108 protein-coding genes, 7 tRNA genes, 1 other RNA gene and 1 pseudogene (2 of these 117 cut by a window edge) are annotated in these 114,534 nt (G+C 54.7%); 57 read left to right on the forward strand and 60 right to left on the reverse strand.

Annotated elements, in window-relative coordinates; translation table 11 throughout:
• From ACMTNU_RS01130 to hsdR, 10 genes are all read right to left on the reverse strand, one after another.
• A protein-coding gene (locus ACMTNU_RS01130) for an amidohydrolase family protein (protein WP_413933362.1) crosses the window boundary here: on the reverse strand, positions 1-1,557 show its 5' portion. The gene continues 219 nt to the left of window position 1, outside the view; only the first 1,557 of its 1,776 coding nucleotides appear in the window; the start codon lies at positions 1,555-1,557; the stop codon falls past the left edge of the window.
• Positions 1,554-2,369: a uracil-DNA glycosylase family protein gene (locus ACMTNU_RS01135; protein ID WP_413933363.1), complete on the reverse strand. Its 816-nt coding sequence runs from the start codon at positions 2,367-2,369 to the stop codon at positions 1,554-1,556. The genes ACMTNU_RS01130 and ACMTNU_RS01135 overlap by 4 nt, the downstream gene beginning before the upstream one ends.
• Before the next feature lie 430 nt (positions 2,370-2,799).
• On the reverse strand, positions 2,800-3,183 hold the full coding sequence (locus ACMTNU_RS01140) for an excisionase family DNA-binding protein (protein WP_413933364.1): 384 nt from the start codon (positions 3,181-3,183) through the stop codon (positions 2,800-2,802).
• A 304-nt stretch (positions 3,184-3,487) separates the two neighbouring features.
• On the reverse strand, positions 3,488-4,063 hold the full coding sequence (locus ACMTNU_RS01145; protein ID WP_413933365.1) for a hypothetical protein: 576 nt from the start codon (positions 4,061-4,063) through the stop codon (positions 3,488-3,490).
• Positions 4,064-4,076: 13 nt separating this feature from the next.
• On the reverse strand, positions 4,077-4,658 hold the full coding sequence (locus tag ACMTNU_RS01150; RefSeq protein ID WP_413933366.1) for a restriction endonuclease: 582 nt from the start codon (positions 4,656-4,658) through the stop codon (positions 4,077-4,079).
• 536 nt (positions 4,659-5,194) lie between these two features.
• The gene (locus tag ACMTNU_RS01155; protein WP_413933367.1) at positions 5,195-6,010 is read right to left on the reverse strand and encodes a hypothetical protein; all 816 of its coding nucleotides are present in this window, start codon (positions 6,008-6,010) and stop codon (positions 5,195-5,197) included.
• The gene (locus ACMTNU_RS01160; protein ID WP_413933368.1) at positions 6,007-7,863 is read right to left on the reverse strand and encodes an AAA family ATPase; all 1,857 of its coding nucleotides are present in this window, start codon (positions 7,861-7,863) and stop codon (positions 6,007-6,009) included. Before ACMTNU_RS01160 ends, ACMTNU_RS01155 begins: the two co-directional genes overlap by 4 nt.
• 1 nt (position 7,864) lies before the next feature.
• Positions 7,865-9,820 (reverse strand): restriction endonuclease subunit S, encoded by a 1,956-nt coding sequence (locus tag ACMTNU_RS01165; RefSeq protein ID WP_413933369.1) that lies wholly within the window; start codon positions 9,818-9,820, stop codon positions 7,865-7,867.
• Complete coding sequence (locus ACMTNU_RS01170) at positions 9,820-11,598, reverse strand: N-6 DNA methylase (protein ID WP_413933370.1); 1,779 nt, start codon at positions 11,596-11,598, stop codon at positions 9,820-9,822. Before ACMTNU_RS01170 ends, ACMTNU_RS01165 begins: the two co-directional genes overlap by 1 nt.
• A 15-nt stretch (positions 11,599-11,613) precedes the next feature.
• Complete coding sequence (gene hsdR / locus ACMTNU_RS01175; protein WP_413933371.1) at positions 11,614-14,043, reverse strand: EcoAI/FtnUII family type I restriction enzme subunit R; 2,430 nt, start codon at positions 14,041-14,043, stop codon at positions 11,614-11,616.
• Positions 14,044-14,444: 401 nt separating this feature from the next.
• On the opposite strand from hsdR, the gene ACMTNU_RS01180 reads away from it, so the two are divergent.
• The 5 genes from ACMTNU_RS01180 to ACMTNU_RS01200 all read left to right on the forward strand — a co-directional run bounded on the left by ACMTNU_RS01180 (position 14,445) and on the right by ACMTNU_RS01200 (position 18,899).
• Entirely contained in the window at positions 14,445-15,251 is an 807-nt protein-coding gene (locus ACMTNU_RS01180; RefSeq protein WP_413933372.1) for a hypothetical protein, read from the forward strand.
• Positions 15,252-15,397: 146 nt separating this feature from the next.
• Positions 15,398-15,721 (forward strand): hypothetical protein, encoded by a 324-nt coding sequence (locus ACMTNU_RS01185; RefSeq protein ID WP_413933373.1) that lies wholly within the window; start codon positions 15,398-15,400, stop codon positions 15,719-15,721.
• Between the two features lie 30 nt (positions 15,722-15,751).
• The gene (locus tag ACMTNU_RS01190) at positions 15,752-16,057 is read left to right on the forward strand and encodes a helix-turn-helix domain-containing protein (RefSeq protein ID WP_413933374.1); all 306 of its coding nucleotides are present in this window, start codon (positions 15,752-15,754) and stop codon (positions 16,055-16,057) included.
• Position 16,058: 1 nt separating this feature from the next.
• Positions 16,059-17,141 (forward strand): tyrosine-type recombinase/integrase, encoded by a 1,083-nt coding sequence (locus tag ACMTNU_RS01195; RefSeq protein ID WP_413933375.1) that lies wholly within the window; start codon positions 16,059-16,061, stop codon positions 17,139-17,141.
• Positions 17,142-17,843: 702 nt separating this feature from the next.
• On the forward strand, positions 17,844-18,899 hold the full coding sequence (locus ACMTNU_RS01200; protein ID WP_413933376.1) for a type II TA system antitoxin MqsA family protein: 1,056 nt from the start codon (positions 17,844-17,846) through the stop codon (positions 18,897-18,899).
• A 101-nt stretch (positions 18,900-19,000) separates the two neighbouring features.
• On the opposite strand, the gene ACMTNU_RS01205 is transcribed toward ACMTNU_RS01200, so the two are convergent.
• The 3 genes from ACMTNU_RS01205 to ACMTNU_RS01215 form a co-directional block, all read right to left on the reverse strand.
• Positions 19,001-19,735, reverse strand: coding sequence for a hypothetical protein (locus ACMTNU_RS01205; protein ID WP_413933377.1), 735 nt, complete (start codon positions 19,733-19,735; stop codon positions 19,001-19,003).
• A gap of 179 nt (positions 19,736-19,914) precedes the next feature.
• Positions 19,915-20,373 (reverse strand): hypothetical protein, encoded by a 459-nt coding sequence (locus ACMTNU_RS01210; RefSeq protein WP_413933378.1) that lies wholly within the window; start codon positions 20,371-20,373, stop codon positions 19,915-19,917.
• A 100-nt stretch (positions 20,374-20,473) separates the two neighbouring features.
• Positions 20,474-20,644, reverse strand: a complete 171-nt coding sequence (locus tag ACMTNU_RS01215) for a hypothetical protein (protein ID WP_413933379.1) — start codon at positions 20,642-20,644, stop codon at positions 20,474-20,476.
• 102 nt (positions 20,645-20,746) lie between these two features.
• On the opposite strand from ACMTNU_RS01215, the gene ACMTNU_RS01220 reads away from it, so the two are divergent.
• The 16 genes and pseudogenes from ACMTNU_RS01220 to ACMTNU_RS01295 form a co-directional block, all read left to right on the forward strand.
• Entirely contained in the window at positions 20,747-20,893 is a 147-nt protein-coding gene (locus ACMTNU_RS01220; RefSeq protein ID WP_413933380.1) for a hypothetical protein, read from the forward strand.
• 55 nt (positions 20,894-20,948) lie between these two features.
• Positions 20,949-21,365 (forward strand): hypothetical protein, encoded by a 417-nt coding sequence (locus ACMTNU_RS01225; protein ID WP_413933381.1) that lies wholly within the window; start codon positions 20,949-20,951, stop codon positions 21,363-21,365.
• A gap of 13 nt (positions 21,366-21,378) precedes the next feature.
• On the forward strand, positions 21,379-21,912 hold the full coding sequence (locus tag ACMTNU_RS01230; protein WP_413933382.1) for a hypothetical protein: 534 nt from the start codon (positions 21,379-21,381) through the stop codon (positions 21,910-21,912).
• Positions 21,913-22,162: 250 nt separating this feature from the next.
• Positions 22,163-22,531 carry a hypothetical protein gene (locus ACMTNU_RS01235; RefSeq protein ID WP_413933383.1) on the forward strand — a complete coding sequence of 123 codons (369 nt, stop codon included), beginning with the start codon at positions 22,163-22,165 and terminating at the stop codon, positions 22,529-22,531.
• A gap of 54 nt (positions 22,532-22,585) precedes the next feature.
• Positions 22,586-22,831, forward strand: a complete 246-nt coding sequence (locus tag ACMTNU_RS01240; protein ID WP_413933384.1) for a hypothetical protein — start codon at positions 22,586-22,588, stop codon at positions 22,829-22,831.
• Entirely contained in the window at positions 22,828-23,013 is a 186-nt protein-coding gene (locus tag ACMTNU_RS01245; RefSeq protein ID WP_413933385.1) for a hypothetical protein, read from the forward strand. The genes ACMTNU_RS01240 and ACMTNU_RS01245 overlap by 4 nt, the downstream gene beginning before the upstream one ends.
• Positions 23,014-23,509: 496 nt before the next feature.
• A complete protein-coding gene (locus ACMTNU_RS01250; RefSeq protein ID WP_413933386.1) occupies positions 23,510-24,646 on the forward strand; it encodes a hypothetical protein in 1,137 nt (378 codons plus the stop codon).
• An 80-nt stretch (positions 24,647-24,726) separates the two neighbouring features.
• Entirely contained in the window at positions 24,727-24,948 is a 222-nt protein-coding gene (locus ACMTNU_RS01255; protein ID WP_413933387.1) for a MerR family DNA-binding transcriptional regulator, read from the forward strand.
• 280 nt (positions 24,949-25,228) lie between these two features.
• Positions 25,229-25,735 carry a hypothetical protein gene (locus ACMTNU_RS01260; RefSeq protein WP_413933388.1) on the forward strand — a complete coding sequence of 169 codons (507 nt, stop codon included), beginning with the start codon at positions 25,229-25,231 and terminating at the stop codon, positions 25,733-25,735.
• Between the two features lie 392 nt (positions 25,736-26,127).
• Positions 26,128-26,904, forward strand: a complete 777-nt coding sequence (locus ACMTNU_RS01265; RefSeq protein WP_413933389.1) for a hypothetical protein — start codon at positions 26,128-26,130, stop codon at positions 26,902-26,904.
• A 38-nt stretch (positions 26,905-26,942) separates the two neighbouring features.
• Complete coding sequence (locus ACMTNU_RS01270) at positions 26,943-27,650, forward strand: hypothetical protein (RefSeq protein WP_413933390.1); 708 nt, start codon at positions 26,943-26,945, stop codon at positions 27,648-27,650.
• A gap of 529 nt (positions 27,651-28,179) precedes the next feature.
• Positions 28,180-28,719: a hypothetical protein gene (locus tag ACMTNU_RS01275; RefSeq protein ID WP_413933391.1), complete on the forward strand. Its 540-nt coding sequence runs from the start codon at positions 28,180-28,182 to the stop codon at positions 28,717-28,719.
• A gap of 15 nt (positions 28,720-28,734) precedes the next feature.
• A complete protein-coding gene (locus ACMTNU_RS01280; protein WP_413933392.1) occupies positions 28,735-31,017 on the forward strand; it encodes a hypothetical protein in 2,283 nt (760 codons plus the stop codon).
• Between the two features lie 9 nt (positions 31,018-31,026).
• The gene (locus tag ACMTNU_RS01285) at positions 31,027-31,482 is read left to right on the forward strand and encodes a hypothetical protein (RefSeq protein WP_413933393.1); all 456 of its coding nucleotides are present in this window, start codon (positions 31,027-31,029) and stop codon (positions 31,480-31,482) included.
• 55 nt (positions 31,483-31,537) lie between these two features.
• Positions 31,538-31,849: a helix-turn-helix transcriptional regulator gene (locus tag ACMTNU_RS01290; protein WP_413933394.1), complete on the forward strand. Its 312-nt coding sequence runs from the start codon at positions 31,538-31,540 to the stop codon at positions 31,847-31,849.
• Positions 31,850-32,414: 565 nt separating this feature from the next.
• Positions 32,415-32,840: pseudogene (locus ACMTNU_RS01295) on the forward strand (site-specific integrase); the annotation flags it as partial.
• 140 nt (positions 32,841-32,980) lie between these two features.
• On the opposite strand, the gene ACMTNU_RS01300 reads toward ACMTNU_RS01295, so the two are convergent.
• Both ACMTNU_RS01300 and ACMTNU_RS01305 read right to left on the reverse strand, forming a co-directional pair.
• Positions 32,981-33,056: transfer RNA gene (locus ACMTNU_RS01300), tRNA-Lys, on the reverse strand.
• Between the two features lie 116 nt (positions 33,057-33,172).
• Positions 33,173-34,489: an adenylosuccinate synthase gene (locus ACMTNU_RS01305; protein WP_413933395.1), complete on the reverse strand. Its 1,317-nt coding sequence runs from the start codon at positions 34,487-34,489 to the stop codon at positions 33,173-33,175.
• Positions 34,490-34,766: 277 nt separating this feature from the next.
• Between ACMTNU_RS01305 and ACMTNU_RS01310 the strand changes: the two genes are divergently transcribed.
• Both ACMTNU_RS01310 and ACMTNU_RS01315 read left to right on the forward strand, forming a co-directional pair.
• Positions 34,767-34,842 (forward strand) — tRNA-Ala (locus ACMTNU_RS01310).
• 227 nt (positions 34,843-35,069) lie between these two features.
• On the forward strand, positions 35,070-36,911 hold the full coding sequence (locus tag ACMTNU_RS01315; protein ID WP_413933396.1) for an ABC-F family ATP-binding cassette domain-containing protein: 1,842 nt from the start codon (positions 35,070-35,072) through the stop codon (positions 36,909-36,911).
• Between the two features lie 67 nt (positions 36,912-36,978).
• Here the strand turns inward: ACMTNU_RS01315 and ACMTNU_RS01320 are convergent, their stop codons facing one another.
• The gene (locus ACMTNU_RS01320) at positions 36,979-37,371 is read right to left on the reverse strand and encodes a PilZ domain-containing protein (RefSeq protein WP_413933397.1); all 393 of its coding nucleotides are present in this window, start codon (positions 37,369-37,371) and stop codon (positions 36,979-36,981) included.
• Between the two features lie 50 nt (positions 37,372-37,421).
• The gene (locus ACMTNU_RS01325; RefSeq protein ID WP_413933398.1) at positions 37,422-38,714 is read right to left on the reverse strand and encodes a replication-associated recombination protein A; all 1,293 of its coding nucleotides are present in this window, start codon (positions 38,712-38,714) and stop codon (positions 37,422-37,424) included.
• A 61-nt stretch (positions 38,715-38,775) separates the two neighbouring features.
• Here ACMTNU_RS01325 and ACMTNU_RS01330 point away from each other — a divergent pair, with 61 nt between their 5' ends.
• Entirely contained in the window at positions 38,776-39,621 is an 846-nt protein-coding gene (locus ACMTNU_RS01330; RefSeq protein WP_413933399.1) for an alpha/beta fold hydrolase, read from the forward strand.
• A gap of 228 nt (positions 39,622-39,849) precedes the next feature.
• Here the strand turns inward: ACMTNU_RS01330 and folE are convergent, their stop codons facing one another.
• The 9 genes from folE to ACMTNU_RS01375 form a co-directional block, all read right to left on the reverse strand.
• The gene (folE, locus tag ACMTNU_RS01335; protein ID WP_413933548.1) at positions 39,850-40,458 is read right to left on the reverse strand and encodes a GTP cyclohydrolase I FolE; all 609 of its coding nucleotides are present in this window, start codon (positions 40,456-40,458) and stop codon (positions 39,850-39,852) included.
• A gap of 55 nt (positions 40,459-40,513) precedes the next feature.
• Positions 40,514-40,918: a 6-carboxytetrahydropterin synthase gene (locus tag ACMTNU_RS01340; protein ID WP_413933400.1), complete on the reverse strand. Its 405-nt coding sequence runs from the start codon at positions 40,916-40,918 to the stop codon at positions 40,514-40,516.
• A 112-nt stretch (positions 40,919-41,030) separates the two neighbouring features.
• Positions 41,031-41,351 carry an iron-sulfur cluster insertion protein ErpA gene (gene erpA / locus ACMTNU_RS01345; protein ID WP_413933401.1) on the reverse strand — a complete coding sequence of 107 codons (321 nt, stop codon included), beginning with the start codon at positions 41,349-41,351 and terminating at the stop codon, positions 41,031-41,033.
• A gap of 75 nt (positions 41,352-41,426) precedes the next feature.
• Positions 41,427-41,762, reverse strand: a complete 336-nt coding sequence (locus ACMTNU_RS01350) for a 2Fe-2S iron-sulfur cluster-binding protein (protein WP_413933402.1) — start codon at positions 41,760-41,762, stop codon at positions 41,427-41,429.
• Between the two features lie 14 nt (positions 41,763-41,776).
• On the reverse strand, positions 41,777-43,081 hold the full coding sequence (nuoF, locus tag ACMTNU_RS01355; RefSeq protein WP_413933403.1) for an NADH-quinone oxidoreductase subunit NuoF: 1,305 nt from the start codon (positions 43,079-43,081) through the stop codon (positions 41,777-41,779).
• 218 nt (positions 43,082-43,299) lie between these two features.
• Entirely contained in the window at positions 43,300-43,887 is a 588-nt protein-coding gene (locus ACMTNU_RS01360) for a urate hydroxylase PuuD (protein ID WP_413933404.1), read from the reverse strand.
• Positions 43,888-44,061: 174 nt separating this feature from the next.
• Positions 44,062-45,000, reverse strand: coding sequence for a malate dehydrogenase (gene mdh / locus ACMTNU_RS01365; RefSeq protein WP_413933549.1), 939 nt, complete (start codon positions 44,998-45,000; stop codon positions 44,062-44,064).
• A gap of 72 nt (positions 45,001-45,072) precedes the next feature.
• Positions 45,073-45,480, reverse strand: a complete 408-nt coding sequence (locus ACMTNU_RS01370; RefSeq protein ID WP_413933405.1) for a hypothetical protein — start codon at positions 45,478-45,480, stop codon at positions 45,073-45,075.
• A gap of 13 nt (positions 45,481-45,493) precedes the next feature.
• A complete protein-coding gene (locus tag ACMTNU_RS01375; RefSeq protein WP_413933406.1) occupies positions 45,494-48,487 on the reverse strand; it encodes a nitric oxide reductase activation protein NorD in 2,994 nt (997 codons plus the stop codon).
• A gap of 100 nt (positions 48,488-48,587) precedes the next feature.
• On the opposite strand from ACMTNU_RS01375, the gene ACMTNU_RS01380 reads away from it, so the two are divergent.
• The 4 genes from ACMTNU_RS01380 (at position 48,588) to ACMTNU_RS01395 (ending at position 51,913) form a co-directional block, all read left to right on the forward strand.
• Complete coding sequence (locus ACMTNU_RS01380) at positions 48,588-49,028, forward strand: ferredoxin-thioredoxin reductase catalytic domain-containing protein (RefSeq protein WP_413933407.1); 441 nt, start codon at positions 48,588-48,590, stop codon at positions 49,026-49,028.
• Positions 49,029-49,090: 62 nt separating this feature from the next.
• A complete protein-coding gene (locus ACMTNU_RS01385; RefSeq protein ID WP_413933408.1) occupies positions 49,091-49,642 on the forward strand; it encodes a hypothetical protein in 552 nt (183 codons plus the stop codon).
• A 151-nt stretch (positions 49,643-49,793) separates the two neighbouring features.
• Positions 49,794-50,477 carry a response regulator transcription factor gene (locus tag ACMTNU_RS01390; protein WP_413933409.1) on the forward strand — a complete coding sequence of 228 codons (684 nt, stop codon included), beginning with the start codon at positions 49,794-49,796 and terminating at the stop codon, positions 50,475-50,477.
• Positions 50,474-51,913, forward strand: a complete 1,440-nt coding sequence (locus ACMTNU_RS01395; RefSeq protein WP_413933410.1) for an ATP-binding protein — start codon at positions 50,474-50,476, stop codon at positions 51,911-51,913. Before ACMTNU_RS01390 ends, ACMTNU_RS01395 begins: the two co-directional genes overlap by 4 nt.
• Before the next feature lie 807 nt (positions 51,914-52,720).
• Here the strand turns inward: ACMTNU_RS01395 and smpB are convergent.
• Positions 52,721-53,194 carry an SsrA-binding protein SmpB gene (gene smpB, locus ACMTNU_RS01400; protein ID WP_413933411.1) on the reverse strand — a complete coding sequence of 158 codons (474 nt, stop codon included), beginning with the start codon at positions 53,192-53,194 and terminating at the stop codon, positions 52,721-52,723.
• 52 nt (positions 53,195-53,246) lie between these two features.
• Here smpB and ACMTNU_RS01405 point away from each other — a divergent pair, with 52 nt between their 5' ends.
• The gene (locus tag ACMTNU_RS01405) at positions 53,247-53,747 is read left to right on the forward strand and encodes a DUF721 domain-containing protein (RefSeq protein WP_413933412.1); all 501 of its coding nucleotides are present in this window, start codon (positions 53,247-53,249) and stop codon (positions 53,745-53,747) included.
• Here the strand turns inward: ACMTNU_RS01405 and ACMTNU_RS01410 are convergent.
• The 8 genes from ACMTNU_RS01410 to hisS form a co-directional block, all read right to left on the reverse strand.
• On the reverse strand, positions 53,677-54,285 hold the full coding sequence (locus ACMTNU_RS01410) for a hypothetical protein (protein ID WP_413933413.1): 609 nt from the start codon (positions 54,283-54,285) through the stop codon (positions 53,677-53,679). The two genes, ACMTNU_RS01405 and ACMTNU_RS01410, sit on opposite strands and share 71 nt — an antisense overlap.
• Positions 54,286-54,301: 16 nt before the next feature.
• Positions 54,302-56,788 (reverse strand): DNA gyrase subunit A, encoded by a 2,487-nt coding sequence (gene gyrA, locus ACMTNU_RS01415; RefSeq protein ID WP_413933414.1) that lies wholly within the window; start codon positions 56,786-56,788, stop codon positions 54,302-54,304.
• Positions 56,789-56,870: 82 nt separating this feature from the next.
• The gene (gyrB, locus tag ACMTNU_RS01420) at positions 56,871-59,339 is read right to left on the reverse strand and encodes a DNA topoisomerase (ATP-hydrolyzing) subunit B (RefSeq protein ID WP_413933415.1); all 2,469 of its coding nucleotides are present in this window, start codon (positions 59,337-59,339) and stop codon (positions 56,871-56,873) included.
• A gap of 143 nt (positions 59,340-59,482) precedes the next feature.
• Positions 59,483-60,616 carry a DNA polymerase III subunit beta gene (gene dnaN, locus ACMTNU_RS01425; RefSeq protein ID WP_413933416.1) on the reverse strand — a complete coding sequence of 378 codons (1,134 nt, stop codon included), beginning with the start codon at positions 60,614-60,616 and terminating at the stop codon, positions 59,483-59,485.
• A 23-nt stretch (positions 60,617-60,639) separates the two neighbouring features.
• Positions 60,640-61,983 carry a chromosomal replication initiator protein DnaA gene (gene dnaA / locus ACMTNU_RS01430; RefSeq protein ID WP_413933417.1) on the reverse strand — a complete coding sequence of 448 codons (1,344 nt, stop codon included), beginning with the start codon at positions 61,981-61,983 and terminating at the stop codon, positions 60,640-60,642.
• Between the two features lie 554 nt (positions 61,984-62,537).
• A complete protein-coding gene (locus ACMTNU_RS01435; protein WP_413933418.1) occupies positions 62,538-62,879 on the reverse strand; it encodes a hypothetical protein in 342 nt (113 codons plus the stop codon).
• Between the two features lie 17 nt (positions 62,880-62,896).
• Positions 62,897-63,214, reverse strand: coding sequence for a DsrE family protein (locus tag ACMTNU_RS01440; protein ID WP_413933419.1), 318 nt, complete (start codon positions 63,212-63,214; stop codon positions 62,897-62,899).
• A 107-nt stretch (positions 63,215-63,321) separates the two neighbouring features.
• Entirely contained in the window at positions 63,322-64,590 is a 1,269-nt protein-coding gene (gene hisS, locus ACMTNU_RS01445; protein WP_413933420.1) for a histidine--tRNA ligase, read from the reverse strand.
• Positions 64,591-64,747: 157 nt separating this feature from the next.
• On the opposite strand from hisS, the gene ACMTNU_RS01450 reads away from it, so the two are divergent.
• From ACMTNU_RS01450 to ACMTNU_RS01465, 4 genes are all read left to right on the forward strand, one after another.
• The gene (locus ACMTNU_RS01450; protein WP_413933421.1) at positions 64,748-66,238 is read left to right on the forward strand and encodes an FAD-dependent thymidylate synthase; all 1,491 of its coding nucleotides are present in this window, start codon (positions 64,748-64,750) and stop codon (positions 66,236-66,238) included.
• A gap of 16 nt (positions 66,239-66,254) precedes the next feature.
• A complete protein-coding gene (locus tag ACMTNU_RS01455; protein WP_413933422.1) occupies positions 66,255-67,286 on the forward strand; it encodes a tetratricopeptide repeat protein in 1,032 nt (343 codons plus the stop codon).
• Between the two features lie 123 nt (positions 67,287-67,409).
• Positions 67,410-67,652, forward strand: coding sequence for a FitA-like ribbon-helix-helix domain-containing protein (locus ACMTNU_RS01460; RefSeq protein WP_413933423.1), 243 nt, complete (start codon positions 67,410-67,412; stop codon positions 67,650-67,652).
• Positions 67,649-68,050, forward strand: a complete 402-nt coding sequence (locus ACMTNU_RS01465) for a type II toxin-antitoxin system VapC family toxin (RefSeq protein ID WP_413933424.1) — start codon at positions 67,649-67,651, stop codon at positions 68,048-68,050. The genes ACMTNU_RS01460 and ACMTNU_RS01465 overlap by 4 nt, the downstream gene beginning before the upstream one ends.
• A 116-nt stretch (positions 68,051-68,166) precedes the next feature.
• On the opposite strand, the gene ACMTNU_RS01470 is transcribed toward ACMTNU_RS01465, so the two are convergent.
• Complete coding sequence (locus tag ACMTNU_RS01470) at positions 68,167-68,436, reverse strand: hypothetical protein (protein WP_413933425.1); 270 nt, start codon at positions 68,434-68,436, stop codon at positions 68,167-68,169.
• A gap of 160 nt (positions 68,437-68,596) precedes the next feature.
• Between ACMTNU_RS01470 and ACMTNU_RS01475 the strand changes: the two genes are divergently transcribed.
• From ACMTNU_RS01475 to ACMTNU_RS01490, 4 genes are all read left to right on the forward strand, one after another.
• A complete protein-coding gene (locus tag ACMTNU_RS01475; protein WP_413933426.1) occupies positions 68,597-70,075 on the forward strand; it encodes an AAA domain-containing protein in 1,479 nt (492 codons plus the stop codon).
• Positions 70,076-70,185: 110 nt separating this feature from the next.
• Positions 70,186-70,271, forward strand: a tRNA-Leu gene (locus ACMTNU_RS01480).
• Positions 70,272-70,420: 149 nt separating this feature from the next.
• The gene (locus ACMTNU_RS01485; RefSeq protein ID WP_413933427.1) at positions 70,421-70,651 is read left to right on the forward strand and encodes a DUF1653 domain-containing protein; all 231 of its coding nucleotides are present in this window, start codon (positions 70,421-70,423) and stop codon (positions 70,649-70,651) included.
• A 312-nt stretch (positions 70,652-70,963) separates the two neighbouring features.
• Positions 70,964-71,518 (forward strand): tetratricopeptide repeat protein, encoded by a 555-nt coding sequence (locus ACMTNU_RS01490; protein WP_413933428.1) that lies wholly within the window; start codon positions 70,964-70,966, stop codon positions 71,516-71,518.
• Positions 71,519-71,675: 157 nt separating this feature from the next.
• Here ACMTNU_RS01490 and ACMTNU_RS01495 read toward each other — a convergent pair whose 3' ends face one another.
• Both ACMTNU_RS01495 and gcvP read right to left on the reverse strand, forming a co-directional pair.
• Complete coding sequence (locus ACMTNU_RS01495) at positions 71,676-72,995, reverse strand: aminotransferase class V-fold PLP-dependent enzyme (protein ID WP_413933429.1); 1,320 nt, start codon at positions 72,993-72,995, stop codon at positions 71,676-71,678.
• Positions 72,996-73,124: 129 nt separating this feature from the next.
• Entirely contained in the window at positions 73,125-76,013 is a 2,889-nt protein-coding gene (gene gcvP / locus ACMTNU_RS01500; RefSeq protein WP_413933430.1) for an aminomethyl-transferring glycine dehydrogenase, read from the reverse strand.
• A 381-nt stretch (positions 76,014-76,394) separates the two neighbouring features.
• Between gcvP and ACMTNU_RS01505 the strand changes: the two genes are divergently transcribed.
• The 4 genes from ACMTNU_RS01505 to ACMTNU_RS01520 all read left to right on the forward strand — a co-directional run bounded on the left by ACMTNU_RS01505 (position 76,395) and on the right by ACMTNU_RS01520 (position 81,146).
• On the forward strand, positions 76,395-76,952 hold the full coding sequence (locus ACMTNU_RS01505; RefSeq protein WP_413933431.1) for a hypothetical protein: 558 nt from the start codon (positions 76,395-76,397) through the stop codon (positions 76,950-76,952).
• A 386-nt stretch (positions 76,953-77,338) separates the two neighbouring features.
• Complete coding sequence (locus ACMTNU_RS01510) at positions 77,339-78,010, forward strand: response regulator transcription factor (RefSeq protein ID WP_413933432.1); 672 nt, start codon at positions 77,339-77,341, stop codon at positions 78,008-78,010.
• Positions 78,011-78,121: 111 nt separating this feature from the next.
• Positions 78,122-79,525: a sensor histidine kinase gene (locus ACMTNU_RS01515; protein ID WP_413933433.1), complete on the forward strand. Its 1,404-nt coding sequence runs from the start codon at positions 78,122-78,124 to the stop codon at positions 79,523-79,525.
• Between the two features lie 136 nt (positions 79,526-79,661).
• Complete coding sequence (locus tag ACMTNU_RS01520) at positions 79,662-81,146, forward strand: DegQ family serine endoprotease (protein WP_413933434.1); 1,485 nt, start codon at positions 79,662-79,664, stop codon at positions 81,144-81,146.
• A 76-nt stretch (positions 81,147-81,222) separates the two neighbouring features.
• On the opposite strand, the gene purU is transcribed toward ACMTNU_RS01520, so the two are convergent.
• Positions 81,223-82,089 carry a formyltetrahydrofolate deformylase gene (purU, locus tag ACMTNU_RS01525; protein WP_413933435.1) on the reverse strand — a complete coding sequence of 289 codons (867 nt, stop codon included), beginning with the start codon at positions 82,087-82,089 and terminating at the stop codon, positions 81,223-81,225.
• A 63-nt stretch (positions 82,090-82,152) separates the two neighbouring features.
• Entirely contained in the window at positions 82,153-83,595 is a 1,443-nt protein-coding gene (gene rimO / locus ACMTNU_RS01530) for a 30S ribosomal protein S12 methylthiotransferase RimO (protein WP_413933436.1), read from the reverse strand.
• 82 nt (positions 83,596-83,677) lie between these two features.
• On the opposite strand from rimO, the gene ACMTNU_RS01535 reads away from it, so the two are divergent.
• Positions 83,678-84,214, forward strand: a complete 537-nt coding sequence (locus tag ACMTNU_RS01535; RefSeq protein ID WP_413933437.1) for a gamma carbonic anhydrase family protein — start codon at positions 83,678-83,680, stop codon at positions 84,212-84,214.
• Positions 84,215-84,250: 36 nt separating this feature from the next.
• Here the strand turns inward: ACMTNU_RS01535 and ACMTNU_RS01540 are convergent, their stop codons facing one another.
• From ACMTNU_RS01540 to trmFO, 7 genes are all read right to left on the reverse strand, one after another.
• A complete protein-coding gene (locus tag ACMTNU_RS01540) occupies positions 84,251-84,946 on the reverse strand; it encodes a hypothetical protein (protein WP_413933438.1) in 696 nt (231 codons plus the stop codon).
• A complete protein-coding gene (locus ACMTNU_RS01545; protein ID WP_413933439.1) occupies positions 84,943-85,803 on the reverse strand; it encodes a M28 family peptidase in 861 nt (286 codons plus the stop codon). Before ACMTNU_RS01545 ends, ACMTNU_RS01540 begins: the two co-directional genes overlap by 4 nt.
• A gap of 27 nt (positions 85,804-85,830) precedes the next feature.
• Positions 85,831-86,727: an acetylglutamate kinase gene (argB, locus tag ACMTNU_RS01550; protein ID WP_413933440.1), complete on the reverse strand. Its 897-nt coding sequence runs from the start codon at positions 86,725-86,727 to the stop codon at positions 85,831-85,833.
• 74 nt (positions 86,728-86,801) lie between these two features.
• Entirely contained in the window at positions 86,802-88,202 is a 1,401-nt protein-coding gene (gene hslU / locus ACMTNU_RS01555; RefSeq protein ID WP_413933441.1) for an ATP-dependent protease ATPase subunit HslU, read from the reverse strand.
• Positions 88,203-88,208: 6 nt separating this feature from the next.
• Positions 88,209-88,745: an ATP-dependent protease subunit HslV gene (gene hslV, locus ACMTNU_RS01560; protein WP_413933442.1), complete on the reverse strand. Its 537-nt coding sequence runs from the start codon at positions 88,743-88,745 to the stop codon at positions 88,209-88,211.
• Positions 88,742-89,680, reverse strand: a complete 939-nt coding sequence (xerC, locus tag ACMTNU_RS01565) for a tyrosine recombinase XerC (protein ID WP_413933443.1) — start codon at positions 89,678-89,680, stop codon at positions 88,742-88,744. The genes hslV and xerC overlap by 4 nt, the downstream gene beginning before the upstream one ends.
• A complete protein-coding gene (gene trmFO / locus ACMTNU_RS01570; protein WP_413933444.1) occupies positions 89,653-90,969 on the reverse strand; it encodes a methylenetetrahydrofolate--tRNA-(uracil(54)-C(5))-methyltransferase (FADH(2)-oxidizing) TrmFO in 1,317 nt (438 codons plus the stop codon). The genes xerC and trmFO overlap by 28 nt, the downstream gene beginning before the upstream one ends.
• Positions 90,970-91,491: 522 nt before the next feature.
• On the opposite strand from trmFO, the gene ACMTNU_RS01575 reads away from it, so the two are divergent.
• The 3 genes from ACMTNU_RS01575 to ACMTNU_RS01585 all read left to right on the forward strand — a co-directional run bounded on the left by ACMTNU_RS01575 (position 91,492) and on the right by ACMTNU_RS01585 (position 93,335).
• A tRNA-Val gene (locus ACMTNU_RS01575) sits at positions 91,492-91,566 on the forward strand.
• A 170-nt stretch (positions 91,567-91,736) separates the two neighbouring features.
• Complete coding sequence (locus tag ACMTNU_RS01580) at positions 91,737-92,063, forward strand: hypothetical protein (protein WP_413933445.1); 327 nt, start codon at positions 91,737-91,739, stop codon at positions 92,061-92,063.
• A 207-nt stretch (positions 92,064-92,270) separates the two neighbouring features.
• Positions 92,271-93,335: a tetratricopeptide repeat protein gene (locus ACMTNU_RS01585; protein ID WP_413933446.1), complete on the forward strand. Its 1,065-nt coding sequence runs from the start codon at positions 92,271-92,273 to the stop codon at positions 93,333-93,335.
• A gap of 37 nt (positions 93,336-93,372) precedes the next feature.
• Here the strand turns inward: ACMTNU_RS01585 and dksA are convergent, their stop codons facing one another.
• The 6 genes from dksA to ACMTNU_RS01615 form a co-directional block, all read right to left on the reverse strand.
• Entirely contained in the window at positions 93,373-93,786 is a 414-nt protein-coding gene (gene dksA / locus ACMTNU_RS01590) for an RNA polymerase-binding protein DksA (RefSeq protein WP_413933447.1), read from the reverse strand.
• 103 nt (positions 93,787-93,889) lie between these two features.
• Entirely contained in the window at positions 93,890-94,492 is a 603-nt protein-coding gene (gene recR / locus ACMTNU_RS01595; protein ID WP_413933448.1) for a recombination mediator RecR, read from the reverse strand.
• 2 nt (positions 94,493-94,494) lie between these two features.
• A complete protein-coding gene (locus ACMTNU_RS01600) occupies positions 94,495-94,818 on the reverse strand; it encodes a YbaB/EbfC family nucleoid-associated protein (RefSeq protein ID WP_413933449.1) in 324 nt (107 codons plus the stop codon).
• Positions 94,815-96,584 (reverse strand): DNA polymerase III subunit gamma/tau, encoded by a 1,770-nt coding sequence (gene dnaX, locus ACMTNU_RS01605; RefSeq protein ID WP_413933450.1) that lies wholly within the window; start codon positions 96,582-96,584, stop codon positions 94,815-94,817. The genes ACMTNU_RS01600 and dnaX overlap by 4 nt, the downstream gene beginning before the upstream one ends.
• Positions 96,585-96,673: 89 nt before the next feature.
• An RNA gene (gene ffs, locus ACMTNU_RS01610) (signal recognition particle sRNA small type) lies at positions 96,674-96,773 on the reverse strand.
• 112 nt (positions 96,774-96,885) lie between these two features.
• Positions 96,886-96,975 (reverse strand) — tRNA-Ser (locus tag ACMTNU_RS01615).
• A gap of 328 nt (positions 96,976-97,303) precedes the next feature.
• On the opposite strand from ACMTNU_RS01615, the gene ACMTNU_RS01620 reads away from it, so the two are divergent.
• The 6 genes from ACMTNU_RS01620 (at position 97,304) to ACMTNU_RS01645 (ending at position 101,973) form a co-directional block, all read left to right on the forward strand.
• A tRNA-Leu gene (locus ACMTNU_RS01620) sits at positions 97,304-97,386 on the forward strand.
• A 44-nt stretch (positions 97,387-97,430) separates the two neighbouring features.
• Positions 97,431-98,747 carry a trigger factor gene (gene tig, locus ACMTNU_RS01625; RefSeq protein WP_413933550.1) on the forward strand — a complete coding sequence of 439 codons (1,317 nt, stop codon included), beginning with the start codon at positions 97,431-97,433 and terminating at the stop codon, positions 98,745-98,747.
• 63 nt (positions 98,748-98,810) lie between these two features.
• Complete coding sequence (clpP, locus tag ACMTNU_RS01630; RefSeq protein WP_413933451.1) at positions 98,811-99,437, forward strand: ATP-dependent Clp endopeptidase proteolytic subunit ClpP; 627 nt, start codon at positions 98,811-98,813, stop codon at positions 99,435-99,437.
• Positions 99,438-99,450: 13 nt separating this feature from the next.
• Entirely contained in the window at positions 99,451-100,707 is a 1,257-nt protein-coding gene (clpX, locus tag ACMTNU_RS01635; protein WP_413933452.1) for an ATP-dependent Clp protease ATP-binding subunit ClpX, read from the forward strand.
• 186 nt (positions 100,708-100,893) lie between these two features.
• Entirely contained in the window at positions 100,894-101,412 is a 519-nt protein-coding gene (locus ACMTNU_RS01640) for a TIGR02266 family protein (RefSeq protein WP_413933453.1), read from the forward strand.
• A gap of 42 nt (positions 101,413-101,454) precedes the next feature.
• Positions 101,455-101,973 (forward strand): PilZ domain-containing protein, encoded by a 519-nt coding sequence (locus ACMTNU_RS01645; RefSeq protein ID WP_413933454.1) that lies wholly within the window; start codon positions 101,455-101,457, stop codon positions 101,971-101,973.
• 191 nt (positions 101,974-102,164) lie between these two features.
• On the opposite strand, the gene tatA is transcribed toward ACMTNU_RS01645, so the two are convergent.
• The gene (tatA, locus tag ACMTNU_RS01650; RefSeq protein ID WP_413933455.1) at positions 102,165-102,968 is read right to left on the reverse strand and encodes a twin-arginine translocase TatA/TatE family subunit; all 804 of its coding nucleotides are present in this window, start codon (positions 102,966-102,968) and stop codon (positions 102,165-102,167) included.
• Between the two features lie 107 nt (positions 102,969-103,075).
• Positions 103,076-104,278, reverse strand: a complete 1,203-nt coding sequence (locus tag ACMTNU_RS01655; RefSeq protein ID WP_413933456.1) for a M24 family metallopeptidase — start codon at positions 104,276-104,278, stop codon at positions 103,076-103,078.
• Between the two features lie 82 nt (positions 104,279-104,360).
• Here ACMTNU_RS01655 and ACMTNU_RS01660 point away from each other — a divergent pair, with 82 nt between their 5' ends.
• The 4 genes from ACMTNU_RS01660 (at position 104,361) to ACMTNU_RS01675 (ending at position 107,666) form a co-directional block, all read left to right on the forward strand.
• A complete protein-coding gene (locus ACMTNU_RS01660; protein ID WP_413933457.1) occupies positions 104,361-104,807 on the forward strand; it encodes a hypothetical protein in 447 nt (148 codons plus the stop codon).
• A 152-nt stretch (positions 104,808-104,959) separates the two neighbouring features.
• Positions 104,960-105,352 (forward strand): hypothetical protein, encoded by a 393-nt coding sequence (locus ACMTNU_RS01665; protein WP_413933458.1) that lies wholly within the window; start codon positions 104,960-104,962, stop codon positions 105,350-105,352.
• Positions 105,353-105,355: 3 nt separating this feature from the next.
• Complete coding sequence (locus ACMTNU_RS01670) at positions 105,356-106,096, forward strand: gamma-glutamyl-gamma-aminobutyrate hydrolase family protein (protein ID WP_413933459.1); 741 nt, start codon at positions 105,356-105,358, stop codon at positions 106,094-106,096.
• A 133-nt stretch (positions 106,097-106,229) separates the two neighbouring features.
• A complete protein-coding gene (locus ACMTNU_RS01675; protein WP_413933460.1) occupies positions 106,230-107,666 on the forward strand; it encodes an amino acid permease in 1,437 nt (478 codons plus the stop codon).
• Between the two features lie 46 nt (positions 107,667-107,712).
• Here ACMTNU_RS01675 and ACMTNU_RS01680 read toward each other — a convergent pair whose 3' ends face one another.
• The 5 genes from ACMTNU_RS01680 to ACMTNU_RS01700 form a co-directional block, all read right to left on the reverse strand.
• Positions 107,713-108,132: a hypothetical protein gene (locus ACMTNU_RS01680; protein WP_413933461.1), complete on the reverse strand. Its 420-nt coding sequence runs from the start codon at positions 108,130-108,132 to the stop codon at positions 107,713-107,715.
• A gap of 148 nt (positions 108,133-108,280) precedes the next feature.
• On the reverse strand, positions 108,281-109,384 hold the full coding sequence (nagZ, locus tag ACMTNU_RS01685) for a beta-N-acetylhexosaminidase (protein ID WP_413933462.1): 1,104 nt from the start codon (positions 109,382-109,384) through the stop codon (positions 108,281-108,283).
• Positions 109,381-110,913 (reverse strand): leucyl aminopeptidase, encoded by a 1,533-nt coding sequence (locus tag ACMTNU_RS01690; protein WP_413933463.1) that lies wholly within the window; start codon positions 110,911-110,913, stop codon positions 109,381-109,383. The genes nagZ and ACMTNU_RS01690 overlap by 4 nt, the downstream gene beginning before the upstream one ends.
• Positions 110,914-111,015: 102 nt before the next feature.
• Positions 111,016-111,651, reverse strand: a complete 636-nt coding sequence (queE, locus tag ACMTNU_RS01695) for a 7-carboxy-7-deazaguanine synthase QueE (protein WP_413933464.1) — start codon at positions 111,649-111,651, stop codon at positions 111,016-111,018.
• A gap of 75 nt (positions 111,652-111,726) precedes the next feature.
• Positions 111,727-112,407, reverse strand: coding sequence for an HAD family hydrolase (locus ACMTNU_RS01700; RefSeq protein ID WP_413933465.1), 681 nt, complete (start codon positions 112,405-112,407; stop codon positions 111,727-111,729).
• A gap of 257 nt (positions 112,408-112,664) precedes the next feature.
• Between ACMTNU_RS01700 and ACMTNU_RS01705 the strand changes: the two genes are divergently transcribed.
• Positions 112,665-112,748 (forward strand) — tRNA-Leu (locus ACMTNU_RS01705).
• 471 nt (positions 112,749-113,219) lie between these two features.
• Positions 113,220-114,534 carry the start of a PAS domain S-box protein gene (locus ACMTNU_RS01710; protein ID WP_413933466.1) on the forward strand. Its footprint extends 1,343 nt past the window's final position, so 1,315 of the gene's 2,658 nt are visible here — the first part of the coding sequence; its start codon is at positions 113,220-113,222; the stop codon falls past the right edge of the window.

Genomic DNA, 114,534 nt, shown 5'->3' on the forward strand with positions numbered 1-114,534 from the left:
TCCGGTCGCCTGAATCTCATCAAGCGCGAGAGACCACACCACCGGTTCCGGGGCATCGAGCGCGCGCGGCGCGGCTTTCTTCGGCTTCGGTTTCTCGAGTTCTCGCGCCAATTTCGGGAGATCCTGGAAGGCCTTCTTCAAGGCGCTGCGGGCCGCACGTAACGACACTGACCCCACATCCGGATCCCCGGTTTCCTGCTGAAGAAACAGTCGCCGGGTCTGTCTCCCGACTCGTACCGTTTCTCCTTCTGACCCGAAGGCCTTCATCAATCCTGGCAAGCCGTAGCGGGCCACGCCATTGATCATGACCAAGCTGATCGCGGTTTCCTTCGCCCGGATCAGCGCGTCATAGGGATCCCCTTCCTGACCAGCCATGACCAGCACATCGGCCCGTTTGCCGGCTTCGAGCGTGCCAAGGGCGTCGTGCCACTTGAGAATCCTCGCCGCCTCCCTTGTCGCCATCCCCACAATGTCTCGAGCGCTGAACAACCCGTTCAACTGATGCTGGGAATAGAGCCACGCCACTTTCAACTCGCCAAACAAATTCTTGCTCCCGGAGGGGGACCAGTCGCTGCCGAGGCTGATGCGGACGCCCGCTTGCTTGGCCACATCCACCCGCGCTGTGTCGCCATACAACAGGAGGTTGCTAAGCGGTGACCACACAATCGCGCCGCCGTGCTGCGCGAGCACGGCGAGATCCTCAGGCAACAGCCCCGCTGCGTGAATCCCCGCAAACCGATCGTTGATCGCCCATTGGTTCGGCGCGACTTCGAGCGCTAAAAAATGCTTGCGGGCGATCGAGTCGGGTTGTTCCGGCTTGGTAATCCCCTCACTCAGATGCAGGAGGAAACAGCTATCCTCTTTCTTGAGCCGAGCCAGGAACGAGGCGGCGCTTTTGGCGTCTACATCAGGGATCCGCGCCTTGGCTTCCGACAGCGCCGGGTCATCGGTCTGCTCCACGTTGCGGACAATGCCCCGGTAGTACCGCTGCACCCCCGCATTGCTACTCAACATGATCCCTTGGGTCGTCGTCACCCCTCCCAACAGGCATTTGCATTCCACATAGCGAACTAGCGGGGCGAGCAACGCAGCCTTGCCTTGGGCATCGCGGTAGGTACCCACGACGGTCATCGGACCGCTGATGAGCTTTCGGTAATCGGGATGATCAGGCCATTGGCCACGGTGTTGGAATAACTTCGGCACTGGGCTCCAGAGCGGCAGCGCGTTATAGCTGAGATGGTTGTGTAATTCGATGAGGCCGGGAAAGAGCGTCCCGCCGGTCTCCACTACGGGCACTGTGTCGAATCCCGGTGGCGGCGGTTGCCGGCGGTTTTGCACCGCCACGATGGTGCCCTGCTCAAGGAACAGGACAGCATCGGGCTTGACCGTCCCAGCATCATCCATGGTGACCACACGTCCGGCCAGCGCGAGCTTCGGTCCCGCGAGCGGATCGATGGGACTCGTTTTCTTGGCGGCTCTTGTGGCTGTCGGTGTAGCACGTCGTGCGGTGGACACCGGGCTGGGGAGCGGATACCAGCGTCGAGCGCCATCGGTCATGCGATCACACCTTTCGGCACAGTGAGCGTAATGTTGCGACGTTTTGCGAGGTCGTCGGCACCGGCCCGTTTGGCCCAGCCGTCTTGTTCATGCATCCAGGCCGGGAGCCCAGCCGGATAATCGAACTCCGGAATCCCCACTCGGTCACCGTCCACCCAGTTCTCTCCGTACAACATTAGGGCCGTGGGCACATCGGGATGCTGCACATGTGGTGAGAGGACTTGTAGGGCGGCATTCCAGTTCTGGAGCATCTTCTTGGTGGCAGCCAGGAGTTTGGCCTTCTCTCCCTTTGATGAACTTTCGGGCTGCGTCGGATGCGTCACAGCCGCATAGGCGACGGACACGGACTGCCCCGCTGGAGTTGCTCGCCAGAACTGCCACGCCTCGTCCGCCGCTTGCCCCAGCGCGAGCACGGCTTCGACCTGCTGTCCCACCAACAAGGCTTCCAACCACCGATTGCGATACTCGATGAGCGCGGGACTCTTTCGTGTCTTGGCCTTGACGCTACCGTACACACTGTAGAGATAGGCGTTGATGAACACATAACTTCGGCTGATCCCGAGTTTCGCCAAGAATCCCTGGACCCGACGGCCTGCTTCTCCCACCAAAATGCGGCGCACGATGGTCTCATGCTGCGCCGGGTCTTGCCCGATCACCAAAACACGTGCGGATCCGTCGAGGCGTCCACGGTGAAAGATCGGTCCCCACTCCAGACGAAACTGTCCCGACGGATACACGGACTCGTCCGGATAGTCCTCACACAAGCCCTTAAACGGTTGTGCGCCATACCCTGGGTCAAATGGGCGTGTCATGGTGCTGCACCTCCTGGATATACTTCGGAAACCAATGCATGTCTTGTACCGCGCACTGTACCAGGTTCCCATCTCTTCATGGCCGCCTATTTCAGAGGAATTCGTGAACAATCAAGTGCTGAAGCCATTTCCAGGGTGCGATCGCACCAGAGAGATGGATACAGACTGTATCTGAATGTAGACACCCAACGATTGCACATCTTGCCATTGATGGCTTGTGCCAAGAGCCTTCATGAAGCTTAAGGAAGCCCCCCCCTAAGGACCGGAAGTTTTCCAATGGAACGATTCAGCGTTTCAAGGTATGAGCGATCATCCACTCCTTCCGACATTCATGAAATGGGCAAGAAAAGGTCGATGCAAAGAAAAGACTCTTCTGGGCGAGATTCTCACAGATTGATATAGCCGATGCGTAATCTTGTGATAATCCGACTTATTCAGATGATCGGTTAGACAGAATGATTTCAGGGCGTAACGATTTCTGAATCAGCTTCCGATAATCCTCGTCGCGAATACGAACGGTTCTGCCAAATCGGACTGCTGGAATCCTCCTCTGAGCGATCCACTTATACCAGGTGCCTTTCTGAATTCCTGAATCTGCAGCCAACTTATTGATCGACCAGAGACTGCCGTGAGTGCTGGTTTGGGTTGATTTAATGCTCGAGCGATGGAGTTGCTCAGGCTCTAGGTTAATCTCGTAGATTCTGTTCAGTTCTTGTCTAAGTTGGTTCGTAACCTTCTGCGCAATGATTTCGATTAGTCGATCAAGAATCTGGGCTGTTTGGTTAGCCAATTCGGTTATTTGCGGTGGACTCATGGCTGTTGGCCTCCATTGGGTTGGTGAGAGAAATGTTGTGGTAAAACCTATCTGATCCTGTGAAGGAAACCTCCGGAGGGCCGGGGGCTTCCCAAGGACAAGGCACAGCATTTCAGGGCATGAGCGGCAATCTATTCCTTGGCCTCCCGGGCTAGGGTCTCCAGGTCGCTCAGACCGCAAGAGGTACTTGTTGCCCCAGGCACTGGACTGATTGACGACCAAAGAACAACCACTTCTTTAAACCAGTCCCAGGACTGAAGCGGCTGGGATGGCGCTACCATCCGATGGATCGAGAAAGTACCATCTAGTCCCGGAGGGCGGCCTTGAGGAGGGATGCACGTTTCGAGAGTAAAAAAGGAGTGTAGTCTCTAAACCCACGGTCTCGGTCGCCACGTGTTTGAACAACCTTCCGCTCATCGTCAAAACCAAAACCGAACATCCCATCTGGGCTACCTGCTCTTGTACGACAAGACAACATGAACCTCTTCATCTCATGCTGTGTGAATAGCAAGGTACAGTCTTTATACCAGTGGCGCCCAACCGGCTTAGTACGTCCCGCATCTGGGGCGTAGAGACCAAAGAGCAGGAAGTAATCAGCTTCCTTGGGAACATTAAACCGATTGAACCAAGTATGGAATCGCCACCGTTTTGTCGTGTTGCGCTTCGGTGGTTCCTGACTATACGAGCGAGAGGCCTTAACTTGGATGGTCACCACTCGTGAGCTTCCATCTCGACGCCGCCGGAGGATTGCTAAATCAAACCCCTTCTCCTGACGAGAGGTAGGGATCAGCACCGAATAGCCTTTTGATTTCGGGAACAGATTCTGCAGTCGGTTCGCCAGAAGAAATTCGGGCCATTGGAGAGTAAAAACGGGGTCCATTGGTGTGACCAATCTATGTGGGCCAATAGATTCGCGTGAGCGGGATCAACGCTCTCGCCTCAGAATCCATTTTTTCGAAATGATCAGCGATCTCACGGGCAAGGTCGTCGAGGTCCATTAGCGTCAAAGGAATCGCCGAGCGATCCGCTTCGTATCGGGCTTCTTTAGAAAAGCCTCCCGTACTGACATACAGTCCCTTGTCGTCTTTGTGACGCCCACCAATAAAACTGCGGATTTCATTTGCGCCCATTGCGTCGCGCCTGTGTTTTACTTCAACCACAATGCGTGGTGGCTCAAAACCAAAACCATCGGGCGAAGCGATAATATCCTTCCCACGATCAGAGCCCCTCGGAGAAATTCTTGTTTTGTAACCCATCGCTCTTAAAAGCCCGGCGATGATCTGCTGCATCTGCTCCCAGTCAAGTCGGGACAACCGGTCTTTTATGAATTCTACGGATCGGGATTGAATATCCTTGAGCGCCTCTGCCACACCCTGTTGCTCTTCTTGTTCTGCAATCACTGTCCCCTGTACTTTTGATTTTGCTTTGGCCTCAATCTCCTGAGACGACTCCTCAGGTACCTTGAACAAAGCCATGATGGCTCCAAGGGAATTTCTCGTAGTCACGGACAGTAGATCCCTTCGGACTTCTCCTTGCCAGGATACTTCCCTGACCGTGGCTAATTCTGGAACCAATCCGGGTTTGAATTGTGGTTCGGTTTTTATGACGCCCAGAAAGTAGGTGCGTAGCGATGGATCGTAGGTAATGACTCTGTCCTCAATTTTGAATCCCCTCAAGAACCGATCAATTTGACTCGCCGCAGCAGATGCCTGAGGCGCGGTTAAGTCAGGCCACGTGATCATGAGCTTCGTGACAATTGCCTCCTTGTTTGGACACTTAGTCCAATCAATCTCACTCCATCCTATCGCAATTACACCTTTCTCTCGGAAGTCTGAGATGGAAGCAGCTCTCTCACCGGCTCGGACCATCCACATAGGTTTCGAGGCCATCAAGTCACCTTTTGAACATCACGATCTTCAAAAATGCTACTAATTCGTTTGAACTATCAAGAATGGCTTTGCAGTGAGCCGCTCTACACTGCCGAACCAGCCAGCCTCCTTGTATTTCCTCTTCATGCACTCGGGAGTTTCTCAAATATCAATGCGATCAATGGGGCAGGAGCATTTTTTCGAATGCATGCCTCTATAACGGAAGAGAACTCTTCCGTATATCCGACCATCCCCTTCAGCTTTTCCATTGCGGCTGCCTGACCAACAAGCTGTAGCACATGAGGCCCAGTTGCCCCCTTATAATCTGCAATCGCCATCATGCACTTATCCCAGTAATCTGCACGCTTTTGTTTAAGCCTGTCTCTCACGTTAAGGCCTAGTATCTCAATCGTTCTCAAGGCCCTTTGTTCATCTTGGTCGCTAATGTTGGCTGCTGGTACGGCCATGCAAGCATCCTCGTCCTTTTCATATGTGATCAGTCTGGCCTGATCAGTGGTCGGATCAATTAAGAGGGGCGCTTCCAACTGCAGCGACACGGGATCTGTAGCATTAGCTCGAGCACCCTCGATAATTGGGAAAACATCGAGTTTCTTAACATTGATAAGCTGACCACAGATCCGATAGTTCTTCCAATCAAATGCCAACCACCAATATCCCTCGCACACGTCGCCTTCCAAATCTTTCACTCGGCACTTAGGCCGATAGTGGTCGATATGGATTGACGAAACTGAGTCCTGAGCTTCCGTATACCAGCACTTATTATTGAACTGTTGGAGCAGCCAGTTGCGAATGCGGTCATCTCGCCAAAGACCCTCGTTCTTATCGATAATCTTTGCGCGCTCGTCCAGATTGGTTGCAGCACGCAGCAAGGTCGTTATGGCTTCAGCTTCATCCACCCAATCTTTAGGAGGAGCACCTTTGATGTGGACTCTTCTCATGTCTTATTGCGTCCCAATTGTATTTTCAGCTCTTGCGCCAGCGCGGAAAGATCACTCTGGCGATCTTGCTTGACGAGCTTAGTAACGATTGCCTTGGCAAGCGCTTCCTGTTCCCTGAGCTCATCTTCCGTGAAAAGCTTGTTTAACGGCTGACTCCTGGCCTCATACATTTTTTGGATAAAAAGCTGGTAGAGAGGATCTCGGTACTCTCGTGAAAAGCCCAAGTCTTCAAGATGCTTCCGCAAATGCGCAAGTCTTGATTCCTCTGCTTCAGTGAGCCCCTGTTTTGCTTTCTTAGCTAAAAGCTCGTTCCTTTCCTGCAATTCCCGCAGAGTCGGTGCATCCAATGTTGAGGGCAGACCAAACATCTCGCTTTTCAGGAGTCCGGCGACGCCCATGCCTTGCGGGTGCTCGTCAGGGATCTCGACCACCGACTTGCCCCCTTCCGTACGCAGAATGTGCACCTGCTCCCGTCGAAGGCTCCCGATCATCATCGGATCATGCGTCGTAATGAGGACCTGCGATTCACCGTGTGCTATCGAGTCGCCCCCGGAACCTAAGACGCCTTCGATATCATCAAAATACCGAAGCTTCCAAATTGGGTTGAGATGTGTATCCGGCTCATCAAGCAGAAAGAGGCAGTGGTCCTCGCGAGTAATCCGCATGAGCCCCAGCACCGTGAGCATTTGTAGCTCACCTTCCGAGAGCTGGGTAAAGCTCACCTTGCCTCCGTTCTCGTCACGCTTCCTAACAGTGATCCGCACTTCGTCGATCAGATCACCGATGTAGGCCCCCTCGGCATAGCGGAAGAAGCTGTCAACGCTACCAACCAGGTCACCAAGCTTCTTGAGCTTCTCTTGGCTAGGAACAAAGAGGTAGAGCTGCTTTTGCTTCTCACTGCGTCCACGGAAGTCGAGTTGTTTGGTTCTTTCCTCCTGGATGGGTGCCCAAGCAACTTGCCAGAGCTTATCCAGAAACTCGCTCACGACATTCCCGCGCGCGTACCAGAAGCGTGGATCACCTTCGTTGAGTTCGTTCTCATCGAAGGTACCACTGCGACGCCTCTCGCGGAGACGGTACGGCTCTTTCAACACAAAGAGGGCAGATTCCAGCGACTCGATGTGCAAATTTCTCAGCACCTTCTGAAACACCTGATCGTCAGACAGAAGGCAGGCCAGCAACACCAGTTGGCTGTGCCCGCCTCGGCAATAGAACAATCGACGCAAGCGGTCGTCTCCTGCGCGCTTGGTCCGGCCTTCAATCCCAGCGCGCAGCCTGGCGGCGGCCTCGGCGTCGAACTCGCCTTGTTGATACAGCCCAGCCAGTGCCTCCTCACTCAACTTTTCTTCGGCGGTGATCTCTTGCCTTCGGTTGAAGCGCCGCTGGTGTTCCTGAAACAAGGACTCGATACGCTCGTTGCGGCCTGAATAATAGGCAAAGATGTGAGTTGGGAGGAGACGTGGCCCGCGTCGCTTGTCCTGATCAACTTTGTTCAGCGGATCATTCTTTGTCAGATACTCCTGAGAGACCCGATCGTCATCCACCCACACGAAAGGATGCTTCTGCTTAGCCTTCTCGGCTTGGATGCGCACAATATGACCACGAATTTCATATTCCAACGTATAGTCGAACGCAGCTTCGCGGTTAAGATCAATGTCACGGAAGATGGTAATCAGAGCCTCAATGAGGTTTGACTTGCCCGTGGCATTCTGGCCGATCAGCGCGTGACTGCGGATGGGTTTGCCAGCTAAGTTTTCCGCCCCCCCTTCCTCCGAAGGTAATTGGGTGCAGAAATCCATCGTGAGGTTGCGCAGGTTTCGGAATTTCGGAATGGCCAGGTAACGCAGCCGCATTTCATGCTCCCGCTGTGCCAACGACCTTTTCGCGCATTTCAGCCACAGCCGGCTCTTGAATCCAGCCGTGCGCGACTTCGGTTTTCAGTTGGTCGTAGAAAGCATCGATCTCGCCACCGAACCGTTGCCACAGATCCGTAGCACTCATTTCGCCGTTATACCGGACCAGCAGTGTAGCCAGTGGCGCCTGGGCTCTGATGTCAGGTGTCCTGCCAAGGCGTAGCGGGGCAAGGAGTTCTGTTTCGGGGGCTTTCACAGGTTCATTCTCCTCTCGTTCGACGGCAATGCCGGTAAGACTTCCTACAGCCGCGACTGAAAGATCCGCTGCTACCCTGTTGAGGCCGCTCAGTTGTAACTCAAGGGCATCACAGAACCTCATCAACTTTGCAACGCGCGCAACAATCTGCTTTTGTTCTCCCAATGGTGGAAGAGGGAACCACATAGAGCGAATAATATCTGTATTCAAATTAGGTTGCCCTTGACCTCGAGAAGCAATATCTCGCAACCATTGGGTTCTTGATTTAAGAAAGAGATACAAATACTCATCGAATACCGCATCGGCTAGCTCAATAAATGCTGCTATACCGTCATTAAAGGTGGTTCTAAACTCGCAGATGGCGGGCACTCCGAGTGTAGCACCGCTGTTGGTCAGCAGAACTGTTCGGCTGGTAATTTCTGTAGTCTTATTTAGGCCTTCCTCTTTGATGGTTGAGGTATAGCTGGTGACAAACATTCCTTTAGCCGCAGTTACATCTCCAACCTTGAGAAAGGGAATACTTCCTCCATAGAATCTTGGATCGCCTGCGGGCCGAGGTGATCCACCTCTTATCACACTCGCGATGTCATTTAACCGTACCCATTGCCATTGCGGCGGAATGCTGGTCAACATTTCATTGAGGCCAGCGAAGTCAATGACTGGCACATCGCGTTTAATCTTTTTCTTGTCGGATAATCTCTTTTTCCTAAGCCGAATAAACGCCACATCGTCCGTAGTTACCCGAGCACTCTGTCTCGACAAGAGGCCACATACTGCAAGATCAAGAACCGCCTGCTTAAAATCCATCAAATCTTCGGGCGCACTAAACAACCACCACAAGATTGCTTCCAGCCGCGTCCAGCTACTACGCAATTCTTGCGGGCTTTGTGCGCTGGCAACCGTTTGCAGAGTGGATTGCCGTAAGGCGTTTTGCACTTTGCGGCGATCTTGCTGCTGCCTTTCGAGCTGGTCGCACAGGGCCATCAATTCATCCACTTTGGCGACGATGCGGGATTGTTCGTCAAGAGGTGGAATAGCAACCGGAAGATAAAGAATGTCTTCTCGGGAAATCCCTGGAATTGCAATTCCTATACTCCTAGAGACGAAATAAGTTTCTTTGTCTCGAAGGATTAGTGCCACAAACTTGGGGTCAACGATGAGAGCCCTAATCGCCATGAGCTGGCGCCCTAGCGCTGCCTCCTCGAGATTCAGAAAGTTAATCTTTCCGATTGTTCCCTTTACGGCAATCAAAATATCACCATGTGCCGCGACCGCGCGTCGTTCTTCCGTCCAGCGCGTAACAATTGGATGGATCAGCCCGAAGTCAGATGCCCCTGTGAAATAGGGAATGCCGATTCCCGTAGCATTTTGTTCTTGCGGGCCCAAGTGCTGTCCAGAGACGAGGTGAACCACGCCCCCTAAACGCGTTGTAGCCCAGTGCCGAGGGTATTTAATTTGGTCTGAGTCGGGCAAGGGAGGGAATGGATGAGTGCGCCTCGCTTGTCCTGTCGTGATTAGTTTGTTTCTTTCGATTTCCGCATTTACCAATACTAATTCTGCCGCCTTGATTGTACGGTTTGGATCTCCGGCCACAAGCTTTCCCACCACCGCGAAGTGTATGATCAATGTCCGAAGCCGTGCCACTCCCTCTGGTGCATTGGCGATATGCCCAAACTCCCCCAGGAACTGTTGCGCGTCCATCAGGTGTCCTCACCCGTGAAATGATGGGCTAGCGCAGCGGCAAGTTCGCTCTTCAGCTGGTTTTCAGTCTCTTCGATCTGGCCGAGCAAGGTTTTGTATTTATCCAGAAGCGCATCGGGGTCGTGGCTCTCCTCCTCCGGAGCGTTGGGGTTTTTGAGATCGAGATTGAAGATGGGCCAGTAGAGGCGGTCGCCGGCAGCCTGGGAGTCGCGGGCTTGCACACGCACCGGCTCAGTCTGTTCACGGAGAGCAGCAACTTCGGCTTCGACCTTCTCCCTATTCGCCACATCAGTGCTGCCAATGAGACTGTTGCGGAGTTCTCGGGCTCGGGCTTCTAACGCAGCCACCTGATTGTTCAGTTCCTCAGCACGCTCCCAGTGTGGCTTGGCCGCAGTCTCAGCTTGTTCGCGCTTGGCCTTGAAATCCACCTTCCAGGCGAATTCGTTTTCCATTCGCTCAGCAAAATCATTGTCCTCGCTCCCCCACCAGTCTTGCTCAAGCTTGAACTCTTCGAAGCGGATGGGCTTAGTCTTCGAGTAGCTCTTGTACCCCGGTGGATAGGGGTGCTCGTAGAACCAGATGGTGTCGGTGTGGAAATGCTCCGTGCCATCATCGATCACTGCGCCTTTCGTGAAGAACAGCAAATTGGTCTTGATCGTGGTGTACGGGGCAAACACGCCCTTGGGCAAACGGATGATCGTGTGCAACTTGCAATCGCGCAGTAGTAACTGCTTGAGAGTGGCCTTAATACCTTCGCCGAATAAAAATCCATCAGGCAACACCACAGCGGCGCGACCATGCTCTTTCAGTAGCTTCTTGATGATGAGTGCCATGAACATGTCCGCCGTCTCGCGCGTACGCAAATCGTCCGGGAAGTCGCCACCCGCTGAGTCATCTTCATATCCACCAAATGGCGGGTTGGTCACAAGGCACTCCACCTTGTCATGTGCGCTCCATTCGTTCCAGCCGATGCCTAGGGTGTTGAGCTGCTCAATCTGGCTTGGCACATCGATGCCGTGCAGCAACATATTGGTGGTGCACAGCAAGTGGGGAAGCTGCTTCTTTTCGATGCCTCGAATAAGCTTTTCAATCGCCCGCTTATCGTCGGCGCTCGATTTGGCGGTGAGCTGGTTACGGAAGTGATTGATGACGGCTGTCAAAAATCCGCCGGTACCGCAGGCGGGGTCCATAACCTTTTCCCGCCTGTCTAGGCGTGGGTTGACGCGGTCCACCATGAACTGGGTAATGGCGCGCGGCGTGTAGAACTCACCCGCGTTTCCTGCACTCCGCAAATCGTTGAGCAACTGTTCATACACATCACCCAGGCTGACGCGAGTCTTTAGATCATGGAAGTTGATGGCTTCTTCAAGTTTCTCGATGACGGATAACATCAACGGGCCGGATTTCATGTAATTATTAGCGTCTTTGAACACTCGCTTGATGACCTGGTGCATCGGACCTTTTGACGGATCGATCTGCTCCTTGAGTGCGGGAAATAATTCGTTGTTGACGAAGCCAATCAATTCGCTGCCCTGGATCTGGGGCTTTTTCTTCCCTTCGGCGTCAGCCGTGTATGCAGCCCAGTTGCGCCAGCGAAACTTCCGAGGTAGCGGGGACTCGTATGCGGGATTATCGTCCTCCCATTCCTCTTCCCTCTGATCAAAGACCTTGAGGAACAGCATCCAGGTGAGCTGGCCAATGCGCTGGGCATCGCCATCGACGCCGTCGTCCTTGCGCATAATGTCCTGGATGGACTTAATCGTACTACTCAGGTTCATCAGTGACTCTCTTTCTTAGGCCGTCATGTCCGCGTACAGTGCACGTTCCAGTTCAGTAACGGCTCGTGCATACGCTTCGGCCCCACCGAAGATCCCGCGACGAATTTGCGATTTGGTCCCATACCGATCCAGCGGCGGCAGTTCGAGCACCTTTGGGTCCTCGATATCCGTAATCCCATGATCGGCGTACTTGTCCAATAGGGCCTCCAGCACTGCACGTGCTTGCCCCCCATACTTGGCAAAGTAGTTGCGCTTCTTTACGGCATTTGCCCGTTCCTGGCGCGTGAGTGGGCGCTGGTCAAAGGCAATGTGTGCAATGAGGTCAAACACATCGAAGCCTGCGCTATTGGGAACTGCCTGTCTCAAGACATCAATTGGGAGCCCTTGCGCCTTGAGTTCGTCAATAATGGCTTGTTTACGCTCAGTTTGATCCCATCGTCGGAGAAACTCAGTGAGTGAGCCGAATTGGCCGCGCAGAGATTTCTTGATTTCCCCTTGCAGATAGACGCGGAAATCCTCGGAGATGAGCTTTCCATCAGCATCGAGGTACTGGGAGCGCTCAATCGCGGTGCGCACTTCCACATCGTCAACGTAATACTTGATTCGACCCTCTCCAGTCGTCTGCGCACTCGTGTCAGATCCTGTGGTAAGCCCTGGGAGAATTGATTCAGAAGTTTCTTCACCGTCGCTAGGCGCAGCGGCAGTACCTGCACCCTCTGGCGGAACCACAGAATCCGTTGGCTTTGGCTCATAAATAATGACTGGCTCACCATCAAACTGCGGATCGGCAAACAAACGCGTGGCGCCCTTGAAATCCATGATGGTGAAATAGAGCTTCTGGTAATCCTCGCGGATACGTGTCCCCCGCCCGATAATCTGTTTAAACTCGGTCATGGAGTTGATAGTCTGGTCGAGCACGATCAGCTTGCAGGTCTTGGCATCAACACCAGTGGTCAGAAGCTTCGAGGTCGTGGCAATCACAGGATAGGGCTCATCGTTGTCGATAAAATAGGAGAGCTGCGCTTTCCCTTCCGTATCATCGCCGGTTATGCGCATGACATAGCGACGGTTCTTCGCCGCGGCAGGAATGAGTTGCACCAATGCCTGTCGCATCCGTTCCGCATGGTCCTGGTCATCACAGAAAACAATCGTCTTCGCCATTGGGTCAGTTGCCTTCAGGTACTCCCATACCCTGCCCGCCACAAGTTCGGTGCGCTTCTTCAGCACAAGACCACGATCGAAGTCCTTGGTGTTGTATTGGCGCTGTTCTATCAGCTTTCCATGCTTGTCGCGCTTGCCCTTTTCAGGGGTATAGCCCAATGCATCCACATCGGACACGATGCGAATGACTTTGTAGGGAGCTAGGAACCCGTCTTCGATCCCTTGCTTGAGAGAGTAGGTATATACAGGCTCACCGAAGTAGGTCTTGGTGCTTGCATCCTTCGTTTCACGCGGCGTTGCTGTAAGCCCAAGATGGGTGGCGTGTTGGAAATAATCGAGCACCTCTCGCCAAGCTGAGTCATCGACTGCACTACCACGGTGGCATTCGTCGACGACGACAAGATCGAAGAAGTCCGCGGGAAATTGACGGTAGATTTGCTTCCACTCTTCCTGGCCTGTCACTGCCTGGTACAGCGCGAGATAGACTTCATAGTTCTTCTTCACTTCACGATTGGTGATCTTGTGCATGACTTCGCCGAACGGGGCGAAATCTTGCTGCATAGTCTGATCTACAAGAATGTTACGATCGGCTAAGAACAAGATGCGTTTCTTTTTCTTGGCTTTCCATAGCCGCCAAATGATTTGAAAGGCCGTGTAGGTCTTACCAGTGCCTGTTGCCATCACCAACAGGATGCGGTCTTGCCCTTTTGCAATGGCTTCGATTGCTCGATTAATTGCTACCTTCTGGTAATACCGTGGCTCTCTGCCACTCGCATCAGTGAAATATGGCTGTTCGACGAGTTTGAGAGCCTCCGCTTCCGCCAAGCCTTTCCATCGCTGATAGAGCTGCCACAGCTCTCCCCAACCCGGGAGTTGTTCGAGAGTCAATTCTCGCTCTATGGGATTGGATAGTCCGGTCCTGTCATGCAATAGAAATCCATCCCCGTTCGAGCTAATCGCGAACGGAGCATCCAGCATTTCCGCATAGGCCAAAGCTTGCTGCATGCCGTGACCAACTGAAAACCTATTTTGCTTTGCCTCAATAACGGCTAGAGGGACATTGGGGTGGGCATAGAGAACATAGTCCGCACGCTTCGGTCCACCTTTGGTGTCAGGATTCTTGATCCGAGCAGCAATCTGACCACGCACCATCACTCGACCATCAGTCAGCTTCACTTCCTCCCGAAACTGGTGGAGCAACCATCCAGCTCTTTGAATGGCAGGCGTAATCAACTTGGTGCAGATATCACGTTCAGTTAGTGACTTCTTGTCGAGTTCTACCATATGCAGAGACGCGCGCCAGACAAGACCGGAGGCGCCAGCAGCTTACCCCTTTCCCCTTGGGAAATCACTCCTTCCGAATGGGGAAGCGCTTCTAGGGTCCCTCAAAGGGCCTAGCTTGCGTTTCATGAATACTGGTATCGGCTCCTCGCTAATCTGACCCCTTAACGTGATCGAGTAAGGGTTATGAAACCTGATTTTTACGTTCCTATACTGGGATTATTCTGACAAAAACCCCTCCAAAACTAGGTTTTAACCCCTTTCCATAACCTCGTTATGAACCCCCTGTGGCTTCCCCTTCCTGGTTGAACTGGCCATTCACTGGACAGCATGGCGACTTCGACTACACTCATTATTCAAGGCTATCTTCCCTCGATTGCAGGCACCAGTGAGGCGATACCCATATGTCGGTTCAGTGGCGCACACGAACTCGTACCGCGTTTCGGTTTTGGGAACAGATTCTAAGATCCTGGGACGAGGTTCCTGAATGTGCCGGACAATATGCCCACCTGATTACCCACCTCAAGCGCTTTGAGACACGTTCCACTGAGACCTTCAAACACGTCATCGAGCGTGGCGCAGACCCGGTCTATATTCTCCACGTCCTCATCAGGACCTGTGATGAATCGCGCGTAAGCTCTTCATCCACATTTCCACAAGTCTTCTCGCAAGACCGGTCTGGATCCCTCGCAAACTTACGAGACTTTCACCTCATCACCGAATCGGACCTCCAAACCATCGAAACCGCTGCTCCAGCCTTACTGAGAACCGGGCAGTCATTCGATCAGGTGGGGTTGGAACGATTGAGAACCCGGTTTGAGGCCATGCCCGAGCCGCCAGACCTTGACGGATACGTTGGGGAAAAGACGAGTCTGTGGACCAGCTTCACGCTTGAAACTCCCCCCGCATCTCGTTTAAACGGCCGCCCCGGTGAGCACTGGTTCAATACCGGAATGGTACTGCTCAGCCGTCACCTGGTTCAGACGGGCTCACCTCGTGGATCCCGATATACCTCGATTGCCCTTTTGCTGAACAGCTTTTGCCCGGCCACCTATGACCCGTCACCGCTTCGAGGCGAACTAGTCCGTCAACGGATTTCTTACATCCAAGATCAGGTGGCACCCTACTGCGAGCACTTTGAACGCTGGTTTACCGAGTGGAAACGCTTCCTCCAACACCATCCCATTCCTTTCAATCCCTGGCAGAGCTGACTGATTTCTCCCCCGGAGAAAAGTCCCCCCACCTTTTCTCCTCTATGACCGGAACCCACAACACTCTGTACCCTCGTTACTAGATTGCGCCATGCGCTCATGGCGTAGGCAGCAAACCCATATCAGATGTACAGGAGGAATGATCCATGACACGACATCGCAACTCACACGACAGTTGGGCCGACAGACTCCCTGGCGACTGGCCGGAGAACGAACCCAAAGTGTACTTGTATCGCATCGACCCTCAGCGCGGGCGGCAGTACCTCGGCGTCTTCCCTGCTTGGTACTTTGACGAAAGCTTCGTGCAATCCCAATTCGGTGGAGGCGACTACTGGTACCGGGCTGTCTATAAAGGCCGGATCTGTCGCTCAGATGGGTTCTTGATTGATGGACCACCGAAACCCGTGCCTGGCTCTCCCGTGCGGGAGTCACGACCTGTTCGAAAACAACTTGGTCGCCATCGACGGTAAGACGTTCAATCCGGTACGACGAGTTTCACAATGTTACTCACGGTCCAAGAACTTGCTCAGCTGCTACACATTAAAGCCGCTACGCTTTACGCCTGGGCGGCACAAGGCAAGATTCCGAGCCTCAAACTCCACGGCCTGCTGCGGTTCCGGCAAGACGAGATCGACCAGTGGCTTGAAACCTGTCGGGTGACCAGCCAACCGGCTGTTTCTGTACCGAAGAAGCGCCGCTCACAGCCCCCGCACAACGTAGATGTCCTCATTGAGCGTGCAAAACGTGCCATCTATACTGAGCGCGGGGAAACCAGCATAGCGAGCCCATTCCGAAAGGAGCAATAGAATGGGACTCGTAAAACGAGGAAAAGTCTGGTGGATGGATTTCGTCTATCAGGGATCGCGGATTCGACAATCGACCGGTACGGGAGATAAACGTCTAGCCGACGCGATTCTTGGAAAAGTAAAGAGCCAGATCATTGAGGGCGTGTTTTTTGATAAACATCCTGAGCAGGATCGGACCTTTGACGACATGATGACCCGCTATATGGCAGAACGCTCGCTGCTGAAGGCTCCCAAGAGCCGAATCCGGGATGCGACAGCTCTCAAGCATCTCCTCCCGGTTTTTGGTCAGCGAGTGCTTGGGCACATTACGCCGAAGCTGCTCGCAGAGTACAAAGTCCAACGGCGGCTCGAAGGGGCAGCCCCAGCAACCACGAACAAGGAACTCCAGCTGGTGCGGCATGCCTTCAATCTGGCGATGCGGGAATGGGAATGGTGCCGGGAGAACCCCATGCACCGTGTTTCTTTTGAGCAGGTGCAGAACGAAGTGGATCGTTGGCTAAATGCCGACGAAGAGGACCGTCTCCTGGCTGCTTCATCGCCCTGGCTTCAAGAGATCATCCGCTTTGCGCTTAACACCGGGATGAGGCAAGGGGAGATCCTGAATCTACTGTGGCAGGATGTGGATTTCACCCGTGGGACGCTCATCGTGATGAAGAGCAAGAACGGCACACGCCGTACGATCCCCTTGAACGCGACCGTGTACGACCTACTCGCAGCCAAACAGGCTGCGGCAGGCGCATCACAGGGACCGGTGTTCAAGACACCGTTGGGCCATACGCTCCAAGTGCGATTCCTGGTGCGTGAATTTTGTGAAGCGAGGGATCGGGCAGGTATTCCTGATTTCCGCTTCCATGACCTGCGGCACACGTTCGCCACACGACTGGTGCAACGGGGGATCGATCTGTACAAGGTCCAACGGCTGCTCGGTCACAAGACCGGGACGATGACGCAACGCTATGCGCATCATTGTCCTGAAAGCTTGCGGGATGGGGTTAACGTGCTGGAACACCGACCGCCCTATGACACAAATCTGTCACAATTGGGCGGGTCGTTGAAGGCGGGATCTTCGAAGTCGTTGATTTAATGGTGAGCCGGCTGGGACTCGAACCCAGGGCCCTCGCCTTAAAAGCACCGACCAAACTGAGGAAAATCAACACGGTAACACTTCAGAACCGTCCAATGAGTAGCGTGGTTTTACAACGATTTACAAGACCCGTGTCCTATATAGGATAACCATTCTCGTATCGTTCTCTTCGCACCCCGCAATCGCACCTGGTGACGAATTTAGCCCGCATGATCCCACTGCCCACCAGATGAATCCATTGCCTGAGAACTCTTGGACAATATGCTCGCATTTGTCTAGACTGTTATCATATGATAACATCATGGGCAGCCTGCCATTTATAAGGAGGTCAATCCTTGTCCAAGCAGTGGCAGGTGGAAATATTTCTCCAGACCTTCAGGACGCACTGGCCACCCGAGTGCTGGGTAGTTCCTCGCGACAAGAATGCTCAGGCTTTGGCAGACCTCGGGCTCATGCCAAGCCAAAGACGAAGTCTAATTCTGGACCTTAGTGTTTTAGACTATTCTGCAGGTCCTCTTCCTGACGTAGACGTTGCTGGCCAAGACGTATGGATTTTTGGATCAACCATAGATGGCAAAGAGCTCTATATTAAGCTGACTCTTAGAAAGCGGCAGGATCGCTTCTTTGCTAAATGTCTTTCGTTTCATCTTGCGGAACAGCCTCTAGTATTCCCTTTTCGTAAGAAAAAGGGAGGGAAGAAAAATGAGTAAAGCCTCCAAAGATTTTTCCGTGCAACAATGCTTTGTATCTACTTGTCCTGTCTGCGATCAAACAACTCAAATCGAGAAAGGTTTCAGAAAGGACGTTCTCAATATTCGCGATACCCCTGTTAAATTTACAGCTACCTTGCGAAGGTGCTCTGCCTGTGGCGAATATTTTTCAACAACCGACGAAGAAGAAGTCAATTTCGCAACCGCATATACCATTTACAGAGAAAAGAAGAACTTACTTAAGCCAGAGGAAATTAAATCCCTGCGTGAGAGGTACGGCCTGAGCCAGAGAGCTTTTGGTCGCATACTTGGTTGGGGCGAGATCACTCTTCACAGATATGAACATGGGGCTCTCCAGGATGATTCGCATAACAACGAGCTCGTGCTTTTGAGAGATCCAAAAACTTTTAAGGTCCTATTTGAGAGAAATCGGCACAAGCTCACCGATATTCAGCAGCGAGAAGTGGAAAAGCGGCTTGCCGCTATCATTGGGGAAAGTGAGTGGGACCAGTTTCAGGAGGCTCTTCAGGGTGTACTAACGCCCACTCAAGAAGATATCTCAACCGGGTATCGCCTCTTCGATAGTGAGAGGTTCGAAAACCTTGTTTCGTATATATGCTGGCAAATCCCTTACGTGACGAAGACAAAGCTGAACAAGTTGCTCTGGTATTGTGACTTCGTATCCTTCAGGCAGATCCAAAGATCAATCACTGGCCTTCAATATGTGCACTTCCCTTACGGGCCAGTTCCTAAACACTATGAATATCATCTTGCATCGCTGATGGGAAAATGGATCGAGTCGGAAGAGTTCATTACCCGTGAAGGTATACTTGGAGAGAAATTTAGGAGTTTATGCAAGACGGATTTATCTATCTTCTCATCCAAAGAGCGCAAGTTAATGACTGATATTTTAAAAACTCTTAAACACATGAGCGCATCAGAAATTGTTGCGCTCTCACACGAAGAAGAAGGATATAAGAATACCCAACCCGGTGAAGTGATATCTTACAAATGGGCTAAAGATTTGAAGCTAAATCTCAATCCTTGAGAGATACTCGCAGTATCCCTGCCGTCCATTCCACCAGAGGCCCATGACCGAGCCACTGCCAGCGCTCCTCAACGCGGTGCCTTACCAGCATTCGGAAACTGTTATGTCGAACCTTTGTCAATCGCCTTATTGACATCCCTCACCTCTTGCATGATCTTTGCCGCTTGCTCGACACTATGTTTGTCTGACTCTTCACCGCGCATCATACGCTGCAGCTCCTTTAAGAGCTCTGCTTCGAGCGTATCAACAATGAGGGGAAAGACTTTGTACCCATGCTTCTCGATATATTCTTGATAGTGCGGCAGTGCTGCTAGGACGAGCCTTGAGACGGCCGTTGAGTCGAGTATGTGTGCCGAGTTTAATCCCACCCTTAGCATGAAAATTTGAGCCGCTGCATACCCAACGATCGCTTGATATGCGGAAAACAATGCCCAGGCCATCTCCGACACGTATGGACGTACTTTGTGCACATCGGGATTGGGGAGGTTTTTGGGATCGAGCTGCGGTGACATCTTTGTGAAGAGATCTCTGGTACGCGGATCTTCTGATGCTGTTTTTAAAGCCTTTTCGAAGTCGATTGTCTTCATCCAACTCGCAGCCAGCGTGAGGGGCTTAAGAGCTTCAATACCGGCCCAGAGCTGATCAATCGCCTCCAGTCGTCGTTTGTCTAAAGCCACTTGTCTGCTTACCATCCCGGAAAGCGCACCTGTTTGTAGTGCTGCGATTTGGCTTTCCTTAGCGCGGAGATCGGCCTTGAACGATTCTTCGCTCTTACGAAAATCAGTGCGAATTTCTTCTAGTTTTTGATTGAAGTCATGTTCAATACTCGCTTTCAAGCGGATCTCAATTAGGTTCCGACCAAGCCAAGCCAAGATCCCAATAAGAACTGTCGAAGCGGTGGTGGAGGTCAAAGTGGTGAGGACCCAATTAGACACACTCATGGCCGGGGAATGCCTCTTGTCGTGATGCTTTTTTTAGCGGTGACGCGCTCTGGATGGACACGTCGAGGCGGCTGCTACTGGCGTGCTTTGTGAAGCTGTTCATCGAGTGCATCGAAGAACTCCAAGTAAAGCAGCGGCCGATCGTCGATTGTGACGGGAAGTAGATGGGTTTTCGTTGGTTCGGACGAGATATTCATCTGCCAGCTTGGTACTACCCTCGTTCGCTCACCTTCTGCCGTCGCCATGACGGTGATTTGATAGCCGACGGTCGCTCCGATGCCGGGCGTGGTTCCACCGATCCGACTTTTCACAATGCCTTGCTGGGGATCAGCTTCTTGTAGACCCATCGGGTATTGCCGAACCCGCTCTTTCACTGCTTCGAACACGCGCTCATGAGGGATATCGTAGACACGAGAGGCGTAATGTTCTCGTTCTTGCGGTGTGAGGCGTGTACAGCCCAGAGCAAAGGCGATGAGGAAGAAAGCCAGTAGGCTGTGGGTGCCCAGCCGTCCAAAGGTGATCGAGCTTTTCATTGGGTGCCTCGTAATCCTTCCTGCTGAGTCTTGGTGACGGATCGCAATCAAGGCACTCGGCACGTGCCGCCTGACTCTTGTCAGCACATAAGCTGAAGGTCTATTTCACCTTCTCGCGGTACTTCTTCAGCAGGTCCTTTGCCGCCTCTTCTAGGAGTTCATTGACATACTTGTCTTGATCCGTTGCCAGGTGTTGAAGCTGGACCATGAGGGCGCGATCCATTCGAACACCAAAGAGTTTCCGCTCAGTGTCCTTCGTAGTTTTTGCCATCGCAACCGAAACAATAGCTTAGGAAGGTTATATGGTCAACATGATAACTTGCTATCTTGTTATGTCATGAGATATAGTCATCCCAACAAAGGAGGTAGAGTTATGGCGATGGTGAAGGTACTGATCAGCGTGCCGAAGGGGCTGAAGGTCAAACTGGATGCCTTGCGAAAGGAGGGAACGTCGGCCAGTGGGTTCATCCGCAATCTGCTGGAGAAGGAATTCAAGCAACGAAAGGAACTGCGATCGTGAGCGTGACGTCTCTCCGGTGCACCGTTTGCTCTGAACTTCTAAACCAGGAGGTCCTGTGAAAACCAAGACGACGACCGAAACTGAGGAAACCAAGCCGAGTCTGGCGTTACAGGCAAGAGTTCTCTGTCACGATCGAGATGGGCAGATCAGAGACGTGACTGATCAGAAACCATTCGGCCTCAAATGGTTTGCAGAAAATGGTGACCTCGCCCTGTACATTCTCGGGAACTGCAAGAAGCGGTTAGATCTGTTGTTCATGGCTGCAGAAAACCGATCGCACATCGATGCCGGCATTGTGCGACTCATTGTTGACGAATTGAGAAGTGAGTTTGACGGCGGGAGCGAGCTCGCCACCTATGTTCGGCTCACTCATGAATTATTCAGCAACTCCGATCCGATTGCTCCGTTACAGATGCCTGGTACGCGAAGGGCTAACCGCGCCACCAGCCTAACGGCGGCTCACGAAGTGTAAAGGAGAGGTCTCAATGCTGGACCACGCTGAGACGAATAAATCAACGCGGCCCGATGTTCCTCGCTACTACCGGGTGGCCTGTCACTTCTGGTCGGATGAAAAGGTCGCCACCTGGCCAGACTCGCAGAAGCTACTGGCATTGTACCTGCTGACAACGAAACATCGAACACTGGAGGGCTTCTTTGTGTTGCCGCCTCAATACATCGCGGCAGATATGGGCTGGCCACTCCGGCGGGTGAAAGACATGCTGCTGAAACTGGAAGCGGATGGGTTCATACGATTCGATGAGAAGACGAGCCTGCTCCTTGTTCGAAATGCGCTCCGGTATCAGCAGCCGGACAGCAAGAACGTGCAGAAGGCGGTGATTGCGCGGGTCCGCAACCTGCCAGATAGCCCGGAGCTGATGAACGAGTTTCTCTCGCTGGCCAGAGTCCACTGTCTCCGGAGCGGGCTGTCACCGTTTGCACAAGCGTTTCCAGACTTGTTGGAACGGGAGTTCCGACCGGTGTCGAACGAGCGTCAGAAGGTGGCTAGCATGGTCGTCTGAACACTCGTTCAACGAGCGTTCCGACCGGCGTAGGAACTCTTAAATCTTAGATCCTTATCTTCAATCAGGGATCGGGAATCACTAATCAGGAATCTTGAATCTGGGCTGTGAACGGTTGTGGATAGCGTGGATAAACAACGGAACACCAACAATTCATCCTGAACGGTCGGATGAGGAGGCTAACAAGTGGTTGCCTTGAATACTTCCGATCTGGCGGGCTAACACACGAACCTGAACAGGAGGATACACGATGGGAAAATCATTGATCGATACGGACAACGCCAAGGCCGTCGCGCCACGCAAGAAGCGGGAACGGATCCAGATCATGGAGGTGAAGTCACGTGAGGAATGGTTCAAACTGAGCCGTGATCAGTTCGGTCGGCCAGTGTGGTTTGTGCGCGTGGAGGTGACCGGCCTCCGTCCCAGACGATTCGGCCCCTTCTCTACCAAGCATAAAGGTCTCTTGTTCCTGGACCATCTGCTGAATGGAGTGGTTGATGGCATGGTGGATGCTAGTAATGATCTCGAACGATATCAGGTTCGTAGGCGCTGCTTTGGGGCGCGAGCTGGTCATTATCCCATCACGGAGGATGAGTTGTGCTCGCAGTGGTCGCGCTGATCGTGGTGCGGCTATGACAAACGGATGCTCTTCAGAGCGAGGGAGGACAGTCACATGATTGAACAAGCGCACGTGCGGACCCTGATTGGTGAGCGTGACGTGGACAGTCTCGAACAGGCGCTGAACGAGTTGGAATTGAGTCTGGTGACCGTCGAAGACGTCGTCGCTCGGAATGCGGACTGTGCGGCAGCGGAAGACAGCTACATCGGCGTCAATCTCGGCTTGTATGTCCAGCATACGAAGCACATTCTCACGCGCTGCCGGCAACTGATCGAGCCCCATGAAGGAGCACAACCATGAAACCTGACACGAGGGCCAATCGTGTGGATCAACAGGAACAAAAGAGGGACCTACTGGACGCCATCCAAGGCATGCCGGGCCATCACAAGGGTGCCATGATAGCCCGTATCATGAAGGACGTCGTCGCGGGTAAAATCACAGCAGCAGAGGCGAACGAAATGAGGAAGGTGATCAAAATCTGAGCATCACCGGAAGGGCTAAGCGCCGGCTGATCCCCGGTGTGATGGAGTCGTCCTCGCGGCTCCGGCCCTTCCTTCTCCACGCGAGGCCCCACGAGGAGGGGATATGTTGCCAAGGTCGTTACGTGGGAAGAAGATCAGGCTTTCTTGTACCCTCAAAGATAAGCAAGGTGCATTACTCGGAGAGCCTGGATCGGTTCTAGTTGTTGGCAAGAATCTCTCCATCAAGCTTGCCAAACAGCTCCTCGCTGGTGACAGTGCCCGCATCGCGAAAAACCGAATACCGACGTCCATTCCGGATCATAGAGAGTGGCCAGATCCTGTCCGGTGGGATCCATTTGAGGTCAAGGGGAAGGCCACAGATGGGACGATTTCAGTTCACATCCCCATCTATCTTGATGGAAAGGCCAAGAGCTGGTTGAAATTGCATGCCGCTCCAACGACATTCTGTAAACTACACGATCGTTGGTTGGAGACCGTTAGCGAGCGTCGTCTGGGCATGCTGGCACTCAAAGCTATCCTTGCTGGAAGTGGGAACCTATCGGATTCACAGCAAGCTCCCGTACCCTCTGGAATCGGCATTCTAGAAATCAAATCTACCCGCAGAGTCCAACGTGGCCGTTCTGTTCCAGTGACGATTCGAATCAACCAAGATAGAGAGCATCTTTCGCTCAAGTTTATGGCAGAGAAAGACGTATTCCAGCGACTAGCCTCATTTCACAACGGCGATGAATCGTCAGATACTCGATTTGGATACTTGATTGGAGGGGCAGTACGGGAAGCTCAAAACCATGTTAGGCGATCACAACTATTCAAAAGGAAAGATAATGGAAGGCCCTTCCAGCGCATGGCTTATAGCACAGCGGTATGGTTAGGTCCTGCCCTGCTGGACCGACTGAAATTGGCTATGGAGAGCTCATCGCCGATTATCAAAATAATCAGATCCTGCGCAACAAAGGAGCATCGCGGTCTAAGGCTAGAGCCCGAGAAAATAGCCGCTAGGAATTTGGCCGCATTTCTCGTGTACAAGAATTGGCAGAATTGGCGAGGAAGGCTTCAGAAGCGTGGTGTTACGATCTCAGAATGGCCCACCAAAATCTCACCTATCAAGAGAGTAGAAAAAGGAAGTGCTGAAGGCGAAGGGGAATATGAATCACATGATTTTTGGGATGAGATATTCAATCGGAAACTCAAATTGAAGCGTTTCCCATGGAAAACGTTGGAACGGACTGATCCAGATAGATTCAAAGAACTGACGACTCCTGGGATCGAAACAGCGAAAGTCCGCTACGCACAAGACAATCCGGGTTTTTCGTGGAAGAAGTGCCAAGACGAGCAGCCTGATCAATATGAACGCCTCATCGATAAGTTCCTTCGAAACCATATGGCGCTCAACCGGTTTGCATTAAACTCGAGAGTTTCACAACAAGCTGCGCGCCGATTGAACTGGCCTGTTGATAGTGACCGTGCCCTCAAGAAAGACCCACAGACTGGTGATTGGTTCGTTACTGTCCCCACTACAGGTCCAACATTTCCTCTCCCCAAGTCCCTCGAAGAGACGGTGAGGGACATCCTCTTGGATCGCGATGTCTTCATCCTCTACCACGACTTTGTGCGTCCCCGATCCTGCGAGTAGCACAAAATTTCAGTTGAGGGAGGAAGTCTTACCTGTATCGTTGTGCCATCCTGTCTCCAAGTTCATAGATTGGAGGCACCATGAATACTGAAAATATCATACCTCTTGGTTCAGTAGTAGAAATCCTGACAGTGGGTGAAGTATCTCGCGCACTGGGAATGAGTGCTGATCGTGTGCGTCAGCTTGAGCGCATTGGCGTTTTGCCCGCTACTCGGACTGCAACTGGTGTGAGGATTTTCTCGCGCAGTGCCGTGGAGGCGTTCCGCAAGCAACGCCAGGAGAGGCGAGGCTTCGCTCGATGAAAAGCTCGCATCGACGACCCTTTCGACCCTCTGTTGATCAAGCCGTTATGGAAGCCCTCGTTTGGTTTTCAAAAGGTCATGCAGCGTGTAACCCATCGCTGTACGAAATATCCAAACTCACTGGTTTTTCACGGCGCGCAGTCTGTCGGGCAATTCAAGATCTGAAGAACCGCCGAGTGCTGATGCTCTCTCATCGATTCGCCAGTGATGGGCGGCAGCTGTCGAATGAGTATCGCATGACGGTGGAGGGGAAAACTCGTCCAGCAAGGGGAGGTGCGGTGTGTCACGTGACTTAGATGAAAACATCCTACTGACCACTGAAACCATACCTGTCGTCTCGGATATGGAGCTTGAGATCGATGCGGCCCCAGTCCGAGTCGCGCCCGGTAACTACACAGCTGAGTGCCTGAAAGTCACGAAAGTCGACCGCAGAGAGTGGCGACGCACGTACTGGCAATTCCGCTTTCGATTGCGCGGAATCGGCCTGGAGAATCACGTCATCCTGCCCGGGTTCGTGAACATACCCCGGAAAGGAAAGGTATCAGCTTACAGCAAACTTGGCCGCTGGGCGCGCATTATTGCTGCGTACACCGGTGGACGAGCGGATCGTGTGACCATGAAAGCTTTTGGTCAATTTCTATTTACCGTCAAGGTTGAGACCGTGACGCAAGCAAATTCCAAGGGCGACAAAAAACCATTCACACTTCCAGAGGCCGCGCAATACGAGGTCGTGTCGGAAGTCTTGGACATTGTCGGTCGACTGGCGCCGCGTTCGAGTGCAACATGAAGAACCATCCCAACCCAGACCATCCCAATCCATCCCATACCACCCTCAGGCTCTTTAACGTATTGCTTTCTAAAAGAGAAAGAGAGTGTCCTGGCAAAACTAATCGCGCGCGTTTTTGCATTTCCGGCGGGGTGGCCGTCATCAACAGCAGCAACTGTCCATCACCCGGGCCGGGCGAGGCAACTCCCCGGCTCGACAGGCTGATGTCCCTGGAGTTCGATAGCACGGAGCTGACTCGTTTGCTGTGTAATTTGGATCTGTGTCAGCGGTTTATGACGCTGGGTGACTCTGAGCAGCGAGTGCATTTGATGCACCGTAGGGTTGGGCCGGTTGATGCGGTGATATGGGCATAAGTTATCAGGACACTATTCACACCAAGGAGGAGAGAACACATGCTAACTGAAACAGAGGACAAAGTGGACGAGACGGCGACGCTCAACTCACTCAAGACAGTGATGCAGAAGCGACAAGAGGCTGCACGAGGTCGGGAAGTCCTCAGTGAGCAGTACCGTCAACTGATCGTCTGCGAAGCGGAGGAGCGCAAGGCCATACAACAGCTGGACCAGCTTGAAGGTCGGCTCAAAACGGTGACCAAGTCGTCCCTCCTTGGGACCGTGAAGCCAGGTGAGGTCTCGACGCTCCGGCAGCAGATTGCCGAGGCCAAGAACGCTCTATCTCGATGTCGTCAACAGCTGGATGAGCAACGTGAAGCGTTTCTCCTCAGCCAGGAGGCGATGAATGGGCTGATGGTCGACCTCCAAGACCTGTCTCGATCTTTACGCGACAGTCTCACGCAGCTCTATGAGTACAAGTTCGTTGAACATGACTCGGGGATGTATGGGCTCCGTGGCCAGGTGACCTGGATGGATTCCGATCCGAACTCAGCTACCCGATGGCGAAAGGCCTGGCGATCGCGCGCATTTAATTTTTTGCTCTTCAAAGGCTTTGCCGCCGATTTCACCGAGAATCACCTGCTGGCTGCCCTCGCGACCTTCTTCCGGCAAGAGTCGTTTCAGGTTTGCGTGACCAGCGGGTTTGTTCCAGCTTCCTCTCGAAACAAGGCGCCACTCGAGGTGGGTGTGCTGGCTTCGGTTCCAGGTGGTCTGAGCGAGGAGGAGGCGTTCGAAGAACTCACCAGAGGGCGCGTGCGTTTTGTGACGAAAGAATAGTGGCGACAGATAGGGCTCGACTAACCAGGGAGGATGGTATGAGGACAAAGAGTCTTGAAGAGTTCGCAGCGGCTCTGGATGTGCATCTGTCGGCGGTGAGAACCGAGAAAGATTTTGCTCATCAGGTAGAACGGCATCTTGCTGAATTCGGGCGTTTACGATCGCGACATACCGCCCTGCAGCATTCACTGCGTACAGTGGGCGGTCAGTGGGGAAGCGATGCGCTCCTAGATAATCCACAAGCTATTGTCGAAACAGTCAGTGAGCGTCAGAGGGAACTCGAAACCTCTCGCCTTCAGTGCGAGGTCTTTGCCCGTGCGCTTGACGACCTTCATACTCGACGCGCACGCGCGGCGGAGCAGGTGGCGCTGACGATCAATACCCTTCGGAAGCAGGCCCGGGAGTTACTTGAAGCGCGTTACGGGAAGCAGCGGCTATTCAGTCGGTGGAGTGATGAGCTAGCTGGTGCCTACGAGTGGAGGAAATGCATGCTTGGGCAATTGCTGGCGCTCGTGTCAAGCGATCCGGAGCGTGGTTGTGCCTTGCTGACGTGCTTCTTCGCTGAGAAACCCAGCTTTACGTTATCTGTGCAACGCGGGTTCTGGATCTCTGAGAACTCGGGCCTCCGTGAGATCCGACCCTCTACAGGCGGCGAGGCCTATGCCGTGCCGAAGGACCTTCCCCTGCGTGACGGCTTTGAATGCGTATTGGCCGGACGAGCACAGCTCGCAGCGGTGACTAACTAGGGGGGCGGTTGCGGCGGCGGGTGCCCTCCCCGGTGCGTGAGCATCGGTCTCCTGCCCGCCGCCGGTTACACACGATGGCACAAGAATTAAGAGGTCTCTTCACGGTGTTGTGTCCCAGGTGTCGATATCGGGAGCCGGTGTTTACCCGCTGTGGGTTTCGGTGGAATTGTCCGCATCGTCACGCGACGGTCTTCGAGATGAACGACCGTCGGATCGTAGCCTTTCATCAGGAGCGTCGACCTCTCATCCAGCATGGTGGGATGACAGAGAATCGGTGCATCAGCAGGACGGACGTATGACGAGCACGGATCGAACAGGTCGATACATGGCACTTACTCCAGTGATCTCACGCCTCTTCTCATGCCTCATGCTTGAATCATTGGATGCCTCGCAGTGTCGGGAATGGAAGGCGATAGTCGACAGCAGAAATAAATCACGGGTCCTTCCTGAGCTTTGCTTCATACGGGTAAGCAAGAGCGCGTTTTTTCGTTAGTGCCAGGTCTCAAAATGAGGCTAAGTAGTTGTTATTGTGGATAATGCAATACAGATAAAACGTCGGCCTGGATATTTGAAGCGGTATGCCGATCACGCTGGTATCGCCATGTCATCAGCTGCTGAGCAGCTGAAGCGCATCGGAATTGACTATCATCAAGAGTTCGATTTTCTCGAGGCAGATCGTCGGCGTGAGGCTGCGCGGCATGCAGCCCGAAGTGCGTTTGCACACCCAATCCCGGCAGACCCGATGTCCGACGAAGAGGTCGATCCCGAGACGAAGAAGCATCCCACGTTTATCGAGAGTCAGGCCGAACGAGAGAGATTCAGAGCGAAGCTTACAGAGTTGGAATATCTGGAGCGGATCAAGAAGCTCATTCCAGCGGAAGAGGTCGACCGAGAGTGGTTCAGACTCGGGCGGCTGGTGCGAGACACCATGCTGAATATCCCGGCACGAATCGCCGCTGATCTTGCGCACGAGACAGATCATCGCAAAGTGCAAGACCTGCTTGAACGGGAAATCTATCAAGCCCTCGAAACGCTTTCCGGTGAAGGGGAGTCTGAGGTCGTACGGTGACGAAGGGAGATTAAGATGGCGGACAACGAACTCGCGGTGGTGCTGAGGTTGGTCGCCGATCAGTTCAAGGGCGAGCTGCAGTCCTCGCGCGGGGCGATCGGGCAATTCAATGACTTTATCAAGGATTGGCGCACGCAGTTGGCGGCAGCCGGGGCGGCGCTCTTTGCTGTGGCGAAGAGTACGGCGGACTTCGGCGAGGAGATGCTGAAGGGGGCACAAAAGGCGGGCACGACGGTCCAGAGCTTCAGCGCCTTAGCCCATGCGGCGAAGATGGCCGACGTCGAGCAGCAGACGCTGATCAACGGGATGAAAACCCTGTCCGTCACTATGGTGGAGGCGGCGAGAGGGAACAAAGATTCCGTGGAGCTCTTTGCACGGCTGGGGGTGTCGGCGGTTGATGCCACAGGGAAACTCCGTCCGATCGAAGCCGTGATGCTCGATCTTGCCGACGTCTTCGCTTCGTCTGCGGATGGTGCGGGGAAGAATGAAGTCGCGGTCAAGGCCTTCGGTAAAGCCTGGGAGGGCTTTCTACCATTTTTGAATCAAGGCAGGGAAGCCATTCAGGCACAAGAAGCCGAGGCCGCGAAATTAGGTCGCACGCTCTCTGAGCAGGATGCCAAGGCGGCGGATGCGTTCAACCTGGAGCTGAAAAAACTCGAGGCGGCGATGAAGGGGCTCGTGACGAATGCCGGCCGGCCGTTGCTGGTGTCGCTGACCGATATCGTCAGACTGATGAAAGAGATCGCGTCCGGTCCGGTTGGAGGATCCGTTCACAGCACGTTTGCAGTTATGGGCGAACACCTGCTGGGACTCACCCAGGCCGCGAAAGAGTTTGCGGTGGTCTGGAAGTTTGCGTTTGGCGGTGGAAAGGACAGCCTGTCATGGGAACAGTTGAAGGGGGAACTCGCGCGAATCGAGAAGGAGTGGACCCTCCGGCTGTTTCAGTTGCAGCACCCTTTGGCCGCTCCACTCTTGGAAGGACCGGTGGCGAACAAGTCGAGAACTGTACCGTTGAGTGCGGATGGTTCGGTGAAGCCTGGCGTGACATCACCTACAGAGAAGCCGTTTGACCAAGCCAAGTGGGCAACAGAGAAGGTTCAACTGTGGACCGGGCAATGGAATACCCAGCATGCGAACGATCTGCTCGACATTTGGCTGACCGGGAATCGGGCCCTCGAGATTCAGAAAAGGTTGATCGGGGAGGAATTGGATCTGATGTTCCGGCAGGAGCAGATTGCCGATGAGGTCAGGAAGGCACGTGATGGAGAAGAGCGGGATCTCGCGGCGCGCGGAATCGCCGATGCCGATCGTATGCTGGCAGCGCAAGCAGAGGCGGAAGAGCGAGAGCGGGGCGGGATGGTGACGCTCGCGCAGGCCTGGGTGGAGTACGACAACCAGATTGGGGCCTCGACGGAAGAACGGTATACGCACCGGATGGATCTCTTGCGGGCCACGCTGACGAAGGAAACACAGCTCACGCAGGACGAGGCGGGGCGGCTCATCATCGCCTGGCAGAATCAAGACGCGCAGCTGTCGCAGGATATCTTGAAGCGCACGCAGTTGACGGGGATCGAGCGGGAGGCCTTGGAACGGCAATATTTGGCGCGGCTGGCGGCGTTGCATCGGGAATATTCAGGCAATGTGTTTGAAGGATGGAAACATGGACTGGAGAACTATGTGCGGAATACCGATTCCGCCTTCGGGTTTGCGGCACAGATGGCGCAGCGGACGGCACAGTTCATGGAACAGAATTTCAGGACGTTTTTCTTTGACGTGATGGATGGCAACATTAAATCGCTCAACGATCTGTTCAAGAGCTTCGCCAATTTCGCGAAGCAGATGGTCGCGCAGGTGATGGCGCAGCTGGCGACGATGCTGGCGCTGAAGGCCGCGACGGGGTTGATGAGCGGCGGGCTGGGTGGAGTCTTCGGTGGATTCGGCGGATTATTCGGCGGGGGCGGCGGGGCGGCGGCGCTGTCCGGCGGGGTCAATGCCGGTGGATTGTTCGGCGGGCTGCAGTTTGCCTCGGGTGGGCCGGTGTTGGGCGCGGGGAACAGCGACACGGTGCGGGCGATGTTGACGCCGGGCGAAGGCGTGCTGAACCGTCGAGGGATGCAGGCGCTGGCGCAGTTGAACAGCGGCGCGGTGCCATCGTCGGCAACTCAACAACCAGTGATTGTGAATTTTCACGGTGTGGTCGCTGGCCAACAGCCTGAGGTCAATGTCCGGCGTCAATTTGAGGGCATGGTGATCGATGTCATTCTGAAAAATCGACGCGAGTTGGGGTTCGGTTGGTGAGGAGTAGCGATGGTCCTTCAATGCTTCAGTGATGTCACACTTATCCGCGAATCCGGCACGAGCCTTCATGGTCCTGGTGAAACGTTGGACCTGCCGCTGCATGAGGCGGTGAAGGTGATGAATGAGGCCGCAAGGCATTTCAAGATCGTCTCGCCAGTGCCGTTGCTTCCTGGAGTGGCAGTGTGCTGGAGCCTGCCGGATGGTCGCATGGAGGGGCCTGGTACTGTCCTCACGGTCGATGGTCAGGCGCCACATCGAATGCTCTGCGTGACGAATGACGAAACGATCTGCTCGGTGGAGGAGGCGGACCTTGTCGACATTGATCCATGGCCGGCAATCGATGCGCGGCTTGAGGAAGCCGTGGATCATGCCATCTTAGAAGGCGAGGAATCACCGAGGCTCCGCAAAGTGCGAGAGTGGCTGGCGACTCACTTCGATGAGAATAAAGATCAGTGGATGGGGTGAGGAATACCTGGGACAGGTTCGAATAGTGTGGAGCGCTGCATAAACGCGAGATGTGATGAGGCCGTTGAATCTTCAAGAAGCCGCACAGTTCCTTAGGATGTCGAGATCTTCTCTGTACCAGAGAAAAGATATTCCTCGGTATCGACGCCCAGGATCACGCGCACTCTTGTTTGATCAGGATGAGCTTGAAGCATGGGTCAAGACTGGTCGCGTTGAGCTTGTGCTCTCGTCAGGCGTGGCGATCGATCCCCAGGTTGCCTCACAGGCCGCAGGTAGCAGCTCTGTTAGCACTGGAGTGCTCTCTTCGAGCGATGCTCTGGACATTCGTAGATCAGGTGTCTACCATCGCAATCCCCGTTATCGTTGAGATCCGCATGGCGTACACGATCACTAAAAGACATACGAAGAAAGGCCTGGCCTTCGATCTCTATTTCCGCTTGAAGGGTGTTCGGTATCGTCCGCTTCTTGGCTACAACCTCACGAAGCAACAGGCCGAGGAGGCCGCGATCGCCATGACCGCCAAGATACAGACGCAATCTGCTCTACCCCGCAGCAGAGAATCCACACCCGCCCTCCGCGACCTGCTCACGTTGTTCTGGGATAGTTTCGCCGTGAAAAAACGGGTCGATCACGTACGTCCGAAAGGAATTCTTGAGAACCATCTCTTGCCGGCGTTCGGTCACCGAGCCGTATCATCACTGACTCCTACAGATGGATTGGACTATGTTCGGCACCGACAACAAGCCGGCGCCGCCGCAGGTACCATCCGCCGAGAGTGGCAAGTGCTAATGCGGCTACTGAACCTCGGCGTCCGCTATGACTGGCTCGATAAGAACCGGCTCAAGGCTGTGGAGCTTCCAGACGCAGAACGGCGTACTCGTGTTGCTGAGGCTCAAGAGCTTGAAGGAATTCGGCTCCTCAAGGACCGTGTCATGCCTAAAGTCCTCAAAGAATTGTGGCGAGTTGTGGTGGCAGAGCTCAATACCGGATTACGAGAGGCCAAACTCCTCAGCATCGACCGTTCATGGATCCGACAGGAGGCCGACGGCTGGTGGTTGGTCCTCCCACAGAGTGCGACGCGACTGAAGGGTACTCCAACGCGCGTTCCCTTGAACACCTCAGCCCTGTGGGCGCTTCATGACCCGTTGCCTTCACTGACTGACGGCCGAGTGTTTCGACGTTGGAATGATGTGCGTGCATTCAAGAAGTACTGGGCGCGAGTCTGTACCCTGGCGAAGATTCAAGATTTGCACTTTCACGACCTCCGGCACACCTTTGCTACCCGATTGCAGGGCCTTGGTGTCGACTATGAAGTGCGGCAAGCCCTCCTGGGTCACCGGATGCCAGGCATGACAGTGAGCTATTCCCATGGCGGTCCCGCGTGGGATCAAAAGCTCCGTGATGCGGTCACGCAGCTCGATTCCGCCTTCAAATTGTCCTATGGATTGTCCTATGAACGACCAGCGGTCGCGGTGGGTGACCCTAACCTATTGAAAAATGGTGAGCCGGCTGGGACTCGAACCCAGGGCCCTCGCCTTAAAAGGGCGATGCTCTACCGACTGAGCTACCGGCTCACAATCTCGTGGCGTGAAACGTGAATCGTTATTCGTGAAGCGACTGGATGAAAGCCACCCAAAGACTCACGGACACATCATAACATTGACCACTGACCGATGACCATTGGCTATTTTCAGGAGCGTTTGGGACGTCGGCGGGAGCAATCCAGCGGATTGCGCAACATAATTGTTTCCGCACGCTTGGACCCGGTCGAAATCATATCGATGCGGCAGTCCACCAGCTCTTCGATGCGTGTCACATAGCGTTTCGCTTCGGCAGGGAGCTGCTTATAACTCGTCGTTCCCGTCGTGGCTGTGGTCCACCCCTTCATTCGCTGATAAATCGGCTCGCTGTTGGCCAACACATCCAGATCGGCCGGCATCGTCTTATGGATGGTACCGCCATGTCGATAGCCGGTACACAGCTTCAACTCCTTACACCCATCTAACACATCCAGCTTGGTCAGCGCCAGCGAAGTCAGCCCATTCACGACCGTGGCATGGCGAACCACCACCGCATCAAACCACCCGCAGCGCCTGGCCCGTCCTGTGGTTGAGCCGAACTCCTTCCCTCGTTCTTGAAGCCCTCGTCCGACTTCATCCGTCAGTTCGGTGGGAAACGGGCCACTCCCGACTCTGGTGGTGTAGGCCTTCGCAATGCCCATCACCGCATCGATCATCGTTGGTCCGACACCGGTTCCGGTGCAGGCACCCCCGGCTGCGGCGCTCGACGAAGTCACATAGGGATACGTGCCGAAATCCACATCGAGGTGCGTCCCTTGCGCGCCTTCAAACAACACCGTCTTGTTCTTCTCAATGGCCCGATTCAGCAACATGGTGGTGTCAACGATATGGTTCTTGAGCCGGTCGGCATAGCCCATGTATTGGTCGAAGACTTTGTCCACCTGAAAGGTGTCGACTTTATAGAGCCGCTCCAAGAACCAGTTCATTTCTACGAGATTCTCTTCGAGTTTTCTCTTGAACAAGGTCGGATTGAGCAGATCCCCCGTGAGGATGCCGATCCGTGCCATTTTGTCGGCGTACGATGGTCCAATCCCTCGTCCGGTCGTGCCGATCTTCCGTGATCCCTTCGACTGTTCGGCCGCTCGGTCGATAGCCTTATGATAGGGAAGGATCAAGTGCGCTCGCTGACTGACGGCGAAATTCTTGCCGAACGTAATGCCCTTGGCTTGCAGCTGATCCATTTCTTCGATCAAGGAGCCGGGATCGACGACCACCCCGTTGCCGATGACACAGGTCATTCCACGATAGAGGATTCCCGAGGGAATAAGATGGAAGATGTAGGTCCCCCGTTCGTTGATCACGGTATGCCCGGCGTTGGACCCACCTTGATAACGCACCACGATGTCGGTATCACGGGCTAAGATATCGACAATCTTCCCTTTCCCTTCATCGCCCCACTGCGCACCGATAATGACGAGATTTCCCATAGTTCAACGATGTCCCGGTCCCGATTTTGGCACGAAAAAATGGCTCTGACCTGATTGAGAGACCAGAGCCAAGGGGGCTCATGGTAGGTATCACCTACTGTTTTGTCAAGCCGTTCGTCTCAGCTCGTGGGATCGAGAACTGTTTGGATTCGTAATCTCTTGGAAAAGATCACGCCGGTGGTTTCTTGACTGCCCTGTATCCGCGTGTTAGCATGCCGATTCGTTCTCAACATCTTCATTTTTCGAATTAATTTCCCTGACTTCTTCGCGTGAGAGTGGGGCTGTAGCGCAGTTGGGAGCGCGCGTGAATGGCATTCACGAGGTCGCCGGTTCAATCCCGGCCAGCTCCACCAACACGCATGTTGTGCAAACCGGCCGTGTTTTGAGGGTCATCCATCTGGTCGCAGCCGGACCAATCTCTTTGCAGTTGTGGGTCTAACGAGGATGTTCGTTCTTCAGCTATCCACCCGGTGCAACTTCATTCCGTGGCCTCGCCTCCCTACCTATTGATTTTCTCGTTCGTTCGAGTTCGCCTCTTAAATGATCTGGTGATTCCACTTCACACGGAAGGTTTGTGCCGATGCTCCAAATTGAATCGATCAGTAAGCAATATTCGACGAAGGTGCTCCTGACGGACGCCTCCGCACATCTTCGCCCGAATTCACGGGTCGGTCTCGTCGGTCCGAACGGCGCCGGGAAAACGACGCTCTTTCGCATGGTCCTCGGGGAAGAGTCACCGGACAAAGGCTCGATCCGCAAGCGGCCTCGCCTTCGCATCGGCTATCTCCCGCAAGAGTTGGAAACCATCACGGGCAAGACCGCTCTCGACGCCGCCCACCGCGACGAATACCCTGAACACGAGGCCAAGCGCATCCTGATGGGGCTGGGGTTTACCGAGGCCGATTTCGATCGCCCCGTCGAGAAACTCTCCGGAGGCTACCGGATGCGGGTAGCCCTGGCCCATCTGCTCCTCTCGAATCCCGATGTGTTGATGCTCGACGAGCCGACGAACCATTTGGATAAACCGACCCAGCGTTGGTTTGAACAGTTTCTGATCCAATCCGGTATGACGCTCCTGATCATCAGCCACGACACCGCATTTCTGGACCGCGTGGTGACACACATCTGGGAACTCCGCCATCATAAAATCGAGGAATACCGGGGCAACTATTCGCTCTTCACCAGGTTGAAGGAGGAGCGGGATGCCCAGCTCCAAGCCTCGGCAACCCGACAGTCCAAAGAGATCGCCCGTGTTCAGAAGTTCGTCGATCGGTTCCGCTATCAGGCCAATAAGGCCAGTCAGGTGCAATCGCGGTTGAAGCAGCTGGACAAGGTGAAGCGGATTGAAATCCAGCGGGACCCGAAACGCGTCAAGTTCCGATTTCCCCTTCCTTCTACCAGCGGTCGTCAGGTATTGGATCTCGTCGGGGCGAGCAAACGCTACGGTGAAAAGGTGGTCTATCAGACTCTCGATTTTTCCGTGGAGCGTGGTCAGCGTGTCGCGCTGGTCGGTGAAAACGGGGCCGGCAAGAGTACGCTCTTGAAGATGCTCTCCGGCGTACTGGCGCCCGATACCGGCACCCGAACGGTCGGCCACGGGGTGACCCTGCACTACTTTGCCCAGCATCAGGCGGAGACGCTCAACCCTGAGCATTCCGTGCTCGAGTCGCTCGAAGAGGTCACCAAACATGCGGAGATGAACTTTCTCCGGGGGATCGCGGGTGCATTCCTGTTCTCCGGCCAGGATCAGAAGAAACCCATCAAGGCGTTGAGCGGTGGTGAACGGAACCGGGTCGCCCTCGCCCGTATGCTGGTGGAACCGGCCAATACCCTCTTGCTCGATGAGCCGACGAACCACCTGGATCCTGCCTCCGTCGATGTGCTCACGGACGCCTTGGCGGAATTCCCAGGGACGATCATCTTCATTTCGCATGATCCGACGTTTCTGGCCCGCATCGCCACTCGAGTCGTCGAGATTGAAGAGGGGAAGGCCCGGAACTTCATCGGGGACTACGAGTATTATCTCTGGAAAAAGGCGCAGGAGTTTGAATCGATCAAGGAAACAAGCGAGGAACTCGCGGGTGGTTCAACGCCCACGTCTTCTGGCCCGACCCGTGCGATGGTTCAACAGGTTCAACCAAAGGGGAAGGGCGGCGAACGACGAGACTTGACGAAGACACAGGCCCGACTGGAAAAGCAGATTTCCCGATCAGAAACAGAAATTGCCGAGGCGGAGACCAAAATCAAAGCGCGTGAGTCTGAGCTCTCAGATCCGAAACTCTATGCTGAGTTCGATCGTTGGAATCTTCTGCATCAGGAACAGGACGGCTGGAAGCGGGATCTCGAACGACTGACTGCTCGCTGGGAATCACTCTCGGCCGAACTCGAGAGTGTGAAGCAACAACTCGTGTCGATGGGTTAGCGAAGTCTCCACACGCAGCGTAGGTGTTGTTGACCGGCGACGGGTGAGAACGTTTCGAGCCAGGGTCTCAAACGGAGGCTTTGAGAGTTTCTTCCAGATAATAGTACAGCCAGCGGTGCTTTTCTTTGGTCACCAATTCATCCCACACGACTCCGATGAGGAATCCCTTCTTTTCCCATGGCCTCACCCAGGCGACCATGCCGTCGAGTTTTTCCTGCTGCTCCACTCGATCGGAATCCAGGAAGGCGAGTGAGACGGTGACCCGCTCATTCGACGGGAACCGTTCTTTGGTGTGAAACCCCGCTCCGATCTTGTTCACATTATCCAGAACCGCCGTACAGGCGCGCCCGCCGCTCTTCGGCGACACCAAGGCAGACCCAACCAATTCGGCGCGGACGAATTTCCGCCGCTCACTCAGTGCGGTGGCATGGCCCGACAGTTTTCCTTCTCCTCGCCTCATCGTTCTAAGTATAATCGATAGGACGAGAATGTAAACCCCTGCAATTGGCCCTATGGAGATGGCTTTGGGCGGTAGTACCGGCGGTCTTTGAGCACCGGCGGAAGGTGAGTTTGCTCTGTCCGTGCACGTGGATCGTCATGCACATAGCGATAGTCGGTTCCATACCCCAAATCCTTCATGACAGACGTCACGGCATTCCGGAGATGGAGCGGAACTCCTAGATTTCCATGGGCTTGTGCATCCTTGCTCGCTTCCAGGAGACCGATATAGGACGCGTTGTCCTTCGGCCGTGAGGCAAGATACGTCGTCCCATGGGCCAGATTGATCTGGGCCTCCGGAAGCCCGACGAGTTGGACGGCCTGTGCCACCGAAACGGCCACGACAAGAGCGAGCGGGTCGGCATTGCCGACATCTTCCGATGCAAAGATCACCATCCGGCGGGCGATGAACGTCGGATCCTCTCCAGCTTCCAACATCCGCGCCAACCAGTAGAGCGCCCCATCTGCATCGGAATCCCGCAGACTTTTAATGTAAGCCGAGATCGTATTGTAGTGCTCTTCACCGGTCTTGTCATACCGTAGGGCCTTCGCATTCAACGCAGCTTCCAACATTGCTACATCGATCGCGCGTGTGCCATCAGACTCTCTGGGCGCCTGCCTCACGACAAACTCCAATGCCGTCAACATGGCCCTCGCATCGCCATTGCCGAACGCGACCAAGCGCTGACAGGCTTGTGGTGACACTGCGGCCTTCAGTTGTCCCAGACCGACCTCTGAATCGTTCAGTGCTCGATCCAGAATCCGCCCGAGGGCTTCATCACTCAGGGGTTTCAGCACCACTAAAATCGAGCGTGATAATAGCGGACTGATGACTTCGAACGAGGGATTTTCCGTGGTTGCGCCGACCAGGATGATGGTACCTCGCTCGACGTGGGGAAGAAAGGCATCTTGTTGCGCTTTGTTGAACCGGTGAATTTCATCCACAAACAGGATGGTCCGCTGACCGTTGATCAACCGGCGTTGCTCGGCCGCCTTGATGATCATGCGCAACTCGGGCACGCCGCCGGTGACGGCCGAAAAGGATACAAACTGGGCCTTCGTATACCTGGCAATCAGATGAGCGAGTGTCGTCTTTCCCGATCCCGGTGGCCCCCAGAAGATGACGGAAGAGAGCTGATCGGCCTCGATGGCCCGTCGTAGCGGTCGATCTGTTGCGGTGATGTCGTCCTGCCCCACGAAATCCTCGAACACACGGGGACGCATCCGTTCTGCAAGCGGAGCGTCAACGACTTGTTCATGGTGCACCGTGAATAGATCTGGGGCCTGATCACGAGAACGGGTCATCTCACTCCTCACAACTTTTCGAGAATTGTATACGCCGGGCCATCTGAGCGCAAATGACCTCTTGACCATACCGACAGCCGATGGTACGACGTTTGACCAGGACTATCTCATGCTCGCTCAGGTCAATAATATCTCCCTCGCCTTCAACGATCTGGGGACCGGACTCCCCCTTGTCTTTCTCCACGCCTTTCCGCTCAACCGCACCATGTGGGCGGAACAAGAGAAAGGTCTTTCAGCACAGTTTCGAGTGATTACGATCGACCTGCGAGGACACGGCGAGTCCGATGCACCGCTTTGGCACTATTCTCTCGATCAGGCAGCCGATGACGTGCGCAGCCTGCTCGATCACCTTTCCATCCGGCAAGCAGTTTTTATCGGGCTCTCGATGGGTGGATACATCGCCTTGGCCTTCTATCGAAAGTATGCCGAGCGCGTCAAAGGATTGGTGTTGGCCGATACGAGAGCCCAGGCCGATACAGAGGATGGAAAACGGGCACGGTTTGAGATGGCTCAGCTTGCGTACAGACAAGGGGCGGGGGCGATCGCCGAGATCATGATTCCCAAGTTACTGAGCCCTGCCACGATTCAGACGAGGCCGGAGCTGGTTCAACGGGTGCGCACAATGATCGAGGGCAATCAAGTGAGTGGCATTGCCGGAGATCTGATGGCGATGGCGGAGCGGCCTGATTCGCAGCCTCTTTTAACGCAGATTTTATGTCCTGTTCAGATTATCGTCGGCGAGCTGGATCTGCCGACACCACCTGCCGACGCCCGGCTCATGGCGGAGAGGATTCCCGATGCCCGCCTGGCCGTCATTCCAGGAGCAGGCCATCTCTCGAACCTGGAACAGCCGGAGCTGTTCAATGAAGCGATCCGTTCCTTTGGTTTGCTTCTAGCAGGATGCTGAAAAAGTCCGCCAGCGGCGTTCTCGCATCGCTCAGAGGCTCAACGTACCAAAGCGTACGCCTCGCCTCCTCACTCGCTGCGGCCTTGCTGGACAACCTTTTTGAGCATCCTGGGTGTTCGTGCTCTACTTCTCTCTCTTGTTTCAACGGTGGTTGATGTATACACCGAGTTTTTCAGCAGACTGCTAGCAAGATAGACGCTGGCTTGACGAGGGAGATCCATAGAGCGTTCACTCTGGATCGCCGACGCTGCCCCGTCGAATCAATTTCAAAAATTCCTCACGCGTCTGCGATTGACTGCGGAACGCTCCCAGCATCGAGCTGGTGACGGCCACGGTGTTTTGTTTTTCCACTCCCCGCATCATCATGCAAAGATGTCGGGCTTCGATCACAACGCCGACACCATGGGCATTCAGCTTCGTGCTCAATGTTTCAGCAATCTGCACGGTCAACCGTTCTTGAACTTGCAGACGCCTGGCGAACATGTCGACGATCCGCGGGATCTTGCTGAGACCGACCACCTTCTTGTTGGGCAAGTAGCCGACATGGACTCGACCAAAAAACGGCAGCAAGTGATGTTCGCACATGCTGAAAAAGTCGATGTCTTTGACGATGACCATTTCGTCATATTCGATCGGGAACAGCGCACCGTTCAGGAGGTGATCGATATCACGCTGGTACCCCTGCGTCATAAAGGCCAGGGCTTTGGCCACTCGCTCAGGGGTCTTGAGAAGCCCATTCCGACTCGGCTTTTCGCCGAGGGCGAGGAGCACCTCCGTAACCAGCGATTGGAGGACCGGCAAGTCCGGAGCCCGTCCGCTTCCGTTGGCGTCTTCCACCGATGTCGGTCGTTTCTCTCGTTTTGGTGACTTTCTCACGATATTCCCTTTCGCCTTAACTGGCGCCCGTATATTCAAAATAGTTGTCTCTGGTCTCAATGACCCCGACTTTGTGCAGACGACCGGCAGGCAGCAGCGGGTTGAGGATGTCCCAGATCACTGCGACAAGATTCTCTCCTGTGGTAGTCAAGGCAGAGAACGCCGGGTCACTGTTCAGATCCTGATGATCAAAGCGTTCGATGACCCTGTCGGTGACGATGCGGTCAAGAGAATCGAGGTTGGTCGAACTCTCTGCCGTTCCGGCACGAACCGTCACCAGGACCACATAGTTATGCCCGTGACCGTTCGCATTGTTACATTTGCCGAAGGCAGCCCAGTTTTCTTCAGGGGAGAGGAGATCCGTATGCAGCCGATGGGCGGCGCAAAAGCGATAGCGTCTGGTCACAAATATCTGTGACATTCAATCCGGTCACTCGTGGTGTGGGTGAAAAAGCTAAGACTGCCCGATGTTCGAACAGTCTTAGACAGGAGAGTCCATGATCGGCATTCCTACGGTCATCCCGTAGCCACGCTTACGCGCTAAAGGAGCTGCCGCAGCCGCACGTCGTCTTGGCCTGAGGATTCTTGATCGAGAAACCCGAGCCTTGCACACTGTCGACGTAGTCAACTTCCGCGCCTTGCAGCAAGGGAGCGCTCTGTGAGTCCATGATGAGCTTCACCTCACCCTTTTCGATGACGGTATCATCCTCGGCCATCTTGGATTCAAAGGCCATCCCATATTGATACCCGTGGCATCCCCCACCGCGGACGTAGACCCGCAACCCGACGATATCCTTCTCCTCGGCCATCAATTCCTTGATCTTCTGTTCCGCCACCGCCGTAATGTTAACCATTGTCATCCTCCTCTATGGATCGTTCCAGCCTACTCGGCTGGCTAGAATGTTAGTCTAACACCTCTTCTTCCAATATCAACCCCTTGCCTCCGATGTCGCTCGCTGTGGCTGCTCCCATTTAGCCTCGGGGACACGCACCACGACATCCCCCAACACACGAGCCTGACATGCTAAGCGATGCCAGGGCTCTGTCAACGCTTCGCGATCCAGCAGGTCCTGCTCGTCAAAGTCGATCTCGGAGAGATGTTCCTGCCCCATCTGAACCTCGACCCGGCACGTCGTACAGGATGCGTTCCCGCCGCAATCGTGATTCAGTCGAAATCCCAATTCCTTGGCAGCCTCAAGCAGTGAGACGTTCTCCTCAACCTCCCCGCTTCGCCCGTCCGTGTGCAGAAACGTCACTCGTGGCATGATGACGTCTCCTCCTAGGAGTGGGTCACAATCCCTGCCGGTGTTTCCTGATAAGGACACCGCTGCAGTCGGATGTGGTCTTCGTATTCGTGACGGAACAACTTCAAACTGCTCTGCACCAGAACCGACGCACCGGTGACAAGCGTGCAGTAGCCAGTGCCTTTGACGAAGCCACAGAGTTGCAACATACTGTCGAGGTCTTTTTGAGTACCCTGTCCGGATTCAATCTTGGTCATCAGAATGGCCAGGTTGTTCGTACCCATACGGCACGGCGGGCACTGCCCGCAGCTCTCATTCTTGAAAAAATTCGAAAAATGCAGTGTCTTCGCCACCATACACGTCGCATCGTCGACGACGATCATCCCGGCTGACCCTAGCCCAGTCCCCGCCTTCTTCAGTGAATCGAAGTCCATCGTGAGATCGAGCTGATCCACCGTCACCATCGGGAAGGCCGGCCCACCCGGGAAAACAGCCTTAATCTTGCGACCACCAGGTACTCCGCCACCACACTCTTCGACCATTTCACGGATGGTCACGCCCATCGGCATCTCATACACACCGGGTCGATTCACCGATCCACTCAACGAAAACATCATCGTCCCGGGACACTTCTCCGTCCCAATCTGGGTAAACCACCCGGCGCCTTTGTGCAGAATCCGCGGAATGTTGCACAGGGTCTCAACGTTATTGACGAGAGTCGGTTTACCATAGAGGCCGAAGTCGGTCGGATAAAACGGAGGCTTCTGTCGCGGCATCGCGGGACGACCCTGCATCGATTCCAACATCGCCGTTTCTTCACCTGCCACGTAGCTGCCATGACCATCAAAGAGTTCCAACTCGATATCGACGCCGCTGCCCAGGACGTTCTTCCCCAAGAATCCATGTGCCTTTGCTTGGGCGATGGCTTTCTTCAGATTCTGCTGTTCCTCATGGTACTCATGGTTCACGTAGATGAAGGACGCTTTTGCTTGCACCGTGAAGGAAGCGATCAAGCAACCTTCGATCAGTTGATGGGGCAACGTTTTCAATAAATACCGATCCTTAAACGTGCCCGGCTCATGTTCGCCGGCATTGCACACGAAATAGCGTTCCTTCACCCGGTGATTAAGGACTTTGTCCCACTTGATCCCTGTCGGAAATCCTGCGCCACCCCGTCCACGAAGCCCTGATTTTTTCAGCTCATCAATGACTTGAGCCGCGTTCAATTCCTTCACGCACCGCTTCCAGGCTTCATAGCCGCCGACTTTGAGATACCCCTCGATCTCCCAAGGAGCTCCCTCAATCTGTTGAACAAGGCGAGGTTCTGTAAGCGTGGACATAGCTATCCGCTCTGAATTCTTCAAGGTTGAGCGGGTACTATACGGTTCTGCCTCTTCTTCCGTCAAGGCAACCAGTCACAAATGGGCCTGAATCTCAAACAGTTAGGCCTAGGAGGCCTAGTCAAAGCCTAGGCATGGAGGGGCAGGAGATAGGAGAAGGAGAGTGATGGAAACCGTGGCCGGAGGGGTACCCCCCTTCCGGCCACGCATCAAATTTTCTATCTGAAATGGCTACCGGCCCCCATGAAGAACAGCATGGGAATCGAGAGCATGAAATTCACGCGGGAAGCGAGCAAGGCGGTTCTCCCCCACTGTGCCATCTCGGGCGGCGCCGGGGTTCCCTGCGCAGCTGCAGTGACGGCAGCAATGATCTTCTTCTGGTTCGGCCAGATAATGCCATGAACATTGCCCATCATGATGATGCCGAGCAACCCACCGATGGCCAAAGCCACCGCTCCTGTTCCACCCTTGTGATACATATGCCCATACAATAACACCCCGGCCAGCACGGTCACGGTGGCCCCATGCCGAAACCAATTGAGCGCTGCCGGCATCAGCTTCGGAATCACGATGTTCTTGGTCGGCCCATCCAGGCTTTTCAAGAACGAGGCATTGATCAGGTTGAAGAAATACAGGAGCCCGATCCAGGTAATCCCAGCCAGGAAATGCACCCAGCGAAGGATCATCTGACCCCAGTCCGCCTCGCCCGCGCCAATGCCGGCTAATCCCAGATATATCATGATCAAGACGACGGTGAGGGCAAATCCCACTCCCATCGTCTGCATCGGATCTTCAAGAAATTTCATAACTCCCCTCTCTTAAAAAACGGTTGATGGCCTAGGCCGTTGTCTGTACGACAGCTTTTCTCTGAATGTCAAGCCGCTACGTCGATCGAATCGGTCGTGAGTCACTTGTCATTGGTCACTGGTGAAAGACTCGTTCTCTTGCTAATGACAGATGACGATTGACCAGTGACTGTCCTATCCCATCAGTCGATCGACTGTGCTGCAGAGTTCTCGCACGGCATTGGCTGACGTATCCAATGCCGCTCGTTCATCACTGGTCAGGTCATACTCCATAATCTGTTCGGCACCCCCACATCCGATCTTCACCGGAACACCGACGATGACGTTCTTCAGCCCATACTCGCCCTCGCACAGCACCGCACAAGGCATGACCCGCTTTTCATCCTTGTGGATCGCCTCCACCATGGAGACGGCTGAGGCCGACGGAGCATAGAACGCACTCCCTGTTTTCAAGAGACCGACGATTTCTGCTCCGCCATCGCGTGTCCGCTTCACAATGGCATCCAATTTTTCTTTCGACATGAGTTCCGACACCGGTCGTCCCTTCACCGTGGTATATCGCGGCAGCGGCACCATCGTATCCCCATGTCCTCCTAAGACCATCGCCTCGACCTCAGTCGACGGTACGTTCAGTTCTTCGGCGATAAACGTGCGCATTCTCGCCGAGTCCAGCACACCTGCCATCCCGATGATTTTCGATTTGGGAAGACCGCTGACACGAAGCGCCATGTGCACCATGGCGTCCAATGGATTGGTGACCAGGATCAGGATAATGTTCGGCGAGCGAGACACCAGTTCCGTGACGACGGACTTCACGATTTTCGCGTTCGTCGCCAATAATTCGTCGCGACTCATACCCGGCTTCCGTGGAATGCCGGACGTAATCACGGCAATCGACGATCCCGCTGTCATGGCATAGTCCTTGGTGCCGACAACCCGGGTGTCGTAACCGCACACTGGCCCAGCTTGAGAAAGATCGAGCGCCTTGCCTTGCGCCATGCCTTCATTGATATCGACAAGGACCACGTCATAGAGATTCTTCTCAGCCAACCGCTGCGCCGTCGTCCCACCGACGTTTCCTGCCCCTACCACTGTGATTTTCGGTCGTGCCATCATTCCCACCTCGTAAAACGTGATTCGTGAGGCGTGAAGCGTAACGTCCCCTTACCCCTCACTCCTGACTGTTCACGCGTGTTCATGTTCAGTCCACCCTGCAACTTTGAAGTTGATCGTACACACGAAATTTTCGTCATCATAGAAGTTGACCTTGATCTTCTTTTTCCCATAGGTGTTTGCCAGAAACACCTCCGGATTGTCCACGAGGGCCTGAAAGCTGCCCGGGGGATACTCACCGAGATCATGAAAGACCACGATCATGCCTTCTTTGACTTCTTGTAAGACCTTCACCCGACAACGAGGATATACCTCCCAGAATTTTGCTTCGATCATGTCCTTCGTCGGCTCAGGACGATCCTCGCCGGGCTTCACGACTTGCCCGAACTTGGCCAGGCGTCGGACATAGGGATACTGATGCCCCGTGAAAAGTTTATACAGCCAGGCAGGGACCGCTGGTTTTCCTGTCGAATTGGTCATGTTGTCAATGGGGCTATGCCGTCAATTGCCTGTACATACGCGGCAATCTGGTTGGCAACGTCTCGACGCGGTCGATGACGCAGTACCGCGTCTCATCATACAGCGGGCGCACATAGCTCTCCGCTTCCCGGTCGATCGTCACGCAAAATGTCTCGATTCCCTGTCGCTTGGCCTCGCGGAGCGCCGCTTTCGTATCCTCCAGCGAATAGTCATCCCGATAGTGATCATCCAACGGTCTTCCGTCACTCAGCATCACCAGGAGGCGGTGCTTCGTATCACGGGTCGACAGCTTCGTCATGGCATGACGAATTGCGGTGCCGTCGCGATTTTGGTGCCGAGGAGCCAGACCACCAAGCCGACGTGCCGTCGCCGCTCCCAGTCGATCATCAAAGTCCTTGATCGTCAGAAATTCGACCTTCGCTCGTCCTTGACCCGAGTACGCATAGAGTCCGTACTGATCCCCGACCGCCTCCAACGCTTCACAAAGCAGCACCAGCGCTTCCTTCTCGACGTCGATCACCCGCCGACCGGTTCCGAGGTGTTGACTTGTGGATCCGCTGATATCGATTAGGAAGGCGACTGCCACATCCCTCTCTCGTTTGTCATGGTGTATATACACTCGGTCGTCGCCTTCCATGCCCGCCTGCTGTTCCGCTGTTCGTCGGACGACTGCATCGAGATCCACCTCTTCTCCATCCGGTCGCCCCGCAACACGGCGATAGGCCGGAGCACGCAGCCCTTCAAAAAACCGGCGGAGCAGTTTGACCGTACTCTGCCGGGCCGCCAACGTCTCCGTCACGAATTCGTCGGACCCGAGATCTGCCGGTCGTTCCACCACGCGACACCAATTCATCCGATAGTCCTCGATCCGATAGTCCCATTCAGAATAGAGGATGGCGTGTTCGTCATCGGACGGCTGCCTCGACTGCGGAGTGAGTTCAAGGGTGAGGCATTCTTCCACAATGGACGGCAGGGAGCGTGCCTCTTGGAGTAGTTCTCCACTCTTCGATACGGGTCTCGCGCTCGGAACATCTCGTCTGGCAGGGCCATCCGCTGGGGCCTGGGACTGGTGCGGTTGTTTCTCCGATGGCTCCGAACTCCACCTGACGAACTCCGGGTTCATCGCGCCACGATAGGCCACCTCGGTCACCGAGCGGTATTGGTCCTCCGCTCCATTCGATTGCGCCTGGGCCGCTGTGGTCTCCTCCGGTTGCTCACGTTCCTCTCCCTGTATCATCTCACCGCGAGCCGCCAACAGTTCCTCGAGCCGCACGTAGACAGCATCAACCACACGTATCGCCTGCTCGGCCGTCGCTGTAGTCATGAGAGCCGGCTGACACAGATTCCACAGAATGGAAACCTCTTCCTTGACCGCTTTGGGCACGACGGAATCTTCAGCTTCACCGAGCGACAGCCTTAACAGGCAATCGACCACGAGCTCCTTCGGCGTCACCCCTTGCGCCGGATCACGCGGGGTAACGGACTCAGACGCGAAACGAGCAAGGTCGCATCGGAGTCCCGGATACTCCGTTTGCAGCAAGACTTCGACCCTCGCATCCTCCAGCACAACCCAGAGATCCCGCACCAGTGTGGGGTTCGGGTACAGCTGAAACAGATCAGCTAGGGTGTCTGGCCTCGCCCTATCGGATCGACCGTATCGATGCCGCACGGTCTCGACAAGATCGGTGAAGGACTCCAGCTTGAGTTGATACGTGCCGAACTCTATGTGGCCGGCTTCATGTGCCGCCATCATGAGATACAGGCGCTCGTTCTCCTCGGCCGTTGGATAGCGGCGAAGCAACGCCGGCAAGGAAATGACTTGCCCATTTTCGCTGACCGTTGCACGGGCAGGAGTCGTGACCGAATCCGGCAGTGCGGCTACCGTCACGTCCGCCCCGCAGAGTCCCTGGACAAATAACGTCAGGCGCCGCGCGACCTGCCGAAACGGTACTCCGCTCAACGCTGCTTCGACAGAAGAGAGCGCTTCTTGAGACTCAACGGAAAAATATGCCAGCGCTCCGTCCGGGCTGTAGGCCAACACTTCCATTCCAGCCTTGAACCAATTCTCGAATCGTGACAGTGCATCTGGAATATTTCCGATGAGTGCAACCAACTCCGGAGCCCGCTGGAGATATTTGAGTGCCGCTGCCGCATGTTTTTCGGCCAGTAAGGAACCATACTGCAGCACTCGGACCCTCCATTCGACGGAGGGCAGCCCTCGTAGCAGAGGAGGCGACGCAGCCAGCCATTGCATGCTCACCTCCGGCGACTCTTCGGTCAACAACCGGCACAGAGACACGACCTTCGCACGAACCGCTGAGTCTTCGATCTCTCCCAGAATCGTCGGGCTGGTCCTGAGAAATTCGATGGTCGCCACATAGTCCGGTTTTCCAAGACTGTTCGGCACGATCAGCCTCAAACCTACCTCCGCCCAGCTTCGCACCGTATCAAGAGGCAGGATGGAAACCAGCTTCCCGATGTGCCGAACAAACTCCAGTCCGACGACCACGTTGATCTGGGTAAGTTCCGCGGCGATTTCCAGCCAGGGTCGGAGGTCTGTCACGGGAACGTCGGACAGGATCTGCGGAGCCTGACGCATGTATTCGAGTGCCACGTTCGGATCTTGCTCGGCGATCTCCAGCCCGATGGTCAAGACCTCAGTACGGACATCGCCGGAATCGATCAGCCCGAGGACCAAAGGGCTTTCCTTGAAATATTTCAGTGCGGACGCGCCGGATGACTCCGTCAAAGCAATACCAAGGTCCAGCCACAATATGATCTGTGAAAGCCCGGCCCTTCTGTCCAGTTCCGGAAGTGCTCCCACCGCCGCACAGGCTGCTTTCTCAGACAGTTCAGAGAGTTCGTCCAACAACATGAGGACCTGTGCGGACAGATCTAGCTTGCCGGTCTCCTGGGCCAGGCGCGTCACGAGAGTCTCCGCGATCGTCGGACTCAACTCAGACACCAGCCGGTCTCGCAACAATTGTCGACTCGCCACGTCCGTCATGATTGATTACCGAAATCAGCGTGAAGGGACGGATTGTAAAGGAGCGAATTATCCTTGTAAACTAGCGGTTCCGCCCCTTGTAGCCCTGAGGAGGAGATCCATGGCTGAACCGACAGAGGAAAGCCTCGAGAAAATCAGGAAGTTCATCGCGGGTTTTGCCGAGAAAAGTGGAACGGCGATGCACCCGAATGCTGCGGTGACGGACGCGGTCGTCAAGGGATTGGCGTCTCATATCGATGAACTGGGGAAACCGCTCTGTCCATGCAACTTCTACAAGGACAAAGAAGCGGAAGCCAAGCTCCGCCGCTGGATCTGCGCGTGCGACGAAATGCAGATCTACAAATACTGTCACTGCCTCCTGTTTGTGCGGGAAGATGGGATGCCGATTACCGAATATTTGCCGGAGGGTCATGAAGGTCGAGAGGTGTACGGGCTGATCACCGATCCGACTCCCGACAAAGGTCGTGCCCTCAAGCACAAGGCGGTTCCGGTTCTCACTTCCCAGGACGAATCAGCCACGGCGTCGGCGTCCTCAACATGACACGGCGTCATGGTGATGTTAGGTGCTGGCTTGCCTGCTTCTTTCTGATGAGCTGCTCTCTCGTGGCTCCAGCACAGGCCGCTGCGCCGCCTCCGCCAAATCCATCGGCCTTCAATGAGAAAGAACTGTTCGCCTATAAGGCCAAAGGCCATGGAAGCGCAGCAGGACAGGTATTTTTGCGGGCCGTTTCAGGCAAAGCCGTAACTCAAGCCGGCGCGTCGATCGTGTTAATTCCCATCTCATCCTATACTCGCGCGTGGTTCGACAAGCAGGTCAGGGAAAGCGCGTGCCCTTCAAAGGGTGGACCGTCGTCCACTGAGGCCGCTACGGCTCAGAGCTCGGTCGTCGAGTGCCTTCGGACGGTCATGGACCAATTGCTGACCGACAAGCGCTTGCTTCCCTATCTCCGTGTGACACGCGCCAACCCGACCGGTCACTTCTGGTTCACAAAAGTTCCCGCAGGCCGCTATTACGTGGTCAGTCTGCTCGAAGGCAGTGGTGGCGCTCATCAAGATGAGCGAGCGGTGGGGATCGCCTGGTTGACCCTTGAGCTTGATGCTGATGAAAAGGCGACAAACCTGGTGGTCACCGATTGCAAAAGCAGCCTCTGCTAAGCGACCGCCTCTTAGACGGTGCACGTCGTGAAGCAGCGTTCGCATCTCGTGGGTACGAACCACCTGAGCTCTCTCAGCGGGGGAGCGACGGATGTGGCCCAGCGGCACTTACTGTAGAAGCGCTCCTGAACCATAGAACTAAAGGGCGGCGATGAGAATTCTGCTGGTTGAAGATGATACGGATCTGGCTCAGTTCATCCGAAAAGGATTGAAAGAAGAGCAGTACGCCGTCGATGTCGCCAACGACGGCGAAGCGGGCTTGGCCCTGGCGTTGGACAACCCCTACGATCTTGTGATTCTCGACATCATGCTGCCTAAGTTGGACGGCCTGACTGTCTGCCGACGCATCCGTGACAAGGGTATCTCCACCCCCGTGCTTCTGTTGACGGCACGCAACACAGTTGAAACCAAGGTGTCAGGTTTTGATACGGGTGCCGATCAGTTTCTGGAGAAACCGTTCGCATTCGTGGAATTGCTCGCTCGGGTTCGGGCCCTCTTGCGACGGGGCAGCTCCCAACAACTTGCCCATCTTCAGGCCGCCGATCTTCGATTAGATCCGGCTGCCCACCGTGTCTGGCGCGCCGGCCACGAAATTGCGCTCACGAACAAGGAGTATTCGCTTCTTGAGTTTCTGCTGCGGAACAAAAATCGCGTGCTCACTCGAACAGCGATTATCGAACATGTGTGGGATATCAGTTACGACCCAATGACGAATATCGTCGACGCCCATATCCGCGCCCTCCGTGCCAAGATTGATCGAGATTATTCCCCTCCCTTGATCGCGACGGTTCGCGGCGCCGGATACATGCTCGAAGAGCCGGACGCCTCCGCATGAAATCATTGCGCAGTCTGATCAGTTGGTCCGCCTTCGTTCTGATGGCCGGGCTTCTCCTGTTTTCCGGGCTTGTGTATGCCGCCAGTGAAACCCTGCTGCAACGGTTCGTCGACGGGCGCCTGCTGGTGCTGGCGGAGAGTCTGGCCGAGTTCGTGGAGCAGTATCCGGATATTCTCGAAAAGCATGACCGCAAAATTGCTCCCACGAATGAATTGACCCAAAGCCTGACGGAACAGCACGTATTGCCTGATGTCACGCATGCCCTTCGCATCTTTTCGACGGATGGCCGACTTCTGTGGAGCAGCCCCCATGCTTCCCCGCAAGACTCGCTGTCCCCCCGCGTGCTTGAGCGAGTCCGCATTTCGACGCTTGTCTTCGATACGCTGACCGCACCGGACGGCGTTCCTGCACGACATCTCTTCCTGCCTCTTGTCGTACAGGGTGGACGTCTCCGGTATGTGTTGCAGGCGGAAACGTCCTTGCTGCACTACCAGGAAACGCTCCATGGGCTCGTGTTCTTGCTCAGCCTTGGATCCGGCGCCACGCTGTTTGTGGCATGGGTGGGAAGTCTTTGGTTGGCCAAGAAAGTGCTGGCCCCGATTGAGACCCTGTGCAAGGGAGCCGAGACCATGTCGGAGGCCGACCTTGGGAAACGCCTGGCGCTCGATTCACCCTATCGAGAATTCCGGCGACTCACCCAGGCGGTGAATTCCGTATTGGATCAATTCCAGCGCGGAAGTGAAGTCCAGCGAAATTTTTGTGAAATCGCCGCCCACGAAATGAAAACGCCCCTGACCATCCTTCAGGGAAACCTCGAAGTGGCACTCATGAAAGCCCGGACGACCGAAGAGTATCACGAGGTGCTGCTCAACAACCTCCAACAGGTCGACCGGCTCATCGCGTTAACCCGTCCCTTGTTGACTCTGGCAAAGTTCACCAGTAGCAAACCTCCGGTTAACCTCGTGCCCCTTGCTTTGGAGCCGTTGATTCAAGAGCTTATCGATGAGTTGATACTCTTGGCGGATGACCGTCAGATCACGTTGACGTTCGAGTCCCAGCCGGTGCCCTCTGTGCTCGGTGACGCACAGTGGCTCAAGCAAGCCCTGATCAACTTGCTGGACAACGCGTTACGGTACACACCCTCGGGCGGATCCGTGACCGTTCGTCTGCATGCAGTCGGACGTGAGGTTGCCATCGCCGTCGAAGATACGGGTCATGGGATCGAGCCGGAGAATATTCCGCATCTCTTCGAACGTTTCTACCGAACCGATTGGGCGCGGGCGAAAGATGCCGGCGGGACTGGTCTTGGGCTCCCCATTGTGAAGGAAATCATGGAAACCCATGGTGGGAGCATTTCCGTCACCAGCGAGGTCAACAAAGGGTCTGTCTTCACCCTGCGGTTGCCCATGCTTGCTCCTCTCTCCAGCTCCACCTAATTAACAGAACGCTCGGCTAAATCCTCTTCGACCGGTGATATTTCTCATCGCCAAAGGAGCCTAGTTTATAGCACTCCCCGACATGCCACAAGCTTAGCCGGTGCTGCTGTTGTGTGCGAGGAAATGAGTCCTACTCTCGTACCCTGAACTGGTTCTGCACATGATGCGAAAGCAAGTATGGTGGCCTTTTCGAGCGTGCTGTTCGGTCGTTTGGCTGACCCCTTAACCACGGAGCAACCCCGAACGTGCAGACTTCTTCGCGTTATCAATCTGTTCCAGCAACATGGCCGGACCAGTTCTATATGAAGAACTCTTCATGATCTCCTCACGGTAGCTTCATCTTGACAGCGTATTCTTATAAAAAAGAGAAGGGGGGTGAAGAACGATCATGGTCTCCTTTATTGAAGTGTTCATCTTGGTCAGCATCTTCGGCGTGTTGTACGCAATGTTGCAGCTCTCACGAGGGTAATCGGAACAGCCCCGTTGTTGGGTCGTGCCCTTGTCTGGCCGGCAGACCGCAGTATTGAAGTAAGAAGGTCTACCTTCTTTGGAGGTCCCAGCAGGAACCCACCGGGGTGTCACTGGGGAGAGGACGGGCTACGTAAGAAGCGGATCCTTTCGGACCTTCCGCAGTCTCAAACCAGGCATGCAGAAGGCAGCGGTGAGGTCGGGTTCTGTCGGCGAAGCGGAATGTGGTTCGGTTCGATGGAAGGTGGGTAGATGACTCCATCATGATCGGAACGCTCTCTGCTCTCTGACCATGAGGCTCTCCCCTGCTTAAACGGCTGTCGCTCTACCCCACTCTCATTACTTTCTCTCCTTGATCGCCCGTTCTACTTCACGCCCTGCTTCACGAGCCCTGATGGAATCACGGCGATCATGCTGCTTTTTCCCCTTCGCCAATCCGAGTTCAACCTTCGCCTGGCCTCGTTCTGAGAAGTAGATTCGGAGCGGAATCAGCGTGAGCCCCTTCTGCTGTGTCTTTCCGAGGAGCTTGTTGATCTCCTTTCGATGAAGAAGCAATTTGCGAGTTCTGACCGGGTCATGGTTCATAATATTGCCGTGACTATAGGGACTGATGTGGCAGTGGTAGAGAAAGACCTCGCCGTCTTTGACACCCGCATAACTGTCTTGCAGGTTCACTCGTCTGTCCCGAAGCGATTTCACCTCGGTACCTTTGAGCACAATCCCGGCTTCGAATTTGTCTTCGATAAAATAATCGTGGTAGGCTTTCCGGTTGGTGGCCACCACCTTCTGTTGATCTTCTTTGTCTTTCGCCATACCCAGACACCACTACCTTGATCTCGGTCTTCGCGAGCGCCTATGATACCGGATGGCTCGCCCCGGCACCCTCGATTCTTTCGGCACGATTCTGTCCGGTCTGTCCAAACGACTTGGCCTTGAATCGAGACTGGTGGAGCTGCGCTTGCAGCATCAGTGGCGCGATATCGTCGGTGAGCCCATGGCGTCCCACACCTGGCCGGCCAATATTCGATTCAAAAAGCTGTATTTGACCGTCAGGAATTCCGTCTGGCTTCAACAATTGACCTTTCTCAAACCGGCTCTCCTCACAAAACTACAGGCAGACGTTGATCCCGAACTCGTGACGGACATTGTCGGTCGTGTCGGAGAGCTTCCGAACGATCTGGCAGTACCCCCGGGTGATCTCGATCCCGATATCCGATCGGCGCAGTCCGAGAGCTCATGGGCTGAAGTCGTGACACACACCACGACCATCCAAGACCCCTCGCTTCGCGAGCGATTTAGAGAGGTGATATCGCGATACCCTCAGGTTCCGCCTCAACCGGCAAAGGGTCCGTCACGCGCCCCTTGAATAGGACCCGGGTCTCGATGGAAATTCGTCCGCCCTGTGGCATTGGACCGAGACCACCGTCTTCCTCCTGATCCAGCAATCGATAATATCCGCGCATAGCCCTTTCATAGTCTTTGGCCACGGAGGCATCTCCAGCCAGATACTTAGCTAGGACATCCGGATCGGTCCATCCATGATCATCAAATACGTAAATCATGATTTGCTTGTATGACCCATCTGGATCGCCAGGAGTCGTGGGATAGATCTTCATCCGAGCGAAATCATGGGTCTGGTGGCCGACCTTTCGAAAGCGTTTCACCAACGACTCCACCTCTTCATCGGTTGTACCACGAGGAACGTCCGTCACGACGAGAAGGCCGGATTGTGCACCGACCGTATAGGGAGGAATCGATCGATCAGGACGGCTCAGATACATACCTCCCCAGATTAAGGCAAACGATCCGACAAAGACGCTGAGGGCGAACTTGACGACAATGTCGAGGGGCTTCTTGGTCTTTTGGTCATTCGGAGGCATAGAAGCAGAGAGCGGTTTGGACATCGAATGACCGGTTGGCTTAATCCGATGAGTTCTCGGGGGTGTCCTCCGACGTAGCATCCTCTCGTTCGGCGGCGTCCGCCAATCTGGCCACGGCGACGACTCGGTCTCCTTCGCCATCGAGATCGAGAAGCCGAACACCTTGGGTGTTCCGTCCGATTTCGCGGATATCATCCACTTTGCAGCGCAGCACTTTCCCCTGCGCAGCCATCAGCATGATCTGATCGTCATCTCGTACTTGAAGGAACCCCACGGCCAATCCGTTTCGTTCAGTGGTCTTGACGCTGATGATGCCTTTTCCGCCGCGTCCCTGTATTCGATATTCGCCCACCGGTGTCCGCTTGCCGTAACCACCTTCTGTCACGGTCAAGATCGAGGTGGTCGAATCCGGAGTAATGGTTTCCATTCCGATGACTTCGTTGCCCTCTTCGAGTGTGATCCCTTTCACACCGTGCGCCATCCGACCCATCGACCGCACTTCCTCTTCTTTGAATCGGATCGTAATGCCTTGGCGCGTCCCCAATAAAATTTCGCGCTGCCCATCGGTCAGTTGAGCCCCGATCAACTTATCCCCGCCTTCGAGTCCTAGCGCGATGATCCCGCCCTGCCTGGGGTTGCTGAATGCGGACAATTCCGTTTTCTTGATGATCCCCTTTTTGGTCGCCATCACGATATAGCGGTCATCACGAAACTCTTTGACCGGCAAGGTTGCGGTCACCTTTTCACTCCCGGCCAAGGCAAGCAGATTGACGAGCGCTTTCCCTTTCGCTGACCGGCTGGCTTCTGGAATCTCATGGACTTTCAGCCAGTAGACCTTTCCGGCATCGCTAAAAAACAGGAGCGAATCGTGGGTGGAGGCGGAAAAGAGCGTTTCGACGAAATCCTCCTCCTTAATCCCCATCCCGATCTTGCCTTTCCCTCCGCGTCGCTGAGCCCGGTAGAGGGACACGGCATTTCGCTTGATGTATCCGGAATGCGAGATCGTGACGATCACCTCTTCTGCTGCAATCAGATCTTCGAGACTAATCTCGGCTTCTTCCTTGACGATCTGGGTCCGGCGGTCATCTTTGTACGCTTCGCGAATCTCAGTAAGCTCGTTCTGGATGATGGTGCGCACCAACGACTCGCTGGCCAACACGGATTTCAGATATTCAATCTGCTTGAGCACCTCCTGATACTCTTCAATGAGTTTGGTCCGCTCCAGTTGCGTCAAACGCTGCAGCCGCATGTCGAGAATCGCAGTGGCTTGGATCTCGGTCAGACCAAATTCCCGCATCAACCCTGCACGGGCTTCGTCAGGTGACTGCGATCGTCTGATGAGCGCGATGACGGCGTCAAGATGATCGAGGGCGATCTTGAGTCCTTCGAGAATATGCGCCCGTTCTTCGGCCTTTCTGAGTTCGAAGGCGGTCCGCCTCACCACGACTTCGCGTCGATGCTCGAGGAAATGATGCAGGATCTGCTTGAGAGTGAGGATCTCCGGGCGATTGTTTACCAGCGCCAACATGATGACCCCGAAGGTCGTCTCGAGTTGGGTATGTTTATACAGATTATTCAACACCACCAAGGGAATTTCATTCCGCTTCAGTTCGATAACCACCCGAACTCCTTCACGATCAGACGATTCGTCTCGGAGATCGGAGATGCCTTTGATGCGATCGTCCTGGATCAACTCCGCGATCTTTTCGATCAGCTTGGCCTTGTTCACTTGGTAGGGAATTTCCGTGACGATGAGCCGTTCTCGCTCGGTACGTTCGTCGGTCTCGACCACGACCTTTGCGCGCAACTTCAAGAGCCCACGCCCCGTCTCGTAGGCTTCCTTGATCCCACCCATGCCATAGATGAAGCCGGCCGTGGGAAAGTCCGGTCCGGGAATTTTCTTCATGAGTTGGGCGATCGTGACCTCGGGGTTCTCCAGCAACAGAAGGAGCCCATCAATAATTTCAGCAATGTTGTGCGTGGGAATATTGGTGGCGTAGCCGACTGCGATACCCCCCGCCCCATTGATCAAGAGGTTCGGCACTCTGGTCGGAAGCACCAATGGTTCTTGCCGCGACTCGTCATAGTTAGGGCCGAAATCGACGGTTTCTTTGTCGATATCGGCCAACATCTCCTCAGCCAGCTTGGTCATGCGGGCTTCGGTGTACCGCATAGCCGCCGGTGAGTCCCCGTCCATCGACCCATAGTTGCCTTGGCCGTCAACGAGGGGATAGCGCATGTTGAAGTCCTGCGCCATCCGCACGAGGGTGTCGTAGATAGCCGAATCCCCATGGGGGTGATAGTTCCCCATGATTTCGCCAACGATCTTGGCTGATTTGCGGTAGGCTCGATTGGAGGCCAAACCCATTTCACTCATTCCAAAGAGGATCCGCCGATGCACCGGCTTCAGCCCGTCACGGACATCAGGCAACGCCCGTCCCACGATGACGCTCATGGCGTAATCGAGATAGGAGGACTTCATCTCGTCTTCGATCGCGATATGACCTAACCGTTCATCAGGGGGCATGTCTTCTCCTCAAAGCGCATAGCTATAAGCTTTCAGGCACCAGCTCCGGAAAGCTGATCGCTGAAGGCTAACAGCTTCCTAGCTAGACATCCAAATTCCGAACTTCGAGCGCATGGGTTTGAATGAAGTTGCGCCTCGGTTCAACCTCATCGCCCATCAAGATGGTAAAGATCTCATCCACGCCAGTGAGGTCTTCAAGAGTCACCCTCAGGAGCGTTCGTATTTCTGGGTTCATGGTCGTTTCCCAGAGCTGTCCCGGGTTCATTTCCCCGAGACCCTTATAGCGCTGAATGCTGAGGCCTTGCTTTCCCGTATCCAGAATGGCCTTCACCAACTCATCCGTGGATTGAAACGATTTTTCCTCGCCCTTGGCCTTGAGCTTGTACGGAGCCCGCCCCAGTCCGATTGCAGAGGGCGTCAGTTTTTGGAGTTCCCGGAAGTCGGCGGACCCGACCAGGTCATGTGTCACTTCCAACTCATGGGTGACCCCGCTCGCGTGCAGTCGGCAGGCGACCTTGTTCGACTGGTGTTCCTCGTCCACGAGAATATCAACCGTTGGGGTCACATTCGGAAACACCACGGCCAGTGATTGCGTGACATTCTCGATGGATCGTTGAAGAGCTGCACGATCCTTGAGCCGTTCGCGATCGAGCCCCGGTTCATCGACAAAGGCACGAAGCATTGCGGCCTCGTATGATTTCTTATTGAGACGACCGAGCAAGGTTTCGAAGGTAATCATTTTCTTCAGGATGGGCAGAAGCCGACGCCCGGTCACGTAACCCTGAGCTCCCTCCATAAAGAGTTCAACGTCCTCGACTGCCAAGTCGGCGAGGTATTCGTTCAATAACCCTTCATCTTTGAGGTACCGCTCCGTCTTACCTTTCTTGACTTTGAACAGCGGCGGCTGCGCGATATAGATATACCCCCGTTCGATCAGCTCCGGCATCTGCCGGAAGAAGAACGTCAACAACAATGTCCGAATGTGGCTTCCGTCTACATCAGCATCGGTCATAAGAATGATCTTGTGGTACCGAGCTTTCGCAATATCGAACGCATCTTTCTCCGGCTTATCCCCTTCTTCCCGCCTACGACCGATCCCGGTGCCCAGCGCCATGATGAGCGTTCGGATCTCATCGCTGGAGAGCATCTTGTCGAACCGCGCCTTCTCCACATTCAAGATCTTTCCCTTGAGTGGCAAGATCGCCTGAAATTTGCGGTCACGTCCCTGTTTCGCAGATCCACCGGCTGAATCGCCTTCCACAATGTACAGCTCGCTCAACGCCGGGTCTTTTTCTGAGCAATCCGCCAATTTCCCTGGCAGCGAACCACCATCCAGGGCACTCTTGCGCCTGATCAGATCCTTTGCTTTCCGCGCCGCTTCTCTCGCACGAGCCGCGTCGACGGCCTTGCCAATGATCTTTTTGGCGACTGGAGGGTTTTCCTCAAAATAATTTCCCAAGGCCTCGTTGACCGCAGCCTCAACCACGCCCTTCACCTCACTGTTCCCGAGCTTGGCTTTAGTCTGGCCTTCGAACTGCGGATTGCGAACCTTGACACTCACCACCGACGTCAGTCCTTCCCGTACATCGTCTCCGGTGAGCGATTCGGTTTCTTTCTTGAGCAGGTCATTGGCATTGGCGTAATTATTGATCGTCCTGGTGAGGGCGGCTTTGAACCCGACCAAGTGCGTGCCGCCTTCCTTCGTATTGATGTTGTTCGCAAACGAAAAGAGATTTTCGGCGTAGCTGTCGTTGTACTGAAGCGCCACTTCCAGAATCATTTCCGGCTTCTCGACTTTGACGTAGATCGGCTTGTGCAGGGGTGTTTTGGCTTCGTTGAGGTGCTCAACGAAGGATACAATGCCGCCCTTGTACAAGAAGACCTGTTCTTTTGCCGGTTCTTTCCGTTCATCTCGGAGCGTGATGGCGAGACCCTTGTTCAAGAAAGCCAGTTCCCGCAGCCGCTGAGCCAACACATCAAAACTGAACTCCAGCGTTTCAAAGACTTGGCCGTCCGGCTTAAACCGGACCTTGGTTCCTCGGCGTTTGGTCTTGCCTGTGGCAGTGAGAGGTGCGTTGGGTTTCCCTCGTTCGTATCGCTGTTCGAACACTTGGGCGTCCTGCCAGATCTCCAGCTCCAGCCACTCGGACAAGGCATTCACGACGGAGATGCCCACTCCATGTAGACCGCCGGAGACGGTGTACGCGCCCTGTTCGAACTTGCCTCCCGCATGGAGAACGGTGAGAGCGACTTCGGCCGCAGACTTCTTCTGTGTCGGATGCATCCCGGTGGGGATTCCGCGCCCGTTGTCGGTCACCGTCACGCTTCCGTCGATGTGGATGGTCACCTCGATGGCTTCCCCGAATCCCGCCATATGTTCATCGACGCTGTTGTCGACGACTTCATAGACGAGATGATGTAATCCATCGACTCCGGTGCTGCCGATGTACATCGCTGGCCGTTTGCGGACCGCATCGAGTCCTTCGAGGACTTTAATTTGATCAGCACTATAGCTATCAGACTTGGTTGGAGACTGTTCTTCCGTGGCCATCCGCTACCTATTCCATCCTCGTGATCAGAGGACTTATGTCAGTTTGGGACAAGGTTTTCGTCCATGGGGTAATATCTAGGATACGATATGTGGAGCCACCCAGAAAGAGAGGAACGATGATCCTGCGTGCGTCCAGCATTCCGCTAAATCTTCACCGGCATGACAACACACTTGAAACCGGGGCTCTCCGGTTCCTGAACCAGACAGGGACTCAGCGGGGTTTCCATCTGGAGCGAAATCGTTTCTCCCTCCATCACGCTAAAGACATCCAGGAGGTACCGAGCGTTGAAGCCGGTCGTCAAGCTTTCTCCCTCGTAGCGGGCTGGCAATTCTTCGGTCGCTTCGCCGAAATCAGGGCTGGCAGAAAATAGCGTCATCTTGCCGGGTCCAAAGGAAAGTTTTACCGCGCTGGCCTTGTCTTTCGACAAGACCGACACACGACGCAGGGCACTCTCCAAATCTGTCCGATTGACGCTGATGGTTTTGCCTCCATCTTTTGGGATGACCTGTTGGTAGTTCGGATAATTGCCCTCCATCAGCCGTGACGTCAGGAGCAGGCCGCTCTTCCGAAAGATCATGAGATTTTTCGAGAACCCGATGAGCGGTTCACCATCTCCGCCTTCTTCCAAGAGATGCCGGATTTCGTGCGCGGCTTTCTTGGGAATAATCGCTTTCATTTCCTGCGGAACGCCCGTCGCCTTGGCCCCCGCTTTGCCGACCTCTTGTTCTGCAACAGCCAGACGATGGCCGTCCGTGCCGACTAATCGGAGCGTCGTCTTCTTATCAGTGACAATCAACGTGACCAATAGCCCGTTCAGAATGTACCGAGCATCGTTGTCTCCTGCTGCAAAGAGCGTCTTTCGAATCAATTCGAGCAGACCGTCTCCCGCCAACGGCATTAATCCCTCTCGCTCGATCGCCGGTAACGCCGGATAATCGGAGCTGGGGAGGCCCACGATTTTAAATTGGCTCCTCCCCGCCTGAATCGTCGTCCAGTTATTGTCCGTTGCCGTCAACTCGATGTCACCAGCCGGTAACTCCTTCACGATTTCAAAGAGTTTCCTAGCTGATATGGTGACCCCTCCTGTCGATAACACCGTCGCCTTGTACAGACCTCTCATGCCGAGCTCAAGGTCTGTCGCCACAATCTCGACACCATCCTGCTTGGCTTCCAGCAGGATATTCGACAGAATGGGCATGGTGTTGCGTTTTTCCACGACGCCCTGCACACGCTGAAGGCCCGTCAACAACTCGTCTCGCCCGATCCGTACTTTCATGGAATGCTCCCCCATCGACGTCGCTAACTGCGAAGGATCTGTTCTTTTAATGATTCGATCGTCGTCTGCAATCCCGTATCGGTCTCCTTGGCTTTCGTCACCTGGCGGCAGGCGTGAATAATTGTCGTATGGTCTTTCCCGCCGAATTGCCGGCCAATCTCAGGGTATGAAGCGTCCGTCAACTCCCGACAGAGATACATCGCAATCTGTCGAGGATGGACCAGTGTCTTGCTTCGGCGCCGAGATTTCAGTTCCGCGATCTTGACATGAAATTGAGCGCAGACGGCTTCCTGGATGTCATCCATCGCAACAACCTTTTTCTTATCTCCGATGAGATCTCGAAGAACAGTTTTGGCGAGATCGAGGCTAATGACTTGCCCAGTGAGCGATGCATAGGCTCCTAGCCGAACCAGACTTCCTTCTAATTCCCGAATATTGCTCTTCATGGTGGTTGAGAGAAACTGGATGACATCCTCGGGTAGTTTGACCCCTTCATCCTCGGACTTTTTCCTCAGAATCGCGATCCGTGTCTCGACATCTGGAGGCTGTAAGTCGGCGATTAAGCCCCACTCGAATCGGGAGCGTAAACGTTCCTCGATATCGGGCATATCCTTCGGAAAGCGATCGCTCGACAACACAATTTGCTTATGGCCTTCGTAGAGCGCGTTGAACGTGTGGAAAAACTCTTCCTGTGTCCGCTCCTTCCCGACGAGAAATTGAATATCATCGATCATCAGCATATCGATGTGTCGGTAGCGCTTTCGAAGATCCATCATTTTATCGTAACGAATCGAGTTAATGACCTCGTTTGTGAATTGTTCGGTCGTGAGATACGCAATTCGGAGATCTCTTTGTTCCGCCACATGATTCCCTATGGCGTTAAGGAGATGAGTTTTTCCCAGTCCAACACCTCCATAGATAAACAAGGGGTTGTAGGTTTGGCCTGGTTGCTCCGCCACAGCCATACAAGCCGCATGGGCAAACTGATTTCCAGCCCCAACCACAAAATTCCTGAATGTATATTTAGGGTTGAGAAGAATACCACGCCGTGGTTTTGGTGGAACCTGCCCCTTCCCTCCCTGTACTACGGATGGGAGCTCGGTCTGAGATGCGGATGTTTTCTCCCGAACAATAAATGCGACGGTCAGAGGTTCACCCCCACCGGCTATCGCTACAGCTTCAGCAAGGAGAGCACCATAATGCGTATCCAACCACTCTCCAAAGAATTTATTGGGTACTCCGAGATAAATCGTTGAATTTTCAACCTTATCGAATTGCACCGGCAGAAACCAGGTGTCAAAAACCTGTTTCGGTACCTTCTGTTGAATGTACTCAAGCGCCTCATCCCACTCAATCTCTATACTCATAGATCGCATTCACCCTCTATACACAGGATTACTCACACTTGTGGATAACTACTCATTTTACCCGTTTTTGCCTGTAAGGAAGGCGCGCTGAATAGCATGCCTAGCCACATTCTGTCGAGCTGATGACCACTCCTTCAAACCCATCAACGAGCTACTCACACATTCCTATACCTCTTTTCAGAGGATTTCCCCAGAGTTACGCAGAGAAGAAATAATTTTAATTTTAAATATTATCAACAACTTATACACTATCCACCCTATACACTTTACTACTTCTACTCCGACGACGACGAATTTTCTTTATTCCAGGATATCGGAGTTACAGAGTAATAACCCGACTAGTTCCCATCAGTAGTTCAAGGAGCTCATTATAAGACAGTGTTGTCCCCTTCTCTTTAGAACAACCAGACACACTTTCTACTACCCTTCCCGCGACAAGGGTCTTTTCGAGCGCAACGATAGTAACGTTCTTTGTTTTGGGATAGAGAAATGGTGAAATCGTCTCCCGAGGTGACCGAACTAAATAAACTACCGACTCCATCAGATCCTCTTCGTCAAAAAACGAGTGCGCAATCCATAGATTGAATAACAGCAGCCACAGTATCCTCTGATTCACAGCGAATAGAGAATTTCCCACTTAATTCTGAAAGATCAAATACTTTCGGGAGTATAAAAGGGATCTCAAGTTGCTCAATTGAGGGAAGGTACTTCTCAAGAATATCAAGATCGACAATATCATCGCTATCACTACTCAACAGGCGGACAGCCTCGCCGAGTAAGATGACAGTCGTGCTATGAGATCCAGCGACAAGACCGAGAGCAATCCGCAACGCCTCAACTGGCCTATGCGTGATTCGAGGATCTTCTTGAATAACAACCGCGACGTTTTTTGCCACTCGAGATATGAATCGCCTTACGTGAAGGAAATAAATGGCTTACAAGCATCAATGAGTCCAGAGAGAACGACTAACCCACATAAAGTGAACTCCTTTTCAACATTCACTGTTGAAACGTGATGTTGTTGACAGCCATATGCACATACAAACATTCGGACTCCTGCCTGAGCAAGGTCTCGATATGAGTGAGAATTCATATTTTTAACACCCTCATCAATGAGATAGAGATACACCTCATGACCGGCATCTAGTGCCGCGCGGGCGAGTCCAGTAACTGTCTCGGAGCTTTGATGTGTCGGAGGGAGAGCCAGCAGGAATCCAATTTTTCTCTTCACAGGTTAATTCACAGGAATTTATATGAATATTCAGTAGATTCGATAATTTATCACCTACACTCAGACTAAGTGGTTTTGAGGGGAAAGTCAATGCCGAAAAGCAGCACTCAAGAAGGCAGAAGAAGAGCTTGTATCTGGCTACTCAGAGATGACAAAAGAACCTCATACTGATTCTTAGATTCCATATTCCTGAGCATGGCTACTCCCTTCACAACTTCGTCGTCACCGAGCATGAGAGCGAACTGACAGCCAAGCCGATCAGCTTGGCGAAGGTGAGCCTTTAAAGTTGTCGACCTAAAGTCGGAAACAGCCGGTATACCAGAGAGGCGGAGTTCTTCGAGCGCAGTAAGCCCGGCGATGGATCCTTGATCTCCGAACCCCGCAACATAAATAATCCTGTCATGGGGCGATAGAGATTTCGGAGAGTCTGGCAACAACATGGCGATACGTTCAAGCCCAACGGCAAAACCAACGGCCGGAGTTGAGGCACCTCCGAGTGTTTCCACAAGCCCATCATATCGACCTCCTGCGCCGACTGCGTTTTGAGCTCCGAGGTTTGTCGCGGTCACTTCAAACGTTGTGAGATTGTAGTAGTCGAGGCCTCGCACCAGCCGGTGGTTTAAGGAATAGGGTATGTGGATGAGATCGAGGCCGGCCAGTACTTGAGCGAAGTAGGAACGGGCGGTCTCCGAGAGAGATTCGGAGAGACGAGGAGCCTGTTCTGTAATGATTCGGCACTCAGGAACCTTGCAATCCAGGACGCGAAGGGGGTTCGCCTCGATGCGGTGTTTGCAATTACCGCACAACCCCGCCTCATGGTGTTTGAGATAGCCGACAAGAATAGGGCGGTAGAGATCTCGGTCAGCAGCCTGGCCAAGGTTATTGATTTCGAGGGTGAGGCTCGGAAGGCCTAGCTCATGGAGTATGTGCCAGAGGAGGGCAATTACCTCAACATCGGCACGCGGATCTGCTATTCCATATGATTCAACACCAAATTGATGGAACTGTCTCAGCCTGCCAGCCTGCGGGCGCTCGTGACGAAACATCGGACCAGTATAGAAATATTTTTGAGGTACCGGAATCGCGGCGCGATTGTGTTCGATATAGGACCTGACTGTACCGGCAGTTCCCTCCGGTCGGAGGGTTAACGAGGTACCATCCCGATCCGGGAACGTGTACATCTCTTTTTCGACGATATCCGTGGATGCACCGATACTCCGTGCAAATAAGGTGGTCACCTCAAAGATTGGAATACGGATTTCGTGAAATCCATACCGGGTCGCCCATCGCCTCGCAGACTCTTCGATGAACCGCCAGCGGGGGGTTTCTTCCGGCAACAGGTCCTTGACACCTTTGACACCTTTGATCACGGACACGGAATTATCTCCTTACGTATGTGTCTGTCCTACAGCAGAGTTCGCGCGGACTATAGCGGCGGCCTCGGCGGCAAGTCAACGGCGTGGTGCTTGCGCCGTCCTACCTCGAGAGGTATAGTGCCCAGCTTATGATACGGTCCCTGTCACTCAATCTTCTATGAGCCAAGATCAATCAGGCCGTCGGGTTCTGGCCCTGGCCCCTATGCCCCCTGAAAAGTCCGCCTATGCGCTGGCACGGTACAGCCGATCTCCCGACTCCATTGAGGAGAGTATTCGATGGGTGCACGGACATTCGTCGGAAAAATTCTGGGAGCAGTTTTATTTTGATTACGGACATGCGTCGATCGCCGATCTAGGACACGTCATCATCTGCTTCGAGGAGATTTCTGAACTTGCGGCGATTCGACTGGAAGATGAGCCGCTGTGGGATGGTCAGGCGAAATCCAGCCGCTATCAGAATTTTGCCTCGAGCCGATGGTTCGTCCCAGGCCAAATTCGTGGAAGTGAAACCGAGGCTTTGTATGAAGGGATTCTCCGAAGCCTTGGGGATGTGTACCGACTCCTCCACGAGCCTCTGAAACAATTCCTCGCTACACGCGAGCCACGGCCTGAGTCGATGAAGCAGGCCGACTATGACCGGACCATCGCGGCACGGGCGTTCGATGTCACTCGGTACTTGCTTCCCCTTGCGGCAAAGACCAATGTCGGACAGGTCGTCAGTATCCGGACCTTGGAGAAACAGATCACTCGCCTCCTGTCGTCACAACTCCCGGAGTTACGGGCGATCGGGGAGGATTTGAAGGACGCGTGCCAGCGTCCGCCGGTACATCTATGGAGCGAACTCTGTGGCCAAACAGGCGGAGGCCTGAGCGACCCTCTGGCGCCGACCCTGGCTCGGCATGCAAAGGCGAATGTCTACCAAGAAACGGTGTATGCCGATCTTGCTCGCCATGCGAAAGAAGTCTTACGCGGCACGGGGTTGGATCAGCCTGGGAGGTGGGGAGTCGTGGAGTCGGTCGAGCTGGTGGACTCCCATCATCCGGTCGACGAAATTGTCACGACGCTGCTCTATCGTGTCTCACAGGCTCCCTATCGCAAGATCCTCGACGTGGTGAGAGAGTGGACCGAGAAGGAAAAACACGCGACCATTGAAGTGGCCACTAGACAGCGTGGTCCATATGATGAACTCATCAAAGAGTTCCGCAGCGGCTATGCATTCATATTCGATATCCTCATGGACATTGGTGCTTGGCGAGATATGCACCGCCATCGCCGGTGCCAGCAGGTGCAACAGAACTTCACGACCGTTCACGGGTACGATGTCCCGCAATCGTTGATCGACGCCGGTTTGGATCAGGAGTACCGGCAAGCCATGGATGCCGTGCGTCAGGATATCGACTCGTTGAGGAAGAAGGACCAAGAAGCTTCACTCTACGCCATTCCGTTTGGCTTCAAAGTCCGGTGCTTGTTTAAGATGGACTATGCGGAAGCAGAATATATCAGCAAACTACGGTCCGGCGTGAAAGGCCATTGGTCGTACCGAATGGTGGCCTGGCAGATGAAGCAACAGCTGGCCAAGAAATTTCCCTTCCTCGGCGAACAAATCCAGGCGACACCACCTGATGTCGAAGACGCGCTGACTCGATAAGATCCTCGTACCGCTCATGCACACCCTTCAGGAACAATGCGAAGCCGCCATTTTGGCCGGCGCATGGGACACCCTCTTTGCTGAGTCTCTAGCGTGGAGCCGAGATCCGGACGGAGCGAAGGACCCGCGTCCGCTCTTTGCGAGAAATGTGGTGTACCTCGTGCAAGGACGGTTTGCGGAGGCCTGGAAAACCCATGCCCTCTGTCTTGAAGCCCAGGAACACATCGCAGCCGTGGGGAGCTGGGTAAACGACCTGCTCGTGCAGCATGGAGACAGCGGCTATGCCCATCTCGTGAAGGGCTTGTTTCTCGCCCAGTCGGGTCAATCCGAACAATCGATGGAACCATACGCGGAAGCCGCAAGACTGCTTCCACAATCTGCCTATCCGCACTACTTTTTGGCACAGATCCACGAACGGGCCGGCCATCTAGAAATGGCGATCAAAGAGTATCGTGAAGCGGTCCGACTGGCTCCGGACTATGCACCGGCACGGATGAATCTGGGTGTGGCCTACCAAGACCAGGGGCGGCTGGAGATGGCCATCAAGGAGTACCGTGAGGTGATCAAGCTTACCCCGAACGATTCAGCCGCGCATTCCAATCTCGGTTGTGCCCTGGCTGAACAAGGGAAAATGGAACCGGCGGTGCAATCATACAAGGCGGCGTTGAAGCTGAACCCCCAGGATGCCGAAGTGCACTTTGCCCTGGGCGGCCTCTACGAAACGCGCGGGCGCCTGGACTTAGCGCAACGGAGCTATCTAGATGCGCTCAATGCCAATCCGGACTTTGGTGCAGCCCACTCTGCCCTCGGGTGGCTCGCGTTAGGGAAACAGCGGCTTCAAGAAGCGGCGGACATCTTCAGCCGGGCACTCAAGTGCAATGAGGAAGACGCCAGCGCCTATCACGGCATTGCCGAGATCTACGCGATCCGAGGCAAACGCCAAAGCGCGATGGAAAACTACACCAAAGCGCTGAAGTACTATCGTGATCCTGAAAAAAGAAATCAGATCATGAATCAGCTATTTCAAGAAGGGCAGGTAGGGGATTGAACCGGGTTCTGCTACCGTGCTCGCCTGATCCGCACAACGCGAAATACAAGCCGTTCTTGACGAGATCCTCCTACCCAAGGTAGCATCCATAACGGATTCGAAATGGAACCTTCAGGGGGGACTATGGCGACCTTGACCATCAAAAATATTCCAGAGCCGTTGGTGAGACGACTGAAACAGCAAGCGGCCGCTCAGCACCGGAGCTTGAATTTTCAAGTCATCTCTTATCTAGAACAGATGACACAGAGTGTGCCGGTCGATGCCGACACGTTGCTGGCACGGGCACGAGCAATTCGCCAAACCCCGAAAGGGATGAAATTGACGGATCGCCTTCTCAATGAGTTGAAGGTGGTCGGTCGGTCATGATCGTGGCGGATACGAATTTGTTGATCTATCTGTATGTCCAGGGAGATAGAACTGAGGATAGTGAGGCTGTACTCAGACGCGATACCACATGGGCGGTTCCGTTGCTATGGCGGTCTGAATTTAGGAATGCGTTGATCGGCCTCGTTCGTAAAGAATTTGTGCTACTGGAAACAGCCATAGCCATGGTCGACGAAGCAGAGCGATGGTTGGCTGGACGGGAATATAGCGTCATCTCCCGCCATGTGCTCACCCTTGCGGAGCATTCTGGCTGTTCAGCGTATGACTGTGAATTCGTGGCTCTTGCTCAGGATCTCGGGGTATCGTTGGTGACGACCGACCAGCAGGTCTTGAAGGCATTCCCCAGCCTTGCAGTCTCACCGCGGACCTTTTTAGGCTGAGCGCGATGGAAAGTTGAAGGGAATGATGCCGGATGATCTCCGAAGAGGAACAGGAGAAAAGCTTCTAGCCAGTGGTTTTAGACGAGATACGCCTCACGACCGACGAGGGACGAGATCTACAGTTCCCGAATCGCGCCCTGCAGCACGGTAATCTGCGTCGTGGGATCGCCCGTCGCTTGCAATTCGTTGCGGATCTGGTCCTTGAGGTAGGAGGAATAGCCGACGCGGTCGATGAGGAAGTCGAGGAAGCGCTCGGTCGGCAACAGACTCTGTTCCTTGAGTTCGTCGATGGTCTCATCACTGACGGGGACGTACGTGCTGCCGATATGGAAGACCACGTTGTAGTGGCGTCCTGTCGCTATCCGCTCGAATCTCAACCCCTTCACAGGCTCCTCCTTACAAGCTCTACAAAGGGTTCCATTCTAGACAAGGTCGAGTTGTGAAGACAAGGGCTTATGAAGGGTTATCGCGGTGGACAGTACCGGCGACGGGCATTTATCATGACGTTCTCCTACGTTAAGAAATAGGCGCAAGAAATCACTTGTCATGACAGCAACAGAACTCATCGAATTCTGGATCGCTCGCCTTGAAGCCGAGCAAGCACGTCTGATTGAAACAGGACAGGATGCTCCGGCCATGGCATCACAGGGCCGACTCGTCAGGACGACCGGCGGGCTGCATCTGTATGAATTTATCGTGCCCGGTGAGGTCAGGCTGCCGATCGACCTTCCGGTTTCCCTTGTCCCTGCCGATGATACGGATACGACGGAGGGAATCATACTGCGGCAAACAGGGCAGTCGCTTCTGGTGCAACTGGTCGATCACCTCGGAAGGGAAGTCCCTTCTAGCACCCTAGTTCCCGACCATGCCGGCCTCGTTGGGACGGCAGCGGCCCGCCTGAAAGAGATTCTGGCAAAGCCTGATCTGTACCACCTTGGGCCGACCGAGCGGTTGGCGGCGCTTCTCCAGATGCCAATTGGGGAAGTAGAAACGTTCTCCGCCAATTCCTCCGTCTTCACAACACTGTGGTCCGATGACCGAGCACTCCGTCGACAAAGGCTTGGGAGCCTGGCGATGGACCTGGTTCGCGCCAACAAGCGTATCCTGTTGCTGAGTCCCAGCCATGACGACAGTGATGAGCTGGTCGGGATGGTGGGGCGGACCATGAAGGCGGGCGGATTGAACCCCAAAACGTGGGTGACGCGATATGAACTCCCCTTGGTATCGCACGCCGCCGGTCTTGATCTTCATGAGCTGAGTTTTGAAGCTCAGATGCATCAATTCTATGCCAAATCACAGGGCGACAAAGCTACGTTGAAACAGAAGTACGACCGGTTCCGAGAGTTGACTCCGTTTCTGGCCCAAAAGGATGCGAAACAAAAAGATTTGGACGAAGTCCGCCTCCTGGAGTGGCGTTTGGTGACGCAGTTCCGAGAGCTTCAAGTCAAGCTGGCTGGCGTCGAAACCACGCTCAAAGAGTTTGAGAGCCTTCCGCTGTTCCAACGTCTTGCGATGCAGACCGTTGGGAAAAATGTGGAGTCGCTCAAGCAGTATCGTGCGCTGTATCAGAGTCACATGGATCGCCTGGACAGCGAGATCGATGTGGCCAAAGCCAGGATTCAGCAACTTGTTCCGGAAGCGGCGGTGCCTCGAGGACAGCGTGCAGAGTGTGAGGAACTCAAGGAGCATCTCGCGAAACTCGGTGGTACCAAGAAAGTTCGAGAACTCCTCGCAGCTGAGGAGAATCCGAATCGCCAGGCTTTTGTCCAGAATAGACGTCTGGTTGTCGCCACCCCCACGCGAGTCGCGACCGACCCGTTGTTCAGCCGCGTGCGGTTCGATGTGCTCATGGTCGATGATGCTCCCAAGATCCCCGCGCCCTCACTGTTGGCTGCAGCTAGCCTCGTGCGTGAACGCATTGTTGTCAGCGGCGATCCACGGGACGTCGCTGCAGTCGGGCAATGGGTGATGCCCCAGAAGGGGACTCGGACTGCTTCGGAAACTGCTCCAGTTCCGCTTGCTTGACGTGGGTGAGGAGAATTCAGGATAATCCCCCCTTCTTGCGGGATGGTATGCAAGGGGAGTTCAGACATGGCTGTCAGTAAGCCGCAAGGGTCACATCAGTAGCCTCTAGAGCCGAAGTGGTGGAATGGCAGACACGCCAGCCTCAGGAGCTGGTGCTCGCAAGGGCGTCCGGGTTCAACTCCCGGCTTCGGCACCACAACACCTCACCCTCTCCTAATCAAGAGAGTTTATCGTTTCCTTTTTTTAGAACCGGTGAACACCCCCTTCTGACGTTTGGCTGTGCCGAATGGTTACGTCACTGTAAAGTGGACACGCAGGTAACCACCTTATGAGGAACCGTTGATCGTGGTCTCACCCGGGGTTTACCGTCACTATAAAGGTCAGCAGTATGAAGTCTTGGGGGTTTCTCGACATTCAGAAACGGAGGAGGTGTTTGTTGTGTATCGGGCCTTGTATGGCGATCGAGGCCTCTGGATTAGACCCCTTGCCATGTTTACTGAGAGCGTCGAGAAGGAAGGCATATCTGTTCCGCGCTTTTCACGAATCGATGAGAAAATAGGAGAAGCCGAGACCTGAGGGCGGATGGGGTGGTCGAAGACGCCTCGTCACTCACCCAGCGATATCCTTTCAAGGTCCGTCATGATGGAATCTGTTCCGCGTGATGTCTTTGCGGACTCATAGACCGCCACTTCCTATAACGTTCCACGTATCATCCTCAGACCTCAAAATGGTATTTTGGTGACAGGTCGGTCAGGTTCGACAACAATGAACTGTCTCTTGAGGGATCCACTTGCGGAGCATATGAAGGCTGAAGAAGCCGCTATCAGGTTACCTCTGACAAATCGGTCGGCTTCACGATAGATGATCAGGCTGAAAGGTAGGGGTGTAATGAGACGACTTGTGCTCGCGGGAGTCTTGATCCTCAGCACTATGGCGATCGCAATGGCTGTGGAACCGCTGACTGGGGACCCAAAGAAAGTAGTCCCTCAGAGATCGATTCCGCTGGCTGGGGAAGAACCCTACGAGGCGTTAAAGCGGGGCGACTATCGAGGCGCTGCGGGACTCTTCTCTCCACGGGCGGAAAAAGGCGATGTGCGGGCGCAGTACAATCTCGGACTGCTGTATGCCAGCGGAATGGGCGTGATGCAAGACTACCAGACGGCCTTGAAATGGCATCGCATGGCGGCGGGGCAAGGCCACGCCGGGGCGCAAAATGAACTCGCTCAGATGTATGCGAAGGGGCAAGGGGTGCAGCAGGATCAAGTACGGGCCTATGTCTGGTACAGCGTCGCGGGAGAGTCGTCGACCGGTGGGTCAAAAACGGAGATCATCAAGGACCGGGACCATATGGCGATGCGTATGACGCCAGATCAGATTCAGAAAGCCGAAGGGCTGACCAAGCAGTGCCTCGAATCGCAGCTTAAGAAGTGCGGTGAGAAATAGAACCTTCCCCATCATTATCTGACGCCACACCACTTCGAGTTTAAAGCCTTTCGTAGTTCGTTTCTTCATGTATCTCTAGCCAGCTCCATTGGATCTTGTCTCGTTCATGATATTTCCTAGCCTGTTGCCGTCCTCCTTGACCATCACAGCGTGATTGTTACGCGGCGCGGAGTTCGTTGATTGCTCGTAAGGTCGTGTCTATTTCTTCTGCTGAGTTGATGAGACTTGGTGCAAGCCTGGCGTATTTCGTGGCGTAGGGTGTCACGCTGGCGACGATGTTACGTTGCCGGAGCTTCTCGACGACCTGACGGGGCGCCAGGCCGGCCACTTCAAAACAGACGATCCCAGCAGACAAATCTTGAGTCATTGGCGTGTGGAGAGTCACGTGGGGCATAGCTGCCAAGCCCTGCTTCAGCTGTTGATTCAATTCGTAGATACGCTGGGTCACTTTGGATTTCCCGATTGTTTTATGAAACAGGAAGGCTTCATCCAGTGCCCAGCGATGTTCGAAGGAATGGAACCCGCCGGGGGTCATATGAACGGATGGCGGAAGATCCTTTGAGGATCTATTCTCCATCCAGAGGTCATAGGCTTGACTGCCAAATGTTGGGATCGTTGCCCTGGCGATCGGCCAGGCCTTCGGATGGCCCCAGACGAGCCCGGTGCCGCGTGGGCCGAACATCCACTTGTGGGTTCCGGCAATGAGAAAATCACAGACGAGTTCATCCACACGGAAGTCTTCAACCCCTAAGGCGTGAACTCCGTCCACGCAGAAGATGATCCGGTCCCGTTCATCCCGTGAACGATTGATGGTCTGGATCGCCTGCGCCATTTCATGAATCGGCAGTTTGAGGCCCGTGCTGGAATGCACCCAGGTGACGGCCAGAATGCGCGTCATCGGGGTGATGCCTTTGCGCAGCGATTCGACGATTTCATCGCGTGACACGGTCTTGAGTGATCGATAGAGGTGAATCGGTCGTACCATGGCGCCTGTCCGTTCAGCGCGAAGGCGTAGCGCCGTTTCCGTCGAATAGTGGTCGTGGGTCGTTGTCAGAATTTCTTGCTCGTTGCCAAGCTTGAGGCCACCATAGAGAAGCCCTAGTCCCATCGTCGTGCTGTCAGTCAACGCGATATCGGTGGGGCTGGCTCCCAGATACTCGGCTGCCGCCAGGAGGACTTTCGCCTCCTGTTTCTCTTCATGTTCAAACCAATAGCCGATTGGGTCGGCATCTAGGCCGGCTCGATGTCGGTCGATGGCATCTCGCACCGGGGTGGGATGGGAGGCAAGGAAGAACGCGGCCAAGTGGATAAGCTGTGGAGAGAGGGGAAACTGGGTTCGTAGATTCTCCCAGTTTGTGAAGCGGTATGGCAAGGGTTGCTGATTGGCCATGGTGCGAGAGGCTGCACTAGCCAGCACCGCTGCGCTCAAGGCCAAGCCTGTTCGAACCAAAAAGCCTCGACGTCCAATGTCGCTCATAGGATGCCCTCCTCAGAGATGGATCCTCTGTACTCTACTGCTTGTTTGGAAAATGAGGCAAGGAGAGGCATAAACGAAGTCCCTGGCTGGTTTACCAGCCAGGGTTCGGACCTAGTACAGGAGGTCCTGCTAGTTCTGATACGTCTCTATCGGCGGACAACTACAGACGAGATGGCGGTCGCCGTAAGCCTCGTCGATGCGGCTGACACTCGGCCAGAACTTGCTGTGCTTGACCCAGGAGGCAGGGAACGCCGCTTGCTCGCGGCTATAGGGTCGGTTCCATTCCGTGGCGGTCACGACAGCGGCGGTATGAGGTGCGTTCTTCAGGATATTGTTAGTTCGCGGTTGGCGCCCGTCGACGATCTCCTGAATCTCGGCGCGGATTAAAATGAGTGCTTCGCAGAGCCGATCGAGTTCCTGCTTTGATTCGCTTTCAGTCGGTTCGACCATAAGTGTGCCGGCTACGGGGAATGACACGGTCGGTGCATGGAAACCGTAGTCCATCAGTCGTTTGGCGACATCCATCGCCTCGACACTGGCGCTCTCCTTGAATTCACGCAGATCCAAAATGAACTCATGCGCCACCAATCCTGACTCTCCGCGGTATAGGATGGAGTAGTGTTTTTCCAGGCGTTTGGCCATATAGTTCGCATTGAGAATGGCGACCTGTGTTGCCTTGGTCAGGCCTTCGCGTCCCATCATGGCGATATACGTCCAGGAGATTGGAAGAATCCCTGGACTGCCGAACGGGGCTGCCGACACGGGACCAATGGTTTGCGGGCCACCAAGCTTGACCACGGGGTGCCCTGGTAAAAATGGTACCAGGTGCCGTGCGACGCCGATGGGTCCCACGCCAGGCCCTCCGCCGCCATGGGGAATACAAAACGTTTTGTGGAGATTGAGGTGGCAGACATCGGCTCCAATATCACCCAGACGGCAGAGGCCGACCATGGCATTCATATTGGCTCCGTCGATATAGACCTGGCCCCCGTGGGTGTGGACGATTTGGCAAATGCGCCGCACGCTGGCTTCAAACACGCCGTGGGTGGAGGGATAGGTCAACATCAGTGCTGCCAATCGGTCTCGGTGTTGAGCCGCTTTGGTTTCCAGGTCAGCGATATCCACATTGCCATTGCGATCGCACGCGACGACGACCACGGTCATGCCGACCATGGCCGCGGTGGCTGGATTTGTCCCGTGGGCTGAGACAGGGATCAAACAGACATCCCGGTGTCCCTCACCTTTTGACCGATGAAAGGCCCGGATCACCATCAAGCCGGAGTATTCGCCCTGTGAGCCCGCATTCGGTTGAAGCGAAAAGGCCGAAAATCCTGCGATCTCGGCCAACCAGCTTTCCAATTGGCGAAACAGGGTGTGGTAGCCACGGGTTTGATCAGCGGGAGCAAATGGATGGAGCCGCGCAAACTCCGGCCAGGTCACCGGCAGCATTTCTGATGTCGCATTGAGCTTCATTGTGCAGGAACCCAGCGGGATCATTGAGTGCACGAGTGAGAGGTCGCGCGCCTGGAGTCGATAGAGGTAGCGGAGCATTTCGTGTTCAGAGTGATAGCGGTGGAATACCTCATGTGTGAGATACGGACTGCTTCTCGTCAATGGAGCGGGGTATTCCAGATCAACAGAGGATGCAAGGTCCGAGAGGCGGAACGGCAATTGGTCATGGCCGACGAAGATCTGTAGGAGGCGATGCACCTCCTGCTCGGAACTGACTTCGTCGAGCGACAGGCCGATGGAGCCGTCCTCGTACTGTCGGAAATTGATTCCGTGTGTCTCCGCCCTCGCAACGATCTGCTCGGCTTGAGACTTGGAAACTGGGAGTCGAATCGTATCGAAAAAGGCCTTGGGCAACACCTCGAATCCAAGGCGACGCAGGCCTTCCGCGAGCAACAACGTCAGGCCATGGACCCGTTCCGCGATGCGACGCAACCCATCCGGCCCATGGTAGACCGCGAACATGGCTGCCATCACCGCCAGCAAGACCTGAGCGGTGCAGATGTTACTCGTGGCCTTTTCCCGTCTGATGTGTTGCTCGCGTGTTTGAAGGGAAAGCCGGATGGCCGGCTTGCCGCTGACATCTTTTGAGACGCCGACGAGTCGACCAGGCATCTGCCGCTTGAACTCTTCTTTGGTCGCCAGGAACGCGGCATGGGGTCCCCCGAAGCCGATGGGGACGCCGAACCGTTGAGTCGAGCCGACAGCAATATCGGCGCCGAATTCTCCGGGTGAGCGGAGTATCGTGAGTGCGAGGAGATCAGTGGATACGACGACCAGAACTCCAGCCTCATGAGCCTGGGTCACCAACGCACTGAAATCACCTACATACCCGTCCGTGGCAGGGTACTGCAGGAGGATGCCACACAGCTCTGGACGGGCACAATCAGCGGCCGATGGGACGCCCGTCTTGAGGACGATGCCCAGGGGTTCAGCCCTTGTCCGTAGCACCGCGAGAGTTTGTGGATGGCAGTCGTGTGAGGCGAAGAACTCATGGCGTTCCTGACCGTCATGGCGGGCGATCGCGTAGCACATGGCCATCGCTTCAGCGGCCGCCGTTGCTTCATCCAACAGGGACGCATTGGCCAGCGGAAGACCGGTCAGATCCCCGACCATGGTCTGAAAAGTGACGAGCGCCTCCAATCGACCTTGTGAGATTTCAGCTTGGTACGGAGTGTACTGCGTATACCACGCCGGATTCTCGAGAATGTTCCGTTGAATCACCCCAGGTGTGACACAGTCGTAGTATCCCATGCCAATCAGCGACCGATAGGTCTTGTTCTGGGCTGCGATTGCCTGGAGTCGCGTGAGAACGGCTTGCTCACCCTCACCGTTGGGAATGTCCAGGGCTTGCCGAAGACGGATATCAGGTGGAACGGTCGTATCGACTAATGTATCAAGCGACCGGTGGCCTAAAGTAGCCAGCATCTCTTGAATATCTGCATCGGTAGGACCAAGGTGCCGATGTACAAAGTCATCCGTCGGTTGAAGCCATGTCGGACTGTTCATGAAGTCATCCATCCTCTGTTCGGTTTTTGAGACCGCCACGAGTGCACGACGCACCCTTCGCCGCGTTGACCGCGCAGCCTACCATGGGATCGTCACATTTCCAAGCGACCTGAGCCGCTCCCTTATGGGGAAAGTTCATGGCGACGAGGAGCACTGCGCGACCACATGTGAGGTCCATGTTCAGCTTCAGGAACTATTTGGTTCATTCTACAGACAGATGAATGTGCATGGCCTCGCTCTTTCGTTGCTTTTTCAAGAATTCACGCTATGGTGAGGTGATCAATCGAGTTCGGAGCGTTGACCATGACCGCCACAAGTCGAAGCTCCAGTCAGGATTCTGGAAAGCCATCCACTGATCGTTCCTTTAAGGGAACAGCCCTCATGATCACACTGGCTCTTGGCCTCTTGGCCATAGGCGGATACGTGATCTTCAACGGCCCAGGGCTACCGACCACGTTCTTGGCACCCCATAGTCAACGAACTGCATCGCTGACAGAGCATCAGTCGAACTCCAGGCCGGGAGATATGCGCCTCACTCGTGAAGGAATCGATCGGCTTCTCGGAGTTCTCGACGAGGCCGTCCGGAGAAAAGATGTCGAGGGCGTCCTCCGTCATATTTCGTATGACGCAACGATCACCATCCATCTGAAGCAAGGTCCGCAACAGCAAACAGCCTTGCTGACCAGGGACGACTATCGCAAGACGCTAGCCATGGCGTTCGCCTTCCCAAGCGACCACGACTTCACGCGTACGAATACGTCGGTCTCCTTGGCTGCGGATGAACGAAGTGCCAAGGTGTCCTTCAAGTCCATTGAGACCCTCAGACCGGCCAATCACGAATTCAAGGCAGAAGGCGAAGAGACTCTAGTGTTTACGATCCGCGACGGGAAACCCATGATTACCTCCGTGGAACAGACCTTCCCCGGCGACTCCACCTAGCCCGCATCACTCACGAGCGCTTTTACTGCAACCACCGATACGCCGCTGCGACAAGCCTGGCTGCGGTTGCGCTGCAGCCAGGTGGGCAGGCTCGTCCCTTGTGACCTCGACATACTGTTTCAAGTATGTCGAGGTCCCTCGGCGCTCCGCGTACCCGTCTCGCATAGCGTCTTGTTGGTTTCATGACAAACCGTCATGAATAGTGTGGGCTAGCTGTGCTGCCCCCCGGCTCTGTGAGGCAAAACCCAGTCGTCTCTGTCCTCTCGCTCGTGTCGAGCTGGTTGAGGCAGGTGAACCCGGCTTTCCTCCGGCTTTCTCGAGCTCCAAGATTCATGGTGCGTCGTTTGGTATAATCAGCTCCCTGATCAATCTTTGTAGGAGTGGGTATGCGGGTGCTTGTCCTCGAAGACGAAACCAAAGTCGGTTGCTTCATCAAGCGGGCATTGGAAGAAGAAAGCTACGCCGTCGATCTCTGTGAAGACGGAGCGAAGGGGCTGGAGATGGCATTGGCGACCGACTATGATCTCCTGGTTGTTGATGTCATGTTGCCGGGCATGTCCGGGTTGGATGTGCTCAAGAATATTCGTCGTGAACGGATCCAAACGCCGGTGCTGATTCTGTCTGCTCAATCGCAGATCGATCAGAGGGTCAAAGGGCTGGATGCCGGTGCCGATGACTATCTCACGAAACCTTTTGCCATTGATGAGCTGCTGGCACGAGTTCGTGCCTTACTGCGCCGTGGCGCAACGGAAAGCCCGGGAGTGCTCCAGGTCGACGACTTGTTGCTCAATCCGGCGACGCGTGAGGTGACACGAGGCGGGCAACGCATCGATCTGACGCTGAAAGAGTATGCCTTGCTGGAATATCTGATGCGTCATACCGGTCGGGTTCTCACCCGACCGATGATCTCTGAGCACGTCTGGAATCAAGACTTCGATACGTTTACGAATGTCATCGACGTCTATGTGAACTATCTCCGAAACAAGATCGACCGAGGTCGGACGAAGAAATTGATCCATACCATCCGGGGAAGCGGATATATGCTGAAGGCCGACTAGCAGGGTGCGGAGATATGTGGCCCCAGCCCACATCGCGACTCCAGAGGTTCGACACCGGTACCAAGACTGCACCGCGAATCTTGTTCGCGTTCATTGGTCAGGAGGTAGCTGATGCCGCTACGTGTCCGGTTGACCCTCTGGTATGGGACCGTGCTTGCCCTGGTCCTGATCGTGTTCTCCGTGGTTCTCTATGCTATCACGGCAAGAAATCTCCGCGACACCGTTGATGAATCGTTGGAGGACACGGCCACGACGGCCGTACGCTTGCTCGAAACGAACGGATTTCTTCCTCTGATCGATGAAGAGGTCCTGCTCTCTCAGTTTCCGGAGTTGACACGAATCGATAAGTTCTTCCAGATCTTCAGCCCTTCCGGCACCATCACGATTCGCTCCCCGAACATCAAACAACACGAGGTTCCACTGAGCCGGACGGCCCTTGACGCCGCGTTTGCCGGGCAGAGTATTTATGAGTCGGCCAAGTATCCCAAGGAGCCTCCCTTGCGGTTGATTTCCATGCCGATCATGTATCGAGGCAATCTACTGTACATCGTGCAGGTCGGGACCTCGATGGAGTCAGTCGGAGAGACGCTCCATCGATTCCTCGTCCTGGTGCTGGTGGCGATCCCTATTGCGTTGGCCGTGTCGCTCGCTGGGGGCTGGTTCCTGGCTGGGCGGGCCCTCCGCCCGGTCGATAGGATTACGCTGGCTGCACAGCGGATTGCCGCAGGAGATCTCAGTCAGCGACTCAGTATGCCTGGGGCTCATGATGAGATCGGGCGTCTTGCGGCCACCTTCAACAACATGATCGGCCGGTTGGATGCTTCGTTCCGACAAATCCGTCAATTTACCAGCGACGCGTCGCACGAGTTGAGAACGCCCCTGACCGTGATGAAGGGCGAAACAGATCTGGTGCTCAGGAAATCTCGCCCGCTCGAGGATTACAAGGCGGTGCTGGAGAGCAATCTCGAAGAGATTGATCGGATGACCCGCATCGTGGATGAACTGTTGTTCCTCTCCCGTGCCGATATGGGGGAGGTGAAGGTCGAGTCCATGCCGGTGGCCCTGCAGTCGTTAGTGGAAGACGTCCATCGTCAGGCGAAGCTTCTGGGACATGATCGGAATATCGAAGTGGTGCTTGGAACGGTCATGCCGGTCATTGTTCAAGGGGACGACCTACGGCTTCGAGAATTGCTGCTGAATCTCGTGGAGAACGCGATGAAGTATTCGAACTCCGGCGGCAAGGTTGAAATCTCGTTGTTGAAAGACGGACAAGAAGCCCGGCTTTCCATCACTGATCATGGAATTGGCATCGCCGAGGCTGATCACAAAAAGATCTTCCAACGCTTCTTCCGTACGGATGTGGCTCGTGCCCATACCAAGAAGGGAACCGGACTTGGCCTTGCTATCTGCGCCTGGATCGCAGACCTTCATCAGGGACGGGTTGAGGTCAAGAGTGCGCTTGGCCAGGGATCGACCTTTACGGTTGTGCTGCCGCTTTCGACTTTGCCAGCTTAGCCACGTTTAATCCTCGATTAATCTCCTTCTCATCACCGGTTGGTAGTTCTAGTACTCCATCTTGAACAACAGGCTGCGCGGGATCAGTTCGGAGAGCCTTGAGCACGTGATCCTTAGCGTGATGAAGGAGGGAATCATGCCATCATATCTCCGTCGTACCGTCAGTTCTATTCTTGGAATTGGCCTTGTGAGCGGAGCATTATTCTGGGCCGTCCACTCACTCACCCCGTCCGATGCATCCACGGCTCTATCACAGGGTGCCGCAGCTGGATCCAGTGCGTCACCGGCGCCAGGCTTTACAGACGTGGCCAAGCGAGTTACTCCGGCGGTCGTGAACATTACGACCGTCATGACGGAGCATGTGGCGGACGGTTCCCCTGTCCCTGACGAGTTCCGAGAGGGACTGGAGGAATTCTTTGGGAAACCATTCGGACCTCGTGGTCGGCGACCTGGTGACCCATTTGACCACCGCGCGCCTCGGAGAGGGCAAGGATCTGGTGTGATCATTTCGCCGGATGGCTATATCGTGACCAATAATCATGTGATCGCCCAGGCCCGCGAGGTGAGCGTCACACTTCCTGACAAGCGTGAATTTCGAGGCAAGATCATCGGAGTGGATCCGAAGAGTGACCTCGCCGTAATCAAGATCAACGCCGGCCATCTTCCAACCGTGACCTGGGGTGATGCGTCAAGTCTGCAGGTCGGTGAGTATGTTTTGGCGGTCGGCAACCCCTTTGGCTTCAATTCCACCGTGACACTTGGGATCGTGAGTGCGGTGGGTCGTGGCCAAATGGGCATCACCCAGTACGAGGATTTTATTCAGACGGATGCTGCCATTAATCCAGGCAACTCAGGCGGTGCACTGGTAAATACGAAAGGGGAGCTGGTGGGCATCAACACGGCGATCTTTTCCCAGACGGGAGGGTATCAGGGTGTCGGGTTTGCCGTATCGACCACGATGGCGAAACCGATTTATGAGAGTCTGATAAGGTCCGGGAAGGTTGTGCGGGGATATCTCGGGATTGGGCTTCAGGGATTGAACCAGGATCTCGCCACGGCATTCGGCCTCAAGGATGCGAAAGGCGCGTTGATCAGTGATGTGAAAGCAGGGAGTCCGGCAGAGCAGGCTGGTCTCAAGCAGGGGGATGTGATCGTCAGCTATCAAGGTACTTCCGTAGAAGATGGTGTCGCGTTACAACGACTTGTCACGCGGACCACCGTTGGTGCCAGAGTGACGCTCACCGTCATTCGTGATGGACATGAACATGAGGTGACCGTCAGGGTCGGTGAGCAGCCGGACGACTCCAAAGTTGCGAAGGTGCAACACGGAGATGTAGGCGATGCGCTGTCGGGCCTTGTGGTTGAGGAGTTAGATCAAGATCGGGCAAGACAGCTTGGATTGCAAGGAACGCAGGGTGTTGTGGTGACAAGGGTTGATCCAGACAGCGGTGCCGAGAGGGCCGGTCTTTCTGCGGGCGACGTGATCCAAGAAATGAATCGGCGACCGATCAAGTCTGTCAAAGATTTTGAAATGGCTTCCGCAGATTTCAAGAAAGGAGCCAGCGTCCTGATTCTGATCAATCGGCGGGGGAATTCATTGTTCGTATCCGTCAAAGTGTAGAATTATGCTGCATTCGAAGGTAGGGGGAGGAGGCAAGATCATGTTCCCCCTACCTGTGGCTTCGTTTCAAAATCTTTTAATCGAAGACCACGGTTTTTCTCCCGTACACCAGGACTCGGCGCTCAATGTGGCGACGAACAGCTCTTGCCAGCACGACTTCCTCAAGATCTCGCCCTTTCCGAACAAGATCCTCCACCGTATCCCGATGTCCCACGCGAATCACGTCTTGTTCGATGATCGGTCCTTCGTCCAGGTCTTGGGTCGCGTAATGGGCGGTCGCTCCAATGATCTTCACGCCGCGGTCGTACGCCTGTCGGTATGGATTGGCTCCGATAAAGGCCGGAAGAAAGGAATGGTGGATGTTGATGACGGGGCAGCCGACTTGAGCTAAAAAGTCAGCGCTGAGAATCTGCATATAGCGAGCCATAACCACGAGCTCGATGTGATGTTCCTTCAGCAGGCCTACGACCTGTTGTTCTTGTTGAGGTTTGGTTTCCTTCGTGACGGGATAGACGGCGAACGGAATCTTGAAGAGTTCTGCCCAGTTAGCGCAGGTGTCATGGTTCGAAATGATGATGGGAATGTCGATGTGCAGCTCGTCTCGACGGTGCCGTTGGAGAAGGTCGGCCAGACAGTGATCTTGTTTCGAGACCAGGAGACCGACACGAGGCCGCTGGGTGGACGAATACACTTCGTAGTGCATCTCGTACACTTTCGCGATCGGCTCAAAGGCGGCCGGAATATCGCCGGGGGACAGCTGAAGTCCATCCGTGGTAAATTCCATTCTCATGAGAAACGCGTTTGTTTCTTCGTCGGTATGGTGGTCGGAGTCGAGAATATTGCCGCCGAAATCGTGAATGAACCCTGACACACGTGCGACAATGCCTTTGCGGTCCTTGCAACGAATCAGGAGAACGATCGAGTCTTTTTTCTGTGCAGTCATGGGTGTGTACTCCTTCTGGAGTCGTGACGATCAGAGTACGAGAGGGGTCGCTAGGTGCTGCACTCAGTGAGCCGTCGAGGTGACGATGTGTCCGACGAGGTCGAATCCCGCCGCGTCGGTAATCTCGACTCTATAGAAGTCACCAGGTGCCGGATCTGCCACCTTAGACCCAGCATCGGCTGAGTCCTCGTCGACATAGACGACGCCGTCGATTTCAGGTGCGAGCCCTTCGTGACGCCCTTCGAGGACGCCCTGCGTCTCTTCGGATCGCCCGTCAATCAGGACATCAAGAATTGAGCCGATCTTCGCCGTCCCCTTCGACGCGGCAATCGTTTCCTGGATAGAAAGGATTGCATTGCGGCGGTCATCCATCACGTCCCGCTCGACTTTGTCGTCTAACTGAGCTGCCGGAGTGCCGTCCTCATCCGAGTATACAAACACCGCAACTCGGTCGAACTCCGCCTGTTCCACATAGTCCCGCAGCTCGGTAAAGGCGGCATCGGTCTCTCCTGGGAAGCCGACGATGAAGGCCGTCCTGAAAGTGACCCCGTGAATGCGTGTGCGGATGCGATCCACGAGACTCTCGATGGCGGCTCGAGTACCCAGTCGATGCATACGGGTGAGCATCCGGTCATTGATATGCTGGAGCGGCATATCGATATACTTAACGATCTTTTCTTCCCCTGCATATAGATCAAGGAGATCATCGGTGACCTGTTGAGGATAGAGGTAAAACGGCCGGATCCAGCGCAGGCCATCCACCTTGACCAATTCACGAAGAAGCGACAGGAGCCCTTGGCGAAGGCCAAGGTCGACACCATAGTTGATGGTGTCTTGCGAGATCAGGTTGATCTCTTTCACTCCTTCCGCAGCGAGCCGGCGAGCTTCGGCCACGATAGAGTCTACCGGTCGACTGCGCTGTTTCCCGCGCATCAACGGAATCGCGCAGAATGTACAATTGCGATTGCAGCCTTCGGCGATTTTCACATAGGCACTGTGTTGCGCACCGAGTCTCAACCGAGGGGCTAGCTCATCGTAGAGATAGGGAGGCTGACTGATCCAGAGGCGGCGTTGTCGCTTCTTGGGCGCTAATAGCCCTCGACAGATCTCGGCAATCTTTCCGAATTCTCCGGTCCCTACGACACCATCCAATTCCGGCAACTCTTTCAGCAGGTCTCCTTGATAGCGCTGAGCCAGACAACCGGCGGCGATCAGAACGCGGCAAGTTCCTGTTTTCTTCAGATGGCCGTGTTCAAGGATCGTGTTGATCGATTCCTGTTTTGCCTCCTCGATGAAGCCGCACGTATTGACGATCACCACTTCAGCCTGTGTTGGATCGCCAGTGAGTTCAAACCCTTCCGTGACCAATGTCCCGAGCATAATCTCTGAATCGACCTGGTTCTTCGAGCAGCCCAGGTTGACGAAACCGATGGTCGTTGCCGATTGATTGACTCGAGTGGCCTTGGTGGAACGCGCACGCGTTGGAACAATCAAGGGTTGTGACATGGCAGGCAGTCTACGGGAGGGTTAAAAAGGCTGTCAATGAGCCTCTTGCGGAAGGTCGAACAATTCCCCTAGAGTGCGCATCATGATTCGTACCTTTCAAGGCATCAAACCCACGGTTCCTAAGTCCTGTTTTATCGAAACGACGGCTGTAGTGATCGGTGACGTCGTCATGGGGGAAGAGTGCAGTGTCTGGTTCAATGCCGTGATCCGAGGCGATGTGCACTACATTCGGATCGGTGAACGGACCAACGTGCAGGACCTCTGCATGCTCCATGTGACTCATGATACCCATCCCTTGATTATCGGTAGTGACGTCACAATCGGTCATAATGTCGTGCTGCACGGCTGTACGATCCAGGATCGTGTTCTGGTGGGGATGGGTGCCATTATCATGGATGGCGCGGTGATCGGGGAAGACTCGGTGGTGGGAGCTGGAGCCTTGGTGGTTGAAGGGACGGTTGTGCCGCCGAAGAGTCTCATTCTCGGGTCCCCGGCGAAGGTCAAGCGGCCGGTCACCGAGAAGGAATTAGCCTGGATCAAAGAGTCCGCCGGAAACTATGTGCGCTATGCCAGGCAGTACATGGGTGATCCAGCCAAGAAGACCGGCTTTGAACTTTGATGGATCAAAATAGGTGAGCTTCTTACCTTTCACCTTTTACTTCTTACCAACCTTGATAAAACAGATCGGATCTCCCACAAGTGCCGTAGGATAAGATTTTCGCGATACCTGATACGGAACCCTGTGCCGATGGCACCAGTCTGCGATCCAGACCACTTCTTCTGTTGACGTTGTTACCAGACCTGGGATTATCAGTTTCGGCAGGCATCGATTGACGATCGTCTGAACAATCTGCCGTTCCTTCTGAAACGCGATTGGATTGAACGTCACCGGATCCGCCCGTCCATAGGACAGGGGAGAGAGGTGTGGAAACCGTTCTGGGTCATTCAGGACACTGACCATCCAGAGATGGTCGAACCGCCCTCGTGCTGAGGAGGCATCGCGTGCAAGGAACCGAACCGATAGTTCCTGACAAGCGCGATTAAGCACCACTACTTCAGACTGCCGGAGGTTATAGGGCTCAACATGACGTTTACGATCGATGGCTTCTGCGATCAACACCGGAAGTTCCGCTACACCGGCTCCGATGTAGAGGCTTCGACCGCCGCAAGGTAACATCTGGACGAGTGCCTCGGCGACCTTCCTCCCCAACTTCCGGCAAGGTTCCTGCTTCGCCCGCCAGAATTCATCGCCGCCTTCGTAGCAGTAGACAGACTCTAAGCTCCTATAATCGAGGCGATCAAACACCTCGGCGATAGTCCGGCGAGCTGAAGGAGAAAGTCGTTTTCTCATGGCCGACCCGCTAACTCGATGACGGTGGCTATAAGGCCCTCAGCAACGGCAGCGATGAAGTCGAGGTTCAATGTCTCGAGGGTGTCGGTCGGTCGATGGTAGTGGGGGTTTCGGAAGTTGGCGGTGTCTGTGAGCATAACAGCGGGGAACCCTTGTTCCCAGAACGAGGTGTGGTCGCTCCGTCTGGTGTCCGGGAGCTTTTCTCCGTTGCCTGGGACGATCAGCGGAACAATGGGAAGGTGCGGCTTCATGGCTTGGGCAACAGAGCCGGTTAGATGGTGTGACCGTTCGTTGCCGATGACGGCCAGAAAATTTCCCGTTGTGGGCACTGCGATCGGGACACCAGGCGGGATTTTCTGTGAATTGGGTTGATGGCTCGCATAGCCGACACATTCCAACACGATGGCTCCATGGATGGTTTCACCATTCTTTCGTAACAAGGAGGTATAGGCCTGGCTACCAAGAAGGTTTTCTTCTTCCAGGTTAAAGGCAATGAAACGGATCGGTCTGGCCAATGTCATGGCTCTCACCTGACGAGCCATCTGGAGCATCACGGCGAGAGCGCTGGCATTATCGTCAGCGCCGGGAGATCCTTCGACAGTATCGAAGTGCGCGGCGAGGATCAGCGGCGGTGCTGATTGGAATGATCTCTTTTCAGGAAGTGCTGTTCCGATTATATTGTGGAACGTGTTCTCCAAGGCGAGAAAGGGTTGCGTGGTTACGATCAGTCTCGCTTCAGAGAAACGATGGTGCAGGTAGGATTCCGTCTGTCGCAAACGGTTCGGTGAGGTGATGGGATGGCGTTCCCCAACCAGGACCTGAAGATCTTCTCTGAGTCGATTGTGATCGATGGGCACAGAACTGGTTTTCCAGCTGCAAGAAGGTCAGGTCACGATTTCCGTGCCGATACCCTTCCTCGTGAAGATTTCAAGGAGGACAGCGTGCGGAATACGTCCATCAATAATGTGAGCTTTTCCGACCCCGTCGCCCAAGGCATCCAAGCACGCATGAACCTTCGGGATCATCCCTTCTGTGATGATCCCCTTCTTCATCATGCGCTGCACATCTTTGCGGGATACCGTCGAGAGGTGGCGTCCGTTCGCGTCGCGAATGCCTTTAATGTCGGTCATCATCAACAGTTTTTCCGCCCGCAACGCACCGGCTATGGCTCCAGCGACAAGATCGGCGTTGATATTGTAGGTATTGCCCTCGCGATCCGTGCCGATGGGCGCGATGATCGGGATGTAGTGGTCCTCCTGGAGGTTCCGTAACAGGCCAGGATCGACTTTTTCAATATCCCCCACCAATCCGAAATCGCCTTTCGCATCTTCCTCATCCAGGTCGCGATCGAGACTTTCCGCCCAAGCTTTGGCTGTCAGCGGTTTGCTGAGGATGAGCCCTCCGTCCTTTCCGCTCAAGCCCACAGCGCTGCCTCCGTGCCGGGTGATCATGTCAGTCAGTTCCATGTTGATTTTCCCGGCCAGGACCATCTCCACGATTTCCATCGTGGCGGCGTCGGTAATCCTGACACCATGGCGGAACTTCGCTTGAATGCCCAGTCGGTCGAGCATCTTGTCGATTTGCGGCCCGCCGCCGTGAATGATGACCGGGTTGATGCCGACATACTTCAGCAGGACGACATCTTGCGCAAAGCGCTCCTTGAGTGATGCGTCCGTCATCGCATGGCCGCCATACTTCACGACCACGGTCTTGCCGCGAAACGTCCGGATGTACGGCAAGGCTTCGATTAAGACGTCGGCTTTTTTGATGAGTTTGTTCATGCGTGGCTCCCAGCCGCTTGCGTTCAGCGATCAGCCCTCCGATCGAAGAGCTGACGACTAATAGCTGTCAGCTATCAGAGTATATATCGGCTCAGGTCCTGGTCCTTGACGATGTCCTTCAATCGATCCCGTACGTAGGCGGCGGTGATGTTGATCCGCTTGTCCGGCCAGCCTGGTCCCTCGAAAGAAATCTCTTCCAACAACCGCTCCATGATGGTAAAGAGGCGACGGGCGCCGATGTTCTCGGTTCGTTCATTCACCTGGACGGCGATCTCCGCGATCTCCTCCAGACCGTCCTGAGCGAATTCGATGGCCAGCCCTTCCGTGGCCATCAAGGCCTGATATTGACGGACCAACGCTCCCTTTGGTTCCGTGAGAATGCGGACGAAATCCTCTTTCGACAGGGGACTGAGTTCAACGCGGATCGGAAAGCGCCCTTGGAGCTCTGGAATGAGATCGGACGGTTTGGCCACATGGAAGGCCCCGGCGGCGATAAAGAGGATGTGATCTGTTACGACCGGGCCATGTTTTGTGTTGACGGTGCAGCCTTCTACGATGGGGAGTAAATCTCGTTGCACTCCCTCTCGGGACACATCAGGTCCCGACGTGCGCTCGCGACCGGCGATCTTGTCGATCTCGTCAAGAAACACGATCCCCGTCTGTTCCACCTTGTTGATCGCCTCACGCGTGGTGTCGTCCATATCGATTAACTTCTGGGCTTCTTCCTGTGTCAGGTGTTTGAGCGCTTCGGGGATCTTCATGAGCCGCTTCTTCTTTTTACCCTGGAACATGCCGCCCAGCATATCGCGGAGATTATTTTCGAGGTCCTCCATGCCGCCTACATTGGAAATGACGCCGACCGGAAGGCCTCGTTCTTTGACCTCCATCTCCACTGTTCGCTCATCTAACTTCCCCTCCCGAAGTTGGAGGCGGAGCTTCGACCGGGTGGCTTCGTTGGTGTCAGGAGTGGTTTGGGCAGCTGCCTCCGTTGTGCTGTCTACAAATCCAGGCCTAGGCGGGGGCGGAGGTAAGAGGAGATCGAGCAGGCGCTCTTCAGCTTGTTGTTCAGCCTTTTGTTGGACGAACGCCAGACGTTGGGTCTTGACCATATTGATCGCGAGCTCGGTGAGGTCACGAATGATTGATTCCACATCGCGCCCAACATATCCTACTTCTGTGAACTTTGAGGCTTCGACCTTGATAAACGGCGCCTCGGCCAGCTTGGCCAGCCGTCGGGCGATCTCCGTTTTGCCTACGCCGGTTGGCCCTATCATGATGATGTTCTTCGGCATGACCTCATCGCGAAGGTCGGGCGACAGTTGCTGGCGACGCCAGCGATTGCGAAGGGCGATAGCCACCATGCGCTTCGCATCCTTCTGTCCGATGACATAGCGGTTCAATTCTTCAACGATCTGAGGAGGTGTGAGGCTATTGAGATTCAATGCGACGGGCTCAGTGGTGAGCGGCTTCATCATTGTGGATTATCCTCGAAGTTCTTCAACAAGAATCTGTTGGTTTGTGTAGATGTCAATGGACCCTGCGATAGTCAGGGCTTCGGTGATAATCACCGGGGCTTCCAATTGTGAATGGCGGAGCAATCCTCTGGCCGCAGCCAGGGCGTAGGGCCCGCCGGAACCAATTGCCAGAATGCCATCTTCCGGCTCGACGACGTCACCGGTCCCGGTAATGATGAACGATTGCTCACGTCCGGCGACGGCCAGGAGCGCTTCCAGGCGGCGAAGCACGCGATCCGTCCGCCAGTCTTTTGCCAGCTCGACGGCGGCCCTTGTGAGATTCCCTCGATACTCTTCCAGTTTACTCTCGAATTTTTCAAAGAGCGTGAACGCGTCCGCCGTGGCCCCCGCAAATCCCGCCAAGATCTGATCATGATGCAAGCGCCGAATCTTCTTGGCGTTGTGTTTCATGACCGTGGTGCCGACGGTGACTTGGCCGTCACAGCCCATGGCGACCCGTCCGTCGCGACGGACACAGAGAACGGTGGTTGACCGGATTTTCATGATGACTTGGGATCCTTTCCATGTGGCAGGCGAGTCGCCTGCGCTCGAGGATGGGCCCGGTCGTAGACCGCGAGCAGTTGGTCCATCGCCACATGCGTATATTTTTGCGTGGTGCTCAGGGAGGCATGGCCGAGTAGTTCCTGGATCGATCGGAGATCGGCTCCTTCGTCGAGCAGGTGAGTGGCGTATGAATGCCGGAGGGCATGTGGACTGACTGCTCCACTCACGAGACGACTGGAGTACCGGGCGACCATCTTGGCGACACTTCTGGTGGTCAATCGTCCACCACGGTGATTCAGGAACATCGGAGATGACGGATGACGATTGCCAGGAGTCGGCTTCAAGGACCGGCGATACTCGCGGATGGCTTGCAGCGCTACATCGCCGATTGGGACCAGCCGTTCCTTGCGACCCTTCCCTTTCACACTCACGATGCCGTCTGCTCCGTCGAGGTCATTGAGATTGATCCCGACGACTTCGCTCACGCGCGCGCCAGTCGAATACATCGTTTCCAGCAGGGCACGGTCACGGAGCGAGAGAGGCGAGGGGCCAGTGGGAAATGCCATGAGGGCTGCCGCGTCATCCTTGGTCAGCACACGAGGGAGACGTTTGGGCAGTCTCGGGCTCCTCAGCGTTTCCGTCGGATTGGTTTTCACGAGCGCTTCACGAAGAAGGAAGCGAAAGAAACTGCGCAGGCTCGCCAGCTTTCTCGCCAGGGACGCTGCCTTCTCGCCTTGGCGATCCAGTGAGTGGAGATGGGCCCGAATCTCGTCACTGGTGATCGAGTCAACCGGAATGGATGAGCTCCCCTTCCTTGTGCTTCTGAGGAACCTGGTGAACTGCTGAAGGTCTGAGCGATAGTTACGGATCGTCTCAGGGGACGCATTGCGTTCGACCTGGAGGTACATTACGAAAGCCTTGATTGCGTCTTCCATACGTCAAAATCCTCAAGGGCTCGCTGGCTCAGTGCACGACGCTTCTTCTCCTTGTCCCTCGGGGAATTCGCCAAGGGAGGGAACAGGCCAAAATTGGTGTTCATCGGTTGGAAGTGGCGAGGATCCGATGAGGCCACGTGGGCCACGAGGCATCCATGCGCCGTCGTGGGTGGCGGTGTGATCAAGGGTTGCTCAGTGAGGGCCCGCGCGGCATTGATGCCGGCGAGGCCACCCATGGCAGCTGATTCCGTATAGCCTTCCACCCCAACGAGCTGTCCGGCAAAGAAGAGAGAGGCGCGGGCTTTAAATTGTAACGTGTTCAGCAGCAGCAGGGGCGAATTGATAAACGTATTGCGATGCAGGCTCCCATAGCGGAGAAACTCAGCCTGTTCGAGCCCAGGGATCATGCGAAACACGCGCTTCTGCTCCGGATAGGTGAGCTTCGTCTGAAAGCCGACCAGGTTGTAACAGGTCCGATGGATATTTTCCGTGCGCAATTGCACGACCGCCGCCGGCTCGACTCCTGTTCGTGGATCCTTCAATCCGACCGGCTTCATAGGACCGAACTGCATCGTCTGTCGGCCACGCTCGGCCAGCACTTCAATCGGTACACAGGCCTCAAAGTAGGGTGTCTTCTCAAATTCTTTGGGCTGCACCTTCTCCGCTGCCATCAACGTATCGTAGAACGCATTGTACTGCTCTGCTGTCATGGGGCAATTTAAATAATCATCCCCGCCCTTGTCATAGCGCGAGGCGCGAAAGACGATGTCCATATTAATCGAGTCTGCATCGACGATCGGGGAGATGGCGTCATAAAAGTAGAGATGCTGGGACTTGGTGGCAGCGCGGATGGCCTGCGAGAGTTTGTCCGATGTTAAGGGCCCGGTCGCAATGATGCAGAAACAATCCGTTGGGATCTCCGCAATCTCCTCATGCAGAATGCGGATGTTGGGATGGCCCTCGAGTGTGCGGGTAATGTACTGCGAAAAGATATCGCGATCGACGGCCAGCGCCGACCCCGCCGGCACTTTGGCCTGCTCAGCTGCAGCGATAATCAGCGAATTGAGCCGTCGCATCTCTTCTTTTAAAATGCCGGGGGCGTTCAGAGGATCGAGCGATCCGAGTGAATTGGAGCAGACAAGTTCTGCTAAATTTCCGGTCTTGTGCGCCTTCGTCATCTCTTTGGGGCGCATCTCGTAGAGCGTGACCTTGGCGCCACGATTCGCCGCTTGCCAAGCCGCTTCCGACCCAGCCAGACCCCCGCCTACGATGACAATGTCGTCACGCATGTATTTGGAACATCCAGTGATTGGAGAGTGAAGGCGCATTGTACGAATCGATTTTTTGCTCTGTCAAGGAAAAGGGCTGGTGAATTCATGGGGTGTATCTGCTATCTGTTTATGCGGTTCGACAAGGCGCATCACGAACGGATTCTGACAAGGTTGGTCATGTCCAATAAGGCTGTCGAAAAGTCTGTCCTGAACCTGCAGAAGGGTTCCCATTGTACATTCATGAGTGGTCTCTTCCTCAGCCATCACAGCAGCGACACGGCATGGCCGAGCAAATGGAGGTCGCCTGGTATACCTGCATCACGCATCAGAGCCTCTCTATTTCAAGCTGAAGATTGGGATACCGACGGGTCCGGATCGATAGGAGGAATAGTGTTCGAAGTTACGAGAGTGTCGAGCAAGGATCGCCCTCTGGAGCCACATTTCTCTGGCAGCATGTATCGGGAGTAGTCCGTCCCCCGCGTTGACTGCTCCCAAGACACAGTGCTAGAGTTTGGCCGCTTTTCGGATTCGCTTCCGGTCGGGCGATTAGCTCAGTGGTAGAGCGCTTCCTTCACACGGAAGAGGCCACAGGTTCGATACCTGTATCGCCCACCATCGCTTTCTTCTTGATTCCCTTAAGGGGACTCTGCCAGCCAAAGCTCTCGATTCCTGGACAGAAACCGGGTTGTCGGCTAGACTTCAGGTTGTCTTTTGTGGCGTGTCTGGTTCGAGATTCCAGTACTAGGCGTCGAAACAAGCGAGGTCATGCTATGAGAGGAACTGTGATGGGTATCGGAGTCCTCACGCTGCTGTTGATGGCAACGGGTTGCAGTACGACACACCAACAGAGTGCCGGGACGAATGATCGGGAATACGTTCCCCCGACGAGTATCTATAACATCCTGGACAGTACCGCCTTGGTCTATTCTTCCCCCACGGCAGGATCGGCCATCAATGACCATCCGCTTCGATGGTTGGGCTTCCTTGCGCATCCGCTTGGACACGCGTTCGATTACGGACTCAATCGTCCGATCTATCGTGTTGGCGGTAGCTCTCCCTATCTCCATGGGTACACTGCGGAAGATAGTATGTTGGATGCCCAACGCCAGTAGTTGAACGAGTCTGTTCGCTAAAAAGTGAGGCCCGCTCTTCATCTCGAAGGGCGGGCTTTTTTGTTTCCGCGTCGCTCGAATCCGGTCAAATCGTGCTATTGTTGTCGCCCGATGGGTCCCTTCCTGAGATCGATCCAATACTGGTTCTCCGCCGGCCTGCTCATGCCAATGGGGCTCGCTCTGGGATGCGCGGGATCAGATGCCCCTGTGCGGCCTCCGCTCCCTCCTTCCAAGAGCGATCTTGTACTCTTGGCTTCGACAGCCCTCTGTGAGCGCAAGGCGGACTTCTTGCTCAAACATCCCTCTGCAGCGCAGCTCTCGAGAGACTGGGGCAGCGGTCAGGAACTCACCACTATTGGAGCGCGCAGTACCTCGCACGGAGACGAATCCTATTTTTTCGATGAGGACGGTGTGCTGGTTGGGGCGCTCTTTTCGTTTCCCAAAGGGCTCGATTTGGCCCCCTATCCGATGCTGCGTGATACGCTTTCCCGTCTGAAGCCCTCTCTGGAGTTCTATTTGAACGTGGCTCAATTGGAGACACGAGCGAATATGGAGAGCAGTTCGCTTTTGGAGACTGGTGATGAAAAAAGCACCACGCAATATCTCGTGACCGGATTACGCGACCGTCCGATCCTGCTCCAGGTCTCCTTTACCATCGACCCCTATGTGCGACTCTTTTCTCCCTACCGGCGTGAATTTCTTGACCGACTTCGTCAGCCGGCTGGGGGTATGGGAGGCCAGACTATGGAGAGTCAGGGGACCGAGGATAAGGAACCGTTCCCCTCGTTGCAGCAATTCGCACGGGGGCAAACGGCGCAGCTCGCCTATTGTGGTGAGAAGAACTATGACATCGCCATGGATGCCTACCAGCGAGCCATTAGGAGCGGATTCACGAACAAGGTCTGGCTGGCCGAAGCCCGGCATAAACTTGGTGTAGCCTTACTGGTCAAGGGGCAGGTGGAGCAGGCGAAAGCGGAATTGCTCCAGTCGCTCACGCTCCGGCCAAATGTTCCTGAGGTGTTGAATAACCTGGGTACGGTCCAGGTCAAGCTTGGCGACAAGGCTGCTGGTTTGAGTTCGTTTGAGCGAGCGATCGTCCTACGCCCCAACTATGCCTTGGCTCGATACAACTTGGCCGAGGCTTCTGAAGCAACGAATCCCAAACGTGCACTCTCGGAATACGAAACCTATGTCGCGATCGTGGAAGGCATCCCGGAGGAAGCGGACCGGATTGTTCATGCCAAAGAGCGTATCAAGGCCTTGAAGCAATAGGGGGTTGTTTTCTACGAGCAGGGAGAAGACCCCGAGATCAGCTTCGAGCTTGTTCTTCCTGCTCTTGAAGAGTTTTGCACTCAATGCACAAGGTGGTGACCGGACGAGCTTTGAGCCGCTTGTACGGAATCTCTCCGCCACACCCTTCGCAAATCCCATAAGTCTCGGTATTCATCCGGTCGAGCGCCTCGTCGATCTTCTTCAACAACTTCCGTTCTCGGTCTCGAATGCGCATGGAGAAGCCCTGATCAACTTCGGCAGAGGCTTGATCGCTGACATCGGGAAATGTTTCGGGGTTTTCTCGGTGTGTCAGAACCTCACCCGTCTCACTGAGAATTGCCGCACGTTGGCGCTCAAGGTCCTGACGGATGTCGGGATACTTCGCACTCGCAGAACTAGCTGCTTGATGCGTGACCGAAGCAGGTTGCTTCTTAGCGGGAGGTGTTTTCATGACTAGGGCTCGCTGTCGGATAAGTTGGATATATTGATGTATACGGAGAATATATCAACCTCAATGAGAGGGGGTCAACGCGGGCTTGTTAGGTACCAAAAGGCTATAAATCTCGGCGCCCCTCGATCGATTTGAGGAGGGTCACTTCGTCCGCGTACTCGATATCCATACCGACGGGAATGCCATAGGCGATACGAGACACGCGGATGCCGAACGGCTTGAGCATTCGAGTGAGATAGATGGCTGTGGCCTCTCCTTCGATGGTGGGATTTGTTGCCAGGATGACTTCTTCGACCCCGCCAAGTTTAACCCGCTCAATGAGTTCTTCGGCCCGGATGTCTCCGGGGCCTACCCCATCCAACGGAGAGAGGGCACCTAATAAGACATGATAGAGCCCACGATAGGCCCCGGCTCGTTCAACGGCATAGAGGGTACTGGGTTCCTCAACCACGAAAATCTTGCTGTGATCGCGTTTCGGGTCACGGCAAAACTCACACAGCTCCCCTTCTGCGATATTCCGGCATTGACTGCAAAACGCCAACCCATCCTTGACCGCTCGTATGGCATCGGCAAGCCGTAAGGCGTCTTCCCGCTCCATCTTCATGAGGTGAAAGGCCAGCCGTTGTGCGCTCTTATGACCGATTCCGGGGAGTCGGACCAGTTCTTTGATGAGTCGTGCGAGTAGGCCCTGCTGATCCACGGCCATTGCTAGAACAGACCTGGGATTTTCATCCCGCCCGTCAAGGCTTTCATCTCACCTTCCATCAATTCCTTGGCTCTACGGAGTGCCTCGTTCGTGGCGGCCACGACCAGATCCTGGAGCATGTCGACATCGCCGCCCTTGACGACCTCCGGGTCTATTGCCACGCTGACGATCTGCATGGCCCCATTTGCCGTGACGGTAACGATCCCGCCGCCTGCTGTCCCACTGGTGGTTTTGGATGCGGCCTGCTCTTGGATTTTGGCCATCTGCTCTTGCATGGCCTGAGCTTGCTTGAGAATGTTGTTCATATTGCCGAAGGGGTTCTTCATTCGCTTGCCTCCTGTTGGGCGATGCTGCGGACTTCTGCTAACTCCACGCCGAATATCTCGAGCGCCTGCTTCACCGTTGGATTTGTCTTTGCCTGTTGAAACAACGCCGCCCGATGTTCCTGTTCCTTGGCTGCCCGTGCCTGGGCCATCGTCGGTCCTTGAGGGTGGGTCTCCGTTAACTCGATAATTCTGACGCGGATAGGCGGTCCCACTTGCCGTTCACATAACTGCGAGATCACTCTGGTATTTTCTTCCTTCTCAAGTCGAGCTCTGGCCACTGTAGCCTGTTTGGCAAATCCGATCGTGACAACGCCGCCTTCTAATCCAACGAAGCGACCAGCCTCGAGGAACGGGGCGATGTTTGGAAACGACGCCGCAATCTCTTCTTGGACCAATTCCCACCGCAATGTTGATGGTTGAGGAGAAATCAGAGCGGACTCGGTGGCTGGGGTGGTAGCCGTTGAATCGACTATGGGTTTCGGAGAAGGATCGGGCGAGGGGACCGGTCGCTCAACCTTTCCCGCCTTAGACGCAGGGGGAGGCTGGTTGGTCGGCTTCCAGGTTGGTGAAGCGGACGGCGTGTTTTTGTGTCCTTCTGATGCAGCCAAGGGTTTATGGCTTGGGGACGGGGATATCTGTTGTGGAGAAAGGGAGTCACTCGGGCGCGGGCGCAGCAGTCGTGTCGCCCGCACGGCTGCGGTCTCCATCACAAAACGGGGGTGAGCGCTGAATCGCAATGAATCTTCCGCCTGAATGAAGATGGCCAGTAGTTCTTGGATTTGTTCAGGCGTCACCGTCTTGGCATCCGACGAAAGCTGATTGAGATCTTCTTCCGAAGTCTCAATCAAACTTTTGAGCTCGGTCGTGCTGGGAACGACAGCTGCCATGAGCAGATTACGTATATGTTCCACGACGTCTGCACAGAATGCCCGCAAGTCATGTCCTCTATCCAGGAGGCTGGCCAGGCTGGCGAGAGCCGCAGGGCTGTCTTGGGTCAAAATGGCTTGAATGAGTTCCTGTACCAGTTCTTGAGGGACGGCTCCCAGCAGCAGCTCGAGATCCGCGTGGCTGATGGCCTTGCCGCTGTAGGCAATCGCTTGATCCAGCAAGCTCAAGGCATCGCGCATACTGCCTTCACTGGCACGGGCCAGGGCCAGGAAGCTTCGTTCCTCCAGTGTCAACTGATCTTGAGCTGCCACGTGTTGAAGTCGTTGGACGATTTCGGACCTGGCAATCCGGCGGAAGTTGTAGTGCTGGCACCGTGAGAGGATCGTCACGGGAATCTTATGGATTTCTGTTGTCGCAAAAACGAATACTGCGTGAGTCGGTGGTTCCTCGAGCGTCTTCAATAGGGCATTGAAGGCAGAATTAGAGAGCATATGGACTTCATCGATAATATAGACTCGGAACTGACCACGAAACGGCGCGAACTTGACGTTCTCGCGGATCTCTCGGACATCGTCCACGCTGGTGTTGGATGCGCCGTCGATCTCGATGACATCCACCGAATTTCCCAGCGCGATTTCACGACAATTCTCGCAGATGTCACAGGGGTGGCTGGTGGGTCCTTGTGCACAATTGAGGGCTTTGGCAAAGATTCGGGCCACGGTCGTTTTTCCAACGCCTCGCGTACCGGAAAATAGATACGCATGCGCCACCCGTTTGGTGGAAACCGCATTCATGAGGGTCTGAACAACGTGAGGCTGCCCGATCACATCATCAAAAGTGCCGGGTCGATATTTTCGCGCGGAGACTTGGTAGTCCATGTTGCGTCGTTCGTTACGCGTGAAGCGTATCTCGTCTATAGTCCAAACGCTTCACGAATGACACTTCACGAGATACAGCATCAAAAGAGTGGGGCCAGGTGATCCTGCGGCACACAGAACTGGCTGCTTACCGTTGCTTCCTTCCGGATCTAGCGGGGTTCACAGGGTTCTATTGCACAGGGCCCAGCCCCTGTTCTCGAATCTGAATCCACTTCAAACAGTCCGCACTCGAAGTATGCCCGTTCGCCCTTACGAATGACCCTACGTAGTAAGGAACGGCCGGTACACACGAAGTGCGGGATGGCGGAGAGGGTGGGATTCGAACCCACGGTCCCGTTGCCGAGACGCATGCTTTCCAAGCATGTCGATTCGTCCACTCTCGCACCTCTCCGCATCGAGAAGTGCAAAGATCGGCATCTTAGCATGCGTGTACAACAGCAGCAAGGCGACCGAAGTTGATTGGGCAAGGGCCTTGTGTGTGAGAACCGTTTACGGTTTGTAGCAGCGGTGAACCATAGGTGCGCTATTGAGGGAAGACAGCAAAGGCAATGGATAGGGCATCATTATTACCGGATCGGGCCATTCATACTAGGTATGGAATACCCTCGGTCGTATGGGTTGACACTTGTATGGGTCCGACGGTACAACGCTATACAACATCGCGTGTTTAGGCTGTCGTGATTACTAGATAGAAACAGCTCCTCGGCATCCTCCACTGTGCGAGAGTGGCGGAACTGGCAGACGCGCGAGACTTAGGATCTCGTGGGTAACCGTGGGGGTTCAAGTCCCCCCTCTCGCACCACTATTCCGAATCCCCTTAAGCTGGATGGGAGCCAGATTTTGACGATGAAGATGGAAGTCACTGAGTTAGGACCGATGAAACGTGCCTTGAAAATCGAGGTGCCAGCCGCCGAGGTCACCCAACAATTTTCGCGGGCATATGTGGAGCTGAATCGTCAGGTTCACGTTCCTGGTTTTCGACCGGGAAAGGCCCCATTGGCAATCTTGGAAAAGCGGTATGCCAAGACTGTCGAAGAAGATGTCATTCGAAAACTGGTTCCTGATTTTTATGATCGAGCGATCAAAGAAGCGGGAATTCATCCGGTCGTGGTGGATATACCTCCTCTGGATCGCGTCAAGATTAAAAAAGATTCCCCGTTTACGTTTACCGCGACGGTTGAAATCAAGCCGACCATCGAACTTCGTGACTATAAGTCCCCCAGTCCTATGTCGCTGCAAGCCGACAAGCGTACAGTCGCCGAAGAACAAGTGGACCGTGCCCTCGAGGTATTCCGAGAACAACAGGCCCGATTGGATGCAGCTCCAGCTGGTACAGCGTTGGCTGATGGAGAGTATGCCGTTGTCGATCTGGAGGGATTTTTGGACGGAGTGGCTCTCGAGGGGACGAAAAAAGAAGGCCAACTGCATCGCGTGGGTTCGAAGGCCTCCCTGCTGGGGATTGAAATAGACGCGCACTTGCTGGGAAGGCAAGAAGGTGAGGTGGTGGATATTCCGCAAACCTATCCAGTAAGCCACCCGGATCACCGAGTTGCGGGAAAGGTGGTTCAATTCCGCCTCGACATCAAGGGCGTCAAGCGCAAGACGCTTCCAGCTCTTGACGATGAGTTTGCGAAAGACTGTGGACCGTACGCCTCCATCCAAGACTTACGAGAAAAACTGCGCGGTGAAATGGAAAAGGCGCTCAAGAAAGATATCGAAGAATCCTACAAAGACACCCTTCTCAAACGCCTCGTTGAGACCCATCATTTTGATCTTCCCGACACACTTGTAGAGCGAGAGCTCACCACGATCGTACGGCAGCAACTGCAGGCACGGCAGCGTGGAAAAGTCACCGACTCCATTCCTGAACCGGCTGCGGAAGAACTGAAGGCGATCCGTGAAGAGCATCGTGAAGAAGCAAATCGTCGTGTCAAAGCGGGACTGATTCTCGAAGCCATTGCCGAGAAAGAAAACTTGTCAGTGAGTCAGGATGATCTAGACCACGAAGTCACTCGATTAGCCAAGGAACTTCGGGTGCCGATAGCCGATCTTGTCAAAATGATTCAGGCGGGCGGTCAGGATTCCGTTGAGGAATTGCGTGCACGGATCTTGGTCGACAAGGCACTGGATCTTGTCTATCGTCAAGCAGTCATTCAGGGATAGGTTGGCGCTCGATCATCTTGTGTGTTTCGCGCCGACACTCTTTGAGGAAAGGAAGCGAACGACATGTTGGTTCCGATCGTAGTCGAGCAAACTAATCGAGGCGAACGCGCCTATGACATCTATTCTCGTCTCCTCAAGGATCGTATCATTTTCCTTGGGGCCCCCATTGATGATGTGTTTGCCAATCTGGTAATCGCGCAGTTGCTCTTCCTTGAAGCTGAAGATCCTGAAAAGGACATTAATCTCTATGTAAATTCGCCGGGAGGAAGTGTGACAGCCGGATTGGGCATCTATGACACGATGCAATACGTGAAACCACCGATTAACACGATTTGCCTCGGTCAGGCGGCGAGCATGGGAGCGCTGTTACTTACCGCTGGAACAAAAGGAAAGCGGTTTGCCCTACCCAATGCCCGGGTGATGATTCATCAACCCCTAGGTGGGTTTCAAGGACAAGCGACAGAAATCGATATTCACGCAAGGGAAATTCTAAAGATTCGTGAACGTCTCAACGAGATTATGGCCAAGCACACCGGGCAACCGATAGAAAAGATCGCCCATGACACCGAGCGAGATTATTTCATGTCAGGTGAAGAGGCGAAACGCTATGGCCTCATTGATGAGGTCATTACAAGGCCACCCAAGTTTCTGAAGGTGGGTGAGTCCGGAGACGGGGCAAAGGGTAAGTAACACAGGAGGGCACATGGCTAAGCAGGAAAAGATGGACCGACATTTGCGGTGTTCTTTTTGTGGCAAGAGCCGTGATGAGGTCCGGAAGCTGATTGCCGGGCCGACGGTCTATATCTGTGATGAATGTGTCAACCTCTGCAATGACATCATCGCCGAGGATTGGGAAGAAGCCAAAGAAGAAATCTCCTCGAAGCTGAAGAAGCCTGCCGAAATCAAACATCACCTTGATCAGTATGTTATTGGCCAGGAACGTGCCAAACGTATCCTCTCTGTCGCCGTGCACAACCACTATAAGCGTATCTCCTCGAAGGAAAAAGGGGTGGATGATATCGAGCTTCAAAAGGGCAATATTCTCATGGTGGGCCCAACCGGAACGGGGAAAACCCTGTTGGCCCAGACATTGGCAAAGTTTCTCGATGTTCCCTTCACACTTGCGGATGCCACAACCCTAACTGAAGCCGGTTATGTAGGGGAAGACGTTGAGAACATCATTCTGAAACTCTTGCAGGCTGCTGATTACGATGTGGAACGGGCCGAACGTGGGATTGTGTACATCGATGAAATCGATAAGATCAGTCGGAAGAGCGACAGTCCGTCTATTACGCGGGATGTATCAGGTGAAGGGGTTCAGCAGGCGTTGCTGAAACTGATCGAGGGGACCGTTGCGAACGTTCCGCCCCAGGGAGGGAGAAAGCACCCGCATCAAGAATTTATTCAAGTGAATACGAGCAATATCCTATTCATCTGCGGTGGAGCATTCGTGGGTTTGGAGCAGATCATCGAACAGCGTCTGAATCAAAAGTCAATGGGTTTCGGCGCTGAAATCCGTGGAAAGAGTGACGTGCGATTAGGTGATCTACTGGCCAAAGTCCAACCTGAGGATTTCTTGAAGTACGGCCTGATCCCAGAGTTTGTCGGGCGGTTGCCCGTCGTGGCTACATTAGAGGAGCTGGATGAACGAGCTCTTATTCGTATCCTGACCGAACCACGCAATGCTCTCACGAAGCAATATGAGAAGTTGCTGTCGTTCGAGAAGGTCAAGCTCCGATTTACGGAAGGAGCCCTGGGTGCTGCTGCACGAAAAGCCTACTCTCAACGGACAGGGGCTCGAGGTCTCCGAGCAATTCTGGAAGAGGTGATGTTGGATGTCATGTATGATGCCCCTTCTCAAAAAGACATCATGGAAGTGGTGATTACAGAAGATGCGATTGTGGGGAAGAACCCACCGATACGTATCTTTGAACAGGAACAAGACGCAAAGACAGCGTAAGTGTTTGATAAATAAAGCGAGCGTGTTGCCGGAAAAGGCTGAAAGACTGATTGTAAACCGAGGCTATTCGAAGCCTTTTCCGGCTGGCTCAGTTATCTCTATCCTCATCCGACACGCCTCTCCTTCCTCGACAAGTAGAAACGCCGAGCTATACTTAACACGTGTGACCCACTGAAGGGAGAACGTGTGAAGTATTCTGTACTGACAAGCCTTCGCCACAAAGGCAAAGTGCTCCAGGTTGATGTGGAACGGGAAATGGTGACGCTATTGGGCGGAAACGGGGATGTTATTGGGAGTTTGTCGTGGGATGTTGTGATCGATCAAGTTCTTGCCTATCGCAAGGTACCAGTTCAGAAAGAAGTTCGGGTAGAGCCGAGGATCTCCCTCACATTTAGGGTGCGTTACAACACGCCAGAAGGGCAGCAATTCGAGAGTCGTGCTGGTGGTATTGGCGGCGGCGGACTATTTATTGAAAGCCACAGTCCCCTTCCCGTCGGAACTAAATTGGCCATGGAATTTTCGCTTCCTCAAAAACCAGATCACTGGCTTCCGGCCAAGGGAACTATCGCTTGGGTGTGTCCAAAGGCTGATCAATACACCTTCAGTCCAGGAATGGGAGTACGATTTACCGAAGTAGAGGAGAGAGTACGTGATCAAATTCATGAAGTTGTGAAAGCAACCCAGGTGACGAGTCAAGCAGCCTAACTCCCCGTACGAATCGAGCCATCAGGACAACATCGTCTCTATATGAAGCTTCCTGTTGTTTCTACTACAGGTCATCGTGGTAAGTCGTTGATCATTGATGCTCAGCAAGAAACGATTCATGTGCAGGACACGTTGGGTCAATTGCTTGGCAATGTATCGTGGGGTTCAGTCATTGAGCGAGTACTGGCGACTAACGAGGATGCCCGGTTCGCTCATTGCCGCACACAACCACGAGCTCCTCTCGCCCTGAAGGTCCGCTATACCACTCCAGAGGGAAAGCAATTCGATAGTTTGACGGGAGGAATTGGAGGGGGCGGGCTCTTTATCGAGAGCGGTGCTCCGCTAAGTCCTGGTACCGAACTCACGGTTGAGTTTGCACTCCCGGATCGACCCACGGAGAAACTTAAAGCCAAGGCGAAGGTTGCCTGGGCTCGTCATAAGCCGGAACGATACCTTCTCTTTCCCGGTATGGGCATTCAGTTCATGGATATAGATGAGAAGATACAGGAGGATCTAGTTAGACTTGTCGAGGCATTGAATCGAAGTCGAACCCCATCCTGAAAGTATTCGACGGGATATCTCTGACTGTTGAGATCGCGCCGATTTTTCCCCCGCACCCATCTTTCCTGCCAGGTTTTCCAGGTTCAAGACATGACATTGAGAAGGCGTGGGGTTCAAATTGATCGGATAATTCTGGTGTCTGTTTCTCTGAGTGAGAACAGGAGCGAGAAGCGAAATGTATGCGATTAGACTCAGCTTGATTTCGGGGAACTGTCTTGTATCGTTGGAAGCTCTTTTGTGGCTTCGATTGATTGCTGAATTTCTTTTTGGGCGGCGTCTACCTCAGCTTGGATCGTGCGCATCTGGGGGTCAACATTGCTCCGGATGTCAGTCACGGCTTGACGGAATGTGCGTACGACCTCTCCTAGACCCTCACCGAGATTCTGCAGATCATTCGGTGATACACCAACGGTTGAAGGCGCAGTCTTCGACTTGAGCGCGGCTTGTTGCGCCTGCACGCGGGCAACTGCTTCCTGATTGACGATCGCTGAAGGGCGTTTTGTTGCCGGTTTGGTCTGAGCTCCTGCAGGCAGAGGTGGGTACGACGCTTGAGCTATTGGAACGGGATTCGCTTCCCGCTCTTCCATCGAGACGACCTGACTGGGCGGTGATGTTGCGGGTGGTTGTGAAGGAGCTGCTGACGTGCGAGGGGCTTGAGAACTTGTATTGTAAAGAAACGAGGCTGTAGTTCCAGGGGTCAGCTCTGGACCGGGAATGTAAGGGGTATTTACCCTGGTTGTTCCCGCCGAAGTTTCGGTGGGTGTAACGACCGGAGTTGTGGAGGCCATGGGCGAAATCCGAGCTGGTTGTTGGGGAGGTGCTTCCTGGGGAGCCTGATCAGCGCTGGGCTGAGGAACGTCGTTCACCTCCTTTCGAAACCCTTTTAACGCTTTGCCGACTCCCTCGCCGATTTGCGGCAAGCGGCCTGCCCCAAATATGATGAACACGATCACAAGAATGATGATGAGCTCGGAAAACCCCATCGTGCCAAACAAGTGATGACCTCGCGATGAGCATAGGAAGAGTCGTTACTGAAAGACTGTAGCTGTCTTTTTGATGGACTGTCAAGAAAGCGTCAAGCCAATTACCCGCCGCGTTGTGTTTAGAGAAGGGAGACAATCTCGGTTTGAAGAGGCAAGCCATGTACGATGGCTTCTTGATCTGTTACATACACATCGATCTCGCTCCGTATCCCGAACTCGCCAGGGAGATAGATGCCCGGCTCTATCGAAAAGCAGGTGTGGGGGAGGATCTGACGCCCATCATGTGTTTCAAGGTTGTCAATGTTGGCTCCATTGCCATGAACCTCTTCACCGATTGAATGGCCGGTACGATGAATGAAAAACTCGCCGTATCCTGCCTCACCGATCTTCTCCCGGCAGACATCATCGACTTCCCAGCCAAAGGGAAATCGTCCTGCTGCCAGTTGTGCCTGGATGAACGATAAGGCTCCATCGCGCCCTTGTCGGACATGCTCAAAAACTACGCGATGTTTTGGTGGTACCTGTTGTCCCGTATAGCCGGTCCAGGTAATGTCTCCATAGACGGAGCCTGGTGCAGTTCGCTTTGCCCAAAGATCAATCAAAACGAGACTGTCCCGGGTAATCGGAGATGAGGCGGATTCACCTGGTGAGTAGTGGGGATCGGCGCTATGGGCATCGACGGCTGCGATTGGCGCACTGGAGGTCGTCATTCCCGTAGCGTGAATTCGAGAGAGAATGAATTGTTGCAGGCCGTACTCCGTTAAGGGACGTTGATGCGTGAGGCACGAGGCTACATGGGTGAAGGCCTCATCGACAATGCGTCTGAGAGTTGTAACGGCATACCGATGTGATTCCAGTTGTTCTTCCGTCCAGACAGCCTCAAACCGTTGGACAAGATCGGCCGAGGTCACAACATCCACGCCAATGCTTCGAACAAGCTCGATCGTACCGGCATCGACTCTAGAGAGATAGGGCACAGCATTGAGGGGCGAGTACTGCATGGCAATGCGCCGTTGACCTCGTAAAAGGGAATCCAATGCTGCCCGTTGCTGTTCCCATGACACATAGAGATGGGAAGAGCCAGGCAACTCATCCAGTACATGCGGTTCGATCCGATGGAGGAGTTTCACCGGTTTTCCGGTCCTGGGGATCCAGTAGTACCACCGGCGGGTGACATGCTGTGAGGGGTCAAGGAGCAACACCCGATAGGCCAGGGGGTCTGAACCACGAAAATCATAGAAAAGCCATCCGTCGACTGTCTCCTGATCGCGAATCGCATTCTGAATCGCACGGATTCTCGTATGATGGGCAGTCAGGCTCATAAGAGTTGCATCATATCTTCGGGGTGACAGGGCGTCAATCAGCCATCAGGTTCATCCATGCTTCATGCTACAATGACGATCAATGACCGCCGCGCCTACTCATGCTATCTCGACCTATCGAGTGAGCTTCTTCTTTGGCCCAGAACACGTTGCAGGAAAACCGGACGTGCTGGCTTGTCTGTTTAATGTGAAGAAACGGAGTTGGAAGTCCGGCATTCAGGTTGCTGTGGAGGTAAGCACTGGTCAGCTCTCGGCGATTGAGCAAAGGATTCATTTGGGCGATCAACTTGCGAAGAGCTTAGTGGTTGTGGAGCCTCACGAACAGGCTGATTATCAGGAACGCAGTGGTGATATTTTTGTCCAAGCCGTGTGTCGGAGGAAATTGGATCTCCAGCTGCTGCCTGGACTGACCCAGAATAATCAGCGGATTCCCGCTGAGGAATTGATGGTTGAATTGGAGGAAGCGATCAGTAAGGAGCCTCAACAGCTGATCTCCTACGTCTTGGATGAACTGGGTCTCGCCACCTGATCAGTCGTGCTTCTCCGTGTTGTCTCTCGGAACGGGGCAACAAAGGGGGTTGCATTCAGCTTCGAATTTGTTATAACGCATAACAGTATTCGTGTATGATTGAGCACTGGGGTTATCCGATTGAGTTCTTGAAGAGGAAGGAGGAGCCGCACGTGAGACTCCCGATGGTCATTGTTCTGGTTGTTATCGCATACGGTTCGATGCTTGTGGCGCCGGCCTGGAGCCAATCCACATCGACTGATTCTCTACAAGGGACGGCCTCAGGAGCCGGCATGGGTGCTGCTTCTGCCGCCGCCACCATCTTGTACTTCCCGTTCAAAGCTGCGTTTGCCATAGGCGGAGGTGTTGTCGGCGGCTTGGCCTATGTCTTTTCAGGATTTAGTGAGTCAACGGCAAAGAATATTTGGGTTCCCAGTGTATATGGAACCTATGTCATTACCCCAGAGCATCTCAGCGGCGATCGCCCGGTTCGTTTCCTGGGCGTGGCGGCTGAAAACGAGGGATTCGCTCCTGCCCCTACTTTGGCACCCGAACCTGCACAGTGAATTATGAAACCTGTCATCGGCGTGACTCCTGACTTTAATGCCGGTGACAGGAAGGATATGGGCGGGTCCGAGCCTACGTACTTCCTCCGGGCTCGCTACATTCGAGCCATTGAAGAGCTCGGGGGTATTCCCTTAGTCTTGCCTTTAGTGTCTGCAGCAGCCGATCGACGGCGACTTCTTGACAGTGTTGATGGGCTGCTTCTTACCGGTAGCGGCCCCGATCTTCCGCCACTCCTGTATGGAGAGAAGCAGCGCTACAAATTTTCACTGGTCAGTGAGCGGCGTGCTGACTTCGAGCTGGAGATGGTGCGTCAAGCGAGGCGACGGGACCTTCCGCTCTTAGGGATTTGTGGAGGGATGCAGACCGTAAATGTGGCCTGTGGAGGCAGCCTTTTTCAGGATATCCCCGCGCAGCTTCCACGCGCAATGGATCATCGCCAGAAGACGAAGGCGGTCTCTGTCTCCCATGCGGTGACCGTGCTACCGAAGAGCCTCCTGAAGCAGATTGTCGGAAAAGAAACGCTGATGGTGAATAGCTCACATCATCAGTCCGTGAAAACCGTTGCTCCATCACTCATCGCTAGTGCGGTAGCTTCCGATGGCATTATTGAGGCCATTGAGTCCCCTAACCATCGATTTCTCCTTGCCATTCAATGGCATCCTGAGTTTCTATTCGACCGACATATGGCTCACCGTCGGCTCTTTGAGGCTCTGTTACGCGCCGCGCGGCGGACCAGGGCATGAGCTTTCTGGGCGGGTCGGAAATGCCGAACCATTCTCAGTCGGTAGTCCCCTCGTGTAGGCGTGAAGGTCAAGCGAGCTTTTTGCTGGTGATTTCTTCGGGCCAAAGCATTGCCCCTGAAGCCGGAGACTAGCTGTGAGCAATCCCTTCTTCCGGACGAAACCCATCGATCAAATTCTGGCCGATGCGGAGCGGCCGGAGCATCGCCTCAAGAAAACACTGACGGCGTGGGATCTGACGGCGCTGGGGATCGGCGCGATTATTGGGACCGGGATCTTTGTCCTGATCGGGACTGCCATTGTGGGCGATGCTCATCGCCCTGGGGCAGGGCCGGGGATTGTCCTCTCTTTTGTTCTTTCAGGTGTGACCTGTGCGCTGGCCGCCCTCTGCTATGCAGAGTTCTCCGCGATGATTCCGGTGGCGGGGTCTGCGTATACCTTTTCATACGCCACCTTGGGAGAGTTTCTCGCCTGGCTGACCGGATGGAATCTGATCCTGGAATATGGCGTCGCCTGCGTCGCCGTCGCCATTGGTTGGTCGGGATACTTCAATAAACTGCTCAAGCTCGCAGGTATCGAATTGCCCTACTGGGCTACCAATCCACCGCAGTGGGCTGGTGGGCCGGAAGGGAGCATTGCGAATTTCCCCGCTGCCATCATCGTTTTACTTGTCACGATGATCCTTGTAATTGGGATAAAGGAGAGTGCAAGGGCTGCTGGCATGATCGTGCTTCTGAAACTGGCGGTGATTCTTTTCTTCATCGCTGTTGGAGCTCCAGCTGTGAATAGCGACAATTGGGCACCGTTCATGCCAAACGGGTTCGAGGGCGTCCGAGCCGCTGCTGCCATCATCTTTTTTGCCTATATTGGGTTTGATGCCGTCTCTACGGCGGCAGAAGAGGCAAAGAATCCACAGCGCGATGTTCCGTTCGGGATCCTAGGATCGTTGAGTGTCTGTACGGTCTTGTACATTTCCGTCGCGATCGTACTGACGGGGCTGGTTCCGGTCGGCCAAATCGATATTCATGCACCGGTCGCTGAAGCGCTCACGCTGGTTGGGTTCAAATGGGGTGCCGCGATCGTCGCGATCGGAGCTGTCGCGGGAATCACCAGCGTACTGGTTGTCATGATGTTGGGGCAAATCCGCGTCTTCTTTGCCATGTCACGAGATCAACTGTTGAGTCCCGGCTTATCCACGGTTCACGCACGATTTGGAACCCCGCATCGAGCGACCATTCTCACTGGCGTCGTTGTGGCAATTCTTTCGGCGTTCTTCCAGATCGGGGAGGCGGCCGACATGACCAATATCGGAACATTTTTTGCGTTTGTTTTGGTCAGTTTCGGGGTCATGCTGTTGCGATACACAAAGCCCAATCAGCCACGCCCATTTCGTCTTCCGTTTATGCCCCTTGTGCCGCTCTTGAGCATTGCTGCCTGCCTCTACCTCATGGCTGGGCTGCCATGGGCCACGTGGATCCGCTTTGGAGTGTGGACTGCTGTGGGTATTGTGGTCTACCTCGGCTATGGTATGAAATACAGCAAACTCTCCAGGCGAGACACCCAGAACTGTTGAGGGCTTCGACGAGGCAGACGGGGAATGCTGATTTGCGCGATATCGATTACGTGGAGGGTGATATTGTCGATACAGGAGCTGCGGTAGGAGGGACGTCCGTCGGGGCTGAAGCTGCTCCAGGCGTAGCCTGACTCGGAACAGGTGGCGCAGGAGCGGGTGGAGGAGTAGCGGCCTTTGGTGGTGCAGCAGGTTTTAGTGGCGCCGGCTTTTCAGGCTTAATGCCTCCCTCCCAGGATGGACCAGAATACATATCCGCAGTTAAGCCCTTGGTTTTCCATTTCTCCTCAAAGTCTGCGGCGGCTTTGTTCGGCGTTTCCCCAACACCGGTGACATCATTCCAGGGATACACTTTCGGACCGATCTGGCAGCCTGATTCTGTTCGTCGCAAATACAACGCGATGGGATTACCGCGGTAGGGCCCAAGAAAAATATGAACAGATCCGACGTACTCGAGCAATGAGGCCATAAGGCCCTCCCAGAAATGCTCATGATGCCACAAGAGGTGAGAACGGAGCAAGACTAGCTTTGAGTGGCACCTGACGGACTCAGCGACCGCCTACCGAAAGGGGCGCTCCATAGGTCGTCTTCCAAAGAGAACCAATCCTCAAAAAGGCTCATGCCTCAGCTTTCACGACCCGCTCTCGAGTTTGGTGAATGGACCGCAAGAGCGCTCGATGGCTGCGGCAACCCACCGCCAATCTCGCATCAGAGATCGTGACGGGTCGATAGGGAAGGAGGTACCGGTCCTTCAGACGGCGGATGCGGGCAAGGGATTGAGCCAGCCGTTGTGGAGAGATATCTGAGCCGGTAACAGCCTTGGTAACGGCTTGCATGGCGGTGATCACTCTATTCCGATCCTTGCAGATCAGGGGCATGTCGCAACCCGCTTGGATGGCCAGCACCGCCGCGTCTCCGACACCGTAGTGATCGATGATCGCGTGCATTTCAAGGTCATCCGTCAGGACAACTCCGTCGTAGTACAACTCTTGGCGAAGCAATTTTGAGATGATGGCCGGCGACAAGGTCGCCGGCCTCTGCGCATCCAATGCCTGATACTGGACATGGGCTGTCATCATCGTGGCGACCCCGCTGTCAATGGCGCGACGGAACGGAGGGAACTCAATGCGCTCGAGGCGATCGCGAGAGGCCGTCACGACGGGCAATTCTTTGTGAGAGTCAGACGTAGTATCGCCATGCCCTGGAAAGTGCTTCCCACAGGCGACCACCCGATTGTCTTGGAGGCCACCCACCGTGGCCAAGCCCAATTCAGACACAAGGTCGGGCGTTGCGCCGAATGCTCGGTCGCCGATGACGGGGTTTGATGGATTACTATTGACGTCCAGCACGGGGGACATATTCATGTTGATCCCGACAGCCGCCAGTTCTTTTGCGGTCGTTGCGGCTGCGGCATAAGCCAGTTCTGAGGAGTGACATTGCCCGAGGACGTCACATGGTGGGAAAATCGTAAATTCTTTCGGCAACCGTGAGACACGTCCACCTTCTTGATCAATGGAAATCAGGAGAGGGGAATGCGGACTACAGCGTTGAAGGTTGTTCGTCAGGTCAACGATCTGCTCGGTCGACTCCAGATTCCTTGCAAAGAGGATGATCCCGCCGGGCTGGCATTCTTTGATGAACGACGCAAGATCCGCCGACACGGTTGTACCGTCAAAGCCGATCATGAAGAGCTGTCCGATGTGATCCTGAGCGATCGTCATGCCTGTGTGCTCTCAGGCTTCAGCGAGCGATTGATCAGGAACTGGATCAACAGCCTTGTGCCGATACCAGTCGGGCCCTTGGGAATGTAGGCTCGTTCTCGCTCGCTCCAATCGGTGCTGGCGATATCGAGGTGTACCCAAGGATAGTCGCCCACGAACTTGCTCAGGAACAGAGCGGCGGTGATCATGCCGCCGCCACGCCCTCCGATATTTCGCATATCGGCAACATCGCTTCGTAGTTGTTCGAAGTATTCCTCCCACAACGGCATTTCCCATACCCGCTCTCCGGCTCGGAGACCGGCGCCTGTGATTGCAGCCTTCAACGTTGTATCGGTGCCGAACATACCGATGGCGAATTGTCCGAGAGCGACAACGCAGGCCCCTGTCAGCGTTGCGATGTCGATGAGTGCGGCCGGTTTAAAACGGGTCGCATAGGCCAGGCCGTCCGATAAAATCAACCGACCTTCGGCATCGGTGTTTTGGACTTCCACAGTTTTTCCTGAGAGGGTGGTGACCACGTCCCCTGGACGCATCGCGCGACCACCGGGCATGTTTTCTGCCACCGGAAGGATGCCGATGAGGTTGAGGGGTAATTTCAGCCGGGCCGCAGCCCGTACGGTAGCCAGAACCTCGGCGCCTCCGGTCATGTCGGCTTTCATTTGCTCCATGTTCTCGGCTGGTTTGAGCGAAATCCCTCCAGTATCGAAGGTGATAGTCTTCCCGACGAGAACGACCGGAGAATCGTCTTTCTTCTTGGCTCCATGGTACTGGAGAATAATGAATTTCGGCGGTTCGTGGCTGCCTTTCGCGACACCAAGCAACGCCCCCATCCCAAGCCGCTCCATTTCCTTCTGCTCCAAGATCTTGAGGTTTACACCGGTGTCTTTCGCTATGGCCTTGGCCTCACTCGCGATCTTGGTCGGGGTCATCACATTGGAAGGATGGTTGCAGAGATCACGAACGAAAACGGTGGCTTCGGCGGTTGCGATTCCACGGCGGATGCCCTCAGAAATGGGGTTCAGATGGCTTTTCTGCGAGACCAGGATGGTCATGGTAGCCACGCCCTTGCCGACCGGAGCCTCGCTGCGATAGGCCGTGAACTGATAGCTTCCCAGGATCGCTCCTTCAGTCAGGGTCTGCGACAGGTCGCTCACTGAAGCCCCGGGTGGTACGGCGCTTGGCAGCATAACGGTGAAAGAACCGGCTTTTGCTTGGCGAACCCGTTTGACGGCATACCCCATGGCTTGGCGAATCTGATCCAGGCCTAGTTGGGGTCGCTTCCCCAGACCAGCTAAAATCAGGCGCTTTGCTGGAAGTTTTCCATGCGTGTGAAGCAGCATGACCTCGTGCAGCTTCCCTTCGAACTCCCGTGATCGCTGGAGCTCCCGAAGTGCTCCACCAAGGGCTCGATCCAACACAGCGCCCTCGGATGTCGCCAGACTATCGTCTTCGCACAGCAGGATGACCAGCGCTTCAGTCCGGTCGGTGTCGACGCGTCCTTGTTTGGCGTGAACCCGCATGATATTCATTGGTTTCTCCTTATGTGACTATGACGATCAACCGCGATCAGCCCTTGTTTGTAGGTTCGTGGGTGCAACAGGTCTGGCATTCTTGATGGTCCAGGAGACTCCTCACACACCGCGCATATCGGGTGCCCAAATATGTTTGTGCAGTTGGAGTTGAAGACGCGCACCGAGGCGGTCTTCCAGCAGCCACTCTGCCAACTGGCGAGGATCGAGTGTCCCGAACACCGGACTGAAGAGGACGGGGCAGCGATCGGTCAAATGGAATTGTCGGAGAATGCCTTTTGTCCATTCATAATCGATGCGATCCTGAATGACGAATTTGATTTCATCTCGCGGTCTGAGCCGTTCCACATTGGGCCAGTGCATGCGGTCCGTCATACCGCTCCCTGGGCATTTCACATCCAGAACGATGCGAACGGATGGATCGACGGTGCTGGTGTCGATGGCACCGCTCGTTTCAAGAAGGACCGTGAAACCGTCCTGACACAATCGATGCAACAGGGTGGTCGTTTCCGCTTGTGCCAAGGGTTCGCCTCCCGTCACCTCGACCAAGGGACACCCGTACGAACGGACCTTCCCGAGAATGTCTTCGAGGGATTGTTCTGTCCCTCCAAGGAATGCGTACTCTGTGTCGCACCAGGTGCAGCGAAGAGGGCAGCCGGTGAGGCGCACAAACACGCAGGGTAATCCGGCAAAGGTTGACTCCCCTTGAATGCTATGAAAGATTTCGGTAACGCGCATGAACACTGTGTGGGCTAACTCATGATGGACGTGGTGATTCGCCGAAGAGGGATACTTCCGGTCATCAGCATTGGTTCAGGGCCACTTGACAACCGGCCAGTTGAGACGACGGGCTATAGCATCCATTCCCCGAATCGGATTGACCACCGTTGGATGTCCTACGGCGCGGAGAAGGTCTACATCTCCCGGACTATCGCCATACGCATAGCATTGGGATAAATCCAATGTGAGGTCCTGGGTCAACCGATCGATCAGTTGACGTTTTCCCGCTCCATATGGGAGTGGGGGCACCAGCAAACCCGTATAGAGACCTTGTTGCTGCTCCAACCGGGTGGCAAAACACCGATCCACTCGAAGTGCGTCAGCAACCGGGGCGATCAGAAAGTCGAGCGATCCGGTCACGAAAATGATGGCGTGGCCTGCCCGGCGATGTTCATCGAGCTTGCGCATGGCAAGCGCCGAGACGCGAGGACAGAGCTCTTCCCGACAAAATTCTTCACCCAGTGGTTCAATCACCTGCGAAGGTTTCCCGGCCAAGTACAGCTTTCGTTGGCGGAGAGGATGAAGCGACAAGGGAGGAACATGCCGCAAAAGCCACGCCACGCTGTCTCGAGCTTCAGGCCAACCGACAACTCCCCGACGCCACAGCCAACGGAAAAATCTCAACTCACTGGCTTCGCCGGGTAAGATTGTATTGTCGACATCGAAAAATGCAGCAACCGTAGAAGTAAGGTCTCGTTGATCAGTCTGTATCATGCGAGCGCAATGGAGATGTGAATTGAGAGGGCAATTCTACCGGACGATTCGTTCATTGACAAGAATTTTAGGCTACTTCTATAATGCGGCTTCCTTTCCCCTCATATGCTGGCTTGGGGGCTTTCAACGCAGAGTTCGTGATACAAACCTGCGAGAAGGCCGGGGAGAGCGAAATCCGATGACGCGTGTTTCAGACCGTCACGGTGTTGAGCCTCCCAAGAACAGGATGGCAGGCTTGGTTGTATATCCTGCTGAGTGCCGAAGTGGTGGAATGGCAGACACGCACGTTTGAGGGGCGTGTGGCGCAAGCCGTGCGGGTTCAAGTCCCGCCTTCGGCACCATAGTGTTCCTCTGTTGTAGTCTCCAGGCACTCACCTAACTGCCAACGGTGGTTTCCGTGGGTAATACCTCGCCGACAGGGCTTAGGCTATCTGTCTAGAATAGAGAACGATTGACCGAGTCGCTGACTAACTCACGGTTTCTCCTCATCTGATTGTTGCTTCGAAAGCATCGGACGACATCGTATTTCCATAACAACGGTTCACCTACCTCATCCAAGTGTGGCTCCTTTGCATGGAGTGACCGGCGTCCTCCAGGGTAGACATGAACGGTGCTGTCTGCCAGCGGGTAATTCTTGCCGGTAGGGCGCCATTAGGACCTAGACTTTCGACTCCACATAGTAGGACACTACGGCCCATTTGGGCCTAGTCCTGGTGGGTGTATGGTCGTCACGGGGGTGTGTCGTCAACCTCCCTCTTTCACCACCTCACCTACTATTTGGCTATTCCCGTCACGAGGCTAAGGAGCTTCACATGAACACCACCCTTTCTCTTGTCGATGTCCTGCGTCAACAAGTCGCTCATCTCGTGCATGAGTTGGCTGAGCGAGACAGTGTGCTGCATGAGCGAACTCGGCATCTCCGTGTGGCGCAAGCTCTCGCACATCTGGGTAGCTGGGAGTGGGAAATCGAGGGCGGAGCTGTTCGGTGTTCGTCTGAGTTGTATCGGATCTTCGGCCGCGAATCTGAGGCAGACCTGCTGACCTTTGATGGGTTTGTCGCGGCAGTGTTCCCGGAAGATCGTGAGCTGGTCATGGCTTCCATCAATCATGCCTTGGGTGGACGGGCGTCGTACGATGTGGAGTATCGGATCGTGCGTGCGAACGGTGAGGTGCGGACCATTCATTCCTGCGCGGAGGTCCTGCGTGACGATAAGGGAAAGCCTTGTCGCATGTCCGGGTCCGTTCTGGACGTCACCGAGCGGACACGCATAGCAGAAACATTGCGTTCCTCGCAGGAAAAACTGAGGCAGGCGCTCCAAGCATCGGGTATTGGACTGTGGGACTGGAATACTCATACCAACGAGATGGTCCTGTCTGAGGAATGGAAGCGTCAGCTTGGGTACGAGAAGACGGAGCTTTCGGACTCATGCGAGACGTGGGAAGGTCTGTTGCATCCGGAGGACCATGATCGTGTCATGGTGTGCTTGCAGGATGCGGTGTGTACACGTCATGGAGAATATCGGCAGGAATATCGGCTGAGGCACAAGGATGGGACGTATCGATGGATTGAGTCTCGAGCCGCGTTGGTGACTGAAGCTGATGGTCGTCGGATCCGCTTCCTCGGTTCACATATGGACATCACGGATCGCAAACGCATGGAGCAATCGGTACGAGAGAGTGAAGACCGGTACCGAACGTTGGTCGACCTGTCACCATCCGGAGTCTTTGTCTTTTGTGAAGGGCGGGCCGTGTATGTCAACCACAGAGGTGCGCTTCTCCTAGGGGCGACAGATCCTCAGGAGCTTCTCGGTCGATCGATGTTCGACTTTCTCCACCCAGACTACCACGAGGATGTCCGTGAAAATGCCCGTCGGGTGCTCGCTGGAAACGTGTCGGTCCATAGCGCGGAACGGATTTATCTCAGGAACGATGGAATATCGATTCCCGTTCAAATGGAGGTCGCCAGGATTGTGTGGAACGGCACTCCCGCCATCATCGTGCTGATCTCCGATGTCACTGAGCGCAAGCAGGCGGAAGAAGCGTTACGGGCGAGCGAGGAGCGGTTTGCCAAAGCGTTCAAGACCAGTCCCCATCCCATTCTCATCAGTGAGCTCGAAACCGGACGAC

Source organism: Nitrospira sp. BLG_1, assembly GCF_047338595.1.
Taxonomy (GTDB): Bacteria; Nitrospirota; Nitrospiria; order Nitrospirales; family Nitrospiraceae; genus Nitrospira_D.

Coding starts and splice junctions, on each gene's coding strand:
- ACMTNU_RS01200 (WP_413933376.1), top strand. CDS start 17,844: ATGAGTAAAGCCTCCAAAGATTTTTCCGTGCAACAATGCTTTGTATCT.
- ACMTNU_RS01135 (WP_413933363.1), bottom strand. CDS start 2,369: ATGACACGCCCATTTGACCCAGGGTATGGCGCACAACCGTTTAAGGGC.
- rimO (WP_413933436.1), bottom strand. CDS start 83,595: ATGTCACAACCCTTGATTGTTCCAACGCGTGCGCGTTCCACCAAGGCC.
- mdh (WP_413933549.1), bottom strand. CDS start 45,000: ATGGCACGACCGAAAATCACAGTGGTAGGGGCAGGAAACGTCGGTGGG.
- hslU (WP_413933441.1), bottom strand. CDS start 88,202: ATGATGAAGCCGCTCACCACTGAGCCCGTCGCATTGAATCTCAATAGC.
- ACMTNU_RS01180 (WP_413933372.1), top strand. CDS start 14,445: ATGTCGGTTCAGTGGCGCACACGAACTCGTACCGCGTTTCGGTTTTGG.
- ACMTNU_RS01360 (WP_413933404.1), bottom strand. CDS start 43,887: ATGAAATTTCTTGAAGATCCGATGCAGACGATGGGAGTGGGATTTGCC.
- ACMTNU_RS01150 (WP_413933366.1), bottom strand. CDS start 4,658: ATGGCTTTGTTCAAGGTACCTGAGGAGTCGTCTCAGGAGATTGAGGCC.
- ACMTNU_RS01220 (WP_413933380.1), top strand. CDS start 20,747: ATGGCGATGGTGAAGGTACTGATCAGCGTGCCGAAGGGGCTGAAGGTC.
- ACMTNU_RS01660 (WP_413933457.1), top strand. CDS start 104,361: ATGACCGCCGCGCCTACTCATGCTATCTCGACCTATCGAGTGAGCTTC.
- ACMTNU_RS01375 (WP_413933406.1), bottom strand. CDS start 48,487: ATGACGGACGTGGCGAGTCGACAATTGTTGCGAGACCGGCTGGTGTCT.
- dnaN (WP_413933416.1), bottom strand. CDS start 60,616: ATGAAAGTACGGATCGGGCGAGACGAGTTGTTGACGGGCCTTCAGCGT.
- ACMTNU_RS01670 (WP_413933459.1), top strand. CDS start 105,356: ATGAAACCTGTCATCGGCGTGACTCCTGACTTTAATGCCGGTGACAGG.
- ACMTNU_RS01580 (WP_413933445.1), top strand. CDS start 91,737: ATGGGTATCGGAGTCCTCACGCTGCTGTTGATGGCAACGGGTTGCAGT.
- ACMTNU_RS01285 (WP_413933393.1), top strand. CDS start 31,027: ATGGTCCTTCAATGCTTCAGTGATGTCACACTTATCCGCGAATCCGGC.
- ACMTNU_RS01535 (WP_413933437.1), top strand. CDS start 83,678: ATGATTCGTACCTTTCAAGGCATCAAACCCACGGTTCCTAAGTCCTGT.
- ACMTNU_RS01455 (WP_413933422.1), top strand. CDS start 66,255: ATGCACACCCTTCAGGAACAATGCGAAGCCGCCATTTTGGCCGGCGCA.
- ACMTNU_RS01320 (WP_413933397.1), bottom strand. CDS start 37,371: ATGAGGCGAGGAGAAGGAAAACTGTCGGGCCATGCCACCGCACTGAGT.
- ACMTNU_RS01140 (WP_413933364.1), bottom strand. CDS start 3,183: ATGAGTCCACCGCAAATAACCGAATTGGCTAACCAAACAGCCCAGATT.
- ACMTNU_RS01270 (WP_413933390.1), top strand. CDS start 26,943: ATGAGGACAAAGAGTCTTGAAGAGTTCGCAGCGGCTCTGGATGTGCAT.
- ACMTNU_RS01645 (WP_413933454.1), top strand. CDS start 101,455: ATGAAGCTTCCTGTTGTTTCTACTACAGGTCATCGTGGTAAGTCGTTG.
- nuoF (WP_413933403.1), bottom strand. CDS start 43,081: ATGTCCACGCTTACAGAACCTCGCCTTGTTCAACAGATTGAGGGAGCT.
- ACMTNU_RS01190 (WP_413933374.1), top strand. CDS start 15,752: ATGTTACTCACGGTCCAAGAACTTGCTCAGCTGCTACACATTAAAGCC.
- ACMTNU_RS01520 (WP_413933434.1), top strand. CDS start 79,662: ATGCCATCATATCTCCGTCGTACCGTCAGTTCTATTCTTGGAATTGGC.
- ACMTNU_RS01265 (WP_413933389.1), top strand. CDS start 26,128: ATGCTAACTGAAACAGAGGACAAAGTGGACGAGACGGCGACGCTCAAC.
- ACMTNU_RS01465 (WP_413933424.1), top strand. CDS start 67,649: ATGATCGTGGCGGATACGAATTTGTTGATCTATCTGTATGTCCAGGGA.
- ACMTNU_RS01160 (WP_413933368.1), bottom strand. CDS start 7,863: ATGCGGCTGCGTTACCTGGCCATTCCGAAATTCCGAAACCTGCGCAAC.
- ACMTNU_RS01600 (WP_413933449.1), bottom strand. CDS start 94,818: ATGAAGAACCCCTTCGGCAATATGAACAACATTCTCAAGCAAGCTCAG.
- ACMTNU_RS01250 (WP_413933386.1), top strand. CDS start 23,510: ATGCTGGCACTCAAAGCTATCCTTGCTGGAAGTGGGAACCTATCGGAT.
- ACMTNU_RS01395 (WP_413933410.1), top strand. CDS start 50,474: ATGAAATCATTGCGCAGTCTGATCAGTTGGTCCGCCTTCGTTCTGATG.
- ACMTNU_RS01155 (WP_413933367.1), bottom strand. CDS start 6,010: ATGAGAAGAGTCCACATCAAAGGTGCTCCTCCTAAAGATTGGGTGGAT.
- tig (WP_413933550.1), top strand. CDS start 97,431: ATGAAGATGGAAGTCACTGAGTTAGGACCGATGAAACGTGCCTTGAAA.
- ACMTNU_RS01505 (WP_413933431.1), top strand. CDS start 76,395: ATGATCACACTGGCTCTTGGCCTCTTGGCCATAGGCGGATACGTGATC.
- hsdR (WP_413933371.1), bottom strand. CDS start 14,043: ATGGTAGAACTCGACAAGAAGTCACTAACTGAACGTGATATCTGCACC.
- ACMTNU_RS01450 (WP_413933421.1), top strand. CDS start 64,748: ATGAGCCAAGATCAATCAGGCCGTCGGGTTCTGGCCCTGGCCCCTATG.
- dnaX (WP_413933450.1), bottom strand. CDS start 96,584: ATGGACTACCAAGTCTCCGCGCGAAAATATCGACCCGGCACTTTTGAT.
- ACMTNU_RS01165 (WP_413933369.1), bottom strand. CDS start 9,820: ATGGACGCGCAACAGTTCCTGGGGGAGTTTGGGCATATCGCCAATGCA.
- hslV (WP_413933442.1), bottom strand. CDS start 88,745: ATGAAAATCCGGTCAACCACCGTTCTCTGTGTCCGTCGCGACGGACGG.
- ACMTNU_RS01230 (WP_413933382.1), top strand. CDS start 21,379: ATGCTGGACCACGCTGAGACGAATAAATCAACGCGGCCCGATGTTCCT.
- ACMTNU_RS01235 (WP_413933383.1), top strand. CDS start 22,163: ATGGGAAAATCATTGATCGATACGGACAACGCCAAGGCCGTCGCGCCA.
- ACMTNU_RS01210 (WP_413933378.1), bottom strand. CDS start 20,373: ATGAAAAGCTCGATCACCTTTGGACGGCTGGGCACCCACAGCCTACTG.
- ACMTNU_RS01410 (WP_413933413.1), bottom strand. CDS start 54,285: ATGTCCAAACCGCTCTCTGCTTCTATGCCTCCGAATGACCAAAAGACC.
- ACMTNU_RS01255 (WP_413933387.1), top strand. CDS start 24,727: ATGAATACTGAAAATATCATACCTCTTGGTTCAGTAGTAGAAATCCTG.
- dnaA (WP_413933417.1), bottom strand. CDS start 61,983: ATGAGTATAGAGATTGAGTGGGATGAGGCGCTTGAGTACATTCAACAG.
- xerC (WP_413933443.1), bottom strand. CDS start 89,680: ATGGAAGACGCAATCAAGGCTTTCGTAATGTACCTCCAGGTCGAACGC.
- smpB (WP_413933411.1), bottom strand. CDS start 53,194: ATGGCGAAAGACAAAGAAGATCAACAGAAGGTGGTGGCCACCAACCGG.
- clpX (WP_413933452.1), top strand. CDS start 99,451: ATGGCTAAGCAGGAAAAGATGGACCGACATTTGCGGTGTTCTTTTTGT.
- ACMTNU_RS01490 (WP_413933428.1), top strand. CDS start 70,964: ATGAGACGACTTGTGCTCGCGGGAGTCTTGATCCTCAGCACTATGGCG.
- nagZ (WP_413933462.1), bottom strand. CDS start 109,384: ATGACGATCGCTCAGGATCACATCGGACAGCTCTTCATGATCGGCTTT.
- ACMTNU_RS01240 (WP_413933384.1), top strand. CDS start 22,586: ATGATTGAACAAGCGCACGTGCGGACCCTGATTGGTGAGCGTGACGTG.
- gcvP (WP_413933430.1), bottom strand. CDS start 76,013: ATGAACAGTCCGACATGGCTTCAACCGACGGATGACTTTGTACATCGG.
- ACMTNU_RS01325 (WP_413933398.1), bottom strand. CDS start 38,714: ATGACCCGTTCTCGTGATCAGGCCCCAGATCTATTCACGGTGCACCAT.
- ACMTNU_RS01495 (WP_413933429.1), bottom strand. CDS start 72,995: ATGAGCGACATTGGACGTCGAGGCTTTTTGGTTCGAACAGGCTTGGCC.
- gyrA (WP_413933414.1), bottom strand. CDS start 56,788: ATGCCCCCTGATGAACGGTTAGGTCATATCGCGATCGAAGACGAGATG.
- erpA (WP_413933401.1), bottom strand. CDS start 41,351: ATGGTTAACATTACGGCGGTGGCGGAACAGAAGATCAAGGAATTGATG.
- ACMTNU_RS01185 (WP_413933373.1), top strand. CDS start 15,398: ATGACACGACATCGCAACTCACACGACAGTTGGGCCGACAGACTCCCT.
- ACMTNU_RS01700 (WP_413933465.1), bottom strand. CDS start 112,407: ATGATACAGACTGATCAACGAGACCTTACTTCTACGGTTGCTGCATTT.
- ACMTNU_RS01170 (WP_413933370.1), bottom strand. CDS start 11,598: ATGAACCTGAGTAGTACGATTAAGTCCATCCAGGACATTATGCGCAAG.
- gyrB (WP_413933415.1), bottom strand. CDS start 59,339: ATGGCCACGGAAGAACAGTCTCCAACCAAGTCTGATAGCTATAGTGCT.
- dksA (WP_413933447.1), bottom strand. CDS start 93,786: ATGAAAACACCTCCCGCTAAGAAGCAACCTGCTTCGGTCACGCATCAA.
- ACMTNU_RS01460 (WP_413933423.1), top strand. CDS start 67,410: ATGGCGACCTTGACCATCAAAAATATTCCAGAGCCGTTGGTGAGACGA.
- ACMTNU_RS01195 (WP_413933375.1), top strand. CDS start 16,059: ATGGGACTCGTAAAACGAGGAAAAGTCTGGTGGATGGATTTCGTCTAT.
- ACMTNU_RS01540 (WP_413933438.1), bottom strand. CDS start 84,946: ATGAGAAAACGACTTTCTCCTTCAGCTCGCCGGACTATCGCCGAGGTG.
- clpP (WP_413933451.1), top strand. CDS start 98,811: ATGTTGGTTCCGATCGTAGTCGAGCAAACTAATCGAGGCGAACGCGCC.
- ACMTNU_RS01475 (WP_413933426.1), top strand. CDS start 68,597: ATGACAGCAACAGAACTCATCGAATTCTGGATCGCTCGCCTTGAAGCC.
- ACMTNU_RS01515 (WP_413933433.1), top strand. CDS start 78,122: ATGCCGCTACGTGTCCGGTTGACCCTCTGGTATGGGACCGTGCTTGCC.
- ACMTNU_RS01510 (WP_413933432.1), top strand. CDS start 77,339: ATGCGGGTGCTTGTCCTCGAAGACGAAACCAAAGTCGGTTGCTTCATC.
- ACMTNU_RS01380 (WP_413933407.1), top strand. CDS start 48,588: ATGGCTGAACCGACAGAGGAAAGCCTCGAGAAAATCAGGAAGTTCATC.
- ACMTNU_RS01690 (WP_413933463.1), bottom strand. CDS start 110,913: ATGAATATCATGCGGGTTCACGCCAAACAAGGACGCGTCGACACCGAC.
- ACMTNU_RS01290 (WP_413933394.1), top strand. CDS start 31,538: ATGAGGCCGTTGAATCTTCAAGAAGCCGCACAGTTCCTTAGGATGTCG.
- ACMTNU_RS01305 (WP_413933395.1), bottom strand. CDS start 34,489: ATGGGAAATCTCGTCATTATCGGTGCGCAGTGGGGCGATGAAGGGAAA.
- argB (WP_413933440.1), bottom strand. CDS start 86,727: ATGAACAAACTCATCAAAAAAGCCGACGTCTTAATCGAAGCCTTGCCG.
- trmFO (WP_413933444.1), bottom strand. CDS start 90,969: ATGCGTGACGACATTGTCATCGTAGGCGGGGGTCTGGCTGGGTCGGAA.
- ACMTNU_RS01370 (WP_413933405.1), bottom strand. CDS start 45,480: ATGACCAATTCGACAGGAAAACCAGCGGTCCCTGCCTGGCTGTATAAA.
- recR (WP_413933448.1), bottom strand. CDS start 94,492: ATGGCCGTGGATCAGCAGGGCCTACTCGCACGACTCATCAAAGAACTG.
- ACMTNU_RS01655 (WP_413933456.1), bottom strand. CDS start 104,278: ATGAGCCTGACTGCCCATCATACGAGAATCCGTGCGATTCAGAATGCG.
- ACMTNU_RS01145 (WP_413933365.1), bottom strand. CDS start 4,063: ATGGACCCCGTTTTTACTCTCCAATGGCCCGAATTTCTTCTGGCGAAC.
- ACMTNU_RS01340 (WP_413933400.1), bottom strand. CDS start 40,918: ATGTCACAGATATTTGTGACCAGACGCTATCGCTTTTGCGCCGCCCAT.
- ACMTNU_RS01315 (WP_413933396.1), top strand. CDS start 35,070: ATGCTCCAAATTGAATCGATCAGTAAGCAATATTCGACGAAGGTGCTC.
- ACMTNU_RS01405 (WP_413933412.1), top strand. CDS start 53,247: ATGGCTCGCCCCGGCACCCTCGATTCTTTCGGCACGATTCTGTCCGGT.
- ACMTNU_RS01215 (WP_413933379.1), bottom strand. CDS start 20,644: ATGGCAAAAACTACGAAGGACACTGAGCGGAAACTCTTTGGTGTTCGA.
- ACMTNU_RS01350 (WP_413933402.1), bottom strand. CDS start 41,762: ATGCCACGAGTGACGTTTCTGCACACGGACGGGCGAAGCGGGGAGGTT.
- ACMTNU_RS01680 (WP_413933461.1), bottom strand. CDS start 108,132: ATGGCCTCATTGCTCGAGTACGTCGGATCTGTTCATATTTTTCTTGGG.
- queE (WP_413933464.1), bottom strand. CDS start 111,651: ATGCGCGTTACCGAAATCTTTCATAGCATTCAAGGGGAGTCAACCTTT.
- ACMTNU_RS01245 (WP_413933385.1), top strand. CDS start 22,828: ATGAAACCTGACACGAGGGCCAATCGTGTGGATCAACAGGAACAAAAG.
- ACMTNU_RS01280 (WP_413933392.1), top strand. CDS start 28,735: ATGGCGGACAACGAACTCGCGGTGGTGCTGAGGTTGGTCGCCGATCAG.
- ACMTNU_RS01390 (WP_413933409.1), top strand. CDS start 49,794: ATGAGAATTCTGCTGGTTGAAGATGATACGGATCTGGCTCAGTTCATC.
- purU (WP_413933435.1), bottom strand. CDS start 82,089: ATGACTGCACAGAAAAAAGACTCGATCGTTCTCCTGATTCGTTGCAAG.